Genomic DNA, 114,661 nt, shown 5'->3' with positions numbered 1-114,661 from the left:
AGGCTATTTGGCCGGACAGTCCGGAAAAGGTGCTGGGCGTGACCCGTAAGTGGGCCGACGCCAACCCCGATACGCTCGCCGCGCTGATGCGGGCGTTTTCGGCGGCGGCCGACTGGTGCGCCGATCCGAAGAACAATGCGGAACTGGCGAGCGTACTCGCACGGCCCGACCTTCTGGCCTGTCCCGCCGAATTCTGCCTTGCGGCCCTGTCGGGCCGGATCAGGATGGACCCGCAGTCGGTCAAGGACGTGCCGGACTTTCTGACTTTCTCAGGCGGCGTCAAGGCAGCTCCATCGCCGGTTTACGGCAAATGGTTCTACGAGCAGATGGTGCGTTGGGGGCAGGTGCAGCCCTCACCAGAGGCGGAACAAGAAGTCGAAAAGGTGTTTTCGCCGACCGTTTATCTGGAAGCGATGGGCTTGAGCGGCGTGGCGATAGACGCGACCGTTGAGATGTTCGACGACGCGCGTTCCTGACCGCCAAAACAGCCGGGCCGAAGCCGTTCCAGTAAGTTTGCAATGCACAAAATTCATTCAGTTGCCTGCCTGCTTAGCTGACCAAATATGCAGGTTGTGCAGGTGGTCAAAATTTTCTTCAAAGCTAAGTCTCTGTAAATAAATAGATATGTCATATTTCTGCAATTGGCACAGTTCGTGCTTTTAAGTGGTTAGGGCCAACGTTGGCCTACCAGATATCGCACCCACTGCCGGGTGCACAGGCAAAGCCGCCGATCTGAACCGCATGGGACCTCCTCCCGTCATGCGGTTCGGTCGGCGGCTTTTTTTTGGTCCTGTGCCCGGCTGAAGGCGGTGCAGGACGAACGAGGGACAGGACGCGAAAATGAAGAAGACCCTGAAAATTACCCGCCGGACTGCACTTGGCGCCTTAATGGCAGCCACTGCTCTTGTGTCCGCTTCCAGCGCCTATGCCGAGATGCTGGACGTCGAAAAGGACGAACTTACCTTCGGCTTCATCAAGCTGACGGATATGGCACCGCTCGCCGTTGCCTACGAACTTGGCTATTTCGAAGAAGAAGGCCTCTTTGTCACGCTTGAGCCCCAGGCCAACTGGAAGGTTCTGCTCGACCGGGTCATCACCGGTGAACTGGACGGTGCACATATGCTGGCCGGTCAGCCGCTGGCGGCCACCATCGGCTTCGGCACCAAGGCCCATATCGTGACGCCGTTCTCCATGGACCTCAACGGCAACGGCATCACCGTATCGAACGAAATCTTCGAGATGATGAAGCCGCATCTGGAAATGCAGGACGACGGCAAGCCGGTTCACCCGATCAAGGCTTCGGCTCTGAAGCCGGTGGTCGACAAGTTCAAGGCCGAAGGCAAGCCGTTCAACATGGGCATGGTCTTCCCGGTTTCCACCCATAACTACGAGCTGCGCTACTGGCTGGCATCCGGCGATATCAATCCGGGGCTTTATTCCAAATCCGATATCTCAGGTCAGATCCAGGCGGATGCGCTTTTGTCCGTGACACCGCCTCCGCAGATGCCGTCGACGCTCGAAGCCGGCACCATCTACGGCTATTGCGTCGGCGAGCCCTGGAACCAGCAGGCCGTCTTCAAGGGCATCGGTGTCCCGGTCATCACCGACTACGAGATCTGGAAGAACAATCCGGAGAAGGTGTTCGGCCTGACGCAGGAATTCACCGAAGAATATCCGAACACCACGCTTGCTCTCACCAAGGCGCTGATCCGTGCGGCCAAGTGGCTGGATGAGAACGACAACGCAAACCGCATGGAAGCCGTCGAGATCCTGTCCCGGCCGGAATACGTCGGCGCGGATGCGGAAGTCATCGCCAACTCGATGACCGGCACCTTCGAGTATGAGAAGGGCGACAAGCGAGATGTTCCGGACTTCAACGTCTTCTACCGCTACTACGCCACCTATCCCTACTATTCCGATGCGGTCTGGTACCTGACCCAGATGCGCCGCTGGGGCCAGATTCCTGAGTACAAGCCGGATAGCTGGTACGACGAGGTCGCGCGGTCGGTCTATCGCCCTGACATCTATCTGAAAGCCGCAGAAATGCTGGTTGAGGAAGGGCATGTGGCCAAGGAAGACTTCCCCTGGGAAACGGATGGCTATCGCGCTCCGACCCCGGCAGCGGATGTCATCGACGGCATTCCCTACGACGGCAAACAGCCGAACGCCTACATCGACAGCCTTCCGATCGGTCTGAAGGGCAAGCAGGTGGTCGACGGCAATCAGGTCGTGGGCGGCTGATCTTCCCCAAAACTTGAGCGGCGGCCCGCAGCCCCGCCGCTCGTCTTTCTCATTCGATACGCACCGACAGAATTCGAACAAGGATTGCCATCATGGCCAATGCCGATACCGCGGGCAGTCAGGACCTTGCCCGTGCCGCGCGCCGGGAGAAGCTTTTCACACGGATCAACAAGGCCGCCGGCTGGCTGGATGCGCTCGGCCTGTCCTGGACCGTGCCGCTCCTGAAAATTGCCGCAGGAGACAGCCTGAAGGAACAGTTGGGCGAGCTGAAACGCGTCCTCCTGATCCCGCTTCTGGGGATCGCTGCCTTTCTCGTCCTTTGGGGCGCTCTGGCACCGCAAGTGCAGACGTCGCTGGGTGCAGTCCCGGGACCCGCAGCAGTCTGGTCCCAGGCGGTCAACCTCTGGGACGACCATGTGCGCGAGCGTGAAAAGGCGGATGCCTTTTATGAGCGCCAGGAACAGCGCAACGCCAAATACGAAGCCGAAGGCAAGACCGACAAGATCAGGTGGCGCGACTATACCGGCAAGCCGACCTACATCGACCAGATCGGCACGTCGCTGAAAACCGTCGGCCTCGGTTTTCTGATCGCAACGCTGATCGCCGTGCCGCTTGGTATTGCTTCCGGCCTGTCGCGCTCCTTCAACGGAGCGATCAACCCGCTCATTCAGATTTTCAAGCCGGTGTCACCGCTCGCCTGGCTGCCGATTGTCACGATGATCGTGTCGGCGACCTATGCCGATCCGGTCGACTGGCTATCGAAATCCCTGCTGATTTCCGCCGTCACCGTGACGCTCTGCTCCATGTGGCCGACGCTGATCAACACCGCGCTGGGTGTTGCCTCGGTCGACAAGGATTTGATGAATGTCGGCCGCGTTCTGCAACTGCCTACCTGGAAGACCGTCACCAAGCTGGTTCTGCCGTCTTCTCTGCCGCTGATCTTTACCGGACTGCGCCTGTCGCTGGGTGTGGGCTGGATGGTGCTGATTGCCGCGGAAATGCTGGCCCAGAACCCGGGTCTTGGAAAATTCGTCTGGGACGAATTCCAGAACGGCTCCTCCCAGTCGCTCGCCAAGATCATGGTCGCTGTTCTGACAATCGGCATCATTGGTTTCATGCTCGACCGGCTGATGTTCGCCCTGCAGCGCGCCTTTACATTCTCGGCCAATCGCTAAGGAGGCGGATATGTCCTTTCTGGAAATCTCCGGTGTCTCCAAAAGCTATGGCGATGGCGCTGCCCGAACCGAGGTGCTGGATGACATCAACCTGAAGGTGGAAGAGGGTGAGTTTATTGCCATTGTCGGCTTCTCCGGCACGGGCAAGACCACGCTCATCTCCCTGCTGGCTGGCCTTATCGAGCCGGACAAGGGCGGCATCATCTTCAAGAGCAAGGAAATTGATGGGCCGCACCCGGACCGAGGTGTCGTGTTTCAATCCTATTCGCTGATGCCTTGGCTGTCGGTCTACGGCAATGTGGCACTGGCCGTCGACAGCGTTTTCAGGAAGAAGCGCTCGGCCGAGCGCAAGGCGATCTGCGACAAATACATCGAGATGGTTGGCCTGGGTCATGCCAGAGACCGCAAGCCGTCGGAGCTTTCCGGCGGCATGCGCCAGCGCGTGGCCGTGGCACGGGCCCTTGCCATGCAGCCCGAGCTTCTGCTGCTGGACGAGCCACTGTCAGCGCTCGATGCCCTGACGCGCGCAAAGCTTCAGGACGAATTCGCCGCGATCTGCGACGAAGAAAAGAAGACCATCGTCCTCATCACCAATGACGTCGATGAAGCGATCCTTCTGGCGGACCGGATCATTCCGTTGAAGCCCGGCACACCGGCAACGCTTGGTCCGGAGTTCAAGGTGTCGTTTCAGCGGCCGCGAGACAGAGGTGAACTCAATCACGACGACGACTTCATTCGCCTGCGGGCCGAGGTCACCGCATATCTGATGGAAGCAGGGTCTGAGCGCGGGGCGGATCTGGAGCGGGAAATCGTCCTGCCGAACATCGTCCCGATCACGCAGCGGCCCAAGCCTGCGGACAAGCTTCCGGTGGCCTATGAGCGGGCATCGGAATCCGCGGTTCAGGACCGTTATCTCGACTTCTCGCAATTGAAGAAGGTCTATCCGACCCCAAAGGGGCCGCTGACGGTTGTGGACGGCTTCGACCTGAAGATGAAGAAGGGCGAGTTCATTACCCTGATCGGCCATTCGGGCTGCGGAAAGTCGACGGTCCTGTCCATGGTGGCCGGCCTCAACAAGATCACCGAAGGTGCCATCGTTCTTGATGGCACCCATGTGACCCAGGCCGGTCCCGACCGGGCCGTCGTCTTCCAGGCACCGAGCCTGATGCCCTGGCTGACGGCCTACGAGAATGTCGAGCTGGGTGTCGACAAGGTCTATCCGGATGCATCCCGCCAGGAAAAGCGGGACGTGATCGAATATTACCTCGGCAAGGTCGGTCTGTCGGACGCGATGCATAAGGCGGCCTCGGAGCTTTCCAACGGCATGAAGCAACGCGTCGGGATTGCACGGGCCTTTGCCCTGTCGCCGAAGCTTCTGCTGCTGGACGAGCCCTTCGGAATGCTCGACAGCCTGACCCGCTGGGAGTTGCAGGATGTCCTGATGGACGTCTGGAAGCGGACACAGGTAACGGCCGTCTGCGTCACGCACGATGTCGATGAAGCCATCCTGCTGGCCGACCGTGTGGTGATGATGTCGAACGGGCCCAATGCCCGTATCGGCAACATCATGGAAGTGGACCTGCCGCGGCCACGGTCGCGCAAGGAGCTGCTCGCCCACCCGGATTACTACGCCTACCGCGAGGAGCTTCTGGACTTCCTGGAAGCCTATGAGGGCGGCGCGAACCCCAGCGAAGATCAGTTGAAATCCATTCAGGAAAAACGGGCCGCACGAATGGCCCGTCAAACCGCGGCAGCCGAAGCAGCCGAATGAAAGTCTGGAGAAAAGCCATGACAAAACAGAAGCTTGTCATCGTCGGCAACGGCATGGCGCCCGGGCGGATGCTCGAAAACCTGTTTGAAAAAGACCGGGACGCTTATGAGGTCACCATTTTCAATGCAGAGCCGCGGGTCAACTACAACCGGTTGATGCTGTCGCCGGTGCTGTCGGGTGAAAAGACCTATGAAGACATTATCACCCACGGCGACGACTGGTATGCAGACCATGGCGTGACCCTGCACAAGGGCGCTCGCATTTCCGGGATCGACCGGCAAGCCAAGACCGTTACTTCGGAAACCGGCATCACCGCTTCTTACGACAAGCTGGTGATCGCCACCGGATCGTCTCCCTTCATCATTCCGCTTCCGGGCAAGGACCTCGACGGCGTTCTGACCTACCGCGATCTGGACGACGTGGAAAAGATGCTGGGCGCCGCCAAACGCGCCGGACGGGCTGTCGTCATTGGCGGCGGTCTCCTGGGGCTTGAAGCGGCGGCCGGCCTCAAGATGCAGGGCATGGACGTTACCGTTCTGCACCTGATGCCGACCCTGATGGAACGCCAGCTCGACCCGGCGGCCGGCTTCCTGCTCGAAGCGGAATTCAAGAGCCGCGGCATCGACGTGCGCACCAAGGCAAACAGCCATGAAATCCTGGGGGATGACGCGGGCAGGGTGAGGGGCATCCGCCTTGACGATGGAACCGAGATCGCAGCCTCGATCATTGTCATGGCCGTCGGCATCCGTCCGTCGGCCGACCTTGCCAGGGCGGTCGGCCTGGAGGTCAATCGCGGAGTATTGGTCGGCGACGACATGCGCACAAGCGATCCGGACATCTTCTCGCTTGGCGAATGCGTCGAGCACCGCGGCATGTGCTACGGCCTCGTTGCGCCGCTTTATGAAATGGCGGGGGTGATCGCCGACAATCTGCTTGGCGGTTCTTCCGAGTATACGGGGTCCGTTACCGCGACGAAATTGAAGGTGACCGGTGTCGATCTGTATTCGGCAGGTGATTTTTCCGAAGGAGACGATCGGGAAGAGATCGTGCTGCGCGATGCGTCGGCAGGTGTCTACAAGCGCATCGTCCTGAAAGACAACAAGATCGTCGGTGCTGTGCTTTACGGCGAAACTTCCGATGGTCCGTGGTTCTTCGACCTTTTGAAAAAAGGCACGGACGTCTCGGACATGCGCGAGACGCTGATCTTTGGCCAGGCCTATCAGGGAGGGGCCCCGCTGGACCCTACGGCGGCCGTTGCAGCCTTGCCGGATGATGCGGAAATCTGCGGCTGCAACGGCGTATGCAAGGGCAAGATCGTTGCCACGATCAAGGAGAAGGGCCTGACGTCTCTGGACGGTGTGCGGGCGCACACAAAGGCCTCAAACTCCTGTGGCACCTGTATGGGGCTTGTTGAGCAGCTGATGCAGGTGACCCTGGGCGACGCCTATAATCCGGCGGCTGTCACGCCGATGTGCGGCTGCACCCACCTCGGCCATGACGACGTCCGCCGCCTGATCAAGTCCAAGGAACTGAAATCCATTCCAGCCGTGATGCAGGAACTGGAGTGGACCACGTCCGGCGGCTGCGCAAAGTGCCGGCCGGCGCTCAACTACTATCTGGTCTCCGACTGGCCGGATGAATATGCGGACGACTACCAGTCCCGATTCATCAACGAACGTGTCCACGCCAACATTCAGAAGGACGGCACGTATTCTGTGGTCCCGCGCATGTGGGGCGGCATGACCTCGTCCAAGGAGTTGAGGGCGATTGCCGATGTGGTCGACAAGTTCAACATTCCGGCGGTGAAATGCACCGGTGGCCAGCGTATCGACATGCTGGGCATCAGGAAGGAAGACCTTCCGGCAGTCTGGGCAGATCTCGGCAAGGCCGGGTTCGTGTCCGGGCAGGCCTATGCCAAGGGCCTCAGGACCGTGAAGACCTGTGTCGGCACGGATTGGTGCCGGTTCGGCACGCAGGATTCCACCGGTCTCGGCATCAAGCTGGAAAAATTCATGTGGGGCTCCTGGACGCCCGCAAAGCTGAAGATGGCGGTCTCCGGCTGCCCGAGGAATTGCGCGGAAGCAACCTGCAAGGACATCGGCATCATCTGCGTTGATAGCGGTTACGAGATCCATTTTGCGGGGGCTGCCGGTCTCGACATCAAGGGCACGGAAGTTCTCGGCATGGTGAAGACCGAGGACGAGGCGATCGAGCATGTCGCCGCGCTTGCCCAGATGTACCGCGAACAGGGCCATTACCTGGAGCGGATCTACAAGTGGGCGAAGCGTATCGGGCTGGACGAGATCCGGCGCCAGATCATGGACGATGAGGCAATGCGCAAGGCGTATTTCGACCGTTTCGTCTTCTCCCAGAAATTCGCTCAGGTCGATCCGTGGTCGGAGCGTGTCTCCGGCAAGGACAAGCATGAGTTCAAGCCGATGGCTGTTCTGACGAAGGAGGCTGCCGAATGACCGCCGACATCCGCAACTGGGTCCATATCGGCACCCTTGAAGACATTCCTAGGGAGGGAGCCCGGTGCGTGAAGAACGGCGATATGACCATCGCCGTCTTCCGCACCGCCAAGGACGACGTCTTCGCCTTGGAAGACAAGTGCCCGCACAAGAACGGGCCTCTCAGTCAGGGGATCGTGCATGACGGCTGTGTGACCTGTCCGTTGCACAACTGGGTGATTTCCCTGGAGACCGGAGCTGCGCAGGGGGCCGATGAAGGCCGCACGGCGGCTTTTCCCGTCCGTCTGGAAGACGGCCGGATCCTCATTGATCTTTCCTATTCACACGAAGCCGTCTGACCGGCCGAGCACCTTCGCGAAAGGAATTCAGATGTCATACGTAACGCCACAGGAATTTGCCTCGAAAATGATCGACGCGGGCGAAGCGAAAATTTTCATGTCCACCAAGGACACGCTTATCCGCGCCTATATGGCTGGTGCCATTCTTGCTCTTGCGGCCGCCTTCGCGGTGACAATCGCCGTCAACACCGGCAACTTCCTGGTTGCCTCGATCCTGTTTCCGGTCGGCTTCTGCATGCTCTATCTGCTGGGGTTCGACCTTCTGACCGGCGTGTTCACGCTGGCGCCACTGGCCGTGATCGCAAAACGTCCGGGCTGCACCTGGGGCGGTGTCTTCCGCAATTGGGGCCTGGTCTTTACCGGCAACTTCGCCGGTGCCCTGACCACCGCCGTTTTCATGGCGATCATTTTCACCATGGGCTTCAGTCAGGAGCCGAATGATGTCGGCCAGAAGATCGGCAAGATCGGCGAAGCACGAACCCTCGGCTATGCCGCCGCCGGCTGGGCGGGTCTGCTGACGGTCTTCATCCGCGCCGTGATGTGCAACTGGATGGTGTCGACCGGTGTCGTCGCCGCGATGATGTCCAACTCGGTCTCCGGCAAGATCATGGCCATGTGGATGCCGATCCTGGTGTTCTTCTATCTCGGCTTCGAGCACTCCATCGTGAACATGTTCCTGTTCCCGTCCGGCATCATGCTCGGCGGCAACTTCACCTGGTTCGACTACTTCGCCTACAACGAAATTCCGGTCGTGGTCGGCAACCTTGTCGGCGGGCTGACCTTCGTCGGCGGCATGATCTATGCCACCCACTACAAGACCTCGCCTTCGCGCAACGCCGGCTACGAAAAAGCGCCGGTCGCAGCGCCTGCCGAATAAGTGTGAGGCTCCGCCGCCACGGGCGGCGGAGCGCTTCTTCCGGAGGATCCTTTTCCCGTGCTGATGCAAGTCCGCCATACCACTTTGAGCGTCGAGACCGGCCAGTCTTCTTCTGCCGGACGGAAAGCCCTGAACCAGGACTTCCACGGCGCCATGGTGGCGGAAGGACCAGCACTGGTGCACAAGGGCGTTGCGCTTGCGATCGCAGACGGCATTTCTTCCAGTCCGGTTGCACATGTCGCTGCCGAGACAGCCGTCAAATCCTTCCTCTCCGACTACTTTTGCACCTCGGAAGCCTGGTCGGTGAAGACTTCGGCGAGCCGGGTGATCCTGGCCGTCAATTCGTGGCTTTTCAGTCAGACAAAACAGGCTGCCGAACTGGACAGAGGCCATGTCTGCACCTTTTCCGCCCTGGTTCTGAAAGGACGCAAGGCGCATCTCTTTCATGTCGGTGACAGCCGTATCTGGCGTCTTTCCGGCCAAAGCCTGGAACAACTGACGGAAGATCACACTGTCCGGATCTCGGAAACGGAAAGCTATCTCGGCCGGGCGCTCGGCATCGGACACTCTGTCGATATCGATTATGCCGTGTTCGATCTTCGTCCGGACGATGTATTTATTCTGACGACGGATGGCGTTCACGGCTTCTTGCGGCCAAAGGATATGGCCGATGTCGTGCTGGCCGGTCAGGATCTCGATATGGCAGCCAGAGCGCTTGTCGATCAGGCACTGGCCGCGGGCAGCGATGACAATCTGAGCGTCCAGATCGTTCGGGTGACCGGCATCTCGGAACCGGGCGCTGAAGATCTCCTGAGCGGAGAGGGCACTTTGCCACCGGCGCCGCTGCCGAAGGTGCCGGGCAGATATGAAGGGTTCCGGCTTTTGCGCGGCCTGCATGCCACCAGCCGCAGCCACATCTACCTGGCGGAAAACGAGGAAACGGGCGAACCGGTCGCCCTCAAGTTTCCCTCGCTCGATTTGCGCGGCGAGGAAGACTATCTGCGCCGCTTCGCGCTGGAGGAATGGGTCGCCCGCCGGATTGCCTCTCCGCATGTCTTGAAGGCAGCCTCCTATCCCGAGGGCCGGAAGACGCTGTTTCTGGCGAGCGAATTCGTCGATGGACAAACGCTTCGCCAGTGGATGACAGACAATCCGCATCCGAGCCTTGAAATGGTGCGCGGCATCCTGGAGCAGGTTGCGAGGGGTCTGATGGCCTTTCACCGCAAGGAGATGGTTCATCAGGATCTGCGGCCGGAAAACATCATGATCGATGCGTCCGGCACGGTGAAGATCATCGATTTCGGTTCCGTGCGAATTGCCGGCGTCATGGAGGCGGCGCCGTCTCTCGAAAAGGGCGAGATCCTGGGCACCCACCAATACACTGCCCCGGAAGTGTTCCTGGGGTATCTCGGCACGGAATACAGCGACCAGTTCTCGCTTGGCGTCATCGCCTACGAAATGCTGACCGGCCGCTTGCCTTATGGCGCTGCCGTTGCCAGGGCGACGAGCGCGCGGGCTCAGGCTGCCCTTCGTTATCGAACTGCCACGGCTGTCACGGAGCGTGTTCCGGACTGGGTCGACGGCGCCCTTTGCCGTGCGGTTCATCCGGTGCCGGGCAAACGCTACGAGGCCCTGAGTGCCTTTCTTGAAGATCTGCGCCGCCCGAACCCTTCCTTCAGTCCAGATCGTTTTGTCCCTCTGGCGGAACGCGATCCTGTCCGCTTCTGGCAGATCGTGTCTGCTGCTCTCGCGGTGCTTTGCGCCATCCTTTTCTTTCAACTCTTCGGCAATCCATAGGAGATTTTCATGTCCGCTCTCACCCGTGAAGACGTTACCAGCATGATCCTGTCGGCCAAGCGGCAGGCCGGGCTTACCTGGGAAGGCATTGCCGAGGCCATCGGCATGTCGCCGGTCTGGACCCATTCGGCGGCCATGGGCATGAACGCCATGCCGGAAGACAAGGCTGAGGCGATCACCACGACGCTGGGCCTGCCCCAGGAAGCCGCTCTGGTTCTGCAGGAAAGCCCGACCAAGATCTGGTCTCAGACCGTGCCGACGGACCCCTGCATCTACCGTCTTTACGAAATCGTCGGCGTTTACGGGCCGACCATCAAGGCCCTGATCCACGAGAAATTCGGCGACGGCATCATGTCTGCCATCGATTTCGACATGTCGGTGACCCGCGTCGAAAACCCCAAGGGAGACCGCGTGAAAATCGAGATGTCCGGAAAATACCTTGGTTACAACGCCTGGTAATTCAGGCACCGGGAAAGATGGAATGACCGACAATAACAAGACCATCCGGACCACCTGTCCCTATTGCGGTGTCGGCTGCGGCGTTCTCGCCACCCGGCATCCGGACGGGACCGTGAGCGTTGCAGGCGACCCCGACCACCCATCGAACTATGGCCGGCTGTGTTCCAAGGGCTCCGCGCTCGGTGAAACACTGTCGCTCGACGACAGGCTTCTCTATCCGGAAATTTCCGGCAAACGCGCCTCCTGGAATGACGCGCTCGATCGTGTCGCGCGCAACTTTCAGGAAGCCATTCGCGATCATGGGCCTGACAGCGTCGCGTTTTATGTGTCCGGTCAGATCCTGACCGAGGACTATTACGTCGCCAACAAGCTTATGAAAGGCTTCATCGGGTCGGCGAATATCGACACGAACTCCCGTCTTTGCATGGCGTCTTCAGTGGCCGGTCACCGCAGGGCGTTTGGGTCGGACACAGTGCCTGGCACCTATGAAGACCTGGAACTGGCGGATCTTGTCGTTCTGGTCGGTTCCAATCTGGCCTGGTGCCATCCGGTGCTGTTTCAGCGCCTTGAAGCGGCCAAGGCAGCGAACCCCGCCATGCGCGTCGTCGTTGTCGATCCCCGCAAGACAGCGACCTGCGCCATCGCGGATCTTCATCTGCAGTTGAAGCCCGATACGGACGTTGCCCTCTTCAACGGGCTGCTGTCCTTTCTGGCGGAAGCACTCGTCGTAAATGATAGTTATGTCAAACGGTTCACGGAAGGACTTGAGGCCGCAGTAGAGGCTGCAGGTCCTTGTGAAATCGGGCAGATTGCTGAAAAGACAGGGCTGAAGCGGCAGGACATAGCGCTCTTCTACAAGATGTTCGCGCGCACGGAAAAGACGGTCACTGTCTACAGTCAGGGGGTCAATCAGTCGGTCGTCGGCACGGACAAGGTCAATGCCATCGTCAACACGCATCTGGCAACCGGCCGGATCGGCAAACCCGGCATGGGGCCGTTCTCGGTGACCGGGCAGCCGAATGCCATGGGCGGGCGGGAAGTCGGCGGGTTGGCCAACATGCTGGCAAGCCACATGCTGCTGGAAAATGCCGAACACCGGCGGATCGTTCAGGAGTTCTGGAAGAGCCCCGCGATTGCCGACAGACCCGGGTTGAAGGCGGTCGAGCTATTCGAGGCCGTGCGCGAGGGCAGGATCAAGGCCCTGTGGATCATGGCGACCAGTCCGGTGGACAGTCTGCCCGACGCCGACGGCGTGGCGGAAGCGCTGAAGACCTGTCCCTTCGTGGTCGTTTCGGAGGTCACTCGGGCAGCCGACACGGTTCCCTATGCAGATGTCTTGCTGCCGGCAGCCGCCTGGGGCGAAAAGGATGGCACGGTTACCAACTCCGAGCGCCGGATTTCAAGACAGCGCGCCTTTCTGGAGCTTCCCGGAGAAGCGCGCCCCGACTGGTGGCAGGTGAGTGAAGTCGCCGCGCGCATGGGCTATGGCGAGGCATTTTCCTATCCGGGTGCCGCAGCGATTTTTCGCGAACATGCAGGGCTCTCCGGCTATTGCAACGACGGCAGCCGGGATTTCGATATCGGCGCTTATCAGGACGTGCCCGACGCCGGTTTCGATGCCATGGCGCCTTTCCAGTGGCCGCAGAGCGCTCATGCTCAATCGGCCGAGACGAGGTTCTTCGCCGAGGGCGGGTTCTATACGGAAACCGGCAAGGGACGCTTCGTCCCGGTGGTCTTCAAGGCGCCACGTCAGACGGAGCGGCGGTATCCTTTCGTTCTGAACACGGGCCGGATACGCGACCAGTGGCACACGATGACGCGCACCGGCAAGACGCCGCGCCTGACTGCACATTTCGCAGAGCCTTTTGCCGAAATTCACCCGCAAGATGCCGACCGGCTCAAGATTGTACCGGCTGATGTCGTGAAGGTGCAAAGCCCTCACGGATCCGTGCTGGTGCGGGCACTGATTACGGACAGGGTCGGCGAGGGGCAAGTGTTCGTGCCGATGCACTGGACCGATCAACTCGCGTCCAATGCGAGGGTCGATACGATTGTTGCCCCGGCAACCGATCCTCACTCGGGCCAGCCTGGCTCGAAGTTCACTCCGGTGGCTGTGACACGGGCCGCGATGGCCTGGTTCGGTTTTGCCGTTTTGCGCCGGCGGCCGGAAACGATTGTAGCGGACTATTGGGCCTTGGCTCCCATTCCGGGTGGTTTCCGGCTGGAATGCGCGGGCCGCGATGAGGCCGATATTGCCGGAGTTGCAGCCTCGCTTGCTGAAGTGGACTGCGAAACCGTCGAGATTTCCGACGTTGCCGGTGGCTGGCTGCGGCAGGCGCAGTGGAAAGAGAACATACTTCAGACGGCCCTTTATTTTTCGGCGTCTCCGGTCGAGGTGTCCCGCCAATGGGCGTGCGGCCTGTTAAGCCGAGATGCGATTGCGCGGTGGGAGCGTGCAAGCGTTCTTGCCGGACGGGTGCCTGCCGACAGGCCAGACCCGGGCGCGCTCGTCTGTTCCTGTTTCCAGATCGGCTGCAATCAGATTGCCGAAGCCGCGCGATGCGGCGCGTCGAGTGTCAGTGCGATTGGGGAAACGCTGAAAGCGGGCACAAATTGCGGCTCCTGCCGCTCGGAAATCCAGACGCTTCTGAATGACATTGCAAAGGAAAGCCTCGATGACGCCGACATTGCGCAAGCCAGCTGAGGTCAAGAGCCGAAGACGTCCGGCGCATGTTGGAGCTTTGGCAAGCCTGCCATTGTTCTTCCCGCTGGAGGGCCGAAAAGTGCTGCTTGCAGGCGGTTCCGATGCGGCTGCCTGGAAAGCGGAATTGCTTGCCGCCGCCGGTGCTGAGGTTCACATTTATGCCGAAGACCTGGCACCCGCATTCGATGGGTTGATTGCCTCTGAAGACAGGCGGGGCAGATTTGTCCATCATCGGAGGCGCTGGTCGATTGACAGTTTTGAGGGCGCTGTTCTGGCAATCGCCGATGCGATCAGTGACGGAGAGGCGCAGGCATTTGCCTGTGCAGCTCGTGCAAAGGGGCTTCCGGTAAACGTCATCGACAAGCCGGCCTTTTGCGACTTTCAGTTCGGCTCCATCGTCAACCGGTCGCCCGTCGTCATCGGCATCTCGACCAATGGCGTTGCGCCGATCCTTGGGCAGGCGATCCGCCGGCGGATCGAAACGTTGATGCCGAAAAGCCTGCAAGGGTGGGCGCACCTTGCAAGCCGGCTGCGCGAGAGGACACTGTCGCTGCTGGAGGCAGGGGCACAGCGGCGGCGGTTCTGGGAGCGGATCTCCGATCTCGCCTTTTCCGGAAAGTCCGCCCCTGTTGAGGAAGAGGAACTCGCCGAAGCGCTTCTGGAGGATGCAAGGTCGTCGGCTGCTGGCAAAGTCACGCTTGTCGGGGCCGGGCCGGGTGATGCTGAATACCTCACGCTGAAGGCTGTGCGGGCGCTGCAATCGGCCGATGTCATACTCTTCGATGATTTGGTAGATGACGCGGTTCTGGAACTGGCCCGCCGCGAAGCCAAGCGGATGCTGGTCGGCAAGCGGGGTGGCCGGGATAGTTGCCGCCAGGAAGACATCAACGACATGATGGTGTCGCTCGCCCAACAGGGCAAACATGTGGTGCGGCTCAAATGCGGAGACCCGATGATCTTCGGCCGGGGCGGGGAGGAACTCGATCGGCTTGCAGCGGAAGGCATTCCGGCGACCGTCGTTCCAGGGATCACGGCAGCCTCCGCCATGGCGGCGCGCCTTGGCATTTCGCTGACACATCGCGATCATGCCCAGTCGGTTCGGTTCGTCACCGGCCATTCCATGCACGGCGAGTTGCCGCAAACGGTTGACTGGCACGGGCTGACCGACCCGGCAACCACCACCGTCTTCTACATGGGGGCGAGAATGGCCGGCAGGATCAGGGATCGTCTCGTTCAGGAAGGCCTCTCGCCAGTCACACCTGTCGTTGCCGTCTCGGGGATTTCCCGCAGTTATGAAAAGCGCTGGTCAGGGGCTTTGCACGAACTTGAGGAAGGTGTCACATCGCTGGGGCTGGAGGGGCCGATGCTGATTGGTGTTGGAAAGGTCTTCCAGGCGGCGAGCCGTCTGACCTGGAGGGGAGAAGAATCCGAATTCCGTCAGCGCCTTTCGCCGAAGCTGGAAACAGCAAGGGGGTGAAAATACAGGCACTCGGACGCTTGGCAAAACGGCCGCCATTTGATTTGTTCGATTAGCTGGCAGAGGAGCATGTCTTCGGCCCGCGTGACGGCGCCCCTTCCCTCTGCCGGCACAGAGCAGGAAACTCCCATGGAGGCGAAGGTTTGAGCGGGCTTGTGATCCGGAACGTTCTGGTCGAAGGCAGCAAAACGGCTGTCGATGTTGCCGTAGAGAGTGGCAAGATTACAGCGATTGGAGTGGAGCTGCCGAAGAACCCGGAAGAGGTGGATGGCAAAGGTGTTCTGCTGGTGCCGGGATTTGTCGAAAGTCATCTTCACCTCGACAAGGCCTGCATTCTCGACCGTTGCCGAAACGAGACCGGTACGCTGCAAGGGGCGATTTCCTCGGTTGCGGAGGCCAAGAAGGGGTTTTCGGAAGTGGATGTCTACGCCCGGGGGCGGAAGGTTCTGGAAAAGGCCATCGTCCAGGGCACCAATGCCATCCGCACACATGTGGAGATCGATCCGGGGATCGGCCTTACGGGGTTTCACGCCATTCAGCGGTTGAAGCAGGATTTCGCCTGGGCGCTGGACCTGCAGATTTGTGTGTTTCCGCAAGAAGGGCTTCTCAACAATCCGGGCACTGCCGAGCTGCTGGAACAGGCGCTTACTGAGGGTGCTGACTTGCTGGGTGGGTGCCCCTACACGGACAGCGATCCCAACGGTCAGATCGCCTGCCTGTTTGAAATGGCCCGGCGACAGGATGTCGATCTCGATTTTCATCTGGATTTCGATCTCGATCCCTCTTGGCGCCACCTTGATGAAATCGCGCGGCAGACAGTGGCCTTCGGCTGGCAGGGCAGGGTTGCGATCGGCCACGTCACCAAGTTGTCGGCCCTTTGCCGAAAGGATCTTCTGGAGGCGGTGCAAATTCTGAAGAGCGCTGATATCGCGCTCACCGTTCTGCCATCGACGGATCTGTTTCTGATGGGACGCGGAAGCGAAAGCCTGGTGCCGCGTGGGGTTGCACCGGCTCATATTTTCCATGAAAACGGCGTCTGCTGCACGGTCGCGACAAACAACGTGCTCAATCCGTTCACGCCTTATGGCGACTGCTCACTGCCGCGCATGGCCAATCTCTATGCCAACGTCCACCAGCTCGGCTCGGAGGCAGAGCTGGAAGCCTGCTTCGAGATGGTGACGGCCGCACCGCGGAGGCTGATCAACAAGGCCCACCGGATCAAGGTGGGGGAAGATGCCACTTTCATCGCTTTGCCGGCGTCGAGCGGCAACCAGATCGTGTCGGAGATCATTCGCCCGGTCTGGGGCATGAAGAACGGCAAATTCACCTTCGAACAGGCTCCAGCAAGGTTGCTCGAACCTTCCGGAACGCATGAGATGCCTTTGCAACAAGGGGCGGGTCGGGTTTCCTAGCTGCTGCTGGTCGTGACGGCCTTTGCCGTGCTGCTGCCACGCGTACGCAGCTCAGCACGCTCCTGCATGTATTTTTCCGCCTCGATCATGTGGCCGCGCATGATCATGCGGCACAGCTCTGCGTCGCCCGCTTTGATCGACCGAAGCAACTTGACCTGATAGTGCAGCCCGGTTTCGCGAAGGGCAGGGTTCGGTTCCTTGTAGATGGACCGGCAGACCGTCATGTCGCGCAGGAGGCTGAGCAGGAACGAGCAGGTAAAGGCCAGAATCGGGTTTCTGCAATGGCGTGCCAGCTCTTCATGAAAATCGAGTTCCGCAAGCCGCTGGGCGTATTCTTCCTCAGCGGTTTTGGGCTCGTCCTCGTAAAGCCGGATGCAACCTTGCAGCGCCTGGAAGGCGTCATCGGTCAGCGTGCCGGCAACCGAAGCGGCAAGCTCCGGCTCCAGCTGTTTTCTGAGCGCATAGATGTCGGCAATCGTCGGCTGGTCGAACAGAAACAGATTGTCCAGCATGCGGATGGCTTCGCCAGGCTCAACGGAGGCGACGAAGACACCACCGCCCGGACCGCTGCGGGTTGAGATGAGCCCCTGGAATTCCAGAACCTTCAGGGCTTCGCGCAGAGATCCCCGTGAGACCTTGACCGTTTCCGGCAGGAGCCAGTCGGCGGGGACCCGGTCACCGGGCCGAAGTCCGGCCTCGACGATCTGTTCACGGATCTGCTGGGCAACCATGTCCGGCCGCCGCAGGCGTTTCCGTTTTTTGGGATCTGTCGCTCCTTCGGGAATTCTCATAGCCGGTTAATCTGCAATGCCTTGTTTTTCGGGATGCCTATGCCTTCCCGAGGGGGTGATAGCAAGCTGCAATATGGTTGTTGCCGCCGGTGGCCTCGTCCGGTGCCGGCTTGCCGGCAACGCAGATATCGGTGCGGTGGGCGCAGCGGGCGGCAAAGGCGCAGCCTTTGGGCGGATTGTAGGGATCCGGCAGTTCGGCCGAAGCGTCTTCGGACATCAGGTCGTGCCTCCCCGGTGCGGGAGCGGAGCGCATCAGCAGATCCGTATAGGGATGGAGCGGATGGCGAAAGATCTCCCTGGCCGGGCCGAGCTCGGCCATCCGGCCGAAGTACATCACCGCCACCCGGTCGCTGACACTTTCCACCACCGAAAGATCGTGGCTGATGAAGATGTAGGTGAGGCCGAAGTCGTCCTTCAACTTGTCCAGAAGGTTCAAGACCTGGGCCTGTACGGACACATCGAGCGCGGACACCGGTTCGTCGAGCACGATGAGTTCCGGACCTGCCGCAAGTGCCCGCGCAATACCGATCCGCTGCGCCTGTCCGCCGGAAAATTCATGCGGATAGCGCTCCAGGAACTCCGGGGCCAGATTGACTGCCTGCAGAAGTTCGGCAAGGCGGGCCTCGCGGCGGTCCGCATTCAGGTCGGTCAGGTGCTTGAGGGGCGCTTCCAGGATGGTGCGGATGGTCTTGCGCGGATTGAGCGAGGCAACCGGGTCCTGGAAGACATATTGAACCTTGCGTGCCAGCGCATTGCGGTCCTTTTTCGCAAGCGCGGCCAGATCCTCACCGTTGAATGTGATCGAGCCGGAGGTAGGCAGGTCGAGACCGACGACGAGACGGGCGAGGGTGGACTTGCCGCAGCCGGATTCCCCGACGACACCAAGAGTCTCACCTTTCTTCACGTCGAGGCTGAGGCCCTGGACCGCATGGACGGCCGGCAGCTGTCCACCAAAGAGCTTCCGCCCGCCGCCGAAAATGCGTTCGACATCCCGAATGGTCAAAAGAGCTTCGCTGTTCATAGGCTTCTGGCTGATCTCGTTCATGCGGCCGCTCCGGAGTTCAACGGAAAGAGGCAGCGGACACCTCGGGTATCCGACGACATTTCAAGCTCAATCTCTCCGGCTCGGCAGGCGGCCTGTGCGTGCGGGCACCGGGCCGCAAAGGCGCAGCCTTCCGGCAGATTGTTGACCACGGGCGGACGGCCTTCGATCGCATCCAGACGCCGCTCGGGTTCGCCCAGAACCGGCACGCATTCGATCAGCTTGGCGGTGTAGGGATGGCGCGGATTGGCCAGAACCTCTTCCGTCGTTCCTGTTTCGACGATCCGTCCGGCATACATGACCGCAACCCGGTCACACAGAGCCGAGACGACGCCGAAGTCGTGGGTAATGAAGAGGATCGCGGCGTTGCGCTCCCGGCGCAGACCGTTCATCAGCGTCAGGATCTGCGACTGTACGGTCACGTCGAGCGCGGTGGTCGGTTCGTCCGCAATCAGCACCTTGGCATCATTGGCCAGCGCCATGGCGATACAGACCCTCTGCCGCATGCCGCCTGAAAGTTCATGCGGGTAGGCGGACAGCCGTTCCTTCGCGTTCGGAATGCGGACAAGCGACAGCAGTTCGATCGCCTTTTCGCGTGCCTTCGAGCCGGATAAGGGCTGGTGCGTGGTGATGGCTTCCGTCAACTGGTCGCCAACGGTGAAAAGCGGATGCAGCGTCGACAGCGGATCCTGGAAGACATAGGCGACCGATCCGCCTCTCAGATCCCGGATGCGGCGGTCACTTGCCGCAAAGAGATCCTCCCCGTCAAGATAGGCCGCACCACCGGCAATCCGGCCGGGAGGTGTCGGCACGAGACCCATGATCGACATGGCGGTGACCGATTTGCCGGAACCGGATTCACCGACGATACCCAGGCATTCGCCCTCTTTCAGGTTCAGATCAACCCCACCGACGGCCTTGTAGACGGAACTGCCGATCTCGAATTCTGTTCGCATCTGCCGGACATCGAGAACGCCGCCCTTTTGGGAAGGCGCGGGAATGTCGTCAGCCTTCCTGTGAACGGCCGTGCGAGAGACTGGCCGTGTCAGCGAGCCGGCGCGCAGGCGCGGGTCGAGAATGTCGCGCACGCCATCGCCGAAGAGGTTGATGCTCATGACCAGTGCGAAGATCATGAGGCCGGGGATGATCGACACATGCGGGGCCGTGAAAAGGATCTTGCGGCCTTCGCCCAGCATGGAGCCGAGGTCTGCCTGGGGCGGCTGTGCGCCAAGGCCGAGGAAGGAGAGACCGGCGGTTTCCAGGATCATCCAGCCGACGGTCGTCGACATGGTGATGACGATGACCGGCAGAACATTGGGCAGAATTTCCAGAAACAGGATCTGCACTGGCGATTTACCGGAGAGCCTTGCCGCATCGACGAATTCCCGCCGGGACAGGCCAAGCGTGATGCCGCGGATGTTTCGGGCAAAGAACGGAATGTTGACGAGGGCGATGGCATAAAGCGCGTTGAGCAGGCCCGGGCCGAGCACGGCGACAATGGCCAGTGCAAGCAGGATATAGGGAAATGCCATCACCATATCGATGCCGCGCATGATCAGCGTATCCGTTCGCCCACCCGCGTAACCGGCAACCAGCCCCAGAAGCGACCCGAAGAAGGCGGCAATGATGGTGGCAGACAGGCCGACGGCGAGTGACACTCGCGTGCCCCAGATCAGCCGCGACAGGATATCCCGGCCCAGATGATCAGTGCCGAGCAGGTGGCCTTCGGCAAAAACCGGCAACAGGCGGTTTGCCGGGGCTGTGACGTCCGGATCCTCCAGCGGCAGGATCGGTGCTGCCAGCGCGATGAGGCAGATCAGCACCAGGACGACAAGGCCGCTGGTTGCCAGTGTATTATTCAGGAGGAGCGCGAGTGTCCCCGGGCGCGAGGATTTCGACTTCGTTTTCGAAGGGGCGCTCATGGTCGTGTCAGTCATCAGCGCAACCTCGGATCCAGTATGGTCTGCACCACGTCCGCGAGCAGATTGAAAAGCACATAGGCTGCTGCCACCACCAGAACGCCACCCTGGACCAGCAGCAGGTCGCGGGTGGAAATGGCGGTCACCAGCATGGAGCCGATACCGGGCCACTGGAACACGGTTTCGATATAGACTGCACCGCCGATGACAAAGCCTGCCTGGATGCCGATGACCGGCACCACGCCGACCAGTGCGGACTTGAAGGCGTGCTTGTAGATGACCTTGCGTTCCGACAAGCCTTTGGCGCGGGCTGTGCGGATATAGTCCTGCCGCAAAACCTCGAGCATGGCGGTGCGGGTCAGACGGGCGATGACGCCGGTTGCGACGACCGAAAGTGTCAGGGCGGGCAGGGTGAGGTGATGGATCAGGTCCACCAGGTCACCGCCGCCATAGATGGCGTACATGCCGGAAGCGGGGAACAGGCGCAGGTTGACGGCAAAGACCAGGATCAGCAGCAGGCCGAGCCAGAAAGACGGCGTGGAGATGCCGATGAGCACCAGCAGCGTGATGATCTTGTCAGCCCAGCCGTATTGGCGGACAGCGGAAACGATACCTGCGAGAAGGCCGAATATCGAGCACAGGACCAGCGATGTGCCGGCCAGGATGAGCGTTGCCGAAAAACGCTCCATCACTTCATCCAGCACCGGACGGTTGAGCGTGTAGGACCTGCCGAGATCGCCCTGGAACAGATTACCGATCCAGATGAGGTATTGTTCGAACAAGGTCTTGTCGAGGCCGAGGTCTCGGTTGAGTTTGGCAACGTTCTCCGGCGTCGCATAAGAACCCAGAATGGCTGTGGCCGGATCGCCCGGGATCATGGCCATGATCAGGAAGACGATGATCGTCAACCCGAACAGAACGGGGATGGCAGCCAGCAGACGCTTGGCAATATTGGCAGCCAATGGTCTCTCCCTCTTTCTGAGTGCTCAACCGTCCGATCCGGATCTCATCCAGAAAGTCAGGCTTTGCCAATCATTGGCCCCTCATCCTGAGGAAGCGCGAAGCGCTGTCTCGAAGGATGGGCCGCTTGCTCCTGAGTATGCCGCCCATCCTTCGAGACGCGCGAAATCGCGCTCCTCAGGATGAGGTCTTCTGGTGGGGTACGCTTGCCCCGGCAACTCAAGAAATTCCGGAAAGGTCCGAATACGAAAATCCCGGCAGACCGTTTAAGGTCCGCCGGGAAGGTTTTTCGTTATTGAGGCTTCTTTACGTCCTGAAGCATCAGGAAGAAGGACGGCTGCAGCTTGAAGTCTTCGACCGATGCCTTGGTGACGGCATTCTGTTTCCAGTTGGCGACGAAGACCCAGGGGGCGTCCTCATGAACGATGTCCTGCATTTCCTTGTAGAGCTTGGCGCGTTCAGCCTGATCGGTTTCCTCACGGGCCTTCTCCAGCAGTTCGTCCACCTTGGCGTTGGAGTAGTAGCCGGAGTTGAAACCGCCCTGTTCCGGCATGGCTTCCGTGCGCAGGGCCAGGAACGGCAGCGTGTCCGGATCGTTGGTCATCCAGGCCATTTCCGCCATGGCAGCCTTGCCCTGAAGGCCCGGGTTCACCTTACCGAGGAAGGTGTTCCATTCGTAGGTTTCGATCTTGACCTTCATGCCGACGGCCTGGAGATCAGCCTGGATGGCCGTGCCCATGGCAATCGGATCCAGCATGCCGGAGCCGCCTTCCGTGACGTAGAAGGTGATCTCCTCGCCGTTGTATTCGGCTTCCTTCAGAAGTTCCTTAGCCTTTTCCGGATCATACGGATACGGCTCCAGGCTTTCGTTGTAGGCCCAGGCGAACGCAGGCGGTGTCGGGCCGGCGGCAACCTCGGCAGTGCCTTGCAGGATGTTTTCCACCAGCGCCTTCTTGTTGATGGCATAGTTGGCGGCCTGACGTGCAGCCTTGATATCGAACGGGGATTCGCGTGCGTTCAGGATCAGGAACCAGACGTGAGGACCTGCCTGCTCCAGTACCTTGAAGGTTGAATCGTCCTTGAACTGCTGAAGGCTGTCGGGCGGCACTTCAACCATCACATCCAGCCCACCGGAGAGCATTTCGGCAATGCGGGTGTTGGCGTCGGTGATGGGACGGTAGATCACTGCTTCCAGCTCTGGTGCGCCATCCCAATAGTCGTCGTTGCGCACGGCAACCACCTTGGCGTTGGCTTGCCACTCGGCAAACTTGTAAGCACCCGTTCCGGAAGGATGACGACCGAAATCCTTGCCGTATTGCTTCACGGCTTCGGGCGAGACGATCAGTCCTGTCGGATAGGCAAGGTTGGACAGGAAGGGCGCATATGGGGCGCTGAGATTGAAGGTGACGGTGTTCTCGTCATCGACAACAACTTCCTCAACGGTGGAGAAGAAGAACGCCAGCGGGAAGGGACCCGTGTCGTGATAGGGGTTTTCCTCGTTCAACATGCGATCGAAGTTGAACTTCACGGCTTCGGCGTTGAACGGCGAGCCGTCATGGAACTTCACGCCTTCCCGCAGCTTGAATGTGTAGGTCTTGCCGTCTTCCGAAATGGTCCAGCTTTCGGCGAGGGACGGTTCAACCTCCAGCGTGCCGTCCTTGTAGCGCACAAGGCCGTCATAGATGTTCACCAGGATGCGGAAGTCGTTGACCGCCGTGACAGCGTGCGGGTCGAGCGACTTGGGTTCCGCGATCTGGCCGACGACCAGAATATTCGGTGGCGTTTGCGCCTGCACCTGGGGTGCAAAGGCGAGGAAGGCCGAGGCGAACGCCGCGGCTAGGAATTTTTTCATGACCATTCCCCTCGTTGTTTCTGACGAATAATTAATCATGATAAATTGCAATGCTGCAATAATTATTTCATATTTATTTTCATTCGAGGGTTGTGCCTTCGACACAAAACAAACGCTTAATCGCTGATAAATAGAGGAAAACAAGGATGCCGCAGCATGATATCCGTATCGATCCGGAGCGCCTCAAAACGCTTCTCAACGGAGTGAATCGCTTCGGCTATGTTCCCGAAACCGGTGGCTACACGCGGCCGGGCTTCACCCGTGTCGACCTGGAGTGCCGCGACTGGTTCGAGGCCCAGATGAAGGCTGACGGGTTGCAGGTCTGGAGAGACGGCGCGCTCAATCTGTTCGGGCGGTATGGGCCCGAAGCCGGGCCGTGCGTCATGGCCGGGTCGCATCTCGACACTGTGGTCAATGGTGGCGCCTTCGACGGCTCGCTTGGGGCCTGTGTGGCTCTGGAATGCGTGCGCACGATGAAGGATGCCGGCATTATGCCGCAAACGGCGATTGAAGTTGCCGCGACTTCCGAGGAAGAGGGGCGCTTTGGTGGCATGCTTGGTTCTCAGGCCATTGCCGGTGCCATTACGCCAGCATGGATCGAACAGGCCGTTGATGCCGACGGGATCCAGCTTCGAGATGCCATGATCGGTCTTGGCCTCGAGCCGACGGATATCCTGAAAGCCGCTCGGCCGGCTGGGTCGATCAAGGCCTTTCTGGAACTTCACATCGAGCAGGGACCTGTGCTGGAAGACGAGGGCCTGCCGATCGGGATTGCCGAGGAGGTTTCCGGCGTCTGCTACATGGAACTGGAGCTGACCGGCATTGCCAACCATTCGGGCACGACGCCCATGCATTTGCGGTCGGATGCTTTTGCTGGCCTGTCAGAGCTTGCCGGAACGATTCCGGACCTGATCCATATGCACGGAACCGACCAGACCCGCTTTACCATCGGCCATGTCGAACTTTCCCCGAACCATCCGCACACGATTCCGGGCTGTGCGGTCTTTTCGGTGATTCTGCGCGATACCTCCGAAGAGATCATGGTCGGTCTTAAATCGCGGTTCCTGGAAAGTGCCGATATCGTCGCCAATCGGCACAGTCTCACATTACGCAAGAGCGAGCGAAGCTGGCTGTCACCGGTCGCCCTTGATGCGGGCCTTGCCGACACGCTGGTGAGCCTGGCGGAACGGGATGGATTGCCGGTGCGGCGCATGCCCTCCGGTGCGGGGCACGATGCCCAGACAATGCAGTCTTTCTGCCCTTCCGGGCTGATCTTCGTTCCCAGCCGGGCCGGCATCAGCCATGCCCCGGAAGAGCACAGTGAGTGGTCCGATATCGAGAAGGGTGCCAACCTCATGTTGCAGGCGTTGATCGACCTGTCCGTGTGACCCGTTTGCTGGTGCCTGCCGGCAACTGCAACTTTCACCCTTTCATTGCCGGGCGGGCTCGGCTAGGCTTTTCAAAAGTAAGGCATATCGTTTGCGGCGGCATGCTGTTCAAAGTCGTGGAAACTGACAATCCCGTCCATTTGCCAAAGGGGGTGCCATGGAAACTCGGATTGCCGGACACAGGGTCCGCGCTGCCTTGAGGTCTGCCGCGACGGCCAGCCTGATATGCAGTGTTCCGCTGTTGCAGGGATGTGCGCTGTCCGATGCTCCGGTCCTCTTTCCCAAGGGACCGATTGCGCTGGCGGAGCGGGATCTGCTTTTCACGGCATTCGGTATCATGATGATCGTCGCGATACCTGCCATTCTCCTGACGCTCCTGTTTGCCTGGCGGTATCGCAAGCGTACCCGAAACACCGCCGACTACGCCCCCGAATGGGACGGCTCCTGGGGCATCGAAGCCGTGGTCTGGCTGGTTCCTGCCGCAATCGTGGTGGTGATCGGAACCATTGTCTGGGACGCAACCCATCGGCTCGATCCTTACAAGCCTCTGGTGGCCGACAAGCCGGCCTTCAAGGTGCAGGCCGTGGCGCTCGACTGGAAATGGCTGTTCCTCTATCCGGAACTCGGCACGGCAAGCGTCAATGAACTTGCCTTCCCGGCAGACCGCCCGCTGACCATCGAGATCACCTCCGACACGGTCATGAATTCTCTGATGATTCCCGCTCTCGGCGGACAGATCTACGCCATGGCGGGCATGCGATCCGAAGTGAACCTGATCGCCGATGGTCCGGGAACCTTCAACGGTCGCAACACCATGTATTCCGGTGACGGCTTTTCCGACCAGCATTTCAAGGCCCATGCCATGAGTGAAGCGGATTTCGCCGCCTGGAAGGAAAAGGTGACGGGCGCTTCGGATGTCCTGGATGCCAAGGCCTACGTGGAGCTGCACAAGAAGAGTGTTGCCGATCCCGTGCGCTACTATTCGTCCTTCGAGACGGATCTCTTTTCAATCATCCTGCGCAAATACGCGCCGATTGTCGGGCCTTACGAAAGCAAGGCCGCCGAACTCATCTGCCGGGGGGCCGTTTGATGCTGGGACGTCTGACTATCGAGGCCCTGCCGTTCTATTCCTGGGTGGCCATGGGTGGGGCAGCGGTAACTGTCGGCGGCGGGATTGCCGTCTTCCTGCTGATCACCTGGCTGCGGGCCTGGAAGGTGCTGTGGACAGACTGGCTGACCAGCGTCGACCACAAGAAGATCGGCATCATGTATGTGGTGCTGGCTTTGGTGATGCTGGTTCGCGGTTTTGTCGACGCGTTGATGATGCGGGCGCAGCAAGCGTTTTCGTTGAATACGGAAGGCTATCTGCCGCCGGAGCATTTCGAGCAGATCTTTTCCTCCCACGGCACCATCATGATCTTTTTCGTCGCGATGCCGTTCCTGACCGGGTTGATCAACATCATCGTGCCGCAACAGATCGGCGCGCGCGATGTGGCCTTTCCGTTCCTGAATTCCGTCAGCCTCTGGATGACGGCCGCCGGTGCGGCTCTGGTGCTGATATCGCTTGTCGTCGGCAAGTTCTCTCAAGCCGGCTGGACGGGCTATCCGCCGTATTCCGGAGTTGAATACAGTCCGGGTGTCGGTGTCGACTACTGGCTGTGGGCGCTGATCACCAGCGGGGTGGGCAGTACGCTTTCAGGCATCAATTTCATCGTCACGATCGTCAAGAACCGCTGTCCGGGCATGACCTTCATGCGCATGCCGATGTTCACCTGGACGACGCTGTGCATTTCCATCCTGATCGCCTTTGCCTTTCCGGCGCTGACGGTGGTTGCGGGGCAGTTGACGCTCGACCGGACGCTCGGATTCCATTTCTTCACCAACGGCGATGGCGGCAACATGATGATGTTTGCCAACCTGCTGTGGATCTGGGGCCATCCGGAGGTCTACATCCTGATCCTGCCGGCCTTCGGCATCTTTTCCGAAGTGGTGGCCACCTTCTCGCGCAAGCGGCTGTTCGGCTACACATCGCTGGTCTATGCGACCGCCTGTATCGCGCTCCTGTCCTTCACGGTCTGGCTGCACCACTTCTTCACGATGGGTTCATCGGCCAACGTCAACGCCATCTTCGGGATCGCGACGATGATCATCGCGGTGCCGACAGGCGTGAAGATCTTCGACTGGCTGTTCACCATGTACAAGGGCCGGATCGAGTTCCACCCGTCCATGGTCTACACGATCGGCTTCATGGTGACCTTCGTCATCGGTGGCGTGACCGGGGTTCTGCTGGCGTTGCCGCCGGCCGATTACCTGATGCACAATTCCACCTTCCTGGTGGCGCACTTCCATAACATGCTGATCCCCGGGGCGCTGTTCGGCTACTTCGCCGGGCTGAACTACTGGTTCCCGAAAGCCTTCGGTTTCAAACTCGACACCAAGTGGGGCATCAGGTCCTTCTGGTGCTGGATCATCGGTTTCTATCTCGCCTTCATGCCGCTCTATGTGCTCGGCTTCAAAGGTATGAGCCGGCGGATGGAGCATTACGCCGATCCGACCTGGCAGCCTTATCTGATCGTCGCAGCGATTGGCGCATTGTTCGTCCTGTGCGGCATCGCCTGCATTGCCATCCAGCTTTACGTGTCAGCCAAGACTTGGGGGTCCGCCCGGGATATCACGGGGGATCCGTGGAACGGGCGAACCCTTGAATGGGCAACGTCGTCTCCGCCGGCACCCTATAATTTCGCGGTTCTGCCAGAGGTGACCGACATCGACGCCTTCCACGACATGAAGATCCTGGGGCAGGCCTATCAGCCGCCGCAGCATTACGAAGACATCGTCATGCCGAAAAACACCTGGATCGGGCCTGCACTCGGCGCGCTGGCCTTTGCACTTGGCTTCGCGTTCGTCTGGTATATCTGGTGGCTGGTGGCCCTGTGTTTCGTGCTCTCGCTCGTGTGCGTCGGCATCCGCGCCTCGGATGACAACAGCGAGTTCGTACTGCCGGCGGCAGAAGTCGCGCGGATCGAGCGCGAACGCCTTGCGCAGATTTCACCGGCCGACATGCATGACATGCGCGATTTTGTGCCGCGCGGTGCCGCTTCCGGCGCACCGTTGACCGGAACGGTTTAGGGGAGGGGCCGATGTCTGCTGCAACCATTCTGGAAGAAGAACAGAAGCACGCCCTCCATTCGCGGGAGTTCGGCTTCTGGATCTATCTGATGACCGACGCAGTCATCTTCGCACTGCTGTTTGCTACCTATGCGGTTCTTTCGGAAAATTCCGCGGCGGGGCCGACCTCAAAGGACCTCTTCGACCTTAGCAGGACTGCAATTGAAACCGGTTTGCTGCTTGTCTCCAGCCTGACCTTCGGGATGGCGAGCATTGCCCTGATGCACGATCAGAAAGGCCGTGTGGTCCAGTGGCTTTTTGTGACCTTGCTGCTCGGTCTTGCCTTCCTGGCGATGGAGATGAGCGAATTTGGTGGCATGATCGAAAAAGGTGCAGGGCCGGAAGTCAGCGGCTTTCTGTCTGCTTTCTTTACGCTCGTGGGAACCCACGGCCTGCATGTGGCCTTCGGGTCACTTGGTATCGTGGTGATGATCGGTCAGATGCTGGTCAAGGGATTGACGGCGCCGGTACGCTCCCGGCTGATGCGGCTCGGGCTTTTCTGGCATTTTCTCGACATTGTCTGGATCGGGATCTTTTCGGCGGTGTATCTGCCGGGCGTTCTATAGGGGGCACATATGAACCATTCCGCTGAACGTAGCCTGTCCACCTATCTTACCGGGTTTGTCCTTGCTGTCCTGCTGACAGCCATTCCTTTCGCCCTTGTCTGGGGCGGACTGCTTGCCGGCAGTGCGGTCTACGCTGTCATCGCCGTTGCTGCAGTGTTGCAGGTAATTGTGCATCTGGTGTTTTTCCTCCACATCGATCTGAGGTCCACCCCGGCAGAAAACCTGTTTTTCCTGGCCTTTGCAGCGGTGCTCATCTTCATCATGGTGGGCGGCAGCCTCTGGATCATGATGGATCTCCATCACCGGATGCAGTGAACGTCAAAGGGGTGGGCGGCAGCCCAGGGCTGTCGGGCTCCCATCAGACTGGAAGGAGAAGGATATGACAAGTATTCGCACCTTGCTGGTTGGAAGCATTCTTGCCGCCGGCTTCCTGCTTATGGGCGCAGCCGCCGCATTTGCTGACTGTCAGGCCGACATCGACAAGGTCGAAAATGCGGTAGTCCACTCCGAGCGCGAGGGCATCGACATCACCGTAGCGGAGAAAATGCGCGAACTGCTCGAAGAAGCGAACAAGGAACGGCGCGCAGGCAACGAGGCCAAATGCCAGGAACTGATCAATCAGGCAAAATACATCGGCGACGTGGAATGATAGCCGATATTGTGCCTGTTCGTCTGGTCGACCGGCTGAGCCTTGGATACTAGAACCCATTCCGGAACCGGCGTGGGGAAACATGATTTCGGTTGTTCTTGAATGAAATCCTGCCGCGACATTGCGATTGTGGGGGCCGGTATAGCCGGCTCGATCGCAGCTCTGGAACTTGCGGAACGGGGAAATCGCATCGTGCTTTACGATGCCGGGGCAGAACCGCTTACTGCAGCTTCGCTTGTCAACGAAGGCAAGATACACCTCGGGTTCGTATATGGTGGTGACACGTCTGGACTGACGGCCCGGCGGATGATCGACGGTGCCCTTCTATTCCGGTCCATCATATGCCGGTGGATGTCGGAAGACCATTTTGCCTCTTCCGTGACGCAACCATTCGATTATGCCATTCCTGAAGGGTCCCAGCTTTCCGCGAGCGCCGTGGAACAGCACTTCAAACAGGTTCAGGAAATTCTCCGAGAGCGGCTAGCCGCCCCAAATACCGATTATCTCGGCGAGGTGGACTTGCCTGCCTTCCGTCGCATGACGTCACATCCTTATGGATCAGAGGCCGGCAAGATCGAAGCTGCCTTCGTGACACCGGAACGATCCGTTGACACCCACATCATTGCTGCTGCACTTCGATCCGCGGTGCTGGCACACCCGTTTATCGACTTCCGGGCAAACCACAGGGTGTCCCGTTTCAATGCAAGCCGCTCCGGTTGGCAGGTGGTTGGTGGACATGGCGCTGACGGCCCATTTGACCGAGTGCTTAACGCCGCCTGGGAGCAGCGCCGATTTCTGGATCATGCCAGCGGTTTTTCCGATGATGCCTCCTGGTTCTTGCGCTACAAGATGGCGGTGCTGTTGCCGGATGTTGTCGAAGATCTTGCGAATGTCACGCTCATGTTGGGGCGATACGGAGACGTGGTACGTTATGACGGTGGCCGGGTGTATCTTTCCTGGTATCCGGTAATGATGCTTGCCAACACGCCGGAACTGTTGCTGAAAGTCCCGGAACTTACGTCGTCCCGGAAGGCTGAGATCGTTCGCAGCTCTGTTGCGGCACTCGCAGCCTACTATCCGAAGATCGGACAGTTCCTGCAGGTGCCTGCGATAGATAATCCGTCGCTGATTGGCGGAATTATTGATGCCAGAGGCGCAAGCGATATCGATGATCGCGTCAGCGATCTGCATAAGCGCAGCAGGATTGGCCCGGATCATTTGGCCAAGGGATATTGCAGCCTCGATACCGGCAAATACACGACCGCGCCAATGTTCGCGCTTGAAGCGGCAAACGCTCTGGCGCCTGCGAGCCGAGCTCATCAAGTCATCGCCTCATGACGTTTTCTACGATCTGGCCGGGCAAGCGGCCACTGCTGACGATCTGCATTCCGGCTTATCGCCCGCAGGACTTTCTGGAGCGCGTGCTTACGTCGGTCCAGGCCCAGACATTTCGTGATTTTCGGGTTGTCATCTCCAATGACGGCGGATTTGAGCGGGAAAGCTTCGAGCGGTTTCGTCGTGTGGCCAATGTCCGTATCCACCATCAGCCGGGTCGCCTCGGTTGGGTGGAAAACGCCAACTGGCTGATCAGAAGGGTGAAGACGCCATATTTTGCCATCCTGCCACAGGACGACACGATTGAGCCGGACTATTACGCCGCGCTTGTGGATCTCCTTGAAAAGACACCTGCGGCTGGAAGTGCCTGTACCGCAATCCAGACCGTTGGCAGGCCGGATGAACACATCATCCGCAGTAAAAACGTGATCGGAGATCTGGCGGAACGGGTCAGCCAGGTGTTCGGGATGAGCTATGCAGGCGTGAGTTTTCGTGCGGTCAACCGGACACCGGCAAACCTGAGTGATCTGACCGTTCCCGGAAACCGGTTCGACAATATGTTCGCCGACAGTACCTGGATCATGCGCCAGGCGATCCAGGGAGATATGCTTTATCTCGACCGGCCTCTCTACAAGAAGCTCTACCACAGCGGCAACACACATCTGGGCTGGCTGGAAACCCCGGCCAGAACCCTTGCATTGGCCTGGATGCGCTATTGCCTACAGATGGCAATCTATGCGGCGAGGTCCATGGTAGGTGAGACACAGCGCGAAGCCATAGGCGACCTTGCCTGCAAGCGGGCATTTTCCAGAGATAGTGGGGTGAGACCATTGGCCGTCAGCAGCGCGTTCGACGCGACTTGGAGCCAGAGTGAACAAGATCTTCGGCGAGACCGGATGAAGACGGCGCTATGGCGTTCACTGCTGCAAGGGCAGGGCGGTTGCAACACGTGGCGCAGATACATGCACCGCTTGGTCTGAAGCACCTGACGGCGCGGAGGCCGCAGCAAGCTGCGCAGTAGAAATACCAACTGGTTTGGGAAAAATGGTGCCGGCAGCAGGATTCGAACCCGCGACCCCGAGATTACAAATCACGTGCTCTACCAGCTGAGCTATACCGGCGCCGGGAATGGCTTCTACCAGATTGGGCGCGCTTGTCCATGCCCTGATCTGCATTTTTCGATTCTGATTCCGGAAAATCCCCTAAACCTCTCAATTTATTTCGAAAACCCGGTGGCTGCTGTGGATAGTGTGGCTCCTGGTGCGTGATATGCCTTCGCACGCCCTGGCACCACGTCGGCTCGAATCCGCAGGCTGTTCTGCATTTTCCAGCAGCTGGGACACGAAAGACAAACGCTTCACTTCCGCGGGTCGTCATTGGCCGTATTTTTGAAGGTTGGAGTCTTTTCCGGGTCTTCTGGCAAAGCGCTGGTGTGGCACTTTAGAAGCTGAATGCAGTTTTCTGCCCGTGAAAGGGGCGAGGCCGGCCTGAGTGCCGGTTCCGCTGGCAGGCGCTGTGGTCCGTCGAGCTGGACGGGGTTTTTCGGCATGAGCCTGGAATGGCAGCTTCCCGTTCCAATGGCTTGCTTGACCTGGTCGCGGGCAATGCCGGGCAGTAAACTGGCAGCTCCTACGCAAATGCTGCGCGGGGCGAGCGCATCAGACATACTTTCTAGAAAGGAGAGGGGCCTTACAGCCCCATCTTCATCCGCGCCACATAGAGTGACAGAACGGCGGCATTGGAAACATTGAGCGAGCGAATCTCGCCGGGCATGTCGAGCCGGGCCGTCAGCCCGCAGGCCTCGCGCACACCCTGACGCACGCCCTTGCCTTCCGACCCAAGCACCAGAACGGCCCTGTCGCTGAACGGTGTTTCTTCAAGGCTCGCCGGGCCATCGCTGTCCAAAGCAATGCAGGAAAAGCCTTCGTCCTTCATTTCGGCGACGAAGCGGGCCATGTTTTTCACCCGGACATGTTTGATCATGTCGAGCGCACCGGAAGCGGATTTCGCCAGAACGGAGCCTTCTTCCGGTGCATGGCGTTCGGTCGTTACCACCGCATCGGCATCGAGCGCGACAGCCGAGCGCAGGATAGCGCCGACATTGTGTGGGTCGGTCACCTGGTCAAGCGCCAACACCAGCCGGGCACCCTTCAGATGCTCGGCGCCATAGGCGGGCAGGGGGTCGGCTTCCAGAATCATGCCCTGATGAACGGCATCCTTGGTCACCATCCGGTCCAGGGCGCGGGGCATCATGGATTCGACAGGGACATCGATCTTCACACCGCGCTCTTCAAGACGGCGAAGTGCGTTGTCCGTCGCGAACAGTTTCAGCCGCTTGCGATCCTTGTTGGCAAAGGCCGCTTCCACCGTATGCAGGCCATAAAGCAGCACCGGACCTTCCGGTGGCAGCCCCGGCCGCCGCGGCGCTGGTTTGCCGCCGAATTTCTTGTTGCCGCGAAAGCCCGGCTTGCCGGCTGGGCGCGAAGGTTTCTTGTCGTCACTCATGGCGCAGCTCTACCGGGATTTCCACTTAAGGAAAAGAGGGAAAGACAGCGGGGCTGTTCCTTCACCGATGGTTCAAGAGGGCTTCAGGATCATGCAGCTGACGGTGCCGTGGGCGATCAGCTTGCCTGCAGCATCTCGCAGGTCGCCTTCGGAGGTCGCCAGACGGGACCCGCGATGAACGATCCTGCCTTCGCAGATCACTTCGCCGCTCGTTTCAAGCAGCGGACGGACCATGTTCACATTGAGCGTCGTGGTCGTGTAGAATTCACCCGGTTTCAGGGTGGTGTGAACCGCGCAGCTCAGCGCCGTGTCGATCAGCGTCGATATCCAGCCACCATGCACTGTCCCGAGCGGGTTCAGGAACTCGCGTGCCGGCAGACCTGTGAAGACGGCCCGGCCCTCGGCAAATTCCTTCATTCTTATATTGGAGTGAACCATGATCGGTGGAGCTGGCAGGTCACCCGCCATCATCCGTTCGAAGATGTCCAAACCTGACAGGGTGGCAAAGGCTGCCTTTGGAAGCGCGCCAAGGGTGTGGGTCTTGCCGTTTTCGGTCAGCGTCTGGGGATCGCTCATGATTGGTGTCCTGAAAGGGAGGTCTCGTCGTGGTCTGATTGGGAGGGAGTGTCTTCGGTAGGTTTTTCCTGGCTTTCCAGAATGTGAACCGCCTTGCGCAACGTGGACATCTGGGTGCGAACGGCATCAGCGCCATCCGGACCAAGCAATGTGCTGACCGCTTCTTGCGCCTTGAGCCAGGTGCGGTGGATCTCAATCACCTTTGCCTCGCCCAGTGGTGTCAGCACTGGAAGAACCTTTCGGCCGTTTCCGTCTTGCCGGCATACGAGGCCAGCAGCTTCGAGAGGCTTGAGGTTTCGGGCCAGCGTTGATCGGTCAATGCCGAGAAAACGTGCGATCTCTGCCGCCGAACTTGCAGACCCGTCAGCTATGGCAGCCAGAAGCTGGGCCTGGGTCAGTTCAAGGCCAAGCTCTGCCATATGCCTATTATAATGACGGGTCAGAAGATTGGCGGTGCGCCGGGCAGCGTGACCGAGGCAGGTTCGGCCCATGTGCTGGAAGTCGATATCTTTGAGAGAAGAGGACATTTGTTGTAGATACAACAACCAAAGAATCTGCTCAAGGGTGCAGTCGTATCCGACAGGATTTTCAAAAGGGCAGCAGGTGCAGGCATTGGCACAAATGGCCTCGTCAAAGGAACGAGCGCGTTGATGAAAGTTGTCCACAGGCTGGGGTCGAATGATGCCGGATTTTGAGCAGAACGCAGGGGAACCGTGACATCGCAGCCGTGCTGCGGCAATCTGGTGGTGCCGTCAGCCTTGGCAATCGCTCACGTTCGAAGCGTCTGTTTCGCGCGTCCTGCTGATTTTGTTCATTTCTTTGCAAAATCGGCGTTGACAGGGCGGGGCCCTATCTGCATAACACGCGCCACGGGATTGCTCGCCCCTTCCGGGCGGGCTCTTCGGTAAGCCATCCTGATCGCTTCGGCGTGAAGCAGGACGAGATGGAGGAGTGCCCGAGTGGCTAAAGGGGACGGACTGTAAATCCGTTGGCTATGCCTACGTTGGTTCGAATCCAACCTCCTCCACCATCGTTTCTGGTTCTCTCGTTGTGCGGGTGTAGCTCAATGGTAGAGCAGCAGCCTTCCAAGCTGACGACGAGGGTTCGATTCCCTTCACCCGCTCCATCATGGGTGCTGATCGGAGTGTCCGGAACGGAAGGCTCTTTCGCCCGGAAATCCTGACAAGAAGTTCAACGGGAAGCAATTCGTCGCTCGTGGATCTGTCCAAGGCGCCGGAACGCGTCCCGCCTCGACCTAATTCGACCGAACCGAGTATTGGACAGAGAGCGACGCCGATGGCGAAGGAAAAATTTGAGCGCAACAAGCCGCACGTTAACATTGGCACGATTGGCCACGTTGACCACGGCAAGACGACGCTGACCGCAGCAATCACCATGACGCTGGCCGAAACCGGCGGTGCGACTGCAAAAGCTTACGACGAAATCGACGGCGCGCCTGAAGAAAAGGCTCGCGGCATCACCATCTCCACGGCGCACGTTGAGTATGAGACGGAAAACCGTCACTACGCTCACGTCGACTGCCCTGGTCACGCCGACTACGTCAAGAACATGATCACCGGTGCAGCGCAGATGGACGGCGCGATCCTGGTGTGTTCTGCCGCTGACGGCCCGATGCCGCAGACCCGCGAACACATCCTCCTGGCTCGCCAGGTTGGTGTTCCGGCTCTGGTCGTGTTCATGAACAAGGTTGACCAGGTCGACGACGAAGAGCTTCTCGAGCTCGTCGAAATGGAAATCCGCGAACTGCTGTCTTCCTACGAATTCCCGGGCGACGACATTCCGATCGTCAAGGGTTCTGCGCTGGCAGCCGTTGAAAACCGCGATCCGGCCATCGGCCGCGATGCGATCCGTGAGCTGATGGCTCAGGTCGACGCCTACATCCCGACCCCGGAGCGTCCGAAGGACCTTCCGTTCCTGATGCCGATCGAAGACGTCTTCTCGATCTCCGGCCGTGGTACGGTTGTGACCGGTCGTGTCGAGCGCGGCATCGTCAAGGTTGGCGAAGAAGTCGAAATCGTCGGCATCAAGGACACGCAGAAGACCACGGTCACCGGCGTTGAAATGTTCCGCAAGCTGCTGGACAGCGGCGAAGCAGGCGACAACATCGGCGCTCTGATCCGCGGTATCGCACGTGAAGACGTTGAGCGTGGCCAGGTTCTTTGCAAGCCGGGTACTGTTACCCCGCACACGAAGTTCAAGGCCGAGGCTTACATCCTCACGAAAGAAGAAGGTGGTCGTCACACCCCGTTCTTCACCAACTACCGCCCGCAGTTCTACTTCCGTACGACGGACGTGACCGGTGTGGTGTCCCTGCCGGAAGGCACGGAAATGGTGATGCCGGGCGACAACGTCTCCGTCGAGGTTGAGCTGATCGTGCCGATCGCCATGGAAGAAGGCCTGCGCTTCGCTATCCGCGAAGGTGGCCGTACCGTCGGCGCCGGCGTCGTCGCATCCATCATCGAATAAGATGAAATCGGCCTGCCGGGCCTTGTGCCCGGCAGGACCACCTCTTAAGTCTTGCGATGTGTGGCTTCAGAGGGTATCAGGAGCAAGTTCGTCCAGGCGGACTTCTGAAGGGGTATAGCTCAGCTGGTAGAGCGACGGTCTCCAAAACCGTAGGTCGCGGGTTCGAACCCTGCTGCCCCTGCCAATTTGCTCTTGATTAATCAGCCTCGAGGGCTTAAAGAGTTTCCTCGAGTGAGGCGCGCGAAGTTTTTCGCGCGCCCACTCGTATTTAACAGACCGGAATCGGAATGGCGAAGACCAATCCCTTTAAATTCATCCAGGAAGTACGTGCGGAAACGTCCAAGGTCACTTGGCCGACGCGCAAGGAAACGGCGGTAACCACCGTGATGGTCTTCATCATGGTCGTGATTGCTGCAATCTTTTTTCTCGTGGCAGATCAGTTGATGGGCTTCGGGATCGGCTATCTTCTGGGTGTCGGCGGTTAATTTCAGGCAGCCGCCCGGGCGATTGTCCGGTTTGAAGACAAAGAACAAGAAACGGAACTGAGATCCATGGCCAAGCGCTGGTACATTGTGCACGCCTACTCCAATTTCGAGAAGAAGGTCGCCGAGTCCATTCGCGAAAAGGCCGAGCAGAAGGGTTTGTCCGATCTGTTCGAGGAAATTCTCGTTCCGATGGAAAAGGTCGTTGAAGTGCGCCGTGGCCGCAAGGTCGACGCCGAGCGCAAGTTCTTCCCGGGTTATGTCCTGGTGAAGATGGAAATGACCAACGAGGCGTTCCACCTGATCAAGGATACGCCGAAGGTAACCGGGTTCCTGGGCGCGGATCAAAAGCCGATGCCGATCCCGGAAAAAGAAGCAATGCGCATCATCAACCAGGTTCAGGAGGGCGTTGACCGGCCGAAGCCGTCCGTCACCTTCGAGGTTGGCGAGCAGGTGCGTGTTTCCGATGGCCCGTTTGCGTCCTTCTCCGGCCTTGTCGAGGAAGTCGACGACGAGCGCGCACGTCTCAAGGTGGCTGTGTCCATCTTCGGCCGCGCGACGCCGGTGGAACTGGAATTCGGTCAGGTCGACAAGCTCTGATCGTTTGCTGCCCCGAGGGGTGGCTTGAGAGCCCGGTTGTGGTGTCCGGTAGGATGCGGTTTCCGGGATGAAAGGGTGGAAGGTTCTGGAGCTCTTCGCCGGGTTCCGCAAAAGAGCCGGACCACCAACTCCCAAGCAGCCGGAGAGCCATCCGGCTGTGTATGACTGGAGAGAAACATGGCGAAAAAAATTGAAGGTTTCCTGAAACTTCAGGTGCCGGCAGGTTCCGCTACTCCGTCGCCGCCCATTGGTCCGGCGCTCGGCCAGCGTGGTCTGAACATCATGGAATTCTGCAAGGCGTTCAATGCCGCTACGCAGGATGCTGAAAAGGGCGCTCCGTGCCCGACCGTGATTACTTACTACTCCGACAAGTCCTTCACGTTCGAAGTGAAGACGGCTCCGGTCAGCTTCTTCCTGAAGAAAGCTGCGAAGCTGCAGAAGGGTTCCCAGACCCCGGGCCGTGGCACGGTTGGTTCTGTGACCAAGGCTCAGGTGAAGGAAATCGCCGAAGCCAAGATGAAGGACCTGAACGCCAACGACGTCGAAGCAGCGATGCTGATGGTCGAAGGCTCCGCCCGGTCCATGGGCCTCGAGGTAACGGAGTAAGATCATGGCGAAGGTTGGAAAGCGTATCAAATCAGCGCGTGAAGGTATCGACCGCAACAAGCTGTATTCCCTGAACGAAGCCATCGGCCTCGTGAAGGACCGTTCCAAGACCAAGTTCGACGAAACCGTTGAAGTTGCGATCAATCTCGGTGTTGACCCGCGCCATGCAGACCAGATGGTCCGCGGCGTGTGCATCCTGCCGAACGGCACCGGCAAGACCGTTCGTGTTGCCGTGTTCGCACGTGGCGACAAGGCCGAGGAAGCCAAGGCAGCTGGTGCCGATATCGTCGGTGCTGAAGAGCTGGTTCAGGAAGTTCAGGGCGGCAAGATCGACTTCGATCGCTGCATTGCAACTCCGGACATGATGCCGCTCGTCGGCCGTCTCGGCAAGGTTCTGGGCCCGCGCGGCCTGATGCCGAACCCGAAAGTCGGTACCGTGACCCCGGACGTTAAGTCCGCCGTCAACGATGCCAAGGGTGGTGCTGTTCAGTTCCGCGTCGAAAAGGCCGGTATCGTTCATGCCGGCGTCGGCAAGGTGTCCTTCTCCGAAGAAGCGATCACCGAAAACGTCAAGGCTCTGCTGGACGCCGTCCAGAAGGCCAAGCCGTCCGGCGCAAAAGGCACCTACCTGAAGCGCATTGCCGTGTCCTCCACGATGGGCCCGGGCGTAAAGGTCGACCTCGCCACTGTTGCTGGCGAATAATCCGGACTTTCCGGATTGATACGATATTTCGGCTGAAAGGCCGAATAGACCCGGCGGCTTGCTGCCGGGTTGCCCTGTCCGAGACTGCAGGTGCCGGGAAACCGGCTTAAGCCGAACAAGGCCTGCATAGATGGGTGAGAACCGATTTTACCACCGATCCGGTGGCAAACCTGGTTCGAACCAGACCTTGCCGGGCGCCTCAGGGCGCGCAGGTGAGGGGACAGGACCCTGAGCGTCGCCAGGAGAGGCGGTTCCGGGTTCGGGACCAACCGCCAGGCGGCAAGGTAAACCGGCGGCGTCACAGCCGCCAAATGGAGAAGGCAAGTGGAAAGAGCGGAAAAGCACGAGTTCGTGTCGGCCCTCAACGCCGAGCTGGGTAACACCGGTGTTGTCGTCGTCGCGCACTATGCAGGCCTTTCGGTAGCTCAGATGACCGCATTGCGGTCGTCCGTGCGCGAAGCCGGCGGCACTGTAAAAGTCGCAAAAAACCGCCTTGTCAAACTCGCCCTTCAAGGCACCGACCTTGAGCACATCTCCGACCTGTTTCAGGGCCCGACCGTTATCGTCCATTCCGACGATCCGGTAGCCGCTCCGAAAGCAGCCGTCGATTTCGCCAAGGCAAACGATAAGTTTGAAATCCTTGGTGGTGCTCTTGGCTCGACCAACCTGAACCCGGATGGGGTCAAGTCTCTGGCAACCATGCCGTCGCTCGATGAGCTGCGTGCGAAACTGGTTGGCATGATCCAGACCCCGGCTTCCCGGATTGCACAGGTTGTCAATGCTCCGGCCGGGCAGCTTGCCCGCGTCTTCGGCGCTTACGCCAAGAAGGACGAGGCCGCATAAGGCGTCCAAAACACACTGTCTCACGTAACCAAAACTGGTTCGAACTTAAGGTACTGAAAAATGGCTGATCTTGAAAAGCTCGTTGACGAACTGTCCGCACTGACCGTGATGGAAGCTGCTGAACTCAGCAAGCTTCTGGAAGAAAAGTGGGGCGTTTCTGCTGCTGCTCCGGTCGCAGTTGCTGCCGTTGCTGCTGGTGGTGGCGATGCAGCTGCTGCTGAAGAAAAGACCGAATTTGACGTGATCCTGGCTTCTGCCGGCGACAAGAAAATCAACGTCATCAAGGAAGTCCGCGCAATCACCGGTCTTGGCCTGAAAGAAGCTAAGGAGCTCGTCGAAGGCGCTCCGAAGCCGGTCAAGGAAGGCGTTGGCAAAGACGAAGCAGAAGAGCTGAAGAAGAAGCTCGAAGAAGCTGGCGCATCTGTCGAGCTGAAGTAATAAAGGCCTTACGGCCTTTTGAACGGTCCCGGGTAACCGGGACCGTTACTAGCCCCGGCGGGATTTTCCCGTTTCCGGGGCAAACGTACCACTAGGGCATCCTGCTTTCGCAAGACGGCAGACCAAGATGTTCTAGGCCCCTAAGACCGGTCAACTTGTCTGGTTTCAGGTGAGGGCACCTGAAGCAGGTTGATCCAGGGGGGACGGTTTTCCGAAGCGCCCGGGCGCTCGCCCGATTGGAAAAGGGGCGTTTCGGGAAGCCGTTACCCGGCCGATACGAGGAGCGACAATGACCCAAACGTTCAACGGTCGCAAAAAGGTCCGTAAATATTTCGGATCGATCCGCGATGTCGCGGCTATGCCTAATCTCATCGAGGTTCAAAAAGCATCCTATGACCAGTTTCTGCAGGTCGATGAGATGCCGGGCGGTGGCCGCAAGAATGAAGGCCTTGAAGCGGTCTTCCAGTCCGTATTTCCGATCTCCGATTTTGCGGGCACTTCCCTTCTGGAATTTGTTTCCTACGAATTTGAAGCTCCAAAATACGACGTCGATGAGTGCCGCCAGCGCGACATGACCTTTGCAGCACCGCTGAAGGTCACCCTGCGCCTGATCGTATTCGACGTTGATGAAGATACCGGTGCGAAGTCCGTCAAAGACATCAAGGAACAGGATGTCTACATGGGCGACATGCCGTTCATGACCGACAACGGCACCTTCATCGTCAACGGCACCGAGCGCGTCATCGTTTCCCAGATGCACCGTTCTCCTGGTGTGTTCTTCGACCATGACAAGGGCAAGACCCATTCTTCCGGCAAGCTGCTGTTCGCAGCCCGCGTGATCCCGTATCGCGGTTCCTGGCTCGACATTGAGTTCGACGCCAAGGACATCGTGCATGCGCGTATCGACCGCCGCCGCAAGATCCCGGTCACGTCCCTGCTGATGGCGCTTGGCCTCGATGGTGAGGAAATCCTCAACACGTTCTACAAGCGCATCGATTACACCCGTCAGAAGGATGGGTCCTGGCGTATGCCGTTCGATGGCGCCCGGTTGAAGGGCACCAAGGCGTCCTACGACCTGATCGACGCCGACAGCGGTGAAGTGGTGATCGAAGGTGGCCGCAAGATCACCCAGCGCACCATCAAGCAGCTCGAGGAAAAGGGCGTCACTGCTCTGAAAGTCACCGACGAAGACCTTCATGGCCAGTATCTGGCTGAAGACATCGTCGACATGAAGAGCGGCGAGATCTATGCCGAAGCAGGCGACGAAATTTCCGGCAAGCTGCTGGAAGAGCTGGTCGATCGCGGCTACCACGATCTGACGATGCTCGACATCGATCACGTCAATACCGGTCCTTACATCCGCAACACGCTGTCGGTCGACAAGAACGAATCTCGTGAGGATGCGCTGTTCGACATCTACCGCGTGATGCGTCCGGGCGAGCCGCCCACCATCGACACTGCCGAAGCGATGTTCCAGTCGCTCTTCTTCGATGAAGAGCGTTATGATCTGTCCGCCGTTGGCCGCGTGAAGATGAACATGCGTCTCGACGTTGAGTGCGAAGACACCGTCCGTACGCTGCGCAAGGACGACATTCTTGAAGTCATCCGCGTTCTTCTGGAACTGCGTGACGGCAAGGGCGAAATCGACGACATCGACAACCTCGGCAACCGCCGTGTTCGTTCTGTCGGCGAGCTGATGGAAAATCAGTACCGCGTCGGACTTCTGCGTATGGAACGCGCGATCAAGGAACGCATGAGCTCGGTCGAAATCGACACGGTCATGCCGCAGGATCTGATCAACGCGAAGCCGGCAGCCGCTGCCGTTCGTGAATTCTTCGGCTCCTCGCAGCTGTCTCAGTTCATGGACCAGACCAACCCGCTGTCGGAAGTCACCCACAAGCGCCGCCTTTCGGCTCTTGGGCCGGGCGGTCTGACCCGCGAACGCGCAGGCTTTGAAGTCCGCGATGTTCACCCGACGCACTATGGCCGTATCTGCCCGATTGAAACGCCGGAAGGCCCGAACATCGGTCTGATCAACTCGCTGGCGACCTTTGCCCGTGTGAACAAGTACGGCTTCATCGAAAGCCCGTACCGGAAGGTAAAAGACGGCACCGTTACCAACGAAGTCGTCTATCTTTCTGCCATGGAAGAAGCCAAGCACTACGTGGCGCAGTCCAACGCCGTCTATGACGACGAAGGCCGGTTCACGGAAGAGCTGATCACCTGTCGTCACGCCGGTGAAAACATGATGGTTCCGTCCGACAAGGTCGACCTCATGGACGTTTCGCCGAAGCAGCTCGTGTCCGTCGCGGCCGCGCTCATCCCGTTCCTGGAGAACGATGACGCCAACCGCGCTCTGATGGGCTCGAACATGCAGCGTCAGGCTGTTCCACTGGTTCGTGCCGAGGCACCGTTCGTCGGTACCGGCATGGAGCCGATCGTGGCCCGCGATTCCGGTGCCGCCATCGGTGCTCGCCGCGGAGGTGTCGTCGATCAGGTGGATGCGACCCGTATCGTTATCCGCGCGACCGAAGACCTCGATCCGGGCAAGTCCGGTGTCGACATCTACCGTCTGCAGAAGTTCCAGCGGTCCAACCAGAACACCTGCATCAACCAGCGTCCGCTGGTGCGTGTCGGTGACCGGATCCACAAGGGCGACATCATCGCCGACGGTCCGTCGACCGATCTTGGCGATCTGGCGCTCGGCCGGAACGTGCTCGTCGCGTTCATGCCCTGGAACGGCTACAACTTCGAGGATTCCATCCTCCTGTCCGAACGGATCGTCTCCGACGACGTGTTCACCTCCATCCACCTCGAGGAATTCGAAGTGATGGCGCGCGACACCAAGCTTGGACCGGAAGAAATCACGCGCGACATTCCGAACGTTTCGGAAGAAGCGCTGAAGAACCTCGATGAAGCCGGTATCGTCTACATCGGTGCCGAACTGAACCCGGGCGATATCCTGGTCGGCAAGATCACGCCGAAGGGCGAAAGCCCGATGACGCCGGAAGAAAAGCTTCTGCGCGCCATCTTCGGTGAAAAGGCGTCCGACGTTCGCGACACCTCCCTGCGTCTGCCGCCGGGGGTTTCGGGTACCGTTGTCGAAGTGCGCGTCTTCAACCGCCACGGCGTTGAAAAAGACGAACGCGCGATGGCGATCGAGCGTGAGGAAATCGAGCGTCTTGCAAAAGACCGCGACGACGAACAGGCGATCCTCGACCGCAACGTCTATGGCCGTCTGGCCGAGATGCTGATGGACAAGACCGCCATTGCCGGCCCGAAGGGCTTCAAGAAGGACACAGTACTGACCGGGGACGTTCTCAACGACTTCCCGCGCTCGCAGTGGTGGCAGTTCGCCACCGATGATGAGAAGTTCATGTCCGAAATCGAAGCTCTGCGCGGTCAGTATGACGACAGCCGCAAGCGTCTCGAGCAGCGTTTCATCGACAAGGTCGAGAAACTGCAGCGCGGTGACGAACTGCCGCCGGGCGTCATGAAGATGGTCAAGGTTTTCGTTGCCGTGAAGCGCAAGCTTCAGCCGGGCGACAAGATGGCTGGCCGTCACGGCAACAAGGGCGTGGTCTCCAAGATCAACCCGTGCGAAGACATGCCTTTCCTGGAAGACGGCACGCATGTCGATATCGTTTTGAACCCGCTCGGCGTTCCGTCGCGCATGAACGTCGGTCAGATCCTTGAAACCCACCTGGGTTGGGCCTGCCGCGGCATGGGTAACCGGATCGGCGAAATGTACGATGAGTACAGGAAGTCGGGCGAGATCGAGCAACTGCGCGGCAAGATCGTCGAGATCTACGGCGACAACATGAAGGGCGACAACGTCAAGGAATACGATGACGAAGGTATCGTACGCCTGGCAGAGCAGCTGAAGAAAGGCGTCAGCATCGCGACGCCGGTCTTCGATGGTGCTCGTGAACCCGATGTCGTCGAGGCGCTCAACATCGCCGGCTATGATCCGAGCGGCCAGTCCGTTTTGTACGATGGCCGGACCGGTGAAGAGTTCGACCGCAAGGTGACCGTGGGCTACATCTACATGCTGAAGCTCCACCACCTGGTCGACGACAAGATCCATGCCCGTTCGATTGGCCCGTACTCGCTCGTCACCCAGCAGCCGCTCGGTGGTAAGGCACAGTTCGGTGGCCAGCGCTTCGGGGAAATGGAGGTCTGGGCGCTTGAAGCTTACGGTGCGGCCTACACGCTGCAGGAAATGCTTACCGTCAAATCGGATGACGTCGCCGGTCGTACGAAGGTCTATGAGGCCATCGTTCGCGGTGACGACACCTTCGAGGCGGGCATTCCGGAAAGCTTCAACGTGCTTGTGAAGGAAATGCGGTCCCTGGGTCTCAACGTTGAACTGCAACGAACCGATGTCCCCGTGATCGGCGAGGAAGAAACTGCGGACGCCGCAGAATAACCCCGCCAACGGACCACAAATGACTTGGAATGCCGGTTGCGGGGAGGGGCGCAAGAGCTCGCTCCCCCCACCGCGCATCGAAGGAGATGGATCATGAATCATGAGGTCATGAACCTGTTCAATCAGCAGGCTCCCGCACAGACCTTCGACAATATCCGGATTTCGCTTGCGAGCCCGGAAAAGATCTTGTCCTGGTCTTTCGGCGAAATCAAAAAGCCGGAGACCATCAACTACCGTACGTTCAAGCCTGAACGCGACGGTCTGTTCTGCGCGCGTATCTTTGGCCCGATCAAGGACTACGAATGTCTTTGCGGCAAATATAAGCGCATGAAATACAAAGGCGTTATCTGCGAAAAGTGTGGCGTTGAAGTCACCCTGTCGCGGGTTCGCCGTGAACGCATGGGCCACATCGAACTGGCTGCGCCTGTCGCGCACATCTGGTTCCTGAAGTCTCTGCCGAGCCGTATCGGCCTTCTGCTCGACATGACGCTGAAGGATCTGGAACGGGTTCTGTATTTCGAGAACTATGTGGTTCTCGAGCCGGGCCTGACCCCGCTCAAGCAGCACCAGCTTCTGTCGGAAGAAGACTTCATCGCCGCTCAGGACGAGTATGGCGAAGATGCCTTCACCGCGATGATCGGTGCTGAAGCGATCCGCGAGATCCTGATGAGCATGGATCTGGAGCGTGAGAGCGAGAAGCTGCGTCAGGAGATCGCCGAGGCGACCACCGAACTGAAGCCGAAGAAGCTTGCCAAGCGTCTGAAGGTCATCGAAGCATTCATGGAATCGGGCAACCGCCCGGAATGGATGATCATGACCGTCGTTCCGGTGATCCCGCCGGATCTGCGTCCGCTGGTTCCGCTCGACGGCGGCCGGTTCGCGACGTCCGATCTGAACGATCTCTATCGGCGCGTGATCAACCGCAACAACCGTCTGCGCCGTCTCATGGAACTGCGTGCTCCGGATATCATCATCCGGAACGAAAAGCGCATGCTTCAGGAATCCGTTGACGCCCTGTTCGACAACGGCCGCCGTGGCCGCGTCATCACCGGCGCCAACAAGCGTCCGCTGAAGTCGCTGTCCGACATGCTGAAGGGCAAGCAGGGCCGGTTCCGTCAGAACCTGCTCGGCAAACGCGTCGACTATTCCGGCCGTTCGGTTATTACCGTGGGTCCGGAACTGAAGCTGCACCAGTGCGGCTTGCCGAAGAAGATGGCGCTTGAGCTGTTCAAGCCGTTCATCTATTCGCGCCTCGACGCCAAGGGGTTCTCCTCGACCGTCAAGCAGGCCAAGAAGCTGGTTGAAAAGGAACGTCCGGAAGTCTGGGACATCCTCGACGAAGTCATCCGTGAGCACCCGGTTCTGCTGAACCGCGCGCCGACGCTGCACCGTCTTGGCATTCAGGCATTCGAACCGACCCTGATCGAAGGCAAGGCCATCCAGCTGCACCCGCTCGTCTGCTCGGCCTTCAACGCCGACTTCGACGGTGACCAGATGGCTGTTCACGTGCCGCTTTCGCTGGAAGCCCAGCTCGAAGCACGTACGCTGATGATGTCGACCAACAACATTCTGCACCCGGCAAACGGTGGCCCGATCATCGTTCCGTCGCAGGATATCGTTCTGGGTCTCTACTATCTGTCCATCATGGCAGAAGGTGAGCCGGGCGAAGGCATGGTCTTCGGCAACACGGGTGAGATCCACCACGCGCTTGCCAACAAGGTCATCACGCTGCACACCAAGATCAAGGGCCGTTTCCGCTCCATCGATGCCGATGGAAACGAGACCTCCGAGATCAACGAGACCACTCCGGGCCGCATGCTTATCGCGGAGCTTCTGCCGAAGCACCACGAAGTGCCGTTCGAGGTCTGCAACAAGCTGATGACCAAGAAGGACATCTCCAAGATGATCGACACGGTTTACCGTGCCTGCGGTCAGAAGGAGACGGTTATCTTCTGTGACCGGATCATGCAGCTTGGCTTCAAGAACGCCTGTAACGCCGGCATCTCCTTCGGCATGGACGACATGGTCATCCCGGATACCAAGCAGAAGCTGGTGGCCGAGACTTCGTCGCTCGCAACCGAATACGAGCAGCAGTACAACGACGGTCTGATCACCCAGGGCGAAAAGTACAACAAGGTTGTCGACGCCTGGGCGAAATGTACCGACAAGATCGCTGACGAGATGATGGCTCGCATCAAGGCGGTCCAGATCGATGAGGAGACCGGACGCCAGAAGCCGATGAACTCGGTTTACATGATGTCCCACTCCGGTGCCCGTGGTTCGCCCCAGCAGATGAAGCAGCTGGCCGGCATGCGTGGCCTTATGGCCAAGCCGGACGGTTCCATCATCGAGAACCCGATCATCTCGAACTTCAAGGAAGGCCTGTCGGTTCTGGAGTACTTCAACTCCACTCACGGTGCCCGTAAGGGTCTGGCCGATACCGCTCTGAAGACCGCGAACTCCGGTTACCTGACCCGCCGTCTGGTGGACGTTGCCCAGGACTCCATTATCCTGGAACCGGATTGCGGATCCACGCGCGGCATCACCGTTGCACCGATCGTCGATGCCGGTAACGTCATCGCCTCGCTCGGCATGCGCGTTCTGGGCCGTACGACCGCGGAAGATGTCTACAACAACCAGACCGGCGAACTGCTTGTCCCCAAGGGCACGCTGATCGACGAGAAGGACGTTGATGCCATCGAGGCAGCCAAGGTTCAGCAGATCAAGATCCGTTCGGTTCTGACCTGTGAAACCGAGACCGGCGTGTGTGCAACCTGCTACGGCCGTGACCTTGCTCGCGGTACGCCCGTGAACATGGGTGAAGCTGTCGGTGTCATCGCCGCACAGTCCATCGGTGAGCCGGGCACGCAGCTGACCATGCGTACCTTCCACATCGGTGGTACCGCACAGGTGGTCGACAGCTCGTTCATCGAGTCCAACGTCGACGGCACGGTCAAGATCCGGAACCGGTCTGTCAATCGCGACAGCGACGGCAACCTGATCGCCATGGTGCGCAACATGTCCATCGTTGTCATCGACAGCGACGGCAACGAACGTGCCGTGCATCGTGTGGCCTATGGTTCGAAGCTGCATGTCGATGAGGGCGATGCGGTCAAGCGCGGTCAGCGGATTGCCGAATGGGATCCGTATACCCGTCCGATGCTTGCAGAAGTCGACGGTATCGTGGACTTCGAGGATCTGGTTGATGGTGCGTCCGTTCAGGAAACGGCCGACGAGGCAACCGGTATCACCAAGCGTGTCGTCATTGACTGGCGCTCTTCCCAGCGTGGTCAGGATCTGAAGCCGGCTATCGTCATCAAGGACGAAAAAGGCAGCATTTCCAAGACTGACCGTGGGTCTGATGCCCGCCTGATGCTTTCCGTGGACGCGGTTCTCTCCGTCCAGCCGGGGGCTTCGGTAAAGGCTGGTGACGTTCTGGCTCGTATCCCGCTGGAAAGCGCCAAGACCAAGGACATCACCGGTGGTCTGCCGCGTGTTGCGGAACTGTTCGAAGCTCGCCGTCCGAAGGATCATGCGATCATCGCCGAAATCGATGGTACGATCCGCTTCGGCCGCGACTACAAGAACAAGCGCCGTGTCATCATCGAGCCGGCGGAAGAAGGTGTCGAGCCCGTCGAATACCTCATCCCGAAAGGCAAGCACTTCCATCTTCAGGAAGGCGACGCCATCGAAAAGGGTGAGTACATTCTCGACGGTAACCCGGCTCCGCACGACATCCTGGCCGTTAAAGGCGTTGAGGCCCTGGCGGCTTACCTCGTCAACGAAATCCAGGAAGTCTACCGTCTGCAGGGCGTGACCATCAACGACAAGCACATTGAAGTGATTGTCCGCCAGATGCTGCAGAAGGTCGAAATCACCGATCCGGGCGACACGGAGTTCTTCGCAGGCGAACAGATCGACAAGATCGACTTCGAGGAAGCCAACCGCCGGGCGATCGACAATGCACGCGATCCTGCCAAGGGGACGCCGGTTCTGCTCGGCATCACCAAGGCGTCGCTGCAGACGCGGTCGTTCTTCTCCGCCGCCTCCTTCCAGGAGACGACGCGCGTTCTTACCGACGCGGCCGTCAACGGCAAGACCGACCCGCTGGTCGGCCTCAAGGAGAACGTCATCGTGGGTCGTCTGATCCCGGCCGGTACCGGTGGGGTGATGAAGCGGATCCGTCAGATCGCGACACATCGCGACGACCTGATCCAGGAAGCACAGCGTCAGCAGTCTTCGGACAGCGCAGCGGAAGGCCTTCTGGAAGATATGACCGGCGCAGCCGAATAACCGGTTTGCCGTATAGCTATCGAAAGGCCGCCTTCGGGCGGCCTTTCTTGTATAATGAGGCAAAAGAGGCCTGATCTTATGAACGACAATGAACTTGAACTGGATCCGGTGGTCTACATCGTCATCGGCAGGGTCTGGGAAAACGAAGAGGCTTTGCCGGACGATGCCATCACCATTCACGCGCTGCTGACTGCGCCCGATGATGACGATGCGGTCCGCAAGACGCTTGAGGCTCTTTCTGCCCAGGGCTTTGCGGAAGCCGAACTCGATCAGATCGGTGTGATGGATGGTGAACCGGACGACCCGGTTTACGAAGGGGCCTATCAGGATGCTCTTTCCGGGAACGTTGCCATCGTGACGTTCACGGCCTGACCCGCAGAAAAGCGCCTGGTCTCTAGTCTGCCCGCGAAATACCTGCCGTGCGTTTGACGCATAGCGGAGGTGAGGGGGGGGGAGGCGGCATGCGAATCCCGGCCGCCTTCCTGGTGGGCGTGTCTGGAATCAGCCGGTGAATCAACGGGCTAAAGTGCCAGGCAAAACGGGAACATGGGATCAAGTGACCCGATTTGACTCATTCCAGTCAGACTTGATTCAGAATTCCGCCGGTTTGCGGAATCGAGTCACGCAACAAAATTACCAAAATTCGGCAGAAAAAGATCGGATTACGCCGATAAGTGGCGGAATTCGTTTCGGAAATTCAGATGGCTAAGCTGAAACCCGCACAAACGCTGTTTTTTCGACAAAGCACTTGACGCAATGGGTGCATATGAGTAGTTTCCGCGCATCCCAAGGGCAGGCGGTAAGTGTGAACCCGTCCAGCGCCACCAAGGCGCAGGACCCAGTCCTCTTAAACGCTGCCGGGCTATATAGGCGAATACGCGTCGATTGCATGACCGCGGGGCAACTCGTGGTCCTCTGGTTTTTCGCAGCGCCTGCCGCTCTTCACTGAGCGCGCGGGCGCGATTTTGCATGTCTTTACGGGTCAAGCCGGAAAGGCCTCAAAGTCAGCGGGGGACTGCAGTTGCATACGAATTTTTGGATGGACAAGGTAAAGGGCAAAGAATGCCGACCATCAACCAGTTGATCCGCAAGCCGCGGAAAGATCCGCCGAAGCGGAACAAGGTGCCGGCCATGGAGGCCTGCCCCCAGAAGCGTGGTGTTTGCACCCGCGTTTACACGACGACGCCGAAGAAGCCGAACTCGGCTCTGCGTAAGGTGGCCAAGATCCGCCTGACCAACGGCTTCGAAGTCATTGGCTACATCCCGGGTGAAGGTCACAACCTTCAGGAACACTCGGTGGTGATGATCCGCGGCGGCCGCGTAAAGGATTTGCCGGGTGTGCGCTACCACATCATCCGTGGTGTGCTCGATACCCAGGGCGTCAAGGATCGTAAGCAGCGCCGTTCGAAGTACGGCGCGAAGCGGCCGAAGTAAGGAGCACATCAGATGTCCCGTCGTCACCGCGCTGAAAAACGCGAAATTAACCCGGATCCGAAATTCGGGGATATCGTCGTCACGAAGTTCATGAACTCCATCATGTACGACGGTAAGAAGTCGACTGCAGAACGCATCGTCTACGGTGCTTTCGACGTCGTCGAAAACAAGACCCGCGAGAACCCGATCGAAGTGTTCCACGCAGCTCTTGAGAACGTCATGCCGCAAGTGGAAGTTCGTTCCCGCCGTGTTGGTGGTGCGACCTACCAGGTTCCGGTCGAGGTTCGTGCCGACCGCCGTCAGGCGCTGGCAATTCGCTGGCTGATCACTGCGGCTCGCAATCGCAACGAAACCACGATGGTTGACCGTCTTTCCGGCGAGCTGCTCGATGCAGCAAACAACCGTGGTACCGCAGTCAAGAAGCGCGAAGACACGCACCGGATGGCAGACGCCAACCGCGCATTCTCGCACTATCGCTGGTAATCTGGACTTCGAAGGGCTGACGCAATGGCGCGCACGCATAAAATCGAGGACTACCGCAACTTCGGCATCATGGCTCACATCGATGCTGGCAAGACCACCACGACCGAGCGGATCCTCTTCTACACTGGTAAGAGCCACAAGATCGGCGAAGTTCATGACGGCGCAGCCACCATGGACTGGATGGAGCAGGAGCAGGAGCGTGGCATCACGATCACCTCTGCTGCGACCACCGCTTTCTGGAAAGAAAAGCGCCTGAACATCATCGACACCCCGGGCCACGTTGACTTCACCATTGAAGTTGAACGCTCCCTGCGCGTGCTCGACGGTGCCGTCGCCCTTCTGGACGCAAACGCTGGCGTTGAGCCGCAGACGGAAACTGTTTGGCGTCAGGCCGACAAGTATCACGTCCCGCGGATGATCTTCGTCAACAAGATGGACAAGCTGGGCGCCGATTTCGATCGCTGCGTCAAGATGATCAAGGATCGCCTCGGCGCTACTCCGCTGGTCATGCAGCTTCCTGTTGGCGCAGAAAACGACTTCGCTGGCTGTATCGACCTTCTGGAAATGAAGGCTCTGATCTGGCAGTCGGAAAACCTCGGCGCTGCCTGGGACGTTGTTGACATCCCGGCCGATCTTGCAGACCGCGCTCAGGAAGCTCGCGACGCTTTGATCGAAACCGTTGTCGAAGTCGATGAAGCTGTCATGGAAGCTTATCTGGAAGGCGAAGAGCCCTCCATTGAGACGCTCAAGAAGCTCATCCGCAAGGGCACGATCAGCACCGAGTTCGTTCCGGTTTTTTGCGGTTCCGCGTTCAAGAACAAAGGCGTTCAGCCGCTTCTCGACGCTGTTGTCGATTACCTGCCGAGCCCGGTCGAAGTGCCGGACATCAAAGGTATCGATCCGAAGACCGAATCCGAAATCACTCGCAAGTCTTCCGATGAAGAGCCGCTTGGCCTGCTGGCGTTCAAGATCGCCAACGACCCGTTTGTTGGTTCTTTGACGTTCTGCCGCATCTATTCCGGCGTTCTGAACAAGGGCGTGTCCCTTCTGAACACCGTGAAAGACAAGCGTGAGCGCGTCGGCCGGATGATGCAGATGCACTCCAACTCCCGCGAAGACATCGATGTAGCCTATGCAGGCGATATCGTTGCTATCGCTGGCCTGAAGGACACCACGACCGGCGACACCCTGTGTGATCCGCTGAAGCCGGTGATCCTGGAGCGCATGGAATTCCCGGAGCCGGTCATCGAGATCGCTGTCGAGCCGAAGACCAAAGGCGACCAGGAAAAGATGGGCCTCGCGCTCAACCGCCTGGCTGCAGAAGATCCGTCCTTCCGCGTCAAAACCGACGAAGAATCCGGTCAGACCATCATCGCCGGCATGGGCGAATTGCACCTGGACATCATCGTCGACCGCATGAAGCGCGAATTCAAGGTCGAAGCCAACATCGGTGCGCCGCAGGTGGCTTACCGCGAAACCATCACCAAGGTTGCTGAAGTGGATTACACCCACAAGAAGCAGTCCGGTGGTTCCGGTCAGTTCGCTCGCATCAAGCTGGTCATCGAGCCGGCCGAGCCGAACGAAGGCTATGTCTTCGAAAGCAAGATCGTTGGTGGTTCCGTTCCGAAGGAATACATCCCGGGCGTTACCAAAGGTATCGAAAGCGTCATGTCCTCCGGTCCGCTGGCAGGCTTCCCGATGCTCGATATCAAGGCAACCCTCATCGATGGTGCCTACCACGACGTTGACTCCTCGGTTCTCGCCTTCGAAATCGCCGGCCGTGCCGGTTTCCGCGAAGGTATTGCCAAGGCAGGCCCGAAACTGCTCGAGCCGATCATGAAGGTCGAGGTTGTCACTCCGGAAGACTACATGGGTGACGTTATTGGTGACTTGAACTCCCGCCGCGGCCAGATCGCCGGCACGGAGAACCGGGGCATCGTGACCGTTATCACCGCAATGGTTCCGCTGGCCAACATGTTTGGTTACGTGAACAACCTGCGTTCCATGTCTCAGGGCCGCGCACAGTACTCGATGGTGTTCGATCACTACGAGCAGGTGCCGCAGGCTGTCGCCGAAGAGGTTCAGGCGAAGTACGCCTGAGCCCATCCTCTTAACGTCAAGAAGAACTAGAGAAACGGAGTAATCCGATGGCGAAAGAAAAATTTGAGCGCAACAAGCCGCACGTTAACATTGGCACGATTGGCCACGTTGACCACGGCAAGACGACGCTGACCGCAGCAATCACCATGACGCTGGCCGAAACCGGCGGTGCGACTGCAAAAGCTTACGACGAAATCGACGGCGCGCCTGAAGAAAAGGCTCGCGGCATCACCATCTCCACGGCGCACGTTGAGTATGAGACGGAAAACCGTCACTACGCTCACGTCGACTGCCCTGGTCACGCCGACTACGTCAAGAACATGATCACCGGTGCAGCGCAGATGGACGGCGCGATCCTGGTGTGTTCTGCCGCTGACGGCCCGATGCCGCAGACCCGCGAACACATCCTCCTGGCTCGCCAGGTTGGTGTTCCGGCTCTGGTCGTGTTCATGAACAAGGTTGACCAGGTCGACGACGAAGAGCTTCTCGAGCTCGTCGAAATGGAAATCCGCGAACTGCTGTCTTCCTACGAATTCCCGGGCGACGACATTCCGATCGTCAAGGGTTCTGCGCTGGCAGCCGTTGAAAACCGCGATCCGGCCATCGGCCGCGATGCGATCCGTGAGCTGATGGCTCAGGTCGACGCCTACATCCCGACCCCGGAGCGTCCGAAGGACCTTCCGTTCCTGATGCCGATCGAAGACGTCTTCTCGATCTCCGGCCGTGGTACGGTTGTGACCGGTCGTGTCGAGCGCGGCATCGTCAAGGTTGGCGAAGAAGTCGAAATCGTCGGCATCAAGGACACGCAGAAGACCACGGTCACCGGCGTTGAAATGTTCCGCAAGCTGCTGGACAGCGGCGAAGCAGGCGACAACATCGGCGCTCTGATCCGCGGTATCGCACGTGAAGACGTTGAGCGTGGCCAGGTTCTTTGCAAGCCGGGTACTGTTACCCCGCACACGAAGTTCAAGGCCGAGGCTTACATCCTCACGAAAGAAGAAGGTGGTCGTCACACCCCGTTCTTCACCAACTACCGCCCGCAGTTCTACTTCCGTACGACGGACGTGACCGGTGTGGTGTCCCTGCCGGAAGGCACGGAAATGGTGATGCCGGGCGACAACGTCTCCGTCGAGGTTGAGCTGATCGTGCCGATCGCCATGGAAGAAGGCCTGCGCTTCGCTATCCGCGAAGGTGGCCGTACCGTCGGCGCCGGCGTCGTCGCATCCATCATCGAATAATCGACAGCCGGGCCTGCCGGTGATCTTGAAGTGAAACGCGGGCAGGCCCGCAGTCTTATTGGGAACAACAACAATGAACGGTCAGAATATCCGGATCCGCCTGAAGGCGTTTGACCACCGTATTCTCGACGCCTCCACCAAGGAGATCGTCAATACGGCCAAGCGGACCGGTGCTCAGGTACGGGGTCCCGTGCCGCTGCCGACGCGGATTGAGAAGTACACGGTGCTTCGCGGACCGCATATCGATAAGAAAAGCCGCGATCAGTTCGAGATGCGTACGCATAAGCGTCTTCTCGATATCGTTGATCCGACACCGCAGACGGTGGACGCGCTGATGAAGCTCGACCTCGCCGCTGGTGTCGACGTCGAGATCAAGCTCTAAGCCGGGTCGAAGGGGACACATCCATGCGTTCTGGAGTGATCGCTCAGAAAGTGGGCATGACCCGCATCTATAACGATGCAGGCGAGCATGTTCCGGTCACCGTTCTGCGGCTGGAAAATTGCCAGGTGGTAGCCCACCGGACTGACGAAAAAAATGGTTACACTGCACTGCAGCTCGGTGCGGGTACCCGTAAAGTAAAGAATACGCCGAAGGCACTGCGCGGCCACTTTGCTGTTGCAAAGGTCGAGCCGAAGCGGACCGTGGCCGAATTCCGCGTTTCCGCGGAAAACCTGATCGACGTTGGCGCGGAATTGACCGCTGACCATTACGTCGAAGGCCAGTTTGTCGACGTGACCGGCACTTCTATCGGTAAGGGTTTTGCCGGTGCCATGAAGCGTCACAACTTCGGTGGTGGCCGTGCATCGCACGGTAACTCGATCTCGCACCGTTCGCACGGTTCTACCGGTCAGTGTCAGGACCCGGGCCGCGTGTTCAAGGGCAAGAAAATGGCCGGTCACATGGGTGATGCCCGCGTGACCACGCAGAACCTCAAGGTTGTGCGCACTGATGTTGAGCGTGGCCTGATCATGGTCGAGGGCTCTGTTCCGGGCGCCAAGGGCGGCTGGATCCTGGTCCGCGACGCGATCAAAAAGGCGCTGCCGGAAAACGTTCCGGTTCCGGGTGCTTTCAAAGCAACCGAAGCGACTGCGGCCGCCGGGAAGGAGAGTGAGTGATGGAACTCCAGGTCAAGACCCTCGAAGGTGGGGCGGCCGGTTCGATCACGGTGTCTGACGAGATCTTCGGTCTCGAGCCGCGCACCGATTTGATCCACCGTGTGGTGCGTTGGCAGCTGGCCAAGCGCCAGGCAGGTACCCATAAGGCACTGGGCCGTTCGGAAGTTTCCGGCACGACGAAGAAATTCGTTCGCCAGAAGGGCTCCGGCGGCGCACGTCACGGCAACAAGAAGGCCCCGCAGTTCCGCGGTGGTGGTAAGGCTTTCGGCCCGATCGTTCGCGATCACAGCCATGACCTGCCGAAGAAGGTTCGCGCCCTCGGCCTGAAGCATGCGCTGTCGGCGAAAGCCAAGACAGACAGCATCGTTGTTGTCGAAGACGCGAAGGCAGCCGAAGCAAAGACCAAGGCGCTCAAGGCACAGCTCTCCAAGCTCGGCCTGACCAGCGCTCTGATCATTGACGGCGCCGAGGTCGATGCAAACTTTGCTCTGGCGTCCCGCAACATTCCGCATCTGGATGTGCTGCCGGTTCAGGGCATCAACGTTTACGACATCCTGCGTGCCAACACCCTGGTGTTGACGAAGGCTGCGGTGTCCGCACTTGAGGAGCGCTTTAAATGAGCAAACTTCCTCACTACGACAAAATCGTTGGCCCGGTGATCACCGAAAAGTCGACGATGGCTTCCGAAGAGAACAAGGTTGTCTTCAAAGTTGCCAATGACGCAACGAAGCCGGAAATCAAGGCCGCAGTCGAAGCACTGTTCGGTGTAAAGGTCACGGCAGTGAACACGCTCGTCCGCAAGGGCAAGGTCAAGCGCTTCCGCGGTCGCATCGGCCGGCAGTCCGACTACAAAAAGGCCGTCGTAACGCTGCAGGAAGGTCACGCAATCGACGTGACCACCGGGCTCTAAGACGGGGACTTAAGAAAAATGGCACTTAAGACATTCAACCCGACGTCCCCAGGCCGCCGTCAGCTGGTTCAAGTTGATCGCTCTGGTCTGTGGAAAGGCAAGCCGGTCAAGACCCTGACCGAAGGCCTGTCCAAGTCCGGTGGCCGCAACAACGCCGGCCGCCTGACGTCTCCGAACCGCGGTGGCGGTCACAAGCGGTCTTACCGTCTTGTCGACTTCAAGCGCCGTAAATGGGACGTTCCGGCTACGGTCGAGCGCCTTGAATACGATCCGAACCGGACCGCATTCATTGCTCTCATCCGTTACGAAGACGGTGAACTGAGCTACATCCTGGCGCCGCAGCGCCTGGCTGCTGGCGACACCGTCGTCGCCGGTGAATCCGTCGACGTGAAACCGGGCAATGCTGCGCCTCTGGCTCGCATTCCGGTTGGCACGATCGTGCACAATGTCGAGCTGAAGCCGGGCAAAGGCGCCCAGATCGCTCGTTCGGCAGGCGCGTTCGTTCAGATCGTCGGCCGCGACCAGGGCTACACCACGCTGCGCCTGATGTCTGGCGAGCAGCGCCGTGTGCTCGGAACCTGCATGGCTTCCATTGGCGCCGTGTCCAACCCGGACCACGCCAACGTTAACCTGGGTAAAGCAGGCCGTTCCCGCTGGCTTGGCATTCGTCCGCATACTCGCGGTGTTGCCATGAACCCGATCGACCACCCGCATGGTGGTGGTGAAGGCAGGACCTCCGGCGGTCGTCATCCGGTTACTCCTTGGGGTAAACCGACCAAAGGTAAGCGTACGCGGCGCAATAAGCAGACTGATAAGTTTATCGTCCGCAGCCGTCACGCGAAGAAGTAAAGGGCAAGGATCGTGGCACGTTCGATCTGGAAAGGTCCGTTTGTCGACGGGTATCTGCTGAAGAAAGCGGACAAGGTCCGTGAGTCCGGCCGGAGCGAGGTCATCAAGACCTGGAGCCGCCGCTCTACCATCCTGCCGCAGTTCGTCGGTTTGACCTTCGGCGTCTACAACGGTCAAAAGCACGTTCCGGTGCTGGTGTCTGAAGAAATGATCGGTCACAAGTTCGGCGAGTTTTCGCCGAGCCGGACCTATTATGGACACGGCGCCGACAAGAAGGCGAAGAGGAAGTAACGATGGGCAAGCCGAAGCGTGAGCGGACGCTCGCTGACAACGAGGCCCGGGCAATGACCCGCATGCTGCGCGTTTCTCCGCGCAAGCTGAACCTCGTTGCGGCTTCGATCCGTGGTAAAAAAGTCGGTTCCGCGATTGCGGACCTGACATTCTCCCGCAAGCGCATTGCGCAGGACGTCAAGAAGACCTTGATGTCCGCGATTGCCAACGCGGAAAACAACCATGACCTGGACATCGACAACCTGGTGGTTGCTGAAGCACATGTCGGCAAGGCATTTGTGATCAAGCGGTTCCAGGCCCGTGCACGCGGCCGTGTTGGCCGGATCGAGAAGCCGTTCTCGAACCTGACCATCGTCGTGCGCGAAGTTGAGGAGACTGCCTGATGGGACATAAGACAAACCCGATCGGCATGCGCCTCGGGATCAACCGCACCTGGGATAGCCGCTGGTACGCGAACAAGAACGAGTACGGCGATCTTCTGCACGAAGATTTCCGCATCCGTGAGCTCCTGCTGAAAGAACTGAAGCAGGCTGCAGTATCCAAGGTTGTCATCGAACGCCCGCACAAAAAGTGCCGCGTGTCCATTCATTCGGGTCGTCCGGGTGTGGTCATCGGTAAAAAGGGCGCCGATATCGAGCGTCTTCGCAAGAAGATTGCCGACATCACCAATTCCGAAGTGCACCTCAACATTGTTGAAGTGCGCAAGCCGGAAATCGACGCGACCCTGGTCGCCCAGTCGATTGCCCAGCAGCTGGAACGCCGTGTTGCATTCCGTCGCGCCATGAAACGGGCTGTTCAGTCCGCCATGCGTCTCGGTGCCCAGGGCATTCGTATCAACTGCGGTGGCCGTCTCGGCGGCGCGGAAATTGCGCGTATCGAATGGTACCGCGAAGGCCGCGTGCCGCTTCACACTCTGCGTGCGGACATCGACTATGGTGTTGCAAGCGCTCACACGGCTTATGGCGTGTGCGGTGTGAAGGTCTGGATCTTCAAGGGTGAAATTCTGGAACACGATCCGATGGCGTCTGAACGCCGTGCGACCGCTGCTTCCGAAGGCAACCAGGGTGATCGCGGCGGACGCCGGGATCGGGGCCGCGAGCGCGCAGCTTAATTCAAGCTGCCTGCCGCTCGTAACTTAAGAAAGACGAGAGAAGAACGATGCTGCAACCGAAGCGCACAAAGTTCCGCAAGCAGCACAAGGGCCGCATCCACGGCTTGTCGAAGGGGGGCACTGACCTCAACTTCGGCGCATTCGGTCTGAAGGCTATGGAGCCGGAGCGTGTTACGGCACGTCAGATCGAAGCGGCCCGCCGTGCTATGACCCGCCACATGAAGCGTGCGGGTCGTGTTTGGATCCGCATCTTCCCGGACGTCCCGGTTTCCTCGAAACCTGCTGAAGTCCGCATGGGTAAAGGTAAGGGTTCTCCGGATTACTGGGCTTGCCGTGTCAAGCCGGGCCGGATCATGTTCGAAATCGATGGTGTGCCGGAAGACATTGCGCGTGAAGCTATGCGTCTTGCTGCAGCCAAGCTGCCGATCAAGTGCCGTTTCGTTCAGCGTATCGGCGAGTAAGGCAGGCGAGGAGTTAGAGCCATGAAGGCTACCGATGTACGGGCTAAGACCCTCGACGAGCTCCGCAGTGAGCTTGAAGGCCTGAAGAAAGAGCAGTTCAACCTGCGCTTCCAGCGGGCTACGGGTCAGCTTGAAAACACTGCGCGTGTCCGGCAGATCCGCCGCGACATCGCACGTATCCAGACGATCATGCGCGAGAAGCGCGTGTCGGCGAACGCGTAAGGAGACGGCCATGCCGAAGCGTATCCTGCAGGGCACCGTTGTCAGCGACGCCAATGACAAGACGGTGACGGTGAATGTGGAGCGCCGCTTCACGCACCCGCTGCTGAAGAAGACTGTGCGCCGGACCAAGAAGTACCGCGCACACGATGAAAACAACCAGTACAAGGTTGGCGACATTGTTCAGATCGAAGAATGCGCGCCGATCTCGAAAAACAAACGTTGGACCGTGGTCGCTCAGTGACCGCGCTCCATTCAGTGAGCATCAGGCGCCCGTGACCCGAGCGCCATCAGAAGAACAAGGCAGCCAGTCATGATTCAGATGCAAACAAACCTCGACGTCGCCGATAATTCCGGCGCTCGTCGTGTCATGTGCATCAAAGTGCTCGGCGGCTCCAAGCGTAAATATGCCCAGGTTGGCGACATCATCGTCGTCTCCGTCAAAGAGGCAATTCCGCGGGGCCGCGTTAAAAAGGGCGACGTGATGAAGGCTGTCGTCGTGCGCACGGCAAAGGATATCCGCCGTCCCGATGGCAGCGTGATCCGGTTCGACCGCAATGCGGCCGTGCTGGTCAACAACAACAAGGAGCCGATCGGCACCCGTATCTTCGGACCGGTACCGCGCGAACTCCGTGCAAAGAACCATATGAAAATCATTTCGCTCGCGCCGGAGGTGCTCTGATGGCTGCGAAAATTAAAAAAGGCGACACGGTGGTTGTGCTGACCGGCCGTGACAAGGGTAAGTCCGGCGAAGTCATCCAGATGCTGCCGGCTGACAACAAGGCCCTGGTCCGCGGCATCAACATGGTTCGCCGCCACCAGAAGCAGACCCAGACGCAGGAAGCAGGCATCGTGGCCAAGGAAGCCCCGATTCACCTTTCCAACGTCGCACTGGCCGATCCGAAGGACGGCAAGGCGACTCGCGTCGGCTTCAAAGTGCAGGACGATGGCACCAAGGTCCGTGTGGCCAAGCGTTCGGGAGACCTGATCGATGGCTGAGACCACTAACGTGCCGCGTCTGAAGACGCACTATGACGAAGTTGTGCGCAAGCAGCTTATGGAAAAGTTCCAGTACAAGAACGTCATGCAGGTTCCGCAGCTGGAAAAAATCGTTCTCAACGTCGGTGTCGGCGAAGCGGTGAGCGATTCCAAGAAAGCGCGTATTGCCGCTGACGATCTGGCACTGATCGCCGGTCAGAAGCCGGTCATCACCAAAGCGAAAAAATCCATCGCGACCTTCAAGGTCCGCGAAGGCATGCCGCTTGGCGCAAAGGTTACCCTGCGCCGCCAGCAGATGTTCGAATTCCTGGACCGCCTGATCACCATCGCGCTGCCGCGCGTTCGTGACTTCCGCGGCCTGAACCCGAAGAGCTTCGACGGTCGCGGCAACTACGCAATGGGCATCAAAGAACACATCGTGTTCCCGGAAATCGAGTACGACAAGGTCGACCAGATCTGGGGCATGGACGTGATCATCTGCACCACGGCGCCGAATGACGACGAAGCACGCGAGCTTCTGCGCGCGTTCAACTTCCCGTTCACGAAGTAACGGGCAAGGAAGGGATCGACGATGGCGAAGAAAAGCGCAATCGAGAAAAACAAGCGCCGCGAGAAGCTTGTCAAGAAATACGCTGAGAAGCGCGCTGCCCTGAAGGCACTGGCTAAAGATGAAAGCCTGTCCCTGGAAGAGCGGTACAACGCACGCCTGAAGCTGGCGAAACTGCCGCGGAACTCCGCGCCGAACCGCGTTCGCAATCGTTGCGAAGTGTCCGGCCGTCCGCGCGGTTTTTACCGCAAGCTGAAGATGTCGCGTATTGCGCTTCGTGAACTGGGTTCCCTGGGTAAGATCCCGGGCCTGGTCAAGTCGAGCTGGTAAGGAGAAACTCCGATGGCAATTTCTGATCCGTTGGGGGATATGCTGACCCGCATTCGCAACGCGCAGATGCGTCGCAAGAACAAGGTCAGTTCACCAAATTCCAAATTGCGTGCACATGTACTTGATGTGCTCGCAAAAGAGGGGTACATCCGTGGCTACACCACGGTTGAATACGAGGGCGGTAAGTCCGAGTTGGAAATCGAACTGAAGTATTTCGACGGTGAACCGGTTATCCGCACGATCGAACGTGTGTCCAAGCCGGGCCGCCGCGTGTACTCGTCGGTGAAAAATATCCCGCATGTCTCTAATGGCTTGGGCGTGTCGATCATTTCGACTCCGCGCGGCGTCATGAGCGACCATCAGGCGCGGGACGAAAACGTAGGTGGTGAGGTTCTGTGCCGCGTCTTCTGATGCGGCATCCTCACTTTTAAAACAACGACAAGGTTGGTCATATGTCTCGTATTGGCAAAAAGCCAGTCCCCGTGCCAAGCGGGGTAACGGCATCGATCGACGGTCAGACGGTTACGATCAAGGGCCCGAAAGGCGAAAAGTCCTTCGTGCTCAATGATCTTGTTCTGGCCGAAATGACGGATGATGGGATCAAAATCGATCCGTGCAACAGCACCAAGCCGGCTCGCTCCATGTGGGGCATGAGCCGCACCATGGTCGCGAACCTGATCACCGGTGTGACCGAGGGCTTCAAGAAAGACCTCGCTATTACCGGTGTCGGTTACCGCGCTCAGGTCCAGGGTAAGAACCTTCAGCTGGCGCTCGGTTTCTCTCATGACGTCGTCTATCCGATTCCGGATGGTATCGATATTGTGTGCCCGAAGCCGACGGAAATCAGCATCACCGGTACCGACAAACAGCGCGTCGGTCAGGTTGCGGCTGAAATTCGTGAATTCCGCCCGCCGGAGCCCTACAAGGGCAAAGGCGTTCGTTATGCAGGCGAGTTCATCGTCCGCAAAGAAGGCAAGAAGAAGTAACGGACCCAGATCATGGCGAACAGCAAACAAGCTTTCGAGCGCCGCCGCGATCGCGTGCGTCGTTCGATTCAGAAAGCCGCGAACGGTCGTCCGCGCCTTTCTGTCTTCCGCTCGTCGAAGCAGATCTACGCCCAGATCATCGACGATGCGAAGGGACATACGATTGTCTCTGCTTCAACGATCGAAAAAGATCTCAAGGGCAGCCTGAAAACGGGCGCCGACGTCGCTGCAGCCGCAGCCGTTGGCAAGCTTGTCGCCGAGCGTGCTGCGGCCGCTGGCGTAAAGCAGGTCGTGTTCGACCGTGGCGGGTACCAGTATCATGGACGCGTAAAAGCGCTTGCTGATGCAGCCCGTGAAGGTGGACTTGAATTCTGACCAGCGCCCGTTGGCGCTCTTAAGAACGGAAGACGTATAATATGGCGAGACAAGAAAATCGCGATCGCGACGAGCGAGACAGCGAATTCGTCGACAAGCTCGTTCACATCAACCGCGTTGCGAAAGTGGTCAAGGGTGGCCGTCGTTTCGGCTTCGCAGCACTTGTAGTGGTTGGTGACCAGAAGGGCCGTGTCGGCTTCGGTCATGGCAAGGCACGTGAAGTGCCGGAAGCCATCCGTAAGGCAACTGAAGCAGCAAAACGCACGATGATCCGTGTGCCGCTTCGCGAAGGCCGGACCCTCCACCACGATGTGGAAGGCCGTCACGGCGCTGGCAAGGTTCTGCTTCGTGCAGCTCCGGCCGGTACCGGGATCATCGCAGGCGGTCCGATGCGTGCCGTTTTCGAAACGCTCGGCGTCCAGGACGTTGTGGCCAAGTCTCTGGGGACCTCCAACCCCTACAACATGGTTCGTGCAACTTTTGCTGCGCTGACCAAGGAAGACAGCCCGCGTTCCGTCGCTGCCCGCCGTGGCCTCAAGGTCTCTGTGCTGCAGTCCCGCCGTCGTGACAACAACGATGAGGCGGCTTCGGCTGCCGCTGAGGCTTGACCTTAGCGGCTCCGGTCCCCAGCTGAGAGAGGGTATGTTCCATGGCGAACACCGAAAAGACTGTCACGGTCGAACAGATCGGCAGCCCGCTGCGCCGTCCTAAGGACCAGCGCGCGACGCTCGTCGGTCTCGGCCTGAACAAGATGCACCGCCGTTCCACACTGAAGGACACTCCTGAAGTGCGCGGCATGATCAATAAGGTCCAGCATCTCGTTCGCGTCGTCGAAGACAACGCGTAAACGGGGTGAGGAGATACGAACATGAAGCTCAATGAACTTCGTGACAACGAAGGTGCCGTAAAAGACCGCATGCGTGTGGCTCGCGGCATCGGGTCCGGCAAGGGCAAGACCGGTGGCCGTGGTGTCAAAGGTCAGAAATCCCGTTCCGGCGTTGCCATCAAAGGCTTTGAAGGCGGTCAGATGCCGCTTCACCGCCGTCTGCCGAAGCGCGGCTTCACGAACATTTTTGCCAAGGACTACAATACCGTGTCCATCGGCCGTGTTCAGAAGGCGATCGATGCAGGCAAGCTGAATGCGTCCGAGACGGTTACCGTCGAAGCGTTGAAGGCTGCAGGCGTAGTCAAGCGGGTCCGTGACGGTGTGCGCATCGTTGCCAACGGTGAACTCACCGCTGCAGTGACCTTTGAAGTTGCCGGTGCCTCCAAGGGCGCTGTTGCAGCGATTGAAAAAGCAGGCGGCAAGGTTGCCGTACAGGGAGCTCAGGCTTAACAGCCTGGGCTTCACCCATTTCCTGGGCAAGCATTCCGGAGTAGGGCATGGCATCGGCCGCCGAGCAACTGGCGTCAAATCTCAATTTCTCAGCTTTCGCCAAGGCTGAAGAACTCAAAAAGCGCATCTGGTTCACACTGGGGGCGCTTTTGGTTTATCGACTGGGCACTTACATTCCCTTGCCCGGCATCAATCCGGACGCCTTCGCGCAGGCCTTCAATCAGGCCCAGTCCGGCATCATCGGCATGTTCAACATGTTTTCCGGCGGTGCTGTCCAGCGCATGGCGATTTTCGCTCTCGGCATCATGCCATATATTTCCGCTTCCATCATCATGCAGCTCATGACGACTGTCGTGCCGTCTCTCGAACAGCTGAAGAAGGAAGGCGAGCAGGGCCGCAAAGTCATCAACCAGTACACCCGCTACGGGACTGTCATCCTGGCCGCGTTCCAGGCATACGGTATTGCGGTGGGTCTGGAAGGGGCGACCAACGTCGTGACCGATCCGGGCTGGTTCTTCCGCGGATCCACTGTGCTGACGCTGGTCGGCGGTACCATGTTCCTGATGTGGCTTGGTGAACAGATCACCTCGCGCGGCATCGGTAACGGTATTTCCCTGATCATCTTTGCAGGCATCGTCGCCGGTCTGCCGGTGGCACTGGTCAACGTGCTTGAGCTCGGCCGCCAGGGGTCGCTGTCGACGATCCTGATTCTCGGCGTGCTGATTCTGGCCGTCGTCGTGATCGCGCTGATCGTTTTCATGGAGCGGGCGCAACGCCGGCTTCTGATCCAGTATCCAAAGCGCCAGATGGGCAACCGCATGTTCGAGGGCAATACCTCGTTCCTGCCGCTGAAGCTGAACACTGCCGGTGTCATACCGCCGATCTTCGCGTCGTCGCTTCTGCTCGTTCCGGCGACCATTGGCGGTTTCAGCCAGGGTTCCGGCAACGAATGGCTGACGTATATCACGGCGGCGCTTGGCCACGGTCAGCCGTTGTTCATGGTGTTCTACGCCGCGATGATCGTGTTTTTCTGTTTCTTCTACACAGCGATCGTGTTCAACCCGAGCGATACGGCTGACAACCTGAAGAAACATGGCGGCTTCATACCGGGTATTCGTCCCGGTGAGCGCACCGCCCAATATATCGACTACGTTCTGACGCGCATTACGGTGGTCGGTGCCATTTACATCACCGTCGTTTGTCTATTACCCGAATTCCTTATTTCGGCGACCGGCGTTCCGTTCTATTTCGGTGGCACCTCTTTGCTGATTGTCGTAAGCGTGACGATGGATACCGTGTCACAGATCCAGGGCCACTTGCTTGCGCATCAATATGAGGGTCTGGTGAAAAAAGCGAAATTGAGTGGGAGGCGTCGATGAGGCTTATTCTGGTTGGACCGCCAGGAGCGGGGAAGGGGACACAAGCAGCACATCTCGTTGCGAAATACGAGATTCCGCAACTCTCCACCGGAGACATGTTGCGGGCTGCCGTGGCCGCCAAAACCCCGGTAGGCCTCAAAGCCAAGGAAGTGATGGATGCAGGTGGACTTGTTTCGGATGAGATCGTCGTCGGTATCATCCGCGACCGGATCGCCGAAGAAGACGCCAAGAACGGATTCATTCTCGACGGCTTCCCGCGCACGCTTGCACAGGCCGAAGCGCTTGACGAGATGCTGGAAGCAAATAGCCTCAAACTGAACGCCGTCATCGAACTGCGTGTCGACCAGTCCAAGCTGGTTGACCGGATCATCAAACGTGCCGCGGATGCACAGGCTGCCGGTCAGCCGGTGCGCAAGGACGATGACCCGGAAGTCTTCAAGCAACGTCTTGAAGCCTATAACCGCGATACCGCAGTTGTTGTGCCGTATTACGAGAAGACAGGTCTTCTTTCGGTGATCGACGGCATGCAATCCATTGAAGAAGTAACGGCTTCAATAGATTCCGTTCTTCAAGGACTTGACGAAAAGGTTTAGAGCCGTTAAACGACCCGCTCTACCTTACAGTTAAGCCGGTTCCATGTAAGTGGGGCCGGCATTCTCTGTGCCGGGGCTACCCCGGCATTTTCGTACCCGCAAGGGCCGGACTCCACCGGACGCGGGCATTATAACCTGCGGCAAGACCACGGTCTCGTCGCGTAATCATGGAGACGAACGTGGCACGTATTGCTGGCGTTAACATCCCGACGAACAAGCGTGTAGTCATCGCGCTTCAGTATATTCACGGCATTGGCGCGAAATTCGCCCAGGAAATCATCGAAAAGAACAACATCGATGCTGCCCGCCGTGTGAACGAGCTTTCTGACGCAGAAGTCCTGTCCATCCGCGAAACCATCGACCGCGATTACCTCGTTGAAGGTGACCTGCGTCGTGAGACCGCAATGAACATCAAGCGTCTGATGGACCTTGGCTGCTACCGCGGCCTGCGTCACCGTCGCGGCCTGCCGGTTCGCGGCCAGCGGACGCACACGAACGCACGTACCCGCAAGGGTCCGGCTAAACCGATCGCAGGTAAGAAGAAATAATTACCCTGCCTGGATTGGTGGTGGAGCTGCCGGCATTACGGCAGTGACGAGATCAAAACAAGGATAAGAGAATGGCTAAAGACACGACGCGCGTGCGTCGCCGCGAACGCAAGAACATCTCTTCTGGCGTTGCGCATGTGAACTCCACGTTCAACAACACCATGATCACGATCACCGACGCACAGGGCAACGCGATCTCCTGGTCGTCCGCCGGTGCACTCGGTTTCAAAGGTTCCCGTAAGTCCACTCCGTATGCTGCCCAGGTTGCTGCGGAAGACGCTGCGAAAAAAGCTGCCGAGCACGGCATGCGCACCCTCGAAGTGGAAGTGCGCGGTCCGGGTTCCGGTCGTGAATCTGCTTTGCGCGCCCTGCAGGCTGCCGGTTTCCTGATCACGTCCATCCGTGACGTGACGCCGATTCCGCACAACGGCTGCCGTCCGCGCAAGCGTCGCCGCGTCTAAGGCTTCCCAGCTTTAGGTACTTGTTTCTCCAAATGGCAAAGAATGGCCTGGCGTTGATCCGCCGGGCGGGATAGCCGAAGGGACGAAAACGTGACCATTCAAAAAAACTGGCAAGAACTGATCAAGCCGACCAAACTCGAGATCAAGCCGGGTGAAGACCCGCGCTTCTTGGCAACTGTCGTTGCCGAGCCGCTCGAGCGTGGCTACGGTCTGACCCTTGGCAACGCGCTGCGCCGCATTCTGCTGTCTTCACTGCAGGGTGCAGCCGTGACCGCCGTTCAGATCGATGGCGTTCTGCATGAGTTCTCGTCGATCCCGGGTGTCCGGGAAGATGTCACCGACATCGTGCTGAATATCAAGGAAATCGCCATCCGTATGGAAGGCGAGGGCCCCAAGCGCATGGTTGTGCGCAAGCAGGGACCTGGTGTTGTCACCGCCGGCGATATCCAGACTGTTGGCGATGTCGAGGTTCTCAATCCGGAACTGGTGCTCTGCACGCTGGATGAAGGCGCTGAAATCCGCATGGAATTCACCGTCAACACCGGCAAGGGCTATCATTCTTCGGACCGGAACCGCCCGGAAGATGCGCCAATTGGCCTGATCCCGGTCGACAGCCTCTACTCTCCGGTCAAGAAGGTCTCCTACAAGGTGGAAAACACCCGTGAAGGCCAGGTTCTTGACTATGACAAGCTGACCCTGACTGTCGAAACCGATGGTTCCGTCAAGCCGGAAGACGCCGTGGCATTCGCTGCACGCATTCTGCAGGATCAGCTCTCCATATTCGTCAACTTCGAAGAGCCGCAGCGTGAAGTCGCCGAGGACAGCGTCCCGGAACTGGCTTTCAACCCTGCGCTTCTGAAGAAGGTCGACGAGCTGGAACTGTCTGTACGGTCTGCAAACTGCCTGAAGAACGACAATATCGTGTATATTGGCGATCTCATTCAGAAGACCGAAGCGGAAATGCTGCGGACCCCGAATTTCGGCCGCAAGTCGCTGAACGAAATCAAGGAAGTTCTCGCTCAGATGGGTCTCCATCTCGGCATGGAAGTTGCCAACTGGCCGCCTGAGAACATCGATGATCTCGCCAAGCGCTACGAAGACCATCAGTACTAAGGGCGCACGCGTCCTGTGAGGATCAACCGGGCAAGAGTTCAACCAGAAGAACTGACTGCCTGAAAGAAAAAGGAGAGGGCCATGCGCCACGGTAAATCCGGCCGCAAGCTCAACCGGACCTCTAGCCACCGTAAGGCTATGTTCGCTAACATGGCAGCGTCGCTGATCAAGCACGAACAGATCGTGACGACCCTGCCGAAGGCTAAAGAAATGAAGCCGATCATCGACAAGCTCATCACCCTGGGCAAGCGCGGTGACCTGCATGCACGCCGCCAGGCCATTTCGCAGATTCGCGATACGGCAATGGTTGCCAAGCTGTTCGAAACGCTCGGCGAGCGTTACAAGGACCGCAGCGGCGGCTATTCCCGCGTCCTGAAAGCCGGTTTCCGTTATGGCGACAACGCTCCGATGGCTGTCATCGAGCTGGTCGACCGTGATCCGGAAGCACGCGGTGCAGAAGACCGCGCTCGCGTGGAAGCTGAAGAAGCAGCTGAAAACGCAGCGTAAAATTTTGCCTATTCGGCAAATCTAGAAGGCGGGCAGAAATGCCCGCCTTTTTTGTTGTCCAAACGATTGTCAGAATTGACGATTTCATTTCGAATAATGAGACCGCAATTATCAATGATTTAAGGAAAACTGCCTAGGCTCATCCCATGCCTCCTAGACTAGTGGGAGTGGCTGGGGAGAATTACTGTGACAGCTAAAACGAATTCGGTCTCTAAGAAAAGGACGCCTTCTCTTAGACTTTCTTTTGTTATTCCGGCTTTGATGATCGTAATTACGGTCGCAGCATGTGCTGCTGTGGGCCTTATCGGTTACATGACCGGTCGTGACGGACTGCAGCAAGCGGCGGAAGCCGAACTCGGTATGGTCATTACAGCCCGCAATGCGCTCCTGCAGTCCCGCTTGCACGCCGCAGAATCCCAGATCGTCAATCTGGCTTCCAGCGTCTCCGATCCGCTGAGCAATCTTGGCAATGCGACGATGAACCTTGCCAAGGAAAAGGAAGAAATTCTCGCGCTGTTCCAGGCGCCGCAGACACCTGAAGAGCGTGCCACGGTGACTGGCAAGGAACAGAAGACGATGTACGCCTGGCGCCACACCGAAGCGCACCCGGCTTTCTACAATGTCTGGAAGAACGGCGGCTTTGCCGACCTCTATCTCATCGATAACGCCGGTCTCGTTCTTTATTCCGTGACCAAGGGCGACGAGTTCCTGTCCAAGATCGGCGAAGGCAGTGTTGCCGAGGGCACCGGGCTGGAGACGGTTTTCAATGCCGCCAAGAACCTGGGTGAAGGCGAGATCGCAGCCAGTGTGTTTGCCCCCTATGCACCGGCTGGCGGCGATGGCTCCCTGTTCCTGGCGTCGCCTGTATTCATGAATTCCTTCGGGACCATCAGCTTGAGCGGTGTCGCCGTCATGCGGATCGATTCCGATTTCCTGAGCGAAGTCGTCGCGAACCGGGACGATCTGGGTGAAACCGGGCAGGTCTATGTGATCAATCAGGACGGCGTCGTGCTGAGCGACATGCCTCTTGCCGGTGCGCCGACGGCGCTGAGCGCCACTGTTTCTGCCGGACCGGCGATTGAAGCCGCAGCCGGCACGGAAGCGGCCGGCATCGTGCAGGGCGCTGACGGAGTTGACGATCTGGTCGTTGCCCGTCCGCTTGCTTTCCAGGGGCAGAACTGGGCGATTGTTGCGGAAAAGAGTGTGGAAGAAACGCTGTCCGCGGTCACCCGCATGCGGGACCAGATGTTCCTCTGGTCGCTGGCAACGATTGCCATTGCTGCCGTCATCGCGCTGTTCTTCTCCCAGTCCATCACCCGTCCGCTGACCACGCTGGTTGGAGCGCTCAACCAGATTGCTTCTGGTAACCTCGGTGCGGAGATCAAGGCTGCGAACCGCAAGGACGAAATCGGCGATATCGGCCGGGCCGTTCTTCAGATCCGTCAGAATGCGGCTGAGGAAAACGAGCGCCGTGCTGCCGAGGAGGCGGACGATGCACGGCGTCAGGCCGAACAGCGTCAGGAGATGCTGGCAAGCCTTGCCGGTGACTTCGAAGCAACCGTGGGCACTGTCGTCGACAAGGTTGCGCACACGGCTGCAAGTCTGCGCGAATCGGCCAACAAGATGCGGAACATGACTGACATTGCCGGAGAGACCTCCGCCAATGCTGCAACCATGTCCGAAGAAACCCTGGCGGAAGTGGAATCGATTGCGGCCGCCTCCGATCAGCTGTCCAGCTCGATCCAGGAAATTTCGACCCTGATCGAACGGTCCTCCAGCGTTGCCGCCGAGGCGACCAAGCGTGCGGAAACGACCAACGACACAGTTCGCTCCCTGGCGGAAGCCGCCAACCGGATTGGCGAAGTCGTGACGTTGATTTCCGACATTGCCGACCAGACCAACCTTCTGGCGCTCAATGCCACGATCGAAGCCGCGCGTGCGGGTGAGGCAGGCAAGGGCTTCGCGGTGGTTGCCTCCGAGGTCAAGGACCTTGCGTCCCAGACCGGCAAGGCAACCGGTGAAATCCAGCAGCAGATCGATGCCATCCGCGGCGCGACCGACGATGCGGTCGATGCTATCGGTGACATTCAGAAAACGATCGACGAAATCACCAAATCGGTGAGCGAAGTCGCCGCTGCCGTCACCGAACAAAGCTATGCGACCCAGGGCATTGCGGAAAACACCCAGCGGGCGGCCGGCGGCACCTCCAAGGTGACCGAGGACATCCGCAATGTTTCCTCGCTGTCCAACGACACAAACATGGCCGCTCAGACCTTCTCCGAAGAAGCTGCGGACATGGCGTCGAAGGCGGAAGAACTCGATCACGAGGTGCGCAGCTTCCTCGCACAGGTCCGTTCGGCTTAAAGTCAGCTTTACCGACTGAAAAAGGGGTCGCCGGAAATCCGGCGGCCCCTTTTGTATTTGCCTCTTTTCCTCCCTATCTGCCATGTATCGCGATGGGTATCAGAAGATTCGAAAAAGAGGCTCCCGCCATGCGCCTGGTTCTGACCAGCATTACGCGTCCCGTAGTCCTTGCCGCTCTGGCCGGCCTGATTGGTGTGTCTGCCACGCTTGCCCAGTCCGTGCAGCCGTCTCCGGCCGATCTGCGCCTGGTTCCGCAAAGCGATGCACAGATCAAATTGTCTTTCGCGCCCATCGTGAAAAAGGTAGCGCCGGCGGTGGTCAACGTTTACGCCAGCCGGAAGGTGGTGCAGCGCCGGCAGGTATCGCCTTTCATGGACGATCCGTTCTTCCGCAGGTTCTTCGGTCAACCCGGTGGAAACGACAGGCCGCGTGAGCGGGTGGAATCGTCCCTCGGATCCGGTGTCATCATTTCCTCCGACGGTACGGTCATCACCAACCATCACGTGATCAAGGACGCGGATGACGTTCGTGTTGCCTTGAACGACAGACGCGAATTCGATGCCGACATCGTCCTGATGGACGAGCGGACTGATCTGGCGGTTCTGAAAATCCGCGGTGACGGCCCTTTCGAAAGCATCGACTTTGCGGATTCCGACAGTCTGGAAGTGGGTGATATCGTGCTTGCCATCGGCAACCCGTTCGGTGTCGGCCAAACGGTGACACAGGGCATCGTCTCCGCCACGGCCCGAACGCAGGTCGGCGTCACGGATTTTCAGTTCTTCATCCAGACCGACGCGGCGATCAATCCGGGCAACTCGGGCGGAGCGCTGGTCGATATGACCGGCAAGCTGGTTGGCATCAATTCGGCCATCTATTCACGCTCCGGCGGATCCAACGGCATCGGCTTCGCCATCCCGGCGCATATGGCGCGCTTTGTTGCGCAGGCAGCAGATCATGGCGGCAAGGTTCAGCGGCCCTGGCTGGGTGCAACCGTACAGCTGGTGAATGCGGAAATTGCCGAAGCGCTTTCTCTCGACAGGCCGCAAGGTGTGCTGGTGACAGCCGTTTTCGAAGGCTCGCCGGCCTTTGAGGCCGGGCTTCGTGTCAGCGATCTGGTGATTGCCGTCGACGGCAAGGAAGTGACCGATCCCAATTCCTTCGGGTATCGGTTTGCGACAAAGATGATCGGCGAAGAAACCGACTTCGTGGTCCTTCGGAGTGGCAAGGAGCAGCATCTGACGGTCTCCCTGAAACCCGCGCCGGAAACCGTTCCGCGGGACACGCGGGAACTTGTCGAATATTCGCCCTTCGAAGGGGCGACGGTGATGAACCTTTCGCCGGCTGTTTCAGAAGAACTCGGCCTTGAAGGCCTGTTCGACGGTGTCGCTATTGCCGAGGTGAAGCGCGGCAGCACGGCGGACCGTGTGGGGCTTCGTCCAGGAGACATCATCCGTGGTATCAACCAGAAGGCAATCGAGAGCACTCAGATGCTTGAGGACGTCACCCGGAAGCCGCCGCGTTTGTGGCAGATCGATATCGAGCGGGACGGCAAGGTCTCGCAGATCATTCTGCGCGGTTAGGTGTCGGTGTGAGCGATCTGTTTGAAGCTTCCGGATTGAGCCAATCCGGTCCGCGACCGCTGGCGGACCGGATGCGCCCGACCAGATTGGCCGACGTTGTCGGGCAGGATCATCTGCTCGGACCGGAGGGCACTCTGTCGCGTATGCTCAAGACGCGGACACTCGGCTCGCTGATCTTCTGGGGACCTCCCGGCACCGGCAAGACAACCATTGCGCGGTTGCTCGCCAACGAAACGGACCTTGCGTTCGAGCAGATCTCCGCGATCTTTTCCGGCGTTTCGGATCTGAAGAAGGTGTTCGAAGCGGCGCGGGCCCGGCGCATGAGTGGCCGGGCAACACTGCTCTTCGTCGACGAGATCCACCGGTTCAATCGGGCGCAGCAGGACAGTTTTCTGCCAGTTATGGAAGACGGCACGATCACGCTGGTGGGAGCGACGACGGAAAATCCCTCCTTCGAGCTCAACGCGGCGCTCTTGTCCCGATCTCACGTGATGACGTTTCACTCACTGTCGGCAGAGGCGATCGAGAAACTGCTGGCCAGGGCTGAGGAGCTGGAAGAGCGACAGTTGCCGCTCGATGAGGAAGCGCGCAGTGTGCTGATCCGCATGGCCGATGGGGACGGGCGCTCCTCACTGACCCTGGCAGAGGACGTCTGGCGCGCTGCCGGCAAGGACGAAATCTTTGATGCCGAACGCCTTCAGGAAATCGTTCAAAGGCGTGCCCCCATCTACGACAAGAGTGCCGACGGGCACTACAATCTGATCTCCGCATTGCACAAGTCCGTGCGCGGTTCAGATCCCGATGCCGCGCTCTATTGGTTTTGCCGGATGCTGGACGGCGGAGAAGACCCGCTTTATCTCGCGCGCCGCCTGATCCGCATGGCTGTCGAGGATATCGGTCTTGCCGATCCCAATGCGCTTGTGCAGGCCAATGCAGCCCGCGATGCCTATCAGATGCTCGGCTCGCCGGAAGGGGAGCTGGCGCTTGCCCAATCGGTGATTTATCTGGCGACCGCCCCGAAATCGAATGGTGCCTATGTGGCCTACAAGGCTGCGATGCGGGATGCGAAATCCAGCGGTTCGCTGTTGCCGCCCAAGCATATCCTCAACGCGCCCACCAAGCTGATGAAGCAGGAAGGTTACGGCGACGGCTATCAATACGATCACGATGCGCCCGACGGCTTTTCCGGCCAGGACTATTTCCCGGAACAGATGGGCCGCAAGACCTATTACGATCCGCCACAAAGAGGCTTTGAGCGGGAACTGAGAAAACGCCTGGAGTTCTGGGACAAACGGCGCAAGGAACGCGGCTGAGACTCCTGGCCGGGAAAGCCAAGCCTCAGGCGGTTTCGGCAGACGTCAGGCGATCAAGAGCGCTTTTCAGGGCTGCGATCAGCTTTTTCCGGTCTTCCGGCGCCATGGTGTCGGATATCTTTTCCAGTTGGCGTGACACCTGATCCAGCTCCAGCTCACCCTTGATGTGCGCGGGTTCCTTCAGGCCGATCACTTCATATGTGGTGACCGGATAGGCAATGCCCTTGACGTTTACTTCGCCGTTTTCCGCGCATTTGATCTGATCCTTCACCTGGGAATAGGTTTCGAAGGAGATCAGGATCGAGCCTGGCGTTGCAAGGCTCTCCAGCCGGGACGCCGTGTTCACGCCGCGGCCGATGATGGTGTAGTCAAGCCGGTCTTCGCTGCCGAAGTTGCCTACTGTGCAATAGTCGGTGTGGATGCCCATCCGGCACTTCATGGGCTTGGAAATGCCGGCCTCCTGCCAGGCGCCCTGCAGCTCTTTCATCCGCTCCTGCATGTCAATGGCCATGCGCACACAGGCCAGAGCATCTTCGGTCACGCCGCGTGTTTCCGGATCGCCGAAAAAGATCAGGATGGCGTCGCCGACGTATTTGTCGATCGTTGCCCCATAGCGCAGGGCGATATTCGACATCTCCGTCAGGTACTGGTTCAGGATTGCGGTCAGTTCTTCCGATTCAAGCCGGTCCGCCGTTTCGGTGAAATCGGCAATATCGGAGAAGAATACAGTCAGCTTTTTGCGCGTGGACGCGATCTTGACTTCCTGACGGCCCTCGAAAATCGACTGGTAAACCTGTGGAGACAGGTATTTGGCGAGCTGCCGGGACAGGGCCTCAAGCTTGTTTGACTGGTCCGCGAGCTGGTCTTCGACCGCTTCGCCATGCTCGATGGTGGCCTCATAGAGCAGTCGCAGATCTTCCAGCTCGGAGCGCAGATAGTCGTTTTCTTCCTGCAGGGATTGCAGGGAGGTTGTCTTGTCGGCTTGCCCGGCTTCACCTGAGCTCTTGGCAGCTTCTTCTACACTCTTGGCCATTTTATTCCGCGTCGAAAGGTCGGGTCAGATTGACAGTTTTATAGCGCTGAATTTTTGAGAATCACACTTGGATCCATGGACTATCTTAGCGGAATATAAAGGGCGGGCAGGGGAAAAGTGTTGCCGGTTGCAGAGCGCAAGGTTCGCGGAAGACCCAGGTGTCAATTTATGTTTGCACAGAAGTGATTGGGCCTGAGCATAGTTTGGCCATGTCTTGATTGGCGTATGAAAGGCATGGTCCCATAAAGATTGTAGCCATTCTTTTCTGCTAGGCCTTTTTCAGATGATCCCCGCGGTGACCTCATGAAGGAAATCGAACTCAGATTGGCGCTGGTGTTTTATGGCGGCGTTTCGCTTGCCATCTACATGCATGGCGTCAGCCGGGAGATCCTTAATCTCGTACGGGCATCGAGCTGCCGCCTCGACCGCAAATCGAACGGGTTCTCCCAGTATGCGCCGGATCAGGATCTGCCTCCGGTTCAAAGTGCCTACAAGGATCTTCTCGATCTGTTGTCGTCCGTTGCCGATATCCGCGTGGTGGTCGACGCCATTGCGGGGGCTTCTGCTGGCGGCGTCAACGGCATCATGCTGGCACGGGCCATCACCCACGACCTGCCGCTCGACAGCCACAGCGAGATGTGGCTGGAAAACGCCGACGTCACGCGTCTGGCCCGGCCGCAGGCCGGCCTGTCCCGCTATCTGAAGATTTCCATCTCACCGGTATTGGACCAGCTTATTTCCACCCGGCTGACGAAGCAGATCGAAAGCGCGGAAACGCGTGAGAAGCTGCGGCTGTTCATGCAGGCGAGGTGGTTCACCCCACCTTTTTCCGGCGAAAGGTTCATTAGCTGGATGCTGGATGCCTGCAAGAAGATGGAGGATGGCGCGGTGCCTGGCCGCAGCCTCATCCCGCGCGGGCAGACGCTGGACCTGTTTGTCACCATCACCGATTACAACGGCATCAAACGGCGCATTCACCTCGATGATCCGGACTATGTCGAGGAGTGGGATCATCGGCGGATCCTGAACTTCCACGCAGCTCACAGGATGCCCGGACACATCGACAGCCAGTTCGACGCCGACAGCATTCCCGAGATTGTTTTCGCAGCCCGCGCGACGTCTTCCTTTCCGGGGGCGTTTCCGCCTGCGACGGTTGCGGAAATGGAGCGGGTGCTGGTCGACCACGACATGACATGGGCCAACCGTGACCCGTTTCTGGCACGAGGGCTCAATCTGACGGCCGAGACGGCCGGTCAGCACTGTTTTGTCGACGGCAGCGTGGTGATGAACAAGCCGTTTGCGCCCGTGATCAACGTTATACAGGATAGGCCGGCCGTGCGCGAAGTCGCCCGGCGGCTGATCTACGTGGATCCTTCTCCCGTTGTTCCGGTGGAAACGGGCAGCACCATTTCGGAACTGCCCGGGTTCTTTCGGGTGATCCTGGCGTCGCTTGCCCACATCCCCCGCAATGAGCCTATCGGCGATGATCTGAAAGAACTAGAACAGAACAACCGGCGCAGCCGCTGGCTGTCGCAACTGATCGACGACGCGGGCCCCATGGTCGAAAAGGCGGTGTCCGGCATCCTGCCCAGGCGGCGGCGGGTAACGCCGGACATTCTGTCAAACTGCCGGAAGCAGGCAACCGTCGCCGCCTTCGAGCAGGCAGGCTTCGCCTTTCTCAATTATCAGTCCCTGAAACTGCATTCCCTTGCGGAGCGGCTGGCTGGTCTGACGGCGCGCCTCAGCGGCTTGGAGTGCGCACGGGACCACGAAGAGGCAATTTTAGGACATATCTCTCGTCACACCGGCCGTCTGACGGCTGCGAGCAAGGATGCTCTGGGCCGCACGGACCCGCATGTGATTGGCTTGCTGCGCGGGCTTGATGTCGATTACCGAATACGCAGACTGCGCTTTGCGGTCCGCAAGCTCAACGGGTTCTATCACTACCGTTCCGATTCTGGCCTGCCGCCTCCCAACGTCGAGGCGCTGGATCAGATGAAGGGACTGCTCTACGAGCAGATCGACCACCTTGGCTGGCGCTGGAACAACAGCTTCTTTGGTGGCCGCAGCCGGGATCTGGCCGAGGCTTTTGTGAGGGCGGTCGAGGCGGGCAGCCCGAACGCTGCCGAGCATGTCCAGCCCATGCTGACATCGCTGACGCAAATGATGGGGCTTGCCGACCTGGATCGATTGCAGGACGAGCTTTTTGCCGACACGGCCCGCAATCTCCTCGACAAGAGCCGTCACACCTCCCTGATGGGCACCTATATCGGGTTCGGGTTTTTCGATCTGATCACCTTTCCGGTGTTGCAGCGGAACGACTTTTCAGAGGTGACGGAGATCCTGGTTGACCGGATCAGTCCGACGGACGCGGCCAGTCTCTACACGGAGGGGTTCGACCTCAAGGGCAAGTCCCTGAATACCTTCGGCGCCTTCTTCAACCGGGGCTGGCGGGAACACGACTATCTGTGGGGCCGCCTCAATGCGGCCGACAGGCTGGTCAGCATCGTGCTGTCGGCAGCGGGCGAGGGCACTTTGCCGCAGATACAGGTCAATCAGGCGCGTGCGCGGATCTTCCTGGCGGTTCTGGAAGAAGAGCGCGGCAAACTTTCTGAAATACCTGAGGAAATAGAGCGGATCGACAACTTGATCCGGTCGATCTATCCCGACTTCGCCCATGTGGCAGCGAGGGTTTGACCGGCTGACAGTCATTATTTGGCAAGTCATTCCTTGACGTGAGGTCTGCTCTTTCGCTACGCACAAAAGTGGCCGAGGAATTGCGCGTGGAATTTTGAGTTGATGACATTCATTGCCGAACGATTTGGGACTGGTCCAGAGGTATTTCTGGGTTTCTTTCTGGGGCTTTATGCCGCCAGCTTGATCGTGCTGTTCACGACCGGTCTGATCATGACGGCAATGAACCGGCGTCATCCGGACCGCAAGATCCAGAAGCGCCAGCCGACGCATGACGCCCTGCGCGATATCAAATCCTCCATGCGCCAGCTTTCGATCACGAGCTGCTGTCTTTCGATCGGCCTTTACGCCCAGTTGCGCGGCTGGACGCTGTTCGATCCTGTCGCCTTGTCCTGGTGGTCCGTGCCTCTGTTCTTCGTGATCTCCCTGGTCCTGCACGATACCTGGTTCTATTGGGGGCACCGGATCCTGCACACCAAGATGTTCTACCGGTTCCATAAACCGCACCACATGACGGTGACGCCGACCGTCTGGTCCAACGACGCGGGTTCCAGCGTCGATACGCTGTTTGCCCACTCCTACTATGCGCTGGTGCTGTTTTTCGTGCCCATTCCCCCGCTGGTTTTCCTGGGCCACCGGCTGTTCGACCAGGTATCGGCGGCAATTGGCCATTGCGGGTATGAGCATTTCGCGAGCCCGAGCGCACGCAAGCCCTGGCCCTTGCTGTGCACGCTCTATCACGACCAGCATCACCAGTATTTCGTCTACAATTACGCCAACTACTTTTCCTTCTGGGATCGGTTCTGCGGCACCATCCATCCGACCTATGACGAGCGGGTGGAAGGCTTCGAGGCGATTTATGCCGGCACCGGCAAACAGGAAAAATCGTGATGGGGCTTCTTGTCGACTACCTCATCGTTCTGGCGATCACCTATGCGGCAATGGTGTCGGTCTATTTCACGACCGGCTTCACGATGATCGCGATCAATGCCCGCCATCCTGATCGGCGGATCCAGAAGCACCGTGACGGCATGAAGCGCCAGGCAGAGGAAATCCGCGCTTCCATGAAGGCGCTGGCGACATCCTCCGTCTTGCTGTCATCCGGTTATTTCGCACAGACCCAGGGCTGGACGCTGGTCGCGCCGCTGGACCTGAGTTGGTGGTCATTCCCGCTGATGTTCGCCGTCTGCTTTGTCTTGTTCGATGCCTGGTTCTACTGGGGGCACCGGATCCTGCACTGGCCGTCGCTCTACAAGTTCCATGTGCCGCATCATCGCTCGATCGCACCGACTGTCTGGAGCAACGACAGCTCGACCACCGTTGATACGTTGATCGAGCATTTCTTCTATTTTTGGGTCTGGTTCGTATTGCCGGTGCCCGCCTTAAGCGTTTTTGCGCTGCGGCTGTTCGACCAGATTTCGGGCATGGTCGGCCATTCCGGGTTTGAATATTTCGCGTCTAAATCGTCGCGATTCCCGTCTCCACTGATTTGCACGACGTTCCATGATCTGCATCATTCGCAGTTTCACTACAATTACGGTAACTTCTTCTCGTTCTGGGACCGGATCTGCGGAACGGTGCATCCGAAGTACGATGTGCTGGTGCGTTCCATGGAAGAGACCGGCGAAATTCCGGATTCGGAAGAAACGAAAGTCAAGGCAACCGGGTAAGCCCGCACAGTGCTCACGTGTGTCAGCCAACCGACCAACTGGATGTATGAAGAGATATGCTCGATCAGGCGCTGACAATATTGCTCGAATTCCTGCCCATTTACGCGGCTTGCTACGCTGTGAACGTTTTTCTGTATTTCGCTACCGGCTGGGTGCTGGTCAAAATACAGGACCGTCATCCGGAACGGCGTATCCAGCAGAACCGGCGCGGTGAAAAGCGCATGTGGAAGGAAATCCGGGCCAGCGTCTATTCGCTGACCGTGACCGCAGGCTGTCTTGCCGGAGGCATTTTCCTGTCGATGAAGGGCTGGACGCTGGTTGCTCCGCTGGAACTGACCTGGTGGTCGGCAATCCTGATGTTCGTCGTTTCCATCGTGGCCTTCGACACCTGGTTCTACTGGGGCCACCGGTTCATGCACACCAAGGCGATGTACCGCTTTCATGCGGAGCATCACCGCTCTGTCGCGCCGACGGTCTGGAGCACCTATTCCGACGATCTGGTCGATGCCTTTGTCATGCAAAGCTACTACTTGTGGGCAGTGATCATTCTGCCAATCCCGATCCCGGTGCTGATCGTTCACAGGCTGTGGGACCATTTCAACGGCACAATCGGCCACTCCGGGTTCGAGTTCTGGGCATCGCCGATGTCTCGCATGCCCTCACCAATGGTCTGCGTTACCTTTCACGACCAGCACCACTCACGGTTCCGCTACAACTTCGCCAATTTCTTCTCGTTCTGGGACCGTGTCTGCGGCACCATCGACCCGAAGTATGACGAACAGGTCAAGGTGTTCGAACAGATGGGCGAGAAAGCGACCGCAAAGCCGGCTGCTCCTGGCGAATAATGTGTTATCAGGTCCCGCTGCACGCGCCGTGACATGAGCGCAGGACCAATCGCTACTGGCGTTTTTGAGAGGCAGGGGGGCCGTAACCTTCGGTGCCCTGCCTTTGAAATGCCAGGGAAGAACGAGTAACGGGGCTTTGGATTGAAACATCTTCTTCTGGTGATGCTGGGCGGCGGTCTGGGCGCAGGGGGACGGCACCTCGTGTCTCTGGTGACACTCCGGCTCTTCGGTCCCGGTTTTCCGGTCGGTACCCTGACGGTCAACGTCGTCGGATCGCTGATCATGGGGCTTTTCATCGGCTGGCTGGTGCGCAATGAGACCGCCGACCTGCAAACGTTGCGCTACTTCGTGGCAACCGGTTTTCTTGGCGGCTTTACGACGTTCTCCGCGTTCTCGCTGGACACCTCCGTGTTGTGGGAGCGCGGCGATACGCATCTTGCCCTGATTTACGTGGTCGTCTCTGTCGTCTTGTCCATTCTAGCGGTTTTCGCCGGTCTGATGCTGATGCGTCAGGTCGCTGCCTAAGAATTCCTTCCCTTTCCGGCCGATTCCGCCTATACGCAGCGGAACGAATTTTCCCGACGCCTCGATGCAGGGGCGATGGATGCGCGTCTCGGCGACAGGCCGGATGCCCAATTTGAGAAAAACATGTCCGCGATTGAACAGAAACAAGTGACCGCCGATGAGGCGGGCATGCGCCTCGACCGTTGGTTCAAGTCCCATTACCCGGGGCTGGGCTTTGGCCATCTGCAGAAACTCCTGCGCACCGGGCAGGTCCGTGTCGACGGCAAGCGCGCCGAGACCAACACCCGTATCGCCAAGGGGCAGATGATCCGTATTCCGCCGCTTGGGGTGGAGCTTCCGGCGGACGACAAGAAGAACGCCAAGCCGAAGTCCAGCAAGCTGATTGCCGATGACCGCAAGGCCATCGAGGACATGCTGCTTTTTGAAGACAGCCAGGTGATGGTGTTGAACAAGCCGGCCGGTCTTGCCGTGCAGGGCGGTTCGGGCCTCAAGCGCCATCTGGACGGGATGCTGGACGCCTACACCGACCGCAAGGGCAACAAGCCGCGTCTGGTGCACCGCCTCGACCGCGAGACTTCCGGCATCATTCTGGTGGCACGCACGCGACAGGCCGCACAGGAGCTCACCAAGGCCTTTCGCCATCGCAATACCCGCAAGATCTACTGGGCAATCCTGGCGGGCGTTCCCAAGCCCTTTCAGGGCCGCATTTCCACCTTCCTTGCTCGAAACGATGGCGAAGAGCGGATGCAGGTTGTCCGCCAGGGCGAAGACGAGGCGCAGCACGCGGTCTCGCTCTATTCCGTTTTCGAAAAATCCGGTCAGAAGCTTTCCTGGGTCACCATGAAGCCGGTTACGGGCCGGACGCATCAGCTTCGCGCCCACGCCGCCCATATCGGTCATCCGATTATCGGTGATGACAAGTATTTCAACATCGAGAACTGGGAACTGCCGGGCGGCATCCAGAATCGCCTGCATCTGCTCGCACGCCGTATCGTTATCCCGCATCCTTCGGGCCACGGCTCGATTGATGTTTCGGCGCCGTTGCCACCGCACATGCAGCAGACCTGGAACCTGCTCGGGTTTGACGCCACGGATTATGATCCGGAAGTGGACGATCCGGACGACGCGCTCAACAAGCGCTAAATGCGGCCTTCATTTTTACCAGACGCCTGATCGCCTGCGGAATGGATCTTCAGATTGAAGGGTTCATCCTCCGTGGGCGGTTGAAAATGGCTAGCGATCCGGTCGAACTCTGCTTCGGTGACCGAGAACTCATGCTCGCCGAAAAGATTGCGCTGGCGAAGCCTCGTCTTGCAGACCTCATCCGGTACGTCAAGAAAATGAAGTTCGTGGCCGCATCCTGCCTTTTCGACAAGGGCGAGCATCCATTGCCGGCTTTCCTTCGTGTTGGCGTGAAAATCCAGCACGACAGATAGGCCGCTTTGAAGCAACGCCACGGCATGTGGTGTGATCGTCTTTCGCAACAGTGCAGAACAGCGGACGAAATCGGTGAGGGTCGACATCTGGTCGCCATAGAGACCGGACAGCCAGCGGTCCTCGCGCAGGAGAATGCTGCCGGGCCGCTCGGCATAGCGGTCCGCCAGGGTCGACTTGCCGGAAGCGGGTTTGCCACAGAACAGGTGCAAAGTGGGGGCGTTGTCTGGCGGCAACATGTGAAGGTCAGCTCGCTGTTAAATGTTTGTCGACTTGGGGACTGCCTCAGACGCCCTGGAACAGAGCGCTCAGGATCACCGAGGCGAATGTCACGCAGACGACGCCAGCCACCAGCTTCCAGGCATCCGAGCGCTTCCTGAGGCCCGGCCAGCCGAGCGGCTTGATCACCTGGATCGCGGCAATCAGAAACAGGAGCAGAAGGATGATCTTGGTCAAGAAAAGCTCCGGGCGGGCAGGGGCGCAATGCTGGATCGACAGGTGCCTGACTTGCACCGTCAGACGCGGTTGTGAACGCGGCTCCAAAACGAAGAGACATCCCGCTTTCGGCTGAAAACGGAATGTCTCAAGGGCATAGCCAATCCTGCGGGGGCCTGCAAGGTCAGACGCCGGTGCTGCGCTGAAGTTTTGCCATGTAGGTCGGCAGCTTTTCCATCGATGGCACGACGATCAGCGTCTTGACGTGGCCGCGTTTGAACGCGTTGAGGAACTTGTTGTAGTCCTTGAATGCCACGCAACCATGGGAGCCGATGGATCGGCGCAGCAGGCGTGTGTGGGTCAGCATGCCGTCCCGGCCTTTCATGGCAGCCCGGTCCTGCGGCAGCATGCGAATGGCTTCCACACCATGGAAGCGCCGCTCGCGCATTCTCAAGGTGTAGATGTTGGGCGGCGTCGGGCCGAGCATCTTCACGTGCGAAAACTTCGGATTGTCCATCCGGTGTCCGATGCCGGAATGAGCCTCCAGCTTGGTGCCGTCCGGCATGTGCACGGTTGCGGCGCTGATGTCATAGACGGCGATCTTGCTGCCTGCACCGGGAAGGCCGGGCTTTGCGCTGCCGAACAGCTTGCCCAATCCGCCGAACACACCGTTGTCATCTTCTTCGGGATTGCCTGGCGTTGCGTAGGCCAGAACGGGCGACGTCTGTTCCGGCTTTTCCCTGCCTTCAGGACGGTTTTCGGCGACCACGGGCGCACTGCGGCGCGGCGGTTCGGGTTTCATGTCCGGTGTTGGCGGAAGAATAGCGCCCGGCTTGGCCGGGGTGCCGGCTGCAAGGGCAACCGTTGTCTCTTCGGGTTTCGCCTCAACATTCGTCTCTGCTTCTGCGGCAGTGCCGACGCCCTGCAAGGCTGCGACCGCGATATCGGGGGCGGTTTCCTGAGGTGCTGTGTCATCAAGTGCCGCGACGCTCGTCGATTGGGCGGCTACCTGGCGAGCCAGCAGAGTTTGAGTAAGCTTCAGCCGGGCGAGTTTGGCAGCAAGGGCAACCTTGGCAGCCTTCTTTGCTTCGGCTTCGAGACCTGCCGCTTCCGCCTTCAGGGCGGCCTCTGCCTTTTCGGCAATTGCCGCAGCCTCTGCGGCTGCCTTTTCCGCAGCAAGCGCGGTCACCGTTTTGGAAGATTCCTGCTTTTTGGGCGTCAGCGCGATCGGTGCGAGGCCCAGAGAAGCTGCGGCAGGGGCAGCCTGCGCAAGCGTCAATTTATCCTGTGACACCGTGCCATTGGCGGCAAAATGAGACGGGGAGATCGAGGTTCCGAGGTAGGTGGCGGTTCCGGCCAGACCGGCTATCACCAAAGTTGCCCCCGCGAGCATCGTGTAAAAAGTCCGGCTGGTCTTCCGGGGTGCTGTTTGACCCTTCAGGCCGGCCTTTTGTTTCTTCTGAAGCATTCAGACAAAACCACTCTTTTACGCCGGCCGTATTCGACCGCGCTCCAAATCCGTATCCTTTGGTGACAAACTTGCCCCAAACGTTCATGCCCACCCGCCTGCTGCAGTATCGTCGATCATGGTAACCAAGACCTTTACGACGAATGAGCAAGCGGCCATGAGACCGCTAACCACTTTAAAGAGGCATTTTTCGGGCAGTTTTCCAAATTGAACGATATCCAAAGATTGAACGTCAATTTGCCGCAGAATGTGGAAGTCTTTGCCTGGTGTTGAAATTACCAATCCATGACGTAGATGTCGTCGGATCTTGCAATCCGGCTCGGTGCCAAATGCGCTCTTGACCCCCGGGTGAAAACCCGGCACATGCGGGCGGACTTCCGTTCGCTTGGCACAGGATGCCCATGTATCTGATTATTTTCGACGTCGACGGCACGCTGGTCGACAGTCAGCAAACCATCTTGCAGGGGCTGCAAGTCGGCTTCGAAGCCGTGGGCCTGCCCATGCCGGACCGCGAAACGGCACTGTCGATTGTCGGGCGCTCGCTGGACGAAGCCTTTCTGGATCTCGTCGGGCCTGAGCACAGCGACAAGATACCGGTCATGTCGGGTGCATACAAAGAGGCGAAGGTGTCCCGCAGGAAGGAAGGGCTGGACCTGGACCCGCTTTACCCGGGAGCGCGCGAGGCCATTGAAAGACTGCATGCACGTGACGACATCCTGCTTGGAATCGCCACCGGCAAGGCGATGCGCGGCGTCAAGCACATGCTGGATACCCAGGATCTGCACGGTCGCTTCGTTACCATTCAGACGGCTGACACATCGCCTTCCAAACCGCATCCGGACATGGTTCTCAGGGCAATGGCGGAAACGGGAGCGGACAAGTCTCGCACGATCATGATCGGCGATACGGGCTTCGACATGGCAATGGCCAAGGCTGCCGGGACACGTGCCCTGGGCGTTTCCTGGGGCTATCATGACCGGGATCGGCTGACGTCCGACGGTGCGGACAGGATCATTCAGACCTATGCCGAGCTGGACAATGCGCTCGGTGATCTTCTGGATTTCGACAAGGAAACAATGTGATGCGCGATTTTCTTGAAACCTTGCAGGAAGATGCGGACAAGGATCCGGAACAGCGTGCGCGCGAGCTTTCGCGCCGTGAACTTCCGAAGCGTTTCTACAAGGACGTTGCACATGTTCCCGCGGACGGCGGATTTGCAATCCACCTGGACGGCAGACCGGTCAAGACCCCGGGCAAGGCCGCCTTGCTGCTGCCGAGCGAAGCTCTTGCGAAGGCTGTCGCAGCCGAGTGGCAGGCGCAGGAGAAGGAAATCAACCCGGCCAGCATGCCGCTGACGCGGATTTCCAATTCAGCGCTTGATGCAGTGAGTGTGCGGTTCGACGAAGTGGCCGACGATATCACCCGGTTTGCCGGAAACGATGCGCTGTGTTACCGGGCCGACACCCCTCAGAGCCTGATAGATACCCAAAGCCGCCTTTGGAACCCTGTGGTGGATTGGGCCGGCGGTCTGCTCGGCGGCCGTTTCGTTCTGATCGAAGGCGTCATCCACGCAGCCCAGCCGGAACCGTTGCTTTTCGCTTATCGCGCGAAGCTCTCAAACCTGACCCCGATGCGCCTTGCAGCTCTCCACACGATCACCAGCCTGACAGGGTCCGCCCTTCTGGCGCTTGGTCTCATGGAAGACTACCTCGACGCTGACACCGCCTGGACAGCGGCGCATGTCGAAGAAGACTTCAACATCGAACGCTGGGGCGAAGACGCGGAAGCTGCCCTCGTCAGAGCCTACAAGCGCAAGGAATTCGACGCGGCGGTGCTGATCCTGAGGGAAGGGTAATAACGTTTTCGCTGTTAAACGTTTCAAGGTGTCGAGCGATGAAGTGTCCTGGGTCCCCGCTTTTGCGGGGATGACACATTAATTCTGGTTTTCTGCGGTCAAGAGTCCCAGGAGCAGATCGTGCCAGTCGGGGTTCAACTTCGAGATCAGTTGAATTTTCCAGGCCCTATTCCACTTCTTCAAGTTCTTTTCCCTTCTGATCGCAATTTCCACATCGGTATTGGCTTCGAAATAGACCAGACGGTGAACCTTGTACTTGCGCGTGAAGTTGCTTGCCACACCTTCCCGGTGTTGCATTGTTCTGCGAACTAGATCGTTGGTGACACCGACATAAAGTGTTCCGCCAGGACCGCTTGCAAGGATGTAGGTGAAATAGAAGTGGCTTCGCATTCATAAATCCGGAAATGAATGCGCTAGGCTAATATAGGTGTCATCCCCGCGAAAGCGGGGACCCAGGAAACCGCATAGTCGCGGGCAAATAATCTTCCCCGTCTCACCCCAGATAGAACGTCGTTGCCATCAGGAAGAAGATGAGCACGCCGAGGACGTCGTTGGAGGAAGTTATGAAGACGCCGATGGCCATGGCGGGGTCGATGCCGATCTTGTCGAGAAGAATGGGCACCGTGGCGCCGACCATGGCGGCGAGCGTTGTGACGCAGAGCAGTGACAGCGAGGTAGCAATTGCGAGGTGGATGGGGTTTTCCAGCGGGACGACCAGGGATGCCACCAGCACGAGACAGCCGAGAATGGTGCCTGCGATAGCTCCGTTGAAGAGCGCCGCCACCAGTTCTTTCAGCAGGCGATAGAAGATGTCACCGGACCACAAGGCTCCGGTCGCAATGCCTTGAACGGCCACGGCCGAGGCCTGAAGGCCGGCGTTTCCAGCCATGGACATGGTAACGGGAATGAACGCTGCCAGAATGGCAGCTTCGGCAAGCTGATCCTCGTAAGAACCGACCACCGTTGCGGCGACACTCGCGCCCACCAGACCGGCGAGCAGCCAGGGGAGGCGGCCGCGCACGATACGCAGAACTGTGTCGTCCGAGCGGGATTCGCCCGATACGCCGCTCATCAGCAGCATGTCTTCGTTGGCCTCGTCCGAGGCAATACGCGTCAGTTGCTTCGGGGTGATCCGCCCGATCAGGTGACCATCGCCACTGACGACCGGCACCGTGCGCATATCGCGTTTTCTGGCCAGCCGCAGAACTTCTTCCTGATCGGTGTCGGTGGAAACGGCAATAACGTCCCGGTTCATGAAGCTGGACAACGGTGCATCTGCCGGGGCGAGCAGAAGTTTGCCCACTTCCACCGTGCCGGTCAGCTTGCCATCGGCATCGGTCACATAAACAGTAAAGACCTTGCGGATGCGGCTGGCTTCCGCACGCATCTGCGCGACAGCCTCGCCGGCAGTGCAGGTTTCGGGCAGGGCAACGAACTTGCGCGCCATGACGCGGCCGGCGGTGTCGTCCGCATAGGAACCGCGCGTGGCAATGTCTTCCACGTCCGGGAGGCGCGCGATCAGTTCGTCGGCGACATCGTCCGGAAACTCATTGAGAATTTCAGTGGCGTCTTCCGGATCCAGACCGGCAAGGATATCGCGGAACTGCTCCAGCGTGGATTCTTCCATCAGGATGGACCGGTATTCCGGACGCAGTTCGGCAATCACCTTGATCGACGGGTTGGCGGGCAGCCACTGAAACAGCTTGCGGGCCTGTTTCAGCCGGAGCCGCGTCAGCAACTGCATGACGTCGACCGGGTCCCAGCGCTTGAGCAGTTCAACCAGTTGCGTACGCTGCCCCGCCTTGATCATGTCGCGGACAGCCCTCAGCGCATCATCATTGGCTTCCAGCGGTTCGTTGGCCGGCTCCCTGGTCCATACGGTGGGGTCAAGCTCGGCGGAATCGCTGGAATTGCTCATGAATACTCACTTTCCGGAAAGGTCCGGTCCGCTTCTACTGATGCTTTGTGACGTCAGGCTGACAGTTGCCTTCCGGCTCAGACTTCAAATTCCTCAATATCGGCAAAGGCCTGCCGCAACTTGTCAGACCAGCCCCGCGACAGATTTTGAAAATATTCGTCATCCTGCTGAATGCGTACCTGGCGATCGGTCGAAAAACTGTCGGTGTTGTAGAGCAGCATGTCGATGGGCATGCCGACGGACAGGTTTGACCGCAATGTGCTGTCGAACGACAGGAGTACCAGTTTCGCCGCTTCGCCGAGGCGCATGTCCGCCCGTGTGACCCGGTCGAGGATCGGTTTGCCGTATTTGTGTTCGCCGATCTGCAGATAGGGCGTGTCTTCGCCGACCTCAATGAAGTTGCCGGCTGCATAGACCTGGAACATGCGCGGTTCCTCGCCCTTGATCTGGCCGCCCAGAATGAAGGTGACAAAGAAATTTTCCGCGCTGGTTGCGAGCGCTTCGCCGTCGATTGCCTTGACTTCACGAACGGCGCTGCCCACAAGTCTGGCGACCTGGAACATGGTTCTTGCCGTCATCAACGTCGCCCGGTCGTTTTCCGCCGAGGTGATATGTTCACTGAGCAGCGAGACGACGGCTTGTGTGACGGCGAGGTTACCGGCTGAAAGCAGCGTGATCACCCGCTCGCCAGGCTCTTCCCACACGTGGAGTTTTTTAAAAGTGGCGATGTTGTCGACACCGGCGTTGGTACGCGTGTCCGCGGCAAACACCAGTCCGCGATCCAGTTTCAAGCCAACGCAATAAGTCATTCCCAAGCCCTCAGACTGCGCCTTGACCTGTTACCGGTGCCTTCGGGGTGAAGGCAATTCTCGGCAGGGCGCAGGCTGCCCTTAAACGTCTTTGTCCTGGGGGAGCCGGTACGGCACCTGGAGAGAACAATTACTGCTGCTGTTGTTGCTGAAGCGCAGCCTGGGCGACGTCGACCTCAACATGCAGATTTTCCTCAAGCCCGCCAAAACGGATCCCCCTAATAGGGGCAGCAGAACGGGAATCCAGGCCCACCGTCAAGCGGATATAGCGATCAGTCGGACACATTGCGTTGGATATGTCGAATCCGGTCCAGCCGAGACCGTTAATCATCACTTCGGCCCAGGCATGATGGGCTTCGGAGGCCTGTTCGTCTTCCAGCAGCAGGTAGCCTGAAACGTATCTCGCCGGAACGCCGATGGAGCGTGCAGCGGCGATGAAGATATGCGCGTGATCCTGGCACACGCCTTCTCCGGCGGCCAGAACCGCGGTGGCCGGTGCATGGGTTTCGGTGACGCCGACCTTGTAGTCGACCTTGTCCCGGATCGCATGCATCAGGGCGTGAAAGCCGGCGATCTTGTCATGGCCTTCCGCATTGGCTGCCAGTCTGCGGATGGCCTGGTTCGACTGGGTGAGCGGCGTGACCCGGGTGTAAATACGCGGAGGGATGCCGGCATCTGGTTCGTGACCGAGAATGCCGTTGGTGTCGGTCGTCTCGACAATGCCGCTGGCCGTGATCTCGACATCCTCGATCGGTTCGCTGCGCGAGACCATATGCACCTGGTTGCCGAACGCGTCCTTGTAGGTGGTCGCCCGTTCGATGCCGGGGGCATCGATGGACCATTCGACGACTCTCTGGCTCGGGCCATCCTCGGGTGTCAGGCGCAATTGCTGCATGGCATTGGCGAGCGGCGCCTCGTAGCGGTATCGGGTCGTGTGTCTGACTGTCAGTCGCATGCTGCACCGATTCTGCGGGGTTCCAGGGTCAGGCGAAATTGTAGTCTTCGCAAAGCTGATGGGCGAACAGGTTGTTCTTGCTGATGAAATCAGAGAGGAAGTCATGTAGCCCCTGCTGATAGATCTCGTGCATCTGTTTTTCGGCCAGGTCTCTTGCCATGTCCGCCGCCATGTCCAGGCTCGGTTCGCGTGAGCCATAGAACTGGGCCAGATCTTCAGCGGTGTCGGCCATCCAGTCGTAGCAATGGGCAAGGGACCGGGGCATTTCCGTCCGCAAGATCAGAAATTCAGCAATGTTGAAGGCCTTCAGCCGCGCATTCGGATACGCGAACCGGTAACTTCTCCGTCCTGACAAGGCCCGAAGGATTGCGGACCACTGATAGTGTTCAAGCGATCCGTCATCGATGATGTCGCTGTCCGGCAGCAAGGTCCAGTAATAGGTGTCTAGGATGCGGGCCGTGTTGTCCGAGCGCTCCACGAAATTGCCCATCTGGCTGAAAAAATAGCCATCGTCGCGGAGAATTGTGTTCAGCAAGGCGCCACGGAAGAGATGTGCGCGCTGATTTATCCAGGACAGAAAATCAGGCAGCTTTTCCTGGGTAATGGACTGCGGGCTCACATCGGTGAACTCGATCCAGGTCGTGTTGATGGCTTCCCAGAGTTCCGCAGTGATGCCGGTGCGAACGGCACGGGCATTGTTCCTGGCAAGCTCCAGTGAACTGCGCACACTCGAAGGGTTATCCTTGGAGAAGATCATATGAGACGCCATGTTGCGGGCGTTCAGTTCTTCATATTTCTGCTTGAACCCGGCTTCACAGTCCGAACAGGCGAGGGCAAAGGTCCAGTGAGTCCCGTCCTCCTGCCCGGAATGGGAGATAATGGCGCCGCGGCAGGCGACCTCCAGGAGACGGGAAACATTCTGGGCACGCTCGTGGTAGCGCGACATCCAAAACAGCGAAGAGGCGGTTCTTCCGAGCATCTGGTTCTCTCAGTCCTCAAGTACCCAGGTGTCTTTTGTGCCGCCACCCTGGCTGGAGTTGACGACAAGCGAGCCTTTCTTGAGGGCAACCCGTGTCAGGCCACCGGGAGTGATGCGGACCTGATCACCGATCAGCACATAGGGGCGCAGATCGACGTGGCGCGGGGCAACACCCGAGGCGACGTGCGTCGGGCAGGCCGACAGTGCAAGGGTCGGCTGGGCAATATAGTTGGAAGGATTGGTTTCCAACACCTTGCGGAATTCGGCGATCTCGCGCTTGGAGGCGGTCGGTCCGATCAGCATGCCGTAGCCACCCGAGCCGTGGACTTCCTTGACGACGATTTCCTCAAGATTGTCCAGCACATAGGCAAGGTCATCCGGCCGTGAGCAGTTCCAGGTGGGAACGTTGTTCAAGATCGGTTTCTGACCGGTATAGAACTCGATGATGTCCGGAACATAGGCGTAGATCGCCTTGTCGTCGGCAATCCCCGTGCCCGGTGCATTACAGATCGTGACGTTGCCGGCACGATAGGCATCAAACAGGCCCGGCACCCCGAGCATGCTGCCCGGGTTGAAGGTCAGCGGATCCAGGAAGGCATCGTCGATGCGCCGGTAAATGACGTCGACCTGCTTCGGTTCACGCGTGGTGCGCATGAAAACGTGGCCGGCATCAACGAACAGGTCGCGGCCTTCCACCAGTTCAACGCCCATGGAGTCTGCCAGGAAGGCATGTTCGAAATAGGCGGAATTGTAGATGCCGGGGGTCAGGACCACGATTGTCTGGGAAGACTTGGAGGGATCCGGCGCGACGCTTTCCAGCGTTTGCAGCAGGTTCTCGGGGTATTGCTCCACGGCGGCAACCCGGTGGCTCTGGAAGAGCTCGGGGAAGAGACGCATCATCGTCTCCCGGTTTTCCATCATGTAGGAGACGCCTGACGGGGTGCGGGTGTTGTCTTCCAGAACGTAGAATTCGTTTTCCGACACCCTCACCAGATCTGTGCCGATGATATGGGCATAGACCTTGCGGGCGGGGGTGAACCCGGCCATTTCCGGCAGGAACGCTTCGTTCTGCAGCACGAGATCAGCCGGTATCCTGCCAGCGCGGAGGATTTCCTGGCGATGGTAGATGTCGTGAAGGAAGGCATTCAGGGCACGCACCCGCTGGTCGATACCGGCGGACAGGCGTCGCCACTCCGAGGCAGAGATGATGCGCGGGATGGGGTCGAACGGTATCAGCCGCTCGGTTGCTTCTTCCGTACCGTAGACGGCAAATGTGATGCCGAGTCTGCGGAAGATCGTTTCGGCGTCGCGGCCCTTCTTGGTCAGAAAGTTGGCTGGCTTGTCTTCCAGCCATTTGGCGAGCCGGGCATATGGCTGTCGTGGCTTGTTAGCCTCGTCGAGCATTTCATTGAAGAAAGTGCGTTCGTCCGACATTGCCTCCCCTTTTGCCGATGCTTCGTTCTTGGGCAATCATGGCAAAATTCTGAAAGGTGTCAAAGTTCAATGTCGCGGCGCCACTGCTCACAAATTAGGCAGGAAGCTGAAATCCGTCGAAATATCCTAAGGTTCCCTCAAGTTGAATATATTTTTTTCGACTACCCGAATGCGCAGTATCAGTGGTGTTCGGCAAGGTTCGAGACAGTAAACTTCTTCGAAATGACTGGCTGAAATGTCCGTTTCAGCGTCCAAATTGCCAGCCCGATCAGGTCTTTTGAGGCGTCGACTCGCAAGCGTTCAACCTTCTGCGATCAAGCCCGGCGGAGCGTCGATGTCGCTCCGCCGGGGCTGTATCATGAGGTGTTCCAGCACTTCACGCACAGTTCGTGTGCAGTTTGGCAAACACACACCGGCAGCCTGATTTGCCAGCTTCCGTTGGTAAGCCTTGAAAGCGGGAAAGCGCGGGTTAGCGCATCAGCGTTCTGCCGACCGACATCACCGAAACGTCGCCGTATTTTCGTCCTGTCCAGACGTGCAGGCCCGCGCCGACCCCGAGCATCGGAATCGTGTAGAGGCCTTTCTTGACGAACCCCTTGTTTTTGGTGAGTTCGATCGCGGCATGGCTGAGCTCCTCGTATTTCTCCATCGTATTGATGATCTTGCCGATGCCCTTGATCCCTTTGAGAACGTCTCCCAGCTTGCCGGCAATCGCCAGATCGAGATCCCAATCGGACCATTCACCCTTCTTGTTGAGTTCGCTGGCCGTCTTGACCCCATGGGCCACGATGACAATGCCGCCGACGCTGCCGCCAAGGCCGCCGCCGATTTTCCAGCCATCAGCCATGAGGTCGACATAGTCCACATAGCCGTTGTCGTCGGCGCTGGCGCGGTAGATGCGCCCATTCCAGTTGTATCGTCCAACGGCCACCAGATCGCCCGAATGGCTTTCCCCAATGCCGACCCACAAGGTGGATGCTGCCTTTGGTTTTGGTTTCATCTTCTTCGGTGTTTTGATGACCTTGGGATTGGGTGGTGTCGGCAGGGAGTGCACGTAAATCATGACAGCACGGAACTGCCCGTCTTCAACGCCGTCTTCCTGGCCCATTTCCTCCGCCAGGGATTCGCCAAGCCCGTCGACCAGATCGAACGGGAAGCTGGACAGAAGGCATTCTTCCAGGAACGACTTCACGGCATTGGCCCGCTTCATCGACAGGGCCTTGTTGAAAGCTGCCTTGCCGCTGCGGCTGGAAAGCCCGACGATGCTGATGCTGCCGTTGCCCTTCAGCAGCGGGACAACGTTTCTCCGAAGCCAATTCTTGTGCTCTTCCTTGAGGTTCGCCTGGCTAACGTCGAAATATTGCAGGCGTGCAAGCGTGATGACGCCATCACGGTGATCAACGACGAAATTTCCTGACATCAATAGACTCCATTATGAAAAACGTTCTGAAACTGAAACCTCGTGTCATGCCGATGCTTTGGGACTTCAGCAAAAGGCATGGGGCAAGGCGGTCTTGACCTGTTCCTTCTTGCGGTGACGCTAGGGAAAAGGGTGCGGCGGGTAAAGCGGGCAATTGCAGACTTGCCTGCCATTTTAGCGGCGTGCTGCGTCCGGTCTTTCAGCACGATTTGCCGGGAAGGTTGACGGAGCGTAGTTTCCCCATAAGCCCATGTGCTGACTAGGCTCTGCAGGGGGATCATGCTACGGCGTGAACCAAGCTCAAGTTTTGGGAGGACCGGATGAAAGAAGTTCTGGCCGAATTGGAACAACGCCGCGAAACGGCGCGGCTCGGCGGTGGACAACGCCGGATCGATGCGCAGCATGCCAAGGGCAAGCTCACAGCACGCGAACGGATCGAAATTCTGCTGGACGAAGGGTCGTTCGAAGAGTTCGACATGTTCAAGCAGCATCGCTGCACCGACTTCGGCATGGAAGAGCAGCATATTCCGGGCGATGGTGTGATTACCGGCTGGGGAACGGTCAACGGTCGGACCGTTTATGTGTTCTCCAAGGACTTCACGGTCTTCGGCGGGTCTCTTTCGGAAACGCATGCGGAAAAGATCACCAAGCTTCAGGACATGGCCCTGCAGAACCGTGCGCCGATCATCGGTCTGTTCGATGCGGGTGGTGCCCGTATTCAGGAAGGGGTGGCGGCACTTGGCGGCTACGGCGAAGTGTTCCAGCGCAACGTTCTGGCGTCCGGCGTTATTCCGCAGATATCGCTGATCATGGGGCCTTGCGCGGGCGGTGATGTTTACTCGCCAGCCATGACGGACTTCATTTTCATGGTGCGTGACACGTCGTACATGTTCGTGACCGGGCCGGACGTGGTGAAGACGGTGACCAATGAAACGGTCACGGCCGAGGAACTTGGTGGCGCGTCGATCCACACCACCAAATCGTCCATTGCGGACGGCGCTTTCGACAATGATGTCGAAGCCTTGCAGGAAATGCGAAGGCTGATCGATTACTTGCCGATGAACAATCGCGCAGACCTGCCGGAGCTCACGAACTACGACGACCCGGACAGGATAGACACCAGTCTCGATACGCTCATACCGGACAATCCGAACAAGCCGTACGACATGAAGGAACTTGTCCTGAAGACGGTGGACGAGGGCGACTTCTTCGAGATTCAGAGCAGTTTCGCAGGCAATATCATCACCGGTTTTGGCCGGATCGAAGGCCGCACCGTCGGCATCGTTGCCAACCAGCCAATGGTTCTTGCTGGCGTGCTCGATTCCGATGCCAGCCGCAAGGCCGCCCGCTTTGTCCGTTTCTGCGATTGTTTTGGTATCCCCATCGTGACCTTTGTCGACGTTCCTGGCTTCCTGCCGGGCACGTCGCAGGAATATGGCGGCCTGATCAAGCACGGCGCCAAGCTCCTGTTTGCCTACGCGGAAGCAACCGTGCCGAAAATCACCGTGATCACCCGCAAGGCCTATGGCGGCGCGTATGACGTGATGAGCTCGAAACATATTCGCGGCGACATCAATTATGCATGGCCGTCCGCGGAAATCGCGGTCATGGGCGCCAAGGGAGCTGTCGAAATCCTCTACAGGTCGGAACTTGCCGACAAGGACAAGATCGCCAGGCGGACGAAGGATTACGAAGACCGGTTCGCCAATCCGTTTGTTGCAGCAGAACGCGGGTATATCGACGATGTCATTCGTCCGCATTCCACGCGCAGGCGTGTCTCCAAGGCGCTTGCGCTGCTCAGATCGAAGCAGGCCGACATGCCGTGGAAAAAGCATGACAATATTCCGCTCTAGCCAATAGAGCCGGCTTGTAATCATTCGCTTGGGTTCCGGGACACTGAACGCTGGGACAAAGCAATGGCATGAAAGCGTGTACCAGGCCGGATTTTCCGGCCTGTTTCATGTCGCGAGGGTCAATCCCAGCGGGACAGACCACGCGGAAACAGCGGTTCCTTGCATTCGAACGCAACCGGACAGCGCGGCGTGTCGCGCGTTGGGCCATATTGCGTGAACAGAACCTGGTTGCGATCGCAGTAACTGAGGTTCGAGACAAACATCGAATAGGTGTACTGGCCCGTGGTGAAGACCACCGCACCGTGCTGACGCACCATGTTCTGCGCCTGGGCGCAGGTCATCTTGCGAAGATCCGGACGAGCCTCGGCTGCGGTCGAGACGACCAGGCCGGGGAGGGCGAGCGCTGCTGCGCAAAGAAACAGTTTCCGCATGAAGGTCTCCTGACGTGCCATCGCCTCCGGGACGGGATGCTTTGCCTTCTCAGCTTAGCAGAACCGTCCGGAAGTTGGGTGATGGCTACAGTGTGCACCATGCAGCGGGGCGCAATTGTGATTGCGAGCACATAATTTCCGTCAATCGCGCCTTTGTTGGCGCTTACCGGGTGTTCTGGGCGATCTGTCTGGAGCAGACGGATCCCGACATGGTTTCCCGGACGCCGTTCAGCGAGAAGCCGGAGTAGCGTCTGTCTTCCAGCTGCACGGCGAATTTCACCGCGGAGCGCAGCCGGTGCCAGAAATAGGTCATGTTGTCGGAGCAGGCAGGGCAGTCATTGTAGATGAAGCCGTCGTCTCCCGCTCTAAACTTTATCAGCTTGTGATCCAGCTCGATCAGAACCGTGGTGCCGGGGTCCGGCCTGCGGCCCTTGATGCGCACGCCGATGAGCGTGTTCTTGATGGCGTGGTTCGGAGGGCACCAGATCGTGAACCGCGCTCCTGTCGAGCTTTCGGTCCAGTAGCGCTCGTAACCGTGGGCGGTGTCCGTGTGCCATTTGCCGTGATCGGCGGCGGTTGCCTGAAAAGGCGCGGCCAGGGTCAGGAATACGAATGAAAGTAGAGCGATCCGCATCGAGCCGTTTCCGTAATTTGTCACCGACGAAAATTACAGGTTTCAGTTAAAAGCCGTTTAATCAGGCATGTGTCCGGGGTCTTGCAAGCTGGCACGGGGCTGTCCCCGCCCGGCGGCTCGCGTCAGGACCTTGGGTGCTGTTTCTGCCAGTCCGTGGGGCAGACATCGCCAGGCATCACTTTCTGGGCGCCGCGTAGAGAAAAGCCAGCGTAGCTGTCGTTCTGGAATTTGACCGCCAGGGAATGGGAAGACCGCAATCTGTGCCAGACATAACCGAAACTGTCGGAACAGGCTGCGCAGCTCGTCTCGACGTAACCCTGCTCGTTGATCGGCAGTTCCAGAACCTCCCGGTCCATGATCAATTTGATCCTGGTATTGGGCGGGGGCATTTTACCGCCGATGTCTACATGAAGCAGGGTGCCGTTGATGCTGCGTTTCGGGTGACACCAGACGACGAAATTTGCGCCATCGTTGTTCGTGGTCCAGTACCGCGTAAAACCGTTGATTTCGCCGCTTTTCCATTTTCCGGCAGTGTCTGCCAGTGCGGAAGTTGGCAGTAAAGAGCTTGCGATCAATGCAGCTGAAAGGATGCGTTTCATATATTTATTTCCCCATTGCCTAGGTATTTCCTGCAAGAATTTTCTTAAAATTCGGATAAATGGCCGCTCTTCTGTCGCTGCAAAACCTGCCGCATCGTAACAAAAGTGCCGGTTTTGGCTGCTGACAGACCTATCCGCAAAATCACGTCTCGCCCTTTGGATAAGTTGCGTGCCAATGTGGTGCGGCCTACAAAATGGAAAAATCGTCCAGCTGGGTGGAAATTCATGTTCTCCAAAATACTAGTCGCCAACCGTGGTGAGATCGCCTGTCGTGTCATCAAGACGGCCCGCCGCATGGGCATCAAGACAGTTGCGGTTTACTCCGATGCCGATCGCGATGCGTTGCATGTGGAAATGGCGGACGAGGCGGTTCACATCGGCCCGGCGGCCGCATCGGAATCCTACCTGATTGCCGACAAGATCATCGCGGCCTGCAAGGAGACCGGTGCCGAAGCCGTGCATCCGGGTTATGGCTTTCTGTCCGAACGCGCCAGCTTCCCCGAGGCGCTGGCAAAGGAGGGCATTGTCTGGATCGGTCCGAACCCGCGCGCCATCATGGCGATGGGCGACAAGATCGAGTCCAAGAAGTTCGCCAATGAAGCCAGGGTCAGCACGGTGCCGGGATATCTCGGAGTTATCGAAAGCCCGGAACAGGCAGTCGAGATCGCCGAAGACATTGGCTATCCGGTCATGATCAAGGCCTCTGCCGGCGGTGGTGGCAAGGGCATGCGTATCGCGTGGAATGCGGAGGAGGTGAGGGACGGATACACCCGCTCGAAATCCGAAGCTGCGTCTTCCTTCGGGGATGACCGTGTTTTCGTCGAGAAATTCATCGAAAATCCTCGCCATATCGAAATCCAGGTCCTGGGGGACAAACACGGCAACGCAATTTATCTGGGCGAACGTGAATGTTCGATCCAGCGGCGAAACCAGAAGGTCATCGAAGAAGCGCCGTCGCCGCTGCTCGATGAGGAAACGCGCCGCAAGATGGGGGAGCAGGCCGTCGCACTTGCCAAGGCCGTCGACTACGACAGCGCCGGGACGGTCGAATTCGTTGCCGGGCAGGACAAGAGCTTCTTCTTCCTGGAGATGAATACCCGTCTGCAGGTGGAACATCCGGTGACCGAACTCATCACCGGTGTCGACCTGGTGGAGCAGATGATCCGCGTTGCGGCCGGTGAGAAGCTGGAGCTTGCCCAGGAAGACGTCAAGCTGAATGGCTGGGCGGTCGAAAGCCGCATTTATGCGGAAGATCCTTACCGCAACTTTCTGCCGTCCATCGGCCGGCTTGTGCGCTACCGGCCGCCTCAGGAAGAGATCAGCAACGGGGTTACCGTGCGCAACGACACAGGCGTTGTCGAGGGTTCGGAGATCTCGATGTTCTACGATCCGATGATCGCAAAGCTGATCACCCATGCGCCGACCCGCGCGGAAGCGATTGATGCGATGAGTTCGGCGCTGGACGCTTTTTACGTCGACGGCATCCAGCACAACGTGCCGTTCCTGACCGCGCTCATGAACCATCCGCGCTGGCGCTCCGGCGAGTTGGCGACCAGTTTCATCGCCGATGAATATCCCGACGGCTTCGCACCGGCGGTGCCTGATGACCAGGCCTATTCGGTTCTGGCTGCCGTTGCCCTGTCGATGGGCGCGCTGCAGCGTGAACGCCTGGATCACCTGCCGGGGCGGCTGCGGGCCCACTCAGGTGCCATCCGCGAAGATTGGGTGATCAAGCTCGACAAGACCTATGTGCCGATCCGCCTTGTTGCCGGGTTCCCGGGCACGCCCGTCGAGATTGACGTTGCAATAGGCGACGGTCCGGTGGTCAACGTGGAGTCCGATTGGGCTCCGGGCGATCCGCTTTGGTCCGGCAAGGTCGGCGATCAGGATGTGACCGTACAGGTCCGAACCCTGCGCGGCGGATACCGTCTTGACTGGCAGGGCTATTCGGTGACGGCCAAGGTGATGACGCCGCGGATTGCCGAACTGGATGCTCTGATGCCGGAGAAGCTGCCGCCGGATACGTCCAAGATGCTGCTATGCCCGATGCCGGGTCTGGTGGTATCCATCGCGGTGGCTGAAGGGCAGGAAGTCAAGGCTGGTGAGCAGCTTGCCGTGGTTGAAGCCATGAAGATGGAAAACGTGCTGAGGGCGGAGCGTGACTGTGTGGTGACCGCAATCAAGGCATCTCCCGGCGACAGCCTTGCCGTCGATGCCGTGATCATGGAGTTTTCCTGATCCCCGCAATGCTTGATTGACAGTCATCGAAGACTGCCGATATTCAGCGGCCTGCGACCATTCGGTCCGGGCCGCTTTCTTTTTCAATACTTTACGAGGCAATATGACAGTTTCCACCATCCTTTTCGATCTGGACGGAACCCTGACGGATCCCTTCGAAGGTATTACGCGTTCGATCCGGTATGCGGTTGAAAGGATGGGTGGGCAGGCACCGGATACGGAAGACCTGCGCTGGTGTATCGGGCCTCCTCTCTGGGACAGCTTCAAGGTTCTGCTGGCAACTGAAGACAAGGCGGAACTGGATCGCGCCGTGGCTTATTACCGGGAGCGCTATACGGTTACGGGCCTTTTCGAAAACTCGTTGATCGAAGGTATTCCCGACCTTCTGACGGGGCTTCGCAAGAGCGGGATGATCTTGCATGTTTGCACGTCCAAGCCCCACAGCTACGCAGGCCGGATCGTTGAGCACTTCGGTCTTATGGAGTTTTTCGGCAAGGTCTACGGTTCCGAGCTGGATGGCACACGATCCGCAAAGGCGGAACTGATTGCCCATATCCTCAGCGAGGAAAACATTCTGCCTTCGCAAACAGTCATGGTGGGAGACCGCAAGCATGATCTTGTCGGTGCCAATGCCAATGAGGTTGCGGGTATTGGTGTTCTGTGGGGCTATGGCAGCCGGGAGGAATTGGCCGCGGAGCATCCGGTTCTGATCGCCGAGACCCCTGGGGACATTGCAGCGTATTTTGGCGTCCGGTAACGTTTTGCTGGCCGAGGCCAGGCGTTGCGAATGGCTGGTTTCAGGTGCTTCGCTATTTTTAACTCGGAATTTATCGATTTTCCCATAGGTTAGGTTCAAGAGGAGCAGGCCTTGGCAAAACGGATGCATGCAACGGATACCATTAATGAGGCGGTACCGTCTGAAACTGTGGTTGATGTCGGGTATTATTCGCCTGCTCAAAGGCCTCCTCCGTCGCTCCCTGCCGGTTACGTACTGCATCGGGTAACGGTGCAGCCTCTGACCAATTGCCCGTTTCAGATTTGCCTTCTGGATGTGGCGTCGACAGGCAAGTTGCCTGGCTGCGATCTGCGCAGGATCCGCGAGTCGACTTTCATAATCGCCTGTGCAGACCGGAAACTGCCCCTGGCCGATCAACTGAGCTTGATTGACGGCGGCGTGGACGACGTGGTCAACGGCGACGATGCGGACCTTTTGTTGCTTGCGCTCAGGCGTGCAGAGCTCATGACGGCACGCCAGGGGGTCCTGTTTCGCAAGTGCCGTGATCTCGCGACCGAAAGGGATAATCTTCAGGCCGCGATCGACAACCTGCCGTCGCCAATCTTCTTCAAAGACCGGGCAGGCATCTACAGCGGCTGCAACAAGGCCTTCGAGGCGTTCATAGGTTTGCCGGCCAGCAAGGTGCGCGGGGCCAGCGTTTACGACGTGGCCCCGGAAGAATTGGCAAAGGTGTATCAAGCGGCCGATGAGGAGCTGATGCAGCGGGGCGGCGTTCAGATCTATGAGGCGGAGGTGTGCTACGCCGACGGTAAATACCGCACGGTGACCTTCCACAAGGCTGTGACGCAGGATCCGGTTTCCGGCGAGGTGAATGGGCTTGCCGGTTCCATGCTCGATATCACCGAGCGCAAGCGCCTGGAAGAGCAGCTCAAACGGGCGGCGGAACGCGACGCCCTTACTGACGCTTACAACCGCCGGCGGTTTTTCGAACTGGCAGATTCAGCCGAGGAGCGGGCCAAAAAGACGTCGGCAAGCCTCTCCATCCTCGTGCTGGACGTCGATCATTTCAAACAGATCAACGACCGGTTCGGGCACGCCTGCGGCGATGCTGCGCTCAATCATATTGTCGGCCTGCTGAAAAACGTGCTTCAAGCCCCTCACATTTTTGCAAGAGCCGGGGGTGAGGAGTTCTACTGTCTCCTGGAAAACTGCGGCCTCGATGAAGCCTTCACAATTGCCGAGCGCATTCGAGAGGCCATCGAAACCACGCCCCACATGCATGGAGAGCACCTCATCCCCATGCGCGTCAGCATTGGGGGTGCGAGCGTTGCTGACGGCGAGAAAATCAGCCAGACAATTGCTAGGGCTGATGATGCGCTTTATAGCGCCAAACAGGCCGGTAGAAACCGGGTCTGCATGGCCTGACGGGCCTTCGCCGTAACGAACGGCATTCTTCCTCTATTGCATCCAGATCATTTCAGGGATACTGAAACCCGTAGAGAGCAGTTCTCGGGGCGGGGTGAAATTCCCCACCGGCGGTATCGGGGAAACCCGGAGCCCGCGAGCGCTCCGGACAAAATGTCCGGAGGTCAGCAGATCCGGTGAGAGGCCGGAGCCGACGGTTGAGGTGGCGTCAAACGAGGCCGCCCGAAAGTCCGGATGAGAGAGAACTTGACCGCCGCCCTCAGAGGTAGGCCGGTGGTCGCGTGTCTTTAGAGACTGTTCTGAAAGTTGACAGAACGGATCGCGAATAGGACGCCCATGCTATCCACCTCCAAGAAACCCGTTTTCGCCGCCCTTGCCATGATCGGAGCAGGGGCCTGCTTTGCTCTTGTGAACGGTGCGCTTCAGGCATCGACCATGCGGTTGGGCGTGCCGTCAACATCCGCTGCCTTCTGGCAATATGCGCTGGGCCTGCTCGTTGCGCTTCCGTTTGTGCTACGGCGCGGTCTGTCGGCGTTAAAGACCAGGCAGATCGGCTGGCATCTCGTTCGGGGTGGTCTGGCTGTGATCGGCATTCAGATGTGGGTTGCCGGTCTTGCGCGGGTTGAGATCTGGCAGGCGATTGCGTTGGTGATGACCTCGCCGTTTTTCGTGATCGTTGGTGCCAAGCTCTTCTTCAGGGAACGGGTGGGTATCATCCGCTGGCTGGCGACGCTGGCCGGTTTTTCCGGAGGCATGGTGATCCTGGAGCCCTGGACGGAGGCTTTCAGCCTTGCTGCGCTTCTGCCGGTAGGGGCCGCCGCTTTCTGGGCCGGAACTTCGCTCGTCACCAAGAAGCTGACCGCAACCGAAAATGCCGACTCCATAACCGTTTATCTGCTGCTCCTTCTGACGCCGGTAAACGCGCTGCTGGCCCTGGGTGAAGGTGGCATCGTGCCGACTGGGCCGGCGCTCTGGCTGCTTGTGGGGGCAGGGGTGTTGACGGTGCTGGCGAATTATCTGCTGACCCTTGCCTACCAAAAGGCCGATGCCGCCTTCGTTCAGCCATTCGACCATCTGAAGCTGCCGCTGAATATTGCGGTCGGCTTCCTGGCTTTCGGTTTTGCCCCGAATGGTGCGTTCTGGCCGGGCGCGCTGGTGATTGTCGGCGCCTCGCTGCTTGTCATGCTGGACGAGCAGAAGCGCGGTACGCAGGTGTCCACAGCCTGAAACGCACGCAAGCATTTGCGAACAGACAGGTTTGCTCTAAGCTTTTTGCACCGCCGCCACCCTCGGAGACCTGAATGACCGCAGATCCATTGACCGTTCATGTGCTGATTGAGGGCCGAGTCCAGGGTGTTGGCTACCGGGCATGGTGTGCGGACGAAGCTGAAGACCGGGCGCTGGCCGGCTGGGTGCGCAATCTCAAGTCCGGTGGGGTTGAGGCCGTCTTTTCCGGCCCTTCCGACACTGTCGTCGACATGCTCGATGCCCTTTGGCACGGCCCCTCACTTGCAAGGGTAAACCTGGTGAAAGACCTGGAACCGGTTGAGCCTTGCTCAGGCTCCTTTGAAGTGCGTGATACGGCTTAAGCACCTGTGGCTAATCGTCTTTTATATATCAATGTTCACATTCGAAGTTGAGTTGTCATGGAATTATCGCAATGATCTGATCTTTCACATGCAGCAATCGGTCCAGCACAGGCGGGGCCGAAAAGTGTAACCGGGGAGATTTTCAGTGAAGATTGCGATACTTGGCGGTGATGGTTTTGTCGGCTGGCCCACATCCCTGCATCTTTCGGATCAGGGCCATGAAGTACATATCATCGACAATCTGAGCCGCCGGTGGATCGATGCCGAGCTCGGCGTGCAATCGCTGACACCTATGGACTCGATCCAGGAACGCACCCGGATCTGGAAGCAGGAAACCGGCAACACCATTCGCTTCCACCTGATCGACATTGCTCGTGACTACGAAGTCTTCAAAGCCTGGCTGGCCGACAACCGGCCGGACGCAATCATCCATTTCGCCGAACAACGGGCAGCGCCCTATTCGATGAAGTCGGATCAGCACAAGAATTACACGGTCAATAACAACGTCAACGCGACGCACCATCTGCTCAACGCAATGGTGGAACTCGATCTGGACGCGCATCTCGTCCACCTCGGCACCATGGGCGTTTACGGCTATTCGAGCGTCGGTGCGGCTATCCCGGAAGGCTATCTTTCGGTCGATGTCGAGACCCTCACCGGCTCCAAGGCATCTCAGGAAATTCTTTATCCGGCCAATCCCGGCTCCATCTACCATATGACCAAGTGCCTGGATCAGCTCCTGTTCCAGTTCTACGCCAAGAACGATGGGCTGAGGGTCACCGATCTGCACCAGGGGATCGTGTGGGGCACGCACACGGAGCAGACCCTGCGCCACAAACAGCTCATCAACCGGTTCGATTACGACGGTGACTATGGCACGGTTCTGAACCGCTTCCTGATCCAGGCGGCCATCGGCTATCCGCTGACGGTGCATGGCACCGGCGGGCAGACACGTGCCTTCATTCACATTCAGGATTCGGTTCGCTGCATTGAACTTGCGCTGAAGAACCCTCCCCAGAAAGGTGATCGGGTGAAGGTGTTCAACCAGATGACCGAGACCCACCGTGTGCGCGATCTTGCGGAGCTGATCTCCCGCCTGACCGGTGCCAAGGTTGCCTATCTGCCGAACCCGCGCAAGGAAGCGGCTGAAAACGACCTGGTTGTCGAGAACAAACAGTTCCTGGAGCTGGGCCTCAACCCGATCACGCTGGAAGATGGCCTGTTGAGTGAAGTGGTCGATGTCGCCAAGAACTATGCCTACCGGGTCGACCGAAGCCGTGTGCCGGCGGTATCTGCGTGGACAAAGGAAATCGCCGATGAGATCGAGCGGGATCCAGAACATCCGCGGCTGAAATCCGTCTCCTGAGGCCGGTGATGCAAGAGGCTCCCAAGTTCGACCGGGCCCCCGGCAGCTCATGCGCCTATGTCACGCTGGTGACCAACCGGGACTACGTGCTCGGGGCGACGGCGCTGATGCGCTCGCTTCGGCATTCGGGAACGGACGCTGATCTGGTGGTTCTTTATACGCCCGGCGTCAGCGAGGAGGATCTTGCGGTCCTGTCGGTTTTCGGTCCGCGGCTTGGCCGGTGCGAACGCCTGCCGACGAGCGAAGCCTTCAATGAACGCCATGAGCGCGGCCGCCTGCACAAGGCCGCACCGTTCACAAAGGGCGGCAAGCCGGTCTTCCACACACCGTTGGATAATTTCGTCAAGCTGCGGCTGTGGCAGCTCACGGAGTATGAGCATGTTGTCTTCATCGATGCCGATGCCCTTGTGCTTCAGAACTGCGACAAGCTTTTCGGCTATCCGGAGTTCTGCGCAGCGCCCAATGTTTACGAGAGCCTGCAGGACTTTCACCGGCTGAACAGCGGTGTCTTTACCGCCCGCCCTGATGCCGGGACCTTCCAGGCCATGATGACGCGTCTTGATGAGCCTGATGCGTTCTGGCGGCGCACCGACCAGACATTTCTGGAACAGTTTTTCCCCGATTGGAACGGCTTGCCGGTGGTCTTCAACACGCTCCAGTATGTCTGGTTCAACCTGCCGGACCTCTGGAACTGGAAGCAGATCCACGTGCTGCACTACCAGTACGAAAAGCCTTGGCAGACGGGGCATGAGAAGACCGCAAGGCTGCGCCCGCTGATCGATCTCTGGCAGGCCTTTGCGACCGGTGACGGTATACCGGCCGATATTACCGGTCTTCCCGGTCCCCAGGAGTGGGCCGCAAAGCAGGCGTCCTGATGCATGTTCTTCTGACAGGCGCCAGCGGAGTGGTTGGCCGGTTCGTTCTGAAGCGGCTGCTTGACGATGGCTGCAGGGTCACGATTCTGGGCAGGCGCCCGGTTGAGGGTTTCGAGACGGGCTTTTGCGCGTATGATCTCGCCGACCTGGATCCGCAGCTTCCGCCTGCCGACGCCCTTGTTCACTGTGCGCTGGTCCATGCGCCCGGCAAGTTTCGGGGCGGAGAAGGAGATGACCCGGAGCAGTTCACCAGACTGAATGTCGATGGGACCCGGCGCCTTTTCGAAGCCGCTTGCAAAGCCGGGTGCCGCGCCATCGTCTTCCTGTCCAGCCGCGCCGTTTATGGCGATCATCGGCGAGGCGAGACGTTTAGCGAAGCGGATGTACCGACACCTGACACGTTATATGGCGACGTGAAGCTGGCCGGGGAACAGGCGCTTGAGGGGCTGTGTGGTCCGGGCTTGAACGGTATCGTTTTGCGCGCGACCGGTGTCTATGGCGTCAGCCCGGGACTTGCGGACCACAAATGGTCCGGCCTCTTTAAGGAGTTTGCGGCGGGCGTTCCGATTGAGCCGCGCAAGGCGACAGAAGTTCACGGCGAAGACCTCGCTGCCGCTGTCGCTCTTGTTCTAAAGAAAACGGGAGTTTTGGGGGCACCGTTCCAAGTCTATAACGTCTCTGATCTCCTGCTCGACCGACAGGAGTTGCTTGCGCTCTATGCAACGGAAGCAGGCTTGAGCTTTGATGGTCCGGCGGCGTCAGCGGCAACACCCGGCGAAATGATGACAGACAGGCTGCGTGCGCTCGGCTGGGTACCTGGTGGCAGGGACAGATTGAAGACCTTTGTACATTCGCTCGCAAGACGGGGCGGAGCGGGCACCTGACCCTCTGCGCCTGCTGGTCAAGCGCCGTCTGCGGCTGTGGCTGGGCGGTTCAAACCGACACTGTTGGGCCAAATATCTTCTCGAATTCCGCGCGCAGAACGCTGTCGTTTTCGGCCATGGTCACAGGCAGGCCCAGGTCGACGAGGCTGGTCACGCCATGTTCGGTGATGCCGCAAGGAACGATCCCGTCGAAATGATCCAGTTCCGGCTCCACATTGAAGCTGATGCCGTGGAAAGTGACCCATTTGCGCAGCCGGATGCCGATGGCGGCGATCTTGTCCTCGACCGCGGCGCCGCGGTCCGGTCGGCGCACCCAGACGCCAACGCGGTCCTCCCGACGTTCTCCGCGGATGTGATAGTGCCAGAGCGTGCTGATGAGCCAGGCTTCGAGAGCGGAAACAAAGGCACGCACATCCTGCTGACGCCGCTTCAGGTCGAGCATGACATAGGCAACGCGCTGTCCGGGGCCGTGATACGTGTGCTGTCCGCCGCGCCCGGTCCGGTAGACCGGAAACCGGTCGGGAGCGACCAGATCGCTGTCCTTCGCGCTGGTGCCGGCGGTGTAAAGCGGAGGGTGTTCCAGCAGCCAGACCTGTTCGTCCGCTTCGCCTGCAATGATTCTCTGCACCCTTTCATCCATTTCCCGAAGCGCGGTCTCGTAATCGACTGGTTCGTCGGAAATCCGCCATTCGACCGGACGGGAGCCGGAAACGGGCAGAAAACTTAGGGAAAGGGCGTCTCTATCAGCGGGTGACATGTGGATGACACTTCATTGTTTTTTGAGCTGGCTTGCCATGACGTGATATGGTTAAGCGCTGGCGGGTCAGTAGCCCTATTTAAGGATCAAGGCGTCCGATGACTACCTTCGATGAAATCAAAGTCGATATTTCCGTCGTTCTCGGCGAGAACGAGATGCCTGTCCACCAGTTGCTGCGCATGGGCCGCGGCGCCGTGATCGACCTGGATGTGTCTGAAGACGACGACGTAAAGATCTATGCCAACAACACCCTTGTCGCCAAGGGACAGGTGGTTCTGCTGGGGGAACGGATCGGCATTTCGATCACGGAAGTTCTGATGCGTCCACCGGACATCCGTCCCATGCGCACAGATGGCCCTCTGTGAGCGGCTAAAACATTTCTGCATAAGAAAAATCGCGTGCCTGTGAATTATTGCGAAAAGGCCTCTTGCGCCCCCAAAATCCTTTTGCTACATGGAGCGCCTCGACGCTGACAGGCGCCGGGAACAATCGAATATGCGGTCGTGGCGGAATTGGTAGACGCGCAGCGTTGAGGTCGCTGTGGGGTAAAACCCGTGGAAGTTCGAGTCTTCTCGACCGCACCATCCCTTCTGGATGGTTTTGAATTTGATCTAACACCTTGAACGGCAAAGATAATTTTGCAGTTCGATAACCGTTTTCACGGCAGTAGATCATGCGTTCGGCAAACGCCAGTTTTAGCACCAGTCTACGCAGGTGCAGTTGGCCAGAACGCCATAGATTCCAAGGACTTGCCAAAAAATCGCAGGTGAGTTCGATAAGCTCTTCGAAGGTGTAGCGAGGCTGTGACCCATTTTGCAGCTTATCTTCGATCAACAGCTTCTGCGTTTCCAAAGATTCGATCTTCTTTTCATAGGCAGTGATGACTGATGGGCTCGACGCATCGACGATGCGATTCAAAAAGCCATCAATCTGGTTTTCCAGCTTCGTGAGTTCCCGTTTCAAGCCGTCCGTAAGCGAGCTTGCTTGAGCTTGTCTTTGCTTCCACGCGTCGGTGAACATCGCGCGAACCAAAGCGAAGAGTTTCTCTCCTGGCTGGAGGTTTTGCACAATCTCTTCAAACGCGCCTTCGAGGGCAGCACGCTTGATCGATTTGCGGTAGCTCGGGCAGCCTTTTGTGTCGCACAGATAATAGGGATACTGCTTCGTCATTCCATGCGACCAGCAGGCTGTGTAGGGCTTGCCACAGTCGGCGCAAAGGACGAAACCGCGTAGAGGGAAGTCTGCGCTGATGTCTCTGCGTGTAGGGGCCTTTAAAGCCCCGTTACGGCGTTCTTGAATCTTGAACCATGTCTCAAGCGAAACCAGCCCCTCGTGTTTTCCTTTGACAAGATTCAGGTTCCAGTTTTCGTGGGTAATGTGACCCGCATAAAGTGGCTGGTCGAGAATGTCAGTCACACGCTGTTGGACGACCTGACCCTTTTTGTTTTTTGGGTACAGGGGATGCTCTTCGAGGAAGTGTCGGATTTCTGCCTGACTGTCGAAGCGGCCAGATGCATAGGCTTCTAGTGCTTCGGTCAGAATGCTCGCAACAGGTTCGTCACGGACCAGAACCTTGCCATGCTGGCCAGAACGTTCGTATCTAAAGCCGACAGGCGCTTGAAAGACCCAATAGCCGTTCATCATGCGTGCCCGCATGCGGTTGACAGTTTGCTCGCCATTCTTCTCGCGCTGGTGCTGCGCCACGCTGGCGAGCAGGTGCTCAATGAGAAGGGAGTCTGAATCCTCACCAAACTCGATTGAAGGGCTTTCAAGCTTGCCGCCCGCCTGAGCGAGTAGGGCGCGGAGTTCAAGGTGTGCCTGCAATCCACGCGCAAATCGGCTTATGTCATCGATGACAACCACGTGCTGTCGCTGGCTTTTGTGCTTTCGCAAGTAGGCAAGCATCGCTGTCATGGCAGGACGGTCTAGGCTCTTGCCAGAGATATCGTCATGGAAGACCTCAACCACATCATATTTGTGGTGGGCCGCATATTCTCGGCAACGGCGTTCTTGAGAGGCGAGGCCGTCACCTTCACGCACCTGCTTGCTTCCCGATACCCGACAGTAGATCACAGCGCGTGTGGCTGTCTGGTTGGAAATAGGGGAGTGCTGGTTCATGGTGACCTCCTTTCGTCTCTCATGTGAGCTTCTATTTGTTTAGGCAAGCCATCGGCCAATAGGTCAGTGATCCGGCTTTCCGAGCTGATCCCAAAGCCCAGGTCAACGAAGCTCACTATCAGCGACCACAAGGTCTCGATGAATTCGCGCTTCTCTTCGTCCGTAAGGTCGGATTCGCTGAGGAGTTCTGCGTAGAGCTCCCAATCGATAGACAAGGTGGGCATGACTTCCTTGTCGATTTCATAGTCGTGTGGCGTGCCGGTCAATGTCTTTTTCTCCTCGGCCCTCCTGAGCCTTTTCTCGCTTGGGTTTCTCCTTTTCGTCTCTTTCACTGCGAAAGAACAATTAGAGAACATAATAGGACAAAAGTCCTATAATTCCAAATAAAAACGACGTAATATTCTTTCGTTTTACTGACTGGAAAACGAAAAACCCGGCAACCGCAGTCGCCGGGCCCGAGGTTCTTGCTCGTGTGTTCGCGACTACTTATTTTTGTTCACGATAGCGTCGATCTTTTCTTTGGTTTGCCACGGCAACCCATTCGTTGGGACAGTGCCACCTTTGCGTGCGATCTCGGCGATACGGTTCTGCTGCTCTGTGCTCAAAGTCATGAACTAGTCCTCTCTGTTCATCCGTTTGACAAGATAAACATAGCGAACGAGACATTATTTGTCAACGTTTTGGACCTAAAATTTACAAGTCGTTTTTCCGCCGATATGCGGTGGACTTAAGACGGCCTGCCCGTCTGAGGGTAGCCTCATCAAGATTTGATAGCTCGAGATCGACTAGCTCAGAGCGGGTAGGGAGGTGCAAATCATCCTCTGGATGCCTTTTTATCCATGCGGCGTAGGCGTTGTAGAGCGGCATATCTAATTCGCGCAGGAGAGGGCGGGGCAGTCTATGTTGCTGGGGGAGATCGGAAGCGACAAAGTCGCCGTAATATTGCTTGATGAAATCAACGGGTGTTACCTCTCGACCTGTGGTTCGGTCGGCCCACAACGCCGGTGCCTCAGTAGGCAATTCAGCTCTACCCGTTGGGGCGAGGAATTCGCTAGCGATTTCCCGCACGAAATCATGGAACTCAGCTTCTGATGTGAATATAGATTTAGACGCTGTGGAGAACAGTTCAGATATCTGTTCTCTTATATGTTGTTTTGTTAATGCGTCTAATTTCCTTCCCAAGTCTTTATCTTCTAATATTTCTCCAATTTCTTGCAACAGTTTTTTTGAGTTAGACTTTGCGATCTCTGCCGTGGCAACTGCTAGTACTCTAGCCTTGAGAGTTTCTGGGTTAATTTTAGGATTTGAGATAGCGGTGGATTCGGAAACCCTACCGATACTTTCGGATGGCGATTGAGCAGAGCCCTGACTTTTTGTTTTTGGGCCAGCGAGCATTTCTCCGATCCATGAGAGATCACCGTCGTCGGTACTTTCTTTAGATGCAGCGTGCTCAGTGGTCGTCCTGGACGAATGCGGTTGCTTGGCAGAAGCCTCAAGAAGGTTTCTCCGAATGGCTTCGTCGATATCCTTTGATGTGATTTCTTTGTTCGATAATTCGTCGAAGATCGCATCAAGCAGTGAATCTTCTTCGTCTTCGATTGAAGTTTTGCGGCGTGCTGCCATCATTTATTCCCAAAGCGGCTAGATCGATCCCACGCAAATTTAGTCTTTCTCTTAGGAAATAACCAGTTTCCGATTCAACGCCTATGAGGCTGTTGGTTGAGACTTTGTTGGGGGTTGGCGCTCCGCAATGACTGTTAAAATGGAATGCAAGATGTGTGCTGTTGCACAACACATCTTGGCAAGGGGAGCCCGCTGCGCGCTCCCCGTTGCATCCCCTCCGGCCCGTGGCACTGATCAGGCATTGAGCCCATAAGCACCAGCGAAACGGTTCGGCGTTTCATCCCGACCAACGGAGGCGCGTTGGATCACCCTGATATATGGAGATGGCTTGGCATCGAGCCTCGCATCTCCACTCAAACTGATCGCTCTTCAATGGAGCTTCCACTCATCTGAGAACTCCATGCTTTTCATCTTGCTGATTCTTCGTGAGTTGTTTCGCTGATCTCATGCTATGATGAGTAGAAAAGGAAGATGACGGCAAAATGAGGCGCATTAAGTTTCAGCTCTTAAAGCCCGGCGATATCATTTTAACAGCAAGTGCATCGAAAACCGGGAAAGCTATTCGATTATCCACTCGCGGAAGTGTCTCGCACGCCATGATTTGCGTACAGCAGGGTTCGATCATCGATTCCACGTCGGATGGAGTTCAGGCGCGGAATCTGCAACGTGAGCTATTTGAAGACGACGAAGAATTTTTTGCTTTTCGGCTAAAACAAGAATTGCCGGCGCACAAGGTCGCCCAAATTGTCGATTTCGCTAGGTCGAAAATCGGCACCCGATATTCCAAAGCTGAAGCGGCACGCACGGTGCTTGGCGGCCCGAAACCGCGCGGTCGGCGCGAGTTCTGTTCGCGATTGGTTGCGCGTGCTTATCAGAGTGCTGGCATCCAGCTTGTTCCGGACCATGATTATTGTTCGCCGGAAGATTTACACAACAGCCCGTTGCTAATCGAGTTACCGGATATTTCCGAACTCGTCGATCCCGACGAAATTGCGTGGATGGAGGGAAGACCCAATCCTATAGATATGACACGGGATGCGCAAAACTTCGTGCTCGACGCCGCCCGCCGCCTTGATGCCAGCGTAGAGAATTTGCAGGATATCGACCAATTGGTGCGGAAGCATCCGGAACATGACGGCGCAATCGCGCAAGCCTACCGCGAGTCAGGCTATTTGGACGTGTGGAAGCACGAGCTCCAAACCAACCCCTGGCGGTATGATTTGAAAGAAATGCGGCGCATGCAGCACTCCTTTGATCCGGAGACATTGCGGACGTATTGCATCAACACCATCAAAGAAGCCTATTCGGGAGGTATTAGATACGCGGTTAATCTTGTCTACTATCAGCAGGGACAAGCCGCCGCGCCGCGCGACACAACGAACCTGCTGATCAACCTCTATGAAATACTGGTACAAAACGATCAAGACCGGCGCGAAGTAGCACGCGCGTGGTTGCTTGAGCACTATCCAGATGACGTACAGCAGCACATGGAACGCGTGGAACCCCACAGTGACCTTTGGTTTTCAATTGTCGACCGGGTTGAACCAAAACTTGGCGCGCTGGCGCGCATCGCTATTCAATCAGAGCAATCTTTGGAAATATGTTCGTCGTGCGGGGATGGACCAGCTGGCGATTATCGCATTGTAAATTCTGCTTCGGCTATGCCCGGCGTCCCGTCGCTACGGCTTTGCGATGACTGCCGAGCCATTCGGCTAAGCTTTGGTGAAATACTAGAACCACTTGATTAATCGGTGCCAGAATTCACCAGCCATCACCTCGATCAAATCGACACTTCAAATACCCTCGAAAAAATCATCGTATTTGGTCAACCCACGTCCGACATTTCCCATGTGGCGAGAGGCGTCAATTTGCGGCAGACGGTATGCGTTTGCGATCCCATATTCGCTGTGACGACTGGGAATATGTTCAACATGCACCAGACTGTTTGCCGCCAGCAAAGATAAGCCAGCTTTAATGCGATCTCTCACAATGCCGGTAAGCTCTTCAATTTGGTCGTAGGTCGCTTTGGCGAGATTGACATCATTGTCCCGCCTAGCTGCGATGAAATACCAGAGTTTCATCGCGTCTAATTCCGTTCGCTTGCGCAAATTTAAGTCATGGAAAAATGGAATTTGTCCACTCCGGTAAAGACGCAACGCCGGAAATTTAGCCCAGCCAAAAGACGGGTTGAAATCGCAGATTTGATAAGTGCTACGTCCTTCGGGCTCACGCTCAATTAATTGTCGGTCCGCTAGGAGTTCCAGTCCGGAGGCAATCTTCGTCCGGCTAAGCGAAGTGATCCGTTCAAATTCATCGTAAGTCAGGCGGGCGATACCGCTTTCTCGATCGGCATGATGCAGGATTGGCGCGAGCGTAACGAGTGCGGCGATGTTGTTAGCACCAACTTCAGCCGCCCACCTGAATTCCTTCAGTCCGCCTTCTAGTATCCATTCACTGGGCATCATCACCCAAGGCAAAAGCTTCGCCATCACTTGTCCTTTCGCCGGGCGATGGAGGAAATCGCGTGAATGGCAAATGCAGAAAGAGCCATTGCCGCCAACGCAATCAACGCCAGCACATACTCCATCGGAAAATCCGACCCTTTTGAAATCAACTCAGTCATCTCGTTCATTTTTGGAACTCCATCGGTCACTCATTCCAAAAAAAATACGAAGAGACCCATTATACATCTAGATGCAGTTTTATCAAAAACAGACAGAAAATTGATATATTTGTATGTTTTTCAATGCTTTAACTGATCTTAAATCAGAATATATAATACTCTATTTTAGTCCATGAAGTGCTCTTGGTGAACCAAATTTAGCGAAAGTTGAATTCGAATTCATTTTTGAGAGATGAAAGACCATAGATTTTAAAGAAGGTCATTATCTGCAGGCTCGCTTTAATGCAGTTGTGTGTTTTTCATCGACTTTCTCCATCATCTCCAAAAGGGCAGACGTTGCTGCCTTTGTTTCCTCAAGCGTCATCGAGGAGAAAGAGATCAAGTCGTCGAGATTGTCCGAATGAGATTCAACCTGAGCCAACCGCTCCAAGGCATTCATACGGTCTTTGTCAAGATCGGGATAGTGGCGACAAATCTCATCGATTTTGCCGGGTAGTCCTGAGTTTCCGGGACATTTAAATGCTAGGAATATATCTAAAACTCGCCGGAGAACATTAGGCATCATATAGCCGTACTCGGAGAAGTCGTCGCCTGCCTCGTAAAATTGGAGAACACGGCTGAACAAAAAATGATACTCAGAGTCGTACTCTCTGAGAAGTTTTGACATTTTGACGAGCGATGAAACTCGCTTCGAGGCGCCTTCAGGAACTACTACATCGATAAAAAGGAAGGTAGCTGTTGGATCTTTGCCGTCTGGTGGTCGAGCTTTGTTTTTCCAGGCTTTTCGAAATTCATTCAGGCATTGTTGATTATGTGTAAGGATAATTAACTGACAAGTATTGGACAGTCGGCTGCGAATAAGTGAGCAAGCGTAATTCAGAGCCCTAGTGTCCAGGCTGGAAACCGGATCATCTATTACAACAATAAGATCTTCGAGGCTCCGTCCATCAGACTCTACCCTAGACAAGAAATAGGAAATAGCAATCGCGGTCTTTTCACCCTCGCTCGGCAAACCTTGAATAGCCTTGCCAAACCGATGAAGTTCATATCCTTCATCAATAGGGACAATCGTCAACTCATCGTGACCGAGATATGATGCTATCAATTGATTGATTACTTCGGCTGCTGGTCCATGTGTTCGAATTTTTTGTCGCAGAGTTTCGGCTTTTACATTCGTTTTTTCCAGCTCTTCGCGTGCAGTTTTTTCCGCTCCAACACTATCATCTAACGATTTAATGTGTGCTGCGAAATCATCGCGGCATTCGGCTATGTAGTGTTGTCTAATGACGATCCCAGCTTCTTCGCGATGTTTTTCAAATTCGGAGACGGTTTGATTGTGCTGATTTATGATGTTGTTCAGTTTCTCAAGAGATTCGCCCATTTTGGCGGCGGCATTCTCAACTTCAGATTGGGAAGGTAGGTGCGATGTGTCCGCGGGACTCGCTGGTCGCTCGCGCTTTGCTGACAATACTTCCTCAAGCAGGTCAGTATGTTTCTTCGAGGTTTCAATTGTTGACAAAAAGGCGCCTTTGCAGTCCTTAAAGACTGGCTGCAACTGAATAGAAAAAGCATCTATTGATGGCGCGCTTGTTTCCAATTCACTGAGCTCAGTGCGAACAACATTCAATCTGTCTGCAGTCTTCGCGAGCCGAGAAACGAACTCATCAATTTGGTTATCCAACGCACCTTTTAATTGCGCCAATCGTTTCTCTGAAAAAGTGTTTCCGCACAGCAGGCAATTATTAAGATGTTGTTGTTCGTGGAATTCATGACCTTTCTTCAGCCACAGAAGCATGTCCGGATGCTGTTGTACTTCCTCGAGTGCAACCGTGCTTAAAGTCTGTTCGCAAATTTCCCGGATAAACTGGTACGCTTTGCAAATACTGGAAGTGTCAAAAGAAACCGTACCAATCTTTGGCATTGGTTCTTCAAGTCTGCGTGTATCCTCTGCCGCCTTTAGTTCGTCGTCGCTAACAAGCGAAATTTTTAGTGCAGCCCAATCCTCGAAGTCTTTTGTAAGCTGGGGAGCCTCGTATTTGCGATTTCCCTGATGGAGCCTTGGCGCAACCAGCTTTGCTCGATCTCTCTTAAACGTACTGAAGCTTTTTTCGGCTTGTGACACCGCTTTTTCGGCAGCAGTGACTCGAGCACGCAACTGCGGAATTTTGGTTTCTAACACTGTGAGGGTTTTGGCGGCATCGGCTTGGTCTATTCCAATGAAAAAGACGGGACTCGCTTTCCCGTGTGCCCATTGTAAGTTCGTTTCGACAAAATCACCGTTAAAGACTAGTAGCCGTTTTTCTAGACCACTAGGATTGGAAGGATGCCCAAAGTCAATTCCGTCTTCCATCGAGATTTCGAATGAACTGCCGGTCGGCAGTTTGTGACCTGCTCCCCTGATTGTCCGCATTCAAAAGTTAGCTCTGTTCACGGTGTGAT

At 58.2% G+C, this 114,661-nt stretch carries 110 protein-coding genes, 5 tRNA genes, 2 pseudogenes and 1 riboswitch (1 of these 118 cut by a window edge); of the genes and pseudogenes, 87 read left to right on the top strand and 30 right to left on the bottom strand.

Annotation, left to right across the window (positions count from 1 at the left end; genetic code table 11):
* The 12 genes from V1T76_RS05020 to V1T76_RS04965 form a co-directional block, all read left to right on the top strand.
* On the top strand, positions 1-476 hold the end of the coding sequence (locus V1T76_RS05020) for a CmpA/NrtA family ABC transporter substrate-binding protein (RefSeq protein ID WP_330559515.1). 634 nt of this gene lie to the left of the window's left edge; only the last 476 of its 1,110 coding nucleotides appear in the window; its start codon lies off the left edge, out of view; it ends in the stop codon at positions 474-476.
* 364 nt (positions 477-840) lie between these two features.
* Positions 841-2,241: a CmpA/NrtA family ABC transporter substrate-binding protein gene (locus V1T76_RS05015; RefSeq protein ID WP_330559514.1), complete on the top strand. Its 1,401-nt coding sequence runs from the start codon at positions 841-843 to the stop codon at positions 2,239-2,241.
* Positions 2,242-2,333: 92 nt separating this feature from the next.
* Positions 2,334-3,416, top strand: a complete 1,083-nt coding sequence (locus V1T76_RS05010; protein WP_330559513.1) for an ABC transporter permease — start codon at positions 2,334-2,336, stop codon at positions 3,414-3,416.
* A gap of 10 nt (positions 3,417-3,426) precedes the next feature.
* Complete coding sequence (locus tag V1T76_RS05005; protein WP_330559512.1) at positions 3,427-5,187, top strand: ABC transporter ATP-binding protein; 1,761 nt, start codon at positions 3,427-3,429, stop codon at positions 5,185-5,187.
* A gap of 17 nt (positions 5,188-5,204) precedes the next feature.
* Positions 5,205-7,658, top strand: coding sequence for a nitrite reductase large subunit NirB (gene nirB / locus V1T76_RS05000; protein WP_330559511.1), 2,454 nt, complete (start codon positions 5,205-5,207; stop codon positions 7,656-7,658).
* The gene (nirD, locus tag V1T76_RS04995; protein WP_330559510.1) at positions 7,655-7,996 is read left to right on the top strand and encodes a nitrite reductase small subunit NirD; all 342 of its coding nucleotides are present in this window, start codon (positions 7,655-7,657) and stop codon (positions 7,994-7,996) included. Before nirB ends, nirD begins: the two co-directional genes overlap by 4 nt.
* Before the next feature lie 31 nt (positions 7,997-8,027).
* Positions 8,028-8,873 (top strand): formate/nitrite transporter family protein, encoded by an 846-nt coding sequence (locus V1T76_RS04990; protein WP_040440495.1) that lies wholly within the window; start codon positions 8,028-8,030, stop codon positions 8,871-8,873.
* A 63-nt stretch (positions 8,874-8,936) separates the two neighbouring features.
* Positions 8,937-10,670: a protein kinase domain-containing protein gene (locus V1T76_RS04985; RefSeq protein ID WP_330560216.1), complete on the top strand. Its 1,734-nt coding sequence runs from the start codon at positions 8,937-8,939 to the stop codon at positions 10,668-10,670.
* Between the two features lie 9 nt (positions 10,671-10,679).
* Positions 10,680-11,129 (top strand): cyanase, encoded by a 450-nt coding sequence (cynS, locus tag V1T76_RS04980; RefSeq protein WP_330559509.1) that lies wholly within the window; start codon positions 10,680-10,682, stop codon positions 11,127-11,129.
* 22 nt (positions 11,130-11,151) lie between these two features.
* Positions 11,152-13,833: a nitrate reductase gene (locus V1T76_RS04975; protein WP_330559508.1), complete on the top strand. Its 2,682-nt coding sequence runs from the start codon at positions 11,152-11,154 to the stop codon at positions 13,831-13,833.
* Positions 13,805-15,310, top strand: a complete 1,506-nt coding sequence (gene cysG, locus V1T76_RS04970) for a siroheme synthase CysG (protein WP_330559507.1) — start codon at positions 13,805-13,807, stop codon at positions 15,308-15,310. Before V1T76_RS04975 ends, cysG begins: the two co-directional genes overlap by 29 nt.
* Before the next feature lie 143 nt (positions 15,311-15,453).
* Positions 15,454-16,722 (top strand): amidohydrolase family protein, encoded by a 1,269-nt coding sequence (locus tag V1T76_RS04965; protein WP_330559506.1) that lies wholly within the window; start codon positions 15,454-15,456, stop codon positions 16,720-16,722.
* Here V1T76_RS04965 and V1T76_RS04960 read toward each other — a convergent pair.
* The 5 genes from V1T76_RS04960 to V1T76_RS04940 all read right to left on the bottom strand — a co-directional run bounded on the left by V1T76_RS04960 (position 16,719) and on the right by V1T76_RS04940 (position 23,286).
* Entirely contained in the window at positions 16,719-17,453 is a 735-nt protein-coding gene (locus tag V1T76_RS04960) for a FadR/GntR family transcriptional regulator (protein ID WP_330559505.1), read from the bottom strand. The genes V1T76_RS04965 and V1T76_RS04960 overlap by 4 nt on opposite strands.
* A 97-nt stretch (positions 17,454-17,550) precedes the next feature.
* Entirely contained in the window at positions 17,551-18,558 is a 1,008-nt protein-coding gene (locus tag V1T76_RS04955) for an ABC transporter ATP-binding protein (RefSeq protein ID WP_330559504.1), read from the bottom strand.
* Positions 18,555-20,492, bottom strand: a complete 1,938-nt coding sequence (locus V1T76_RS04950; protein ID WP_330559503.1) for a dipeptide/oligopeptide/nickel ABC transporter permease/ATP-binding protein — start codon at positions 20,490-20,492, stop codon at positions 18,555-18,557. The genes V1T76_RS04955 and V1T76_RS04950 overlap by 4 nt, the downstream gene beginning before the upstream one ends.
* A complete protein-coding gene (locus tag V1T76_RS04945; protein WP_330559502.1) occupies positions 20,492-21,436 on the bottom strand; it encodes an ABC transporter permease in 945 nt (314 codons plus the stop codon). The genes V1T76_RS04950 and V1T76_RS04945 overlap by 1 nt, the downstream gene beginning before the upstream one ends.
* Positions 21,437-21,726: 290 nt before the next feature.
* Positions 21,727-23,286, bottom strand: a complete 1,560-nt coding sequence (locus V1T76_RS04940; RefSeq protein WP_330559501.1) for an ABC transporter substrate-binding protein — start codon at positions 23,284-23,286, stop codon at positions 21,727-21,729.
* A 146-nt stretch (positions 23,287-23,432) separates the two neighbouring features.
* Between V1T76_RS04940 and V1T76_RS04935 the strand changes: the two genes are divergently transcribed.
* From V1T76_RS04935 to V1T76_RS04900, 8 genes are all read left to right on the top strand, one after another.
* Positions 23,433-24,674, top strand: coding sequence for a Zn-dependent hydrolase (locus V1T76_RS04935; protein WP_330559500.1), 1,242 nt, complete (start codon positions 23,433-23,435; stop codon positions 24,672-24,674).
* Between the two features lie 157 nt (positions 24,675-24,831).
* Positions 24,832-25,764 (top strand): ubiquinol oxidase subunit II, encoded by a 933-nt coding sequence (gene cyoA, locus V1T76_RS04930; RefSeq protein WP_330559499.1) that lies wholly within the window; start codon positions 24,832-24,834, stop codon positions 25,762-25,764.
* Positions 25,764-27,803, top strand: a complete 2,040-nt coding sequence (locus tag V1T76_RS04925) for a cbb3-type cytochrome c oxidase subunit I (protein ID WP_330559498.1) — start codon at positions 25,764-25,766, stop codon at positions 27,801-27,803. The genes cyoA and V1T76_RS04925 overlap by 1 nt, the downstream gene beginning before the upstream one ends.
* An 11-nt stretch (positions 27,804-27,814) precedes the next feature.
* A complete protein-coding gene (gene cyoC / locus V1T76_RS04920; RefSeq protein WP_330559497.1) occupies positions 27,815-28,408 on the top strand; it encodes a cytochrome o ubiquinol oxidase subunit III in 594 nt (197 codons plus the stop codon).
* 9 nt (positions 28,409-28,417) lie between these two features.
* Positions 28,418-28,723 carry a cytochrome o ubiquinol oxidase subunit IV gene (cyoD, locus tag V1T76_RS04915; protein ID WP_330559496.1) on the top strand — a complete coding sequence of 102 codons (306 nt, stop codon included), beginning with the start codon at positions 28,418-28,420 and terminating at the stop codon, positions 28,721-28,723.
* Between the two features lie 64 nt (positions 28,724-28,787).
* Positions 28,788-29,057: a hypothetical protein gene (locus V1T76_RS04910; protein WP_330559495.1), complete on the top strand. Its 270-nt coding sequence runs from the start codon at positions 28,788-28,790 to the stop codon at positions 29,055-29,057.
* Positions 29,058-29,159: 102 nt separating this feature from the next.
* Positions 29,160-30,395 (top strand): FAD-dependent oxidoreductase, encoded by a 1,236-nt coding sequence (locus tag V1T76_RS04905; protein WP_330559494.1) that lies wholly within the window; start codon positions 29,160-29,162, stop codon positions 30,393-30,395.
* Entirely contained in the window at positions 30,392-31,372 is a 981-nt protein-coding gene (locus V1T76_RS04900; RefSeq protein ID WP_330559493.1) for a glycosyltransferase family 2 protein, read from the top strand. Before V1T76_RS04905 ends, V1T76_RS04900 begins: the two co-directional genes overlap by 4 nt.
* A 65-nt stretch (positions 31,373-31,437) precedes the next feature.
* Here the strand turns inward: V1T76_RS04900 and V1T76_RS04895 are convergent.
* The 4 genes from V1T76_RS04895 to V1T76_RS04880 form a co-directional block, all read right to left on the bottom strand.
* A tRNA-Thr gene (locus V1T76_RS04895) sits at positions 31,438-31,513 on the bottom strand.
* 568 nt (positions 31,514-32,081) lie between these two features.
* Positions 32,082-32,897, bottom strand: coding sequence for a TrmH family RNA methyltransferase (locus V1T76_RS04890; RefSeq protein ID WP_330559492.1), 816 nt, complete (start codon positions 32,895-32,897; stop codon positions 32,082-32,084).
* Positions 32,898-32,969: 72 nt separating this feature from the next.
* Positions 32,970-33,473 carry a PaaI family thioesterase gene (locus V1T76_RS04885; RefSeq protein WP_330559491.1) on the bottom strand — a complete coding sequence of 168 codons (504 nt, stop codon included), beginning with the start codon at positions 33,471-33,473 and terminating at the stop codon, positions 32,970-32,972.
* Positions 33,470-34,000, bottom strand: coding sequence for a MarR family winged helix-turn-helix transcriptional regulator (locus tag V1T76_RS04880; RefSeq protein WP_330559490.1), 531 nt, complete (start codon positions 33,998-34,000; stop codon positions 33,470-33,472). Before V1T76_RS04880 ends, V1T76_RS04885 begins: the two co-directional genes overlap by 4 nt.
* A 418-nt stretch (positions 34,001-34,418) precedes the next feature.
* On the opposite strand from V1T76_RS04880, the gene V1T76_RS04875 reads away from it, so the two are divergent.
* The 47 genes from V1T76_RS04875 (at position 34,419) to V1T76_RS04645 (ending at position 72,997) form a co-directional block, all read left to right on the top strand.
* Positions 34,419-34,503: transfer RNA gene (locus V1T76_RS04875), tRNA-Tyr, on the top strand.
* A 22-nt stretch (positions 34,504-34,525) separates the two neighbouring features.
* Positions 34,526-34,599: transfer RNA gene (locus V1T76_RS04870), tRNA-Gly, on the top strand.
* A 170-nt stretch (positions 34,600-34,769) separates the two neighbouring features.
* The gene (gene tuf / locus V1T76_RS04865) at positions 34,770-35,960 is read left to right on the top strand and encodes an elongation factor Tu (protein ID WP_006936456.1); all 1,191 of its coding nucleotides are present in this window, start codon (positions 34,770-34,772) and stop codon (positions 35,958-35,960) included.
* A 108-nt stretch (positions 35,961-36,068) separates the two neighbouring features.
* Positions 36,069-36,144: transfer RNA gene (locus tag V1T76_RS04860), tRNA-Trp, on the top strand.
* A 103-nt stretch (positions 36,145-36,247) separates the two neighbouring features.
* Positions 36,248-36,445, top strand: coding sequence for a preprotein translocase subunit SecE (gene secE / locus V1T76_RS04855; protein ID WP_006936470.1), 198 nt, complete (start codon positions 36,248-36,250; stop codon positions 36,443-36,445).
* Between the two features lie 66 nt (positions 36,446-36,511).
* Positions 36,512-37,042 (top strand): transcription termination/antitermination protein NusG, encoded by a 531-nt coding sequence (gene nusG / locus V1T76_RS04850; protein WP_006936469.1) that lies wholly within the window; start codon positions 36,512-36,514, stop codon positions 37,040-37,042.
* 177 nt (positions 37,043-37,219) lie between these two features.
* Positions 37,220-37,648, top strand: coding sequence for a 50S ribosomal protein L11 (rplK, locus tag V1T76_RS04845; protein ID WP_006936468.1), 429 nt, complete (start codon positions 37,220-37,222; stop codon positions 37,646-37,648).
* Between the two features lie 4 nt (positions 37,649-37,652).
* A complete protein-coding gene (gene rplA, locus V1T76_RS04840; protein ID WP_330559489.1) occupies positions 37,653-38,351 on the top strand; it encodes a 50S ribosomal protein L1 in 699 nt (232 codons plus the stop codon).
* 324 nt (positions 38,352-38,675) lie between these two features.
* The gene (gene rplJ / locus V1T76_RS04835; protein ID WP_330559488.1) at positions 38,676-39,194 is read left to right on the top strand and encodes a 50S ribosomal protein L10; all 519 of its coding nucleotides are present in this window, start codon (positions 38,676-38,678) and stop codon (positions 39,192-39,194) included.
* A gap of 60 nt (positions 39,195-39,254) precedes the next feature.
* Positions 39,255-39,632, top strand: a complete 378-nt coding sequence (gene rplL, locus V1T76_RS04830) for a 50S ribosomal protein L7/L12 (protein ID WP_006936464.1) — start codon at positions 39,255-39,257, stop codon at positions 39,630-39,632.
* A 289-nt stretch (positions 39,633-39,921) separates the two neighbouring features.
* Positions 39,922-44,061, top strand: coding sequence for a DNA-directed RNA polymerase subunit beta (gene rpoB / locus V1T76_RS04825; protein ID WP_330559487.1), 4,140 nt, complete (start codon positions 39,922-39,924; stop codon positions 44,059-44,061).
* 93 nt (positions 44,062-44,154) lie between these two features.
* Entirely contained in the window at positions 44,155-48,354 is a 4,200-nt protein-coding gene (gene rpoC, locus V1T76_RS04820) for a DNA-directed RNA polymerase subunit beta' (RefSeq protein ID WP_330559486.1), read from the top strand.
* Between the two features lie 78 nt (positions 48,355-48,432).
* A complete protein-coding gene (locus V1T76_RS04815) occupies positions 48,433-48,726 on the top strand; it encodes a hypothetical protein (protein WP_006936461.1) in 294 nt (97 codons plus the stop codon).
* Positions 48,727-49,416: 690 nt separating this feature from the next.
* The gene (gene rpsL / locus V1T76_RS04810) at positions 49,417-49,788 is read left to right on the top strand and encodes a 30S ribosomal protein S12 (protein ID WP_006936459.1); all 372 of its coding nucleotides are present in this window, start codon (positions 49,417-49,419) and stop codon (positions 49,786-49,788) included.
* Between the two features lie 12 nt (positions 49,789-49,800).
* A complete protein-coding gene (rpsG, locus tag V1T76_RS04805) occupies positions 49,801-50,271 on the top strand; it encodes a 30S ribosomal protein S7 (protein WP_330559485.1) in 471 nt (156 codons plus the stop codon).
* Between the two features lie 24 nt (positions 50,272-50,295).
* Entirely contained in the window at positions 50,296-52,371 is a 2,076-nt protein-coding gene (gene fusA / locus V1T76_RS04800; protein ID WP_330559484.1) for an elongation factor G, read from the top strand.
* 47 nt (positions 52,372-52,418) lie between these two features.
* Positions 52,419-53,609 (top strand): elongation factor Tu, encoded by a 1,191-nt coding sequence (gene tuf, locus V1T76_RS04795; RefSeq protein WP_006936456.1) that lies wholly within the window; start codon positions 52,419-52,421, stop codon positions 53,607-53,609.
* Between the two features lie 73 nt (positions 53,610-53,682).
* Entirely contained in the window at positions 53,683-53,991 is a 309-nt protein-coding gene (gene rpsJ, locus V1T76_RS04790) for a 30S ribosomal protein S10 (protein WP_006936455.1), read from the top strand.
* A 23-nt stretch (positions 53,992-54,014) separates the two neighbouring features.
* On the top strand, positions 54,015-54,725 hold the full coding sequence (gene rplC, locus V1T76_RS04785; protein WP_031268311.1) for a 50S ribosomal protein L3: 711 nt from the start codon (positions 54,015-54,017) through the stop codon (positions 54,723-54,725).
* Entirely contained in the window at positions 54,725-55,345 is a 621-nt protein-coding gene (rplD, locus tag V1T76_RS04780; protein WP_330559483.1) for a 50S ribosomal protein L4, read from the top strand. Before rplC ends, rplD begins: the two co-directional genes overlap by 1 nt.
* A complete protein-coding gene (locus V1T76_RS04775; protein ID WP_006936452.1) occupies positions 55,342-55,635 on the top strand; it encodes a 50S ribosomal protein L23 in 294 nt (97 codons plus the stop codon). The genes rplD and V1T76_RS04775 overlap by 4 nt, the downstream gene beginning before the upstream one ends.
* Positions 55,636-55,653: 18 nt before the next feature.
* Entirely contained in the window at positions 55,654-56,484 is an 831-nt protein-coding gene (gene rplB, locus V1T76_RS04770) for a 50S ribosomal protein L2 (RefSeq protein ID WP_006936451.1), read from the top strand.
* 12 nt (positions 56,485-56,496) lie between these two features.
* Positions 56,497-56,775 (top strand): 30S ribosomal protein S19, encoded by a 279-nt coding sequence (rpsS, locus tag V1T76_RS04765; RefSeq protein WP_006936450.1) that lies wholly within the window; start codon positions 56,497-56,499, stop codon positions 56,773-56,775.
* 2 nt (positions 56,776-56,777) lie between these two features.
* Complete coding sequence (gene rplV / locus V1T76_RS04760; RefSeq protein WP_006936449.1) at positions 56,778-57,158, top strand: 50S ribosomal protein L22; 381 nt, start codon at positions 56,778-56,780, stop codon at positions 57,156-57,158.
* Positions 57,158-57,886, top strand: a complete 729-nt coding sequence (rpsC, locus tag V1T76_RS04755) for a 30S ribosomal protein S3 (protein WP_006936448.1) — start codon at positions 57,158-57,160, stop codon at positions 57,884-57,886. The genes rplV and rpsC overlap by 1 nt, the downstream gene beginning before the upstream one ends.
* 47 nt (positions 57,887-57,933) lie before the next feature.
* The gene (gene rplP, locus V1T76_RS04750; RefSeq protein ID WP_006936446.1) at positions 57,934-58,347 is read left to right on the top strand and encodes a 50S ribosomal protein L16; all 414 of its coding nucleotides are present in this window, start codon (positions 57,934-57,936) and stop codon (positions 58,345-58,347) included.
* 21 nt (positions 58,348-58,368) lie between these two features.
* Complete coding sequence (gene rpmC / locus V1T76_RS04745; RefSeq protein ID WP_006936445.1) at positions 58,369-58,569, top strand: 50S ribosomal protein L29; 201 nt, start codon at positions 58,369-58,371, stop codon at positions 58,567-58,569.
* A 10-nt stretch (positions 58,570-58,579) separates the two neighbouring features.
* A complete protein-coding gene (gene rpsQ / locus V1T76_RS04740) occupies positions 58,580-58,810 on the top strand; it encodes a 30S ribosomal protein S17 (RefSeq protein ID WP_006936444.1) in 231 nt (76 codons plus the stop codon).
* Positions 58,811-58,879: 69 nt separating this feature from the next.
* The gene (gene rplN, locus V1T76_RS04735) at positions 58,880-59,248 is read left to right on the top strand and encodes a 50S ribosomal protein L14 (RefSeq protein ID WP_006936443.1); all 369 of its coding nucleotides are present in this window, start codon (positions 58,880-58,882) and stop codon (positions 59,246-59,248) included.
* A complete protein-coding gene (gene rplX / locus V1T76_RS04730; RefSeq protein WP_006936441.1) occupies positions 59,248-59,565 on the top strand; it encodes a 50S ribosomal protein L24 in 318 nt (105 codons plus the stop codon). The genes rplN and rplX overlap by 1 nt, the downstream gene beginning before the upstream one ends.
* Positions 59,558-60,115: a 50S ribosomal protein L5 gene (gene rplE, locus V1T76_RS04725; RefSeq protein WP_330559481.1), complete on the top strand. Its 558-nt coding sequence runs from the start codon at positions 59,558-59,560 to the stop codon at positions 60,113-60,115. The genes rplX and rplE overlap by 8 nt, the downstream gene beginning before the upstream one ends.
* Before the next feature lie 21 nt (positions 60,116-60,136).
* Complete coding sequence (gene rpsN / locus V1T76_RS04720; protein ID WP_006936439.1) at positions 60,137-60,442, top strand: 30S ribosomal protein S14; 306 nt, start codon at positions 60,137-60,139, stop codon at positions 60,440-60,442.
* Between the two features lie 12 nt (positions 60,443-60,454).
* The gene (gene rpsH / locus V1T76_RS04715) at positions 60,455-60,853 is read left to right on the top strand and encodes a 30S ribosomal protein S8 (RefSeq protein WP_006936438.1); all 399 of its coding nucleotides are present in this window, start codon (positions 60,455-60,457) and stop codon (positions 60,851-60,853) included.
* A gap of 41 nt (positions 60,854-60,894) precedes the next feature.
* The gene (gene rplF, locus V1T76_RS04710) at positions 60,895-61,428 is read left to right on the top strand and encodes a 50S ribosomal protein L6 (protein WP_006936437.1); all 534 of its coding nucleotides are present in this window, start codon (positions 60,895-60,897) and stop codon (positions 61,426-61,428) included.
* A gap of 12 nt (positions 61,429-61,440) precedes the next feature.
* Entirely contained in the window at positions 61,441-61,803 is a 363-nt protein-coding gene (gene rplR, locus V1T76_RS04705; protein WP_006936435.1) for a 50S ribosomal protein L18, read from the top strand.
* Between the two features lie 41 nt (positions 61,804-61,844).
* Entirely contained in the window at positions 61,845-62,411 is a 567-nt protein-coding gene (gene rpsE, locus V1T76_RS04700) for a 30S ribosomal protein S5 (RefSeq protein WP_006936434.1), read from the top strand.
* Between the two features lie 41 nt (positions 62,412-62,452).
* The gene (gene rpmD / locus V1T76_RS04695) at positions 62,453-62,650 is read left to right on the top strand and encodes a 50S ribosomal protein L30 (RefSeq protein WP_006936433.1); all 198 of its coding nucleotides are present in this window, start codon (positions 62,453-62,455) and stop codon (positions 62,648-62,650) included.
* Between the two features lie 21 nt (positions 62,651-62,671).
* Positions 62,672-63,139 carry a 50S ribosomal protein L15 gene (gene rplO / locus V1T76_RS04690; RefSeq protein WP_006936432.1) on the top strand — a complete coding sequence of 156 codons (468 nt, stop codon included), beginning with the start codon at positions 62,672-62,674 and terminating at the stop codon, positions 63,137-63,139.
* A 47-nt stretch (positions 63,140-63,186) separates the two neighbouring features.
* A complete protein-coding gene (gene secY, locus V1T76_RS04685) occupies positions 63,187-64,518 on the top strand; it encodes a preprotein translocase subunit SecY (RefSeq protein WP_330559476.1) in 1,332 nt (443 codons plus the stop codon).
* The gene (locus V1T76_RS04680; RefSeq protein ID WP_330559474.1) at positions 64,515-65,111 is read left to right on the top strand and encodes an adenylate kinase; all 597 of its coding nucleotides are present in this window, start codon (positions 64,515-64,517) and stop codon (positions 65,109-65,111) included. The genes secY and V1T76_RS04680 overlap by 4 nt, the downstream gene beginning before the upstream one ends.
* Positions 65,112-65,290: 179 nt before the next feature.
* Positions 65,291-65,659 (top strand): 30S ribosomal protein S13, encoded by a 369-nt coding sequence (gene rpsM / locus V1T76_RS04675; protein ID WP_031268319.1) that lies wholly within the window; start codon positions 65,291-65,293, stop codon positions 65,657-65,659.
* A gap of 71 nt (positions 65,660-65,730) precedes the next feature.
* A complete protein-coding gene (gene rpsK, locus V1T76_RS04670) occupies positions 65,731-66,120 on the top strand; it encodes a 30S ribosomal protein S11 (protein ID WP_006936427.1) in 390 nt (129 codons plus the stop codon).
* Between the two features lie 90 nt (positions 66,121-66,210).
* Positions 66,211-67,233 (top strand): DNA-directed RNA polymerase subunit alpha, encoded by a 1,023-nt coding sequence (locus V1T76_RS04665; RefSeq protein ID WP_006936426.1) that lies wholly within the window; start codon positions 66,211-66,213, stop codon positions 67,231-67,233.
* 81 nt (positions 67,234-67,314) lie between these two features.
* A complete protein-coding gene (rplQ, locus tag V1T76_RS04660) occupies positions 67,315-67,740 on the top strand; it encodes a 50S ribosomal protein L17 (RefSeq protein ID WP_330559461.1) in 426 nt (141 codons plus the stop codon).
* Between the two features lie 261 nt (positions 67,741-68,001).
* A complete protein-coding gene (locus V1T76_RS04655) occupies positions 68,002-70,104 on the top strand; it encodes a methyl-accepting chemotaxis protein (protein WP_330559460.1) in 2,103 nt (700 codons plus the stop codon).
* 128 nt (positions 70,105-70,232) lie between these two features.
* Complete coding sequence (locus V1T76_RS04650) at positions 70,233-71,684, top strand: DegQ family serine endoprotease (RefSeq protein WP_330559459.1); 1,452 nt, start codon at positions 70,233-70,235, stop codon at positions 71,682-71,684.
* 8 nt (positions 71,685-71,692) lie between these two features.
* The gene (locus V1T76_RS04645) at positions 71,693-72,997 is read left to right on the top strand and encodes a replication-associated recombination protein A (protein ID WP_442970084.1); all 1,305 of its coding nucleotides are present in this window, start codon (positions 71,693-71,695) and stop codon (positions 72,995-72,997) included.
* A gap of 186 nt (positions 72,998-73,183) precedes the next feature.
* On the opposite strand, the pseudogene V1T76_RS04640 reads toward V1T76_RS04645, so the two are convergent.
* A pseudogene (locus tag V1T76_RS04640) lies at positions 73,184-73,844 on the bottom strand (adenylate/guanylate cyclase domain-containing protein); the annotation flags it as partial.
* A 489-nt stretch (positions 73,845-74,333) separates the two neighbouring features.
* On the opposite strand from V1T76_RS04640, the gene V1T76_RS04635 reads away from it, so the two are divergent.
* From V1T76_RS04635 to V1T76_RS04610, 6 genes are all read left to right on the top strand, one after another.
* Positions 74,334-76,727 carry a patatin-like protein gene (locus V1T76_RS04635; protein WP_330559458.1) on the top strand — a complete coding sequence of 798 codons (2,394 nt, stop codon included), beginning with the start codon at positions 74,334-74,336 and terminating at the stop codon, positions 76,725-76,727.
* A gap of 102 nt (positions 76,728-76,829) precedes the next feature.
* On the top strand, positions 76,830-77,615 hold the full coding sequence (locus V1T76_RS04630) for a sterol desaturase family protein (RefSeq protein ID WP_330559457.1): 786 nt from the start codon (positions 76,830-76,832) through the stop codon (positions 77,613-77,615).
* Positions 77,615-78,394, top strand: a complete 780-nt coding sequence (locus V1T76_RS04625) for a sterol desaturase family protein (protein ID WP_330559456.1) — start codon at positions 77,615-77,617, stop codon at positions 78,392-78,394. The genes V1T76_RS04630 and V1T76_RS04625 overlap by 1 nt, the downstream gene beginning before the upstream one ends.
* 56 nt (positions 78,395-78,450) lie before the next feature.
* Complete coding sequence (locus V1T76_RS04620) at positions 78,451-79,239, top strand: sterol desaturase family protein (RefSeq protein WP_330559455.1); 789 nt, start codon at positions 78,451-78,453, stop codon at positions 79,237-79,239.
* 141 nt (positions 79,240-79,380) lie between these two features.
* Complete coding sequence (gene crcB / locus V1T76_RS04615) at positions 79,381-79,764, top strand: fluoride efflux transporter CrcB (protein WP_006936415.1); 384 nt, start codon at positions 79,381-79,383, stop codon at positions 79,762-79,764.
* Between the two features lie 123 nt (positions 79,765-79,887).
* Positions 79,888-80,907, top strand: coding sequence for an RluA family pseudouridine synthase (locus tag V1T76_RS04610; protein ID WP_330559454.1), 1,020 nt, complete (start codon positions 79,888-79,890; stop codon positions 80,905-80,907).
* Here the strand turns inward: V1T76_RS04610 and V1T76_RS04605 are convergent.
* The 3 genes from V1T76_RS04605 to V1T76_RS04595 all read right to left on the bottom strand — a co-directional run bounded on the left by V1T76_RS04605 (position 80,904) and on the right by V1T76_RS04595 (position 83,026).
* On the bottom strand, positions 80,904-81,437 hold the full coding sequence (locus V1T76_RS04605; protein WP_330559453.1) for an AAA family ATPase: 534 nt from the start codon (positions 81,435-81,437) through the stop codon (positions 80,904-80,906). The genes V1T76_RS04610 and V1T76_RS04605 overlap by 4 nt on opposite strands.
* 46 nt (positions 81,438-81,483) lie before the next feature.
* Positions 81,484-81,654, bottom strand: a complete 171-nt coding sequence (locus V1T76_RS04600) for a hypothetical protein (RefSeq protein ID WP_330559452.1) — start codon at positions 81,652-81,654, stop codon at positions 81,484-81,486.
* 163 nt (positions 81,655-81,817) lie between these two features.
* Complete coding sequence (locus V1T76_RS04595; protein WP_330559451.1) at positions 81,818-83,026, bottom strand: DUF2778 domain-containing protein; 1,209 nt, start codon at positions 83,024-83,026, stop codon at positions 81,818-81,820.
* Positions 83,027-83,502: 476 nt separating this feature from the next.
* Here V1T76_RS04595 and V1T76_RS04590 point away from each other — a divergent pair, with 476 nt between their 5' ends.
* Together V1T76_RS04590 and V1T76_RS04585 are read left to right on the top strand one after the other, a co-directional pair.
* Positions 83,503-84,183: an HAD-IA family hydrolase gene (locus V1T76_RS04590; RefSeq protein ID WP_330559450.1), complete on the top strand. Its 681-nt coding sequence runs from the start codon at positions 83,503-83,505 to the stop codon at positions 84,181-84,183.
* Entirely contained in the window at positions 84,183-84,956 is a 774-nt protein-coding gene (locus V1T76_RS04585; protein WP_330559449.1) for an ATP12 family chaperone protein, read from the top strand. The genes V1T76_RS04590 and V1T76_RS04585 overlap by 1 nt, the downstream gene beginning before the upstream one ends.
* A gap of 78 nt (positions 84,957-85,034) precedes the next feature.
* Here V1T76_RS04585 and V1T76_RS04580 read toward each other — a convergent pair whose 3' ends face one another.
* The 7 genes from V1T76_RS04580 to V1T76_RS04550 all read right to left on the bottom strand — a co-directional run bounded on the left by V1T76_RS04580 (position 85,035) and on the right by V1T76_RS04550 (position 92,471).
* Positions 85,035-85,346, bottom strand: coding sequence for a GIY-YIG nuclease family protein (locus tag V1T76_RS04580; RefSeq protein ID WP_330559448.1), 312 nt, complete (start codon positions 85,344-85,346; stop codon positions 85,035-85,037).
* Positions 85,347-85,449: 103 nt separating this feature from the next.
* The gene (mgtE, locus tag V1T76_RS04575; RefSeq protein ID WP_330559447.1) at positions 85,450-86,874 is read right to left on the bottom strand and encodes a magnesium transporter; all 1,425 of its coding nucleotides are present in this window, start codon (positions 86,872-86,874) and stop codon (positions 85,450-85,452) included.
* 77 nt (positions 86,875-86,951) lie between these two features.
* Positions 86,952-87,683: a proteasome-type protease gene (locus V1T76_RS04570; protein WP_330559446.1), complete on the bottom strand. Its 732-nt coding sequence runs from the start codon at positions 87,681-87,683 to the stop codon at positions 86,952-86,954.
* Positions 87,684-87,813: 130 nt separating this feature from the next.
* Positions 87,814-88,638 (bottom strand): transglutaminase family protein, encoded by an 825-nt coding sequence (locus V1T76_RS04565; RefSeq protein WP_330559445.1) that lies wholly within the window; start codon positions 88,636-88,638, stop codon positions 87,814-87,816.
* A gap of 28 nt (positions 88,639-88,666) precedes the next feature.
* Positions 88,667-89,617 (bottom strand): alpha-E domain-containing protein, encoded by a 951-nt coding sequence (locus V1T76_RS04560; RefSeq protein ID WP_330559444.1) that lies wholly within the window; start codon positions 89,615-89,617, stop codon positions 88,667-88,669.
* Between the two features lie 9 nt (positions 89,618-89,626).
* On the bottom strand, positions 89,627-91,051 hold the full coding sequence (locus V1T76_RS04555) for a circularly permuted type 2 ATP-grasp protein (protein WP_330559443.1): 1,425 nt from the start codon (positions 91,049-91,051) through the stop codon (positions 89,627-89,629).
* A gap of 469 nt (positions 91,052-91,520) precedes the next feature.
* The gene (locus V1T76_RS04550) at positions 91,521-92,471 is read right to left on the bottom strand and encodes an OmpA family protein (RefSeq protein ID WP_330559441.1); all 951 of its coding nucleotides are present in this window, start codon (positions 92,469-92,471) and stop codon (positions 91,521-91,523) included.
* Between the two features lie 320 nt (positions 92,472-92,791).
* Between V1T76_RS04550 and V1T76_RS04545 the strand changes: the two genes are divergently transcribed.
* The gene (locus V1T76_RS04545; RefSeq protein WP_330559440.1) at positions 92,792-94,324 is read left to right on the top strand and encodes an acyl-CoA carboxylase subunit beta; all 1,533 of its coding nucleotides are present in this window, start codon (positions 92,792-92,794) and stop codon (positions 94,322-94,324) included.
* Between the two features lie 119 nt (positions 94,325-94,443).
* Here the strand turns inward: V1T76_RS04545 and V1T76_RS04540 are convergent, their stop codons facing one another.
* From V1T76_RS04540 to V1T76_RS04530, 3 genes are all read right to left on the bottom strand, one after another.
* Positions 94,444-94,755, bottom strand: a complete 312-nt coding sequence (locus tag V1T76_RS04540; protein ID WP_330559439.1) for a hypothetical protein — start codon at positions 94,753-94,755, stop codon at positions 94,444-94,446.
* 163 nt (positions 94,756-94,918) lie between these two features.
* On the bottom strand, positions 94,919-95,389 hold the full coding sequence (locus V1T76_RS04535) for a hypothetical protein (RefSeq protein WP_330559438.1): 471 nt from the start codon (positions 95,387-95,389) through the stop codon (positions 94,919-94,921).
* Positions 95,390-95,511: 122 nt separating this feature from the next.
* Entirely contained in the window at positions 95,512-95,988 is a 477-nt protein-coding gene (locus V1T76_RS04530) for a hypothetical protein (protein WP_330559437.1), read from the bottom strand.
* A gap of 225 nt (positions 95,989-96,213) precedes the next feature.
* Between V1T76_RS04530 and V1T76_RS04525 the strand changes: the two genes are divergently transcribed.
* The 8 genes from V1T76_RS04525 to V1T76_RS04490 all read left to right on the top strand — a co-directional run bounded on the left by V1T76_RS04525 (position 96,214) and on the right by V1T76_RS04490 (position 105,101).
* Positions 96,214-98,226 (top strand): acetyl/propionyl/methylcrotonyl-CoA carboxylase subunit alpha, encoded by a 2,013-nt coding sequence (locus V1T76_RS04525; RefSeq protein WP_330559436.1) that lies wholly within the window; start codon positions 96,214-96,216, stop codon positions 98,224-98,226.
* 103 nt (positions 98,227-98,329) lie between these two features.
* Complete coding sequence (locus V1T76_RS04520) at positions 98,330-98,983, top strand: HAD family hydrolase (protein ID WP_330559435.1); 654 nt, start codon at positions 98,330-98,332, stop codon at positions 98,981-98,983.
* Positions 98,984-99,094: 111 nt separating this feature from the next.
* Positions 99,095-100,387: a sensor domain-containing diguanylate cyclase gene (locus V1T76_RS04515; protein WP_330559434.1), complete on the top strand. Its 1,293-nt coding sequence runs from the start codon at positions 99,095-99,097 to the stop codon at positions 100,385-100,387.
* A 76-nt stretch (positions 100,388-100,463) separates the two neighbouring features.
* Positions 100,464-100,637, top strand: a riboswitch (FMN riboswitch).
* An 86-nt stretch (positions 100,638-100,723) separates the two neighbouring features.
* Positions 100,724-101,614 carry a DMT family transporter gene (locus V1T76_RS04510; protein ID WP_330559433.1) on the top strand — a complete coding sequence of 297 codons (891 nt, stop codon included), beginning with the start codon at positions 100,724-100,726 and terminating at the stop codon, positions 101,612-101,614.
* Positions 101,615-101,688: 74 nt separating this feature from the next.
* The gene (locus V1T76_RS04505; protein ID WP_330559432.1) at positions 101,689-101,976 is read left to right on the top strand and encodes an acylphosphatase; all 288 of its coding nucleotides are present in this window, start codon (positions 101,689-101,691) and stop codon (positions 101,974-101,976) included.
* Between the two features lie 145 nt (positions 101,977-102,121).
* Positions 102,122-103,342: an NAD-dependent epimerase/dehydratase family protein gene (locus V1T76_RS04500; protein ID WP_330559431.1), complete on the top strand. Its 1,221-nt coding sequence runs from the start codon at positions 102,122-102,124 to the stop codon at positions 103,340-103,342.
* An 8-nt stretch (positions 103,343-103,350) separates the two neighbouring features.
* Entirely contained in the window at positions 103,351-104,217 is an 867-nt protein-coding gene (locus V1T76_RS04495) for a glycosyltransferase (protein WP_330559430.1), read from the top strand.
* Positions 104,217-105,101: an NAD-dependent epimerase/dehydratase family protein gene (locus V1T76_RS04490; RefSeq protein ID WP_330559429.1), complete on the top strand. Its 885-nt coding sequence runs from the start codon at positions 104,217-104,219 to the stop codon at positions 105,099-105,101. The genes V1T76_RS04495 and V1T76_RS04490 overlap by 1 nt, the downstream gene beginning before the upstream one ends.
* Positions 105,102-105,150: 49 nt before the next feature.
* On the opposite strand, the gene lipB is transcribed toward V1T76_RS04490, so the two are convergent.
* Positions 105,151-105,858, bottom strand: coding sequence for a lipoyl(octanoyl) transferase LipB (lipB, locus tag V1T76_RS04485; protein WP_330559428.1), 708 nt, complete (start codon positions 105,856-105,858; stop codon positions 105,151-105,153).
* 98 nt (positions 105,859-105,956) lie between these two features.
* On the opposite strand from lipB, the gene V1T76_RS04480 reads away from it, so the two are divergent.
* On the top strand, positions 105,957-106,223 hold the full coding sequence (locus V1T76_RS04480; RefSeq protein WP_148586647.1) for a FliM/FliN family flagellar motor switch protein: 267 nt from the start codon (positions 105,957-105,959) through the stop codon (positions 106,221-106,223).
* A 132-nt stretch (positions 106,224-106,355) separates the two neighbouring features.
* Positions 106,356-106,442, top strand: a tRNA-Leu gene (locus V1T76_RS04475).
* Positions 106,443-106,989: 547 nt separating this feature from the next.
* Here V1T76_RS04475 and V1T76_RS04470 read toward each other — a convergent pair.
* The 3 genes and pseudogenes from V1T76_RS04470 to V1T76_RS04460 form a co-directional block, all read right to left on the bottom strand.
* Positions 106,990-107,976, bottom strand: a pseudogene (locus tag V1T76_RS04470) (recombinase family protein); the annotation flags it as partial.
* A complete protein-coding gene (locus tag V1T76_RS04465; RefSeq protein WP_330559427.1) occupies positions 107,973-108,242 on the bottom strand; it encodes a hypothetical protein in 270 nt (89 codons plus the stop codon). The pseudogene V1T76_RS04470 and the gene V1T76_RS04465, both read right to left, overlap by 4 nt.
* Positions 108,243-108,669: 427 nt before the next feature.
* Entirely contained in the window at positions 108,670-109,599 is a 930-nt protein-coding gene (locus V1T76_RS04460; RefSeq protein ID WP_330559426.1) for a hypothetical protein, read from the bottom strand.
* A gap of 482 nt (positions 109,600-110,081) precedes the next feature.
* On the opposite strand from V1T76_RS04460, the gene V1T76_RS04455 reads away from it, so the two are divergent.
* A complete protein-coding gene (locus V1T76_RS04455; protein WP_330559425.1) occupies positions 110,082-111,347 on the top strand; it encodes a YiiX/YebB-like N1pC/P60 family cysteine hydrolase in 1,266 nt (421 codons plus the stop codon).
* 45 nt (positions 111,348-111,392) lie between these two features.
* Here the strand turns inward: V1T76_RS04455 and V1T76_RS04450 are convergent, their stop codons facing one another.
* The 3 genes from V1T76_RS04450 to V1T76_RS04440 form a co-directional block, all read right to left on the bottom strand.
* Positions 111,393-112,088: a hypothetical protein gene (locus tag V1T76_RS04450; protein WP_330559424.1), complete on the bottom strand. Its 696-nt coding sequence runs from the start codon at positions 112,086-112,088 to the stop codon at positions 111,393-111,395.
* Positions 112,088-112,231: a hypothetical protein gene (locus V1T76_RS04445; protein ID WP_330559423.1), complete on the bottom strand. Its 144-nt coding sequence runs from the start codon at positions 112,229-112,231 to the stop codon at positions 112,088-112,090. Before V1T76_RS04445 ends, V1T76_RS04450 begins: the two co-directional genes overlap by 1 nt.
* Positions 112,232-112,484: 253 nt before the next feature.
* Positions 112,485-114,572, bottom strand: coding sequence for an AAA family ATPase (locus V1T76_RS04440; RefSeq protein WP_330559422.1), 2,088 nt, complete (start codon positions 114,570-114,572; stop codon positions 112,485-112,487).
* Positions 114,573-114,661 lie beyond the last annotated feature (89 nt).

The sequence above is a fragment of the Roseibium sp. FZY0029 genome (assembly GCF_036350355.1).
In the GTDB taxonomy this organism is placed as follows: Bacteria; Pseudomonadota; Alphaproteobacteria; order Rhizobiales; family Stappiaceae; genus Roseibium.
The sequence above is the reverse complement of the archived record's forward strand: the minus strand, read 5'-3'. Positions and strand labels throughout refer to the sequence as shown.

Bases quoted from the DNA above. Each gene is read 5' to 3' on its own strand.
- rplQ (WP_330559461.1), top strand. From the start codon at position 67,315: ATGCGCCACGGTAAATCCGGCCGCAAGCTCAACCGGACCTCTAGCCAC.
- rpmC (WP_006936445.1), top strand. From the start codon at position 58,369: ATGAAGGCTACCGATGTACGGGCTAAGACCCTCGACGAGCTCCGCAGT.
- cysG (WP_330559507.1), top strand. From the start codon at position 13,805: ATGACGCCGACATTGCGCAAGCCAGCTGAGGTCAAGAGCCGAAGACGT.
- V1T76_RS04480 (WP_148586647.1), top strand. From the start codon at position 105,957: ATGACTACCTTCGATGAAATCAAAGTCGATATTTCCGTCGTTCTCGGC.
- rpsQ (WP_006936444.1), top strand. From the start codon at position 58,580: ATGCCGAAGCGTATCCTGCAGGGCACCGTTGTCAGCGACGCCAATGAC.
- nirD (WP_330559510.1), top strand. From the start codon at position 7,655: ATGACCGCCGACATCCGCAACTGGGTCCATATCGGCACCCTTGAAGAC.
- V1T76_RS04885 (WP_330559491.1), bottom strand. From the start codon at position 33,473: ATGAGCGATCCCCAGACGCTGACCGAAAACGGCAAGACCCACACCCTT.
- rpoC (WP_330559486.1), top strand. From the start codon at position 44,155: ATGAATCATGAGGTCATGAACCTGTTCAATCAGCAGGCTCCCGCACAG.
- V1T76_RS04775 (WP_006936452.1), top strand. From the start codon at position 55,342: ATGAGCAAACTTCCTCACTACGACAAAATCGTTGGCCCGGTGATCACC.
- V1T76_RS04940 (WP_330559501.1), bottom strand. From the start codon at position 23,286: ATGAAAAAATTCCTAGCCGCGGCGTTCGCCTCGGCCTTCCTCGCCTTT.
- V1T76_RS04595 (WP_330559451.1), bottom strand. From the start codon at position 83,026: ATGCTCGCGGGGGCAACTTTGGTGATAGCCGGTCTGGCCGGAACCGCC.
- mgtE (WP_330559447.1), bottom strand. From the start codon at position 86,874: ATGAGCAATTCCAGCGATTCCGCCGAGCTTGACCCCACCGTATGGACC.
- lipB (WP_330559428.1), bottom strand. From the start codon at position 105,858: ATGTCACCCGCTGATAGAGACGCCCTTTCCCTAAGTTTTCTGCCCGTT.
- V1T76_RS04445 (WP_330559423.1), bottom strand. From the start codon at position 112,231: ATGAACGAGATGACTGAGTTGATTTCAAAAGGGTCGGATTTTCCGATG.
- V1T76_RS04540 (WP_330559439.1), bottom strand. From the start codon at position 94,755: ATGCGGAAACTGTTTCTTTGCGCAGCAGCGCTCGCCCTCCCCGGCCTG.
- rpsH (WP_006936438.1), top strand. From the start codon at position 60,455: ATGGCAATTTCTGATCCGTTGGGGGATATGCTGACCCGCATTCGCAAC.
- rpsC (WP_006936448.1), top strand. From the start codon at position 57,158: ATGGGACATAAGACAAACCCGATCGGCATGCGCCTCGGGATCAACCGC.
- cynS (WP_330559509.1), top strand. From the start codon at position 10,680: ATGTCCGCTCTCACCCGTGAAGACGTTACCAGCATGATCCTGTCGGCC.
- V1T76_RS04625 (WP_330559456.1), top strand. From the start codon at position 77,615: ATGGGGCTTCTTGTCGACTACCTCATCGTTCTGGCGATCACCTATGCG.
- V1T76_RS04910 (WP_330559495.1), top strand. From the start codon at position 28,788: ATGACAAGTATTCGCACCTTGCTGGTTGGAAGCATTCTTGCCGCCGGC.
- V1T76_RS04955 (WP_330559504.1), bottom strand. From the start codon at position 18,558: ATGAACGAGATCAGCCAGAAGCCTATGAACAGCGAAGCTCTTTTGACC.
- V1T76_RS04605 (WP_330559453.1), bottom strand. From the start codon at position 81,437: ATGTTGCCGCCAGACAACGCCCCCACTTTGCACCTGTTCTGTGGCAAA.
- V1T76_RS04460 (WP_330559426.1), bottom strand. From the start codon at position 109,599: ATGGCAGCACGCCGCAAAACTTCAATCGAAGACGAAGAAGATTCACTG.
- nirB (WP_330559511.1), top strand. From the start codon at position 5,205: ATGACAAAACAGAAGCTTGTCATCGTCGGCAACGGCATGGCGCCCGGG.
- V1T76_RS04935 (WP_330559500.1), top strand. From the start codon at position 23,433: ATGCCGCAGCATGATATCCGTATCGATCCGGAGCGCCTCAAAACGCTT.
- V1T76_RS04890 (WP_330559492.1), bottom strand. From the start codon at position 32,897: ATGAGTGACGACAAGAAACCTTCGCGCCCAGCCGGCAAGCCGGGCTTT.
- rplB (WP_006936451.1), top strand. From the start codon at position 55,654: ATGGCACTTAAGACATTCAACCCGACGTCCCCAGGCCGCCGTCAGCTG.
- V1T76_RS04440 (WP_330559422.1), bottom strand. From the start codon at position 114,572: ATGGAAGACGGAATTGACTTTGGGCATCCTTCCAATCCTAGTGGTCTA.
- V1T76_RS04620 (WP_330559455.1), top strand. From the start codon at position 78,451: ATGCTCGATCAGGCGCTGACAATATTGCTCGAATTCCTGCCCATTTAC.
- V1T76_RS04585 (WP_330559449.1), top strand. From the start codon at position 84,183: ATGCGCGATTTTCTTGAAACCTTGCAGGAAGATGCGGACAAGGATCCG.
- V1T76_RS04635 (WP_330559458.1), top strand. From the start codon at position 74,334: ATGAAGGAAATCGAACTCAGATTGGCGCTGGTGTTTTATGGCGGCGTT.
- V1T76_RS04655 (WP_330559460.1), top strand. From the start codon at position 68,002: ATGATCGTAATTACGGTCGCAGCATGTGCTGCTGTGGGCCTTATCGGT.
- rplV (WP_006936449.1), top strand. From the start codon at position 56,778: ATGGGCAAGCCGAAGCGTGAGCGGACGCTCGCTGACAACGAGGCCCGG.
- V1T76_RS05005 (WP_330559512.1), top strand. From the start codon at position 3,427: ATGTCCTTTCTGGAAATCTCCGGTGTCTCCAAAAGCTATGGCGATGGC.
- V1T76_RS04680 (WP_330559474.1), top strand. From the start codon at position 64,515: ATGAGGCTTATTCTGGTTGGACCGCCAGGAGCGGGGAAGGGGACACAA.
- V1T76_RS04450 (WP_330559424.1), bottom strand. From the start codon at position 112,088: ATGGCGAAGCTTTTGCCTTGGGTGATGATGCCCAGTGAATGGATACTA.
- V1T76_RS04990 (WP_040440495.1), top strand. From the start codon at position 8,028: ATGTCATACGTAACGCCACAGGAATTTGCCTCGAAAATGATCGACGCG.
- rplF (WP_006936437.1), top strand. From the start codon at position 60,895: ATGTCTCGTATTGGCAAAAAGCCAGTCCCCGTGCCAAGCGGGGTAACG.
- secE (WP_006936470.1), top strand. From the start codon at position 36,248: ATGGCGAAGACCAATCCCTTTAAATTCATCCAGGAAGTACGTGCGGAA.
- tuf (WP_006936456.1), top strand. From the start codon at position 34,770: ATGGCGAAGGAAAAATTTGAGCGCAACAAGCCGCACGTTAACATTGGC.
- cyoC (WP_330559497.1), top strand. From the start codon at position 27,815: ATGTCTGCTGCAACCATTCTGGAAGAAGAACAGAAGCACGCCCTCCAT.
- rpsK (WP_006936427.1), top strand. From the start codon at position 65,731: ATGGCTAAAGACACGACGCGCGTGCGTCGCCGCGAACGCAAGAACATC.
- V1T76_RS04960 (WP_330559505.1), bottom strand. From the start codon at position 17,453: ATGGTTGCCCAGCAGATCCGTGAACAGATCGTCGAGGCCGGACTTCGG.
- rpmD (WP_006936433.1), top strand. From the start codon at position 62,453: ATGGCGAACACCGAAAAGACTGTCACGGTCGAACAGATCGGCAGCCCG.
- V1T76_RS04905 (WP_330559494.1), top strand. From the start codon at position 29,160: ATGAAATCCTGCCGCGACATTGCGATTGTGGGGGCCGGTATAGCCGGC.
- V1T76_RS04880 (WP_330559490.1), bottom strand. From the start codon at position 34,000: ATGTCCTCTTCTCTCAAAGATATCGACTTCCAGCACATGGGCCGAACC.
- V1T76_RS04590 (WP_330559450.1), top strand. From the start codon at position 83,503: ATGTATCTGATTATTTTCGACGTCGACGGCACGCTGGTCGACAGTCAG.
- V1T76_RS04650 (WP_330559459.1), top strand. From the start codon at position 70,233: ATGCGCCTGGTTCTGACCAGCATTACGCGTCCCGTAGTCCTTGCCGCT.
- V1T76_RS04550 (WP_330559441.1), bottom strand. From the start codon at position 92,471: ATGTCAGGAAATTTCGTCGTTGATCACCGTGATGGCGTCATCACGCTT.
- rplX (WP_006936441.1), top strand. From the start codon at position 59,248: ATGGCTGCGAAAATTAAAAAAGGCGACACGGTGGTTGTGCTGACCGGC.
- V1T76_RS04495 (WP_330559430.1), top strand. From the start codon at position 103,351: ATGCAAGAGGCTCCCAAGTTCGACCGGGCCCCCGGCAGCTCATGCGCC.
- rplC (WP_031268311.1), top strand. From the start codon at position 54,015: ATGCGTTCTGGAGTGATCGCTCAGAAAGTGGGCATGACCCGCATCTAT.
- rplL (WP_006936464.1), top strand. From the start codon at position 39,255: ATGGCTGATCTTGAAAAGCTCGTTGACGAACTGTCCGCACTGACCGTG.
- V1T76_RS04560 (WP_330559444.1), bottom strand. From the start codon at position 89,617: ATGCTCGGAAGAACCGCCTCTTCGCTGTTTTGGATGTCGCGCTACCAC.
- rplP (WP_006936446.1), top strand. From the start codon at position 57,934: ATGCTGCAACCGAAGCGCACAAAGTTCCGCAAGCAGCACAAGGGCCGC.
- V1T76_RS04610 (WP_330559454.1), top strand. From the start codon at position 79,888: ATGTCCGCGATTGAACAGAAACAAGTGACCGCCGATGAGGCGGGCATG.
- rplK (WP_006936468.1), top strand. From the start codon at position 37,220: ATGGCGAAAAAAATTGAAGGTTTCCTGAAACTTCAGGTGCCGGCAGGT.
- V1T76_RS04630 (WP_330559457.1), top strand. From the start codon at position 76,830: ATGACATTCATTGCCGAACGATTTGGGACTGGTCCAGAGGTATTTCTG.
- V1T76_RS04545 (WP_330559440.1), top strand. From the start codon at position 92,792: ATGAAAGAAGTTCTGGCCGAATTGGAACAACGCCGCGAAACGGCGCGG.
- nusG (WP_006936469.1), top strand. From the start codon at position 36,512: ATGGCCAAGCGCTGGTACATTGTGCACGCCTACTCCAATTTCGAGAAG.
- rplA (WP_330559489.1), top strand. From the start codon at position 37,653: ATGGCGAAGGTTGGAAAGCGTATCAAATCAGCGCGTGAAGGTATCGAC.
- V1T76_RS04950 (WP_330559503.1), bottom strand. From the start codon at position 20,492: ATGACTGACACGACCATGAGCGCCCCTTCGAAAACGAAGTCGAAATCC.
- rplD (WP_330559483.1), top strand. From the start codon at position 54,725: ATGGAACTCCAGGTCAAGACCCTCGAAGGTGGGGCGGCCGGTTCGATC.
- V1T76_RS04510 (WP_330559433.1), top strand. From the start codon at position 100,724: ATGCTATCCACCTCCAAGAAACCCGTTTTCGCCGCCCTTGCCATGATC.
- tuf (WP_006936456.1), top strand. From the start codon at position 52,419: ATGGCGAAAGAAAAATTTGAGCGCAACAAGCCGCACGTTAACATTGGC.
- V1T76_RS05010 (WP_330559513.1), top strand. From the start codon at position 2,334: ATGGCCAATGCCGATACCGCGGGCAGTCAGGACCTTGCCCGTGCCGCG.
- rplO (WP_006936432.1), top strand. From the start codon at position 62,672: ATGAAGCTCAATGAACTTCGTGACAACGAAGGTGCCGTAAAAGACCGC.
- rplN (WP_006936443.1), top strand. From the start codon at position 58,880: ATGATTCAGATGCAAACAAACCTCGACGTCGCCGATAATTCCGGCGCT.
- rpsE (WP_006936434.1), top strand. From the start codon at position 61,845: ATGGCGAGACAAGAAAATCGCGATCGCGACGAGCGAGACAGCGAATTC.
- V1T76_RS04535 (WP_330559438.1), bottom strand. From the start codon at position 95,389: ATGCGGATCGCTCTACTTTCATTCGTATTCCTGACCCTGGCCGCGCCT.
- V1T76_RS04975 (WP_330559508.1), top strand. From the start codon at position 11,152: ATGACCGACAATAACAAGACCATCCGGACCACCTGTCCCTATTGCGGT.
- V1T76_RS04455 (WP_330559425.1), top strand. From the start codon at position 110,082: ATGAGGCGCATTAAGTTTCAGCTCTTAAAGCCCGGCGATATCATTTTA.
- cyoA (WP_330559499.1), top strand. From the start codon at position 24,832: ATGGAAACTCGGATTGCCGGACACAGGGTCCGCGCTGCCTTGAGGTCT.
- rpsN (WP_006936439.1), top strand. From the start codon at position 60,137: ATGGCGAAGAAAAGCGCAATCGAGAAAAACAAGCGCCGCGAGAAGCTT.
- secY (WP_330559476.1), top strand. From the start codon at position 63,187: ATGGCATCGGCCGCCGAGCAACTGGCGTCAAATCTCAATTTCTCAGCT.
- rplR (WP_006936435.1), top strand. From the start codon at position 61,441: ATGGCGAACAGCAAACAAGCTTTCGAGCGCCGCCGCGATCGCGTGCGT.
- V1T76_RS05015 (WP_330559514.1), top strand. From the start codon at position 841: ATGAAGAAGACCCTGAAAATTACCCGCCGGACTGCACTTGGCGCCTTA.
- V1T76_RS04570 (WP_330559446.1), bottom strand. From the start codon at position 87,683: ATGACTTATTGCGTTGGCTTGAAACTGGATCGCGGACTGGTGTTTGCC.
- V1T76_RS04520 (WP_330559435.1), top strand. From the start codon at position 98,330: ATGACAGTTTCCACCATCCTTTTCGATCTGGACGGAACCCTGACGGAT.
- fusA (WP_330559484.1), top strand. From the start codon at position 50,296: ATGGCGCGCACGCATAAAATCGAGGACTACCGCAACTTCGGCATCATG.
- V1T76_RS04900 (WP_330559493.1), top strand. From the start codon at position 30,392: ATGACGTTTTCTACGATCTGGCCGGGCAAGCGGCCACTGCTGACGATC.
- V1T76_RS04815 (WP_006936461.1), top strand. From the start codon at position 48,433: ATGAACGACAATGAACTTGAACTGGATCCGGTGGTCTACATCGTCATC.
- rpoB (WP_330559487.1), top strand. From the start codon at position 39,922: ATGACCCAAACGTTCAACGGTCGCAAAAAGGTCCGTAAATATTTCGGA.
- cyoD (WP_330559496.1), top strand. From the start codon at position 28,418: ATGAACCATTCCGCTGAACGTAGCCTGTCCACCTATCTTACCGGGTTT.
- rpsG (WP_330559485.1), top strand. From the start codon at position 49,801: ATGTCCCGTCGTCACCGCGCTGAAAAACGCGAAATTAACCCGGATCCG.
- V1T76_RS04985 (WP_330560216.1), top strand. From the start codon at position 8,937: ATGCAAGTCCGCCATACCACTTTGAGCGTCGAGACCGGCCAGTCTTCT.
- V1T76_RS04580 (WP_330559448.1), bottom strand. From the start codon at position 85,346: ATGCGAAGCCACTTCTATTTCACCTACATCCTTGCAAGCGGTCCTGGC.
- V1T76_RS04490 (WP_330559429.1), top strand. From the start codon at position 104,217: ATGCATGTTCTTCTGACAGGCGCCAGCGGAGTGGTTGGCCGGTTCGTT.
- rplE (WP_330559481.1), top strand. From the start codon at position 59,558: ATGGCTGAGACCACTAACGTGCCGCGTCTGAAGACGCACTATGACGAA.
- rpsL (WP_006936459.1), top strand. From the start codon at position 49,417: ATGCCGACCATCAACCAGTTGATCCGCAAGCCGCGGAAAGATCCGCCG.
- rpsJ (WP_006936455.1), top strand. From the start codon at position 53,683: ATGAACGGTCAGAATATCCGGATCCGCCTGAAGGCGTTTGACCACCGT.
- V1T76_RS04555 (WP_330559443.1), bottom strand. From the start codon at position 91,051: ATGTCGGACGAACGCACTTTCTTCAATGAAATGCTCGACGAGGCTAAC.
- V1T76_RS04925 (WP_330559498.1), top strand. From the start codon at position 25,764: ATGCTGGGACGTCTGACTATCGAGGCCCTGCCGTTCTATTCCTGGGTG.
- V1T76_RS04530 (WP_330559437.1), bottom strand. From the start codon at position 95,988: ATGAAACGCATCCTTTCAGCTGCATTGATCGCAAGCTCTTTACTGCCA.
- V1T76_RS04565 (WP_330559445.1), bottom strand. From the start codon at position 88,638: ATGCGACTGACAGTCAGACACACGACCCGATACCGCTACGAGGCGCCG.
- V1T76_RS04505 (WP_330559432.1), top strand. From the start codon at position 101,689: ATGACCGCAGATCCATTGACCGTTCATGTGCTGATTGAGGGCCGAGTC.
- V1T76_RS04525 (WP_330559436.1), top strand. From the start codon at position 96,214: ATGTTCTCCAAAATACTAGTCGCCAACCGTGGTGAGATCGCCTGTCGT.